The organism is Xanthomonas sp. WCS2018Noco2-27, from assembly GCF_031843525.1.
GTDB lineage: Bacteria > Pseudomonadota > Gammaproteobacteria > Xanthomonadales > Xanthomonadaceae > Xanthomonas.
This window is the reverse complement of the sequence record NZ_JAVTIK010000009.1, coordinates 1-115,343: the sequence shown is the minus strand read 5'-3', so window position 1 is coordinate 115,343 and position 115,343 is coordinate 1. Positions and strand designations below refer to the sequence as shown.

Here is a 115,343-nt window from a genome sequence, read left to right as displayed (position 1 = left end):
AAGGTGCCGTGCCGCGCCACATCGCCGCTTTGCGAGCGCGGGAACAGCTCGTACCAGCTGGCAAAGTGCGCCGCGCGACGTTCCGATTCCACCCGGTAGGTCACCGGCGTCTCGGAGCGGAACGGCTTGTCGTCGGCCAGCGCCATCGCCTGCGCGGTGTCCGGCTCCAGCACGATGGCCAGCTGTTGCAGCGGCTCGCTCTGCGCACCGATGCGGGTGAGCAGGGCCTGCAAACGCTCGGCCAACGCACCGGTGCTGCGTGCATGCGCGGCCTGCACCACGGCCACCGCCTCCTGCACGTCTACCGGCAACACCGTGTTGGCCGCGCGCTTCTTTTCCAGATCCGCATGCAAGGTGGCGAAGACATCGCGCCAGCCCTCCACACGGAATTCATAGGTACCGATGCGCTCCAGCGGAAACTCCGCGCGCCACCGGTCGTTGCCCAGCGCACGCATCGGCGCGCTGGACCAGGTCTTGGCATCGGCCGGCCGCCACAGCACCGCCACCGCGATGCGGTCGTGCCCGTCGCAGAAGGCATCGGCTTCCACGCAGATGCGGTCGCCCACCGTGCGCTTGACCGGGAAGCGGCCGTTATCGACCGAGGGCGTCACCGATTCGATGCACACCCGCGGCCAGGCAGCCGCGGTCTGCGCACGCGGCCGCATGCGCGGCACTGCCAGCACATGGCGTGCCGGCACGCTGCGGTACACGCGCACTTCGCTAGGTTCCAGTGCGTCGAGCGTTGCGCCGGACAAGGTGCGGCCATCTTCGGCCACCAACGCCTCGGCATCGCCAAGCAGCCGCAACAGATCCGATGCCGGCACCGGCACCACATGTCGCGTATCGCCATTGATCAATAACAAGGCGGGTAAAGCGCCCAACGGCTCGACCGCAACCGCTGTCAGGCCGGTGGTTTCGCGTAGCAGCGGGCGCAGCCGCATGCCGGCATTGCTGGTCGGCAACCCATCGGCCGCGCGAATCGACTGTGGCAAAGCATCCAGCTGCGCATCGTCCAGCAACCAGGCGCCACCCAGGGCCAGCGCCAGCTGCCAGTGCTGTTCGGGCGATGCCGCACGCTTGCCATCGGGCGCATCGAGCACAGCAATGACCTGCGATGCCAGCGCACGCAGCGCAGTGTCTTCATCGAAGAACCAACTGCCGCGCCCGTCCCACCACGCCAGCGACGAAAACGCCGCATCGAAGCCGGCACCAGACAACTGCTGCAAGGCTTCCAGACCCAACCCAGGCGTCCACGCCGCAAACACCACCTCCGGCGCCTGCGCATGCACGCGCGCGATCAACTCGCGCCAGCGCTGCACCGGCACCTGTTGCGGCTGCAATAGCCGGAAACCGCCAACTCCCTGCCCGGCCCACTCCAGCAGGCGCACACTCCACCACTCCACCAGCGCCGCGCCTTCCTGCGCATAAGCAAAGCGCGCCTCGGCCACCTCCGGCGTGCCCCGCGGCTGGCGCGGGTCCGGCACCGCCGTGCTGCGTGCACGAAACCACTGCGGGTTATCGCGCACCACCGCGCTGGCGCCACCGATTTCATCCAGGCGCACATCGATCAACAGCTTCACGCCCGCGCGGTGCGCCGCCTGCGCCGCCTCGCGCAGGTGGCCGTCGTGCGTATCGGCACCAGCCGCCGGCTCGATCAACCGATCTTCCGCATCGCGCGCGAACGGCGCCGCCATCACCACGTAGTCGCAGCCCGCCTCGCGGGCCGCACTGCAGCGCTGCTCCAGCCCGGCAGACGACGACGCCTCATTGAGAACACAGATCCGCATGGCGCCTCCTCAGCAGATCACGGCGCGCGAACGCACCGTGACGATGGGAGACATATCGCACGCGTCATGTCGCCACGCCGCAGCGACTCGCGGAGGAAGCGCCGGTCCAACACCCGCCTGGATCACGCCTTGCCGCCCCGACCCCTGCCAGCGCGACGCTCGACCGACCCTGCTACCTGTGACTGCACTCATGCGCAACTCCGCAACGATTCTTGACCCATGCAGTCAAACACCCCCACTGCGAATTTCATGTGTCGGTCGAATTGACGAAAATCAAACAAGCGCGGCGGTGAAAGATGCCGGCCATGCATGGAATCCGGTACATGGGTTGAACGTCGGCCACACCCTTCACGCTGCTGCAGTAAGCTGGATGCCCACCCTGCAAGGAGAGCGAGGATGCGGATCTATTTTGCGATGGCACTGCTGATTGTCGCCCTGGTTGCACACGCGACAGAGCCGAAGCTGGAGTTAAAGCACGCTCAGGAGATCGCCACACGTTGGCAGGACTTCAGTGTTAACGATGACATCGTGAAGGAAGACTACGTAGGTTTCCTTCAGGTGATCGATCCGGATCAGGACGGTGTCGATGAGATCGTCTATCTCAGCGCGTCGTATTGCTCCGGGTCCACGGCAGACTGCCCGAATGGCATTACCGTTCTCAGCAAACTCGTTCCCAGGAAGACACAGACGCTCAGCGTTCCCATGGATGAATGGGAAACCAGGGCGCGCAAGACCGGCTATACGCCGGATGCGAATGAGCAGATTCCCGGCGAAGTGATGAGCCTCAGCATCAAGGACAAACGCATTGAGGTTGTCTTTGTCGTGCAGAAGCAATCGCCCATCTGCAAACGGGAACAGCGGAATCCCGACGGATCCGAGCGCTGCCCGGCGCCAGGGCGCTACACCTGGGCCTATACCTGGAAGCGCGGTACGTTGACGCGTGTCGCCCAGGGCGAGCGTTACGAACGAAACACATCGACGGCCAACTTTCCGGTCCCTGTTCTGGGCACATGGGTCACTGCGGGCTGATACGCCCAGGGTTTCCTAGACATCTCAAGGCCATGGAAAATGGCTGATTCGGAGGTGTCCATGAGCAGTGTTGATCGGCAGTTCGACGTGACCGAGCCGGACGCGGCCTGGGCGAGCGATTTCACCTTCATCCGCACGCATGAAGGCTGGATGTACCTGGCTGTTGTGATCGATCTGTTTTCCAGGCAGGTCGTCGGCTGGGCAATGCGCGACCGGGCCGATACCGAGTTGGTCGTGCAGGCGGTGTTGTCTGCGGTCTGGCGGCGCAAACCCAACGCGGGTTGCCTGGTTCACTCGGACCAAGGGTCGGTCTATACCAGCGATGACTGGCAGCGTTTCCTGGCGTCCCATGGCTTGGTGTGGAGCATGAGTCGGCGTGGCAACTGCCACGACAACGCACCCGTGGAGAGCTTCTTCGGCCTGTTCAAACGCGAGCGGATCAGGCGGCGGACCTATCCCACCAAGGACGCCGCACGCGCCGAGGTATTTGACTGCATCGAGATGTTCTACAACCCCAACCGCCGCCATGGTTCAACTGGCGACCTGTCCGCTGTAGAGTTTGAACGGCGCTACGCGCAACGAGGTTCTTGAGTGTCTACGGAACACCGGGCGTATCAAAGTTCACAGCTTCCCTACTCCTGGAACATCACCCCATGCAGTGTCCCCGGCAGGTGATCCTCCGCCGCCTGGCGACGGAACTCCGAGTGCCCCGCACCACCAAGGAAGTCGGCAAATCTATACGGATACTTCCTGAAGTCCCGCTCCGTGTAATCGGGGCTCCTCTCCAGAAACAATCCCACCAGCGCTGACAACACCGGAAGCTCCGGGCAGTCCTCCTCCAGCCACAGACACTGGCCTGACTCGTTGACCTCCAGGAAGACGAACTGACCGTCGGGTTTGACGATGAAGTCAAACGAACCATGCACCAGCCCCAACGCGTCCATCATACGGAAGCAGCAGTCACGTAAGCCATCAGGCAGATTGTAGGGTTCGATTACTGGATGCTTGCTTGGATGCCGCCAGTCAACCAGCAGATCCGGATCGTCCGCGCTATGTAGCTTTGCCGCTATGCATGCGCGACCAAACACAGCCACGCGCAGCTCGTAGGCTTTCTCCACGAAGCGCTGATAGATGAGCGGAGACGCCTGCAGCATGCCGTCGTTTTCGAGGTCCTGCGCGCTGATCATCGACGACATGTACTCATGGGAGCTGCCGTCGCGCCCGTTCCAGAGATGCGGGAAGAACGGCTTGGAGATGATACGGCCAGCGTGCATGGCAAAGAATGCGCGAACATGCGATGGATTATTGCTGGCGAGGGTCTCAGGCACGGTAAACCCGCATGCACGCGCAACCTGAAGTTGTTTGAGCTTGTTGTTCCGGCTCGTCAGGTAGCTGTCCAGCGGATTGACCCACCATGCATCGGGCGCCATCGCCTGCAGCAGGCCCCAGAAGAATCGCTCGCTCTCTCGTTGGCATAGCGCGTGATCTCGTGGATCAAGGCCCTCCGGAACAGCGGGTGATCGCCCAACCCTGCGGATCCACACATAGTCGCAGGAGGTATCGGGAAGGGCATCGTAGATGCCGGCATCGCGGGCCGAGTCGCCTGCTACGAAAGAGTGCTGCCGGGCGGCCGGGAAATCGGTGAGGCTCATCCACTCGGTGGCGATGCCGCGATCCGCCAATGCCCATTCCACTGCACCGGCATGCACATCGCCCGGCAGTGTCACTACGCTCATCCGACCTGCCATGGCTTTCCTCTTCCGTGACCTGGATGATTCCGGTCAAATCTAAATCGAAACCAATCATCGCGTCGAGTTGTAACGGACGTCAATATATTGATTTGGCGCAGTTGCAGCAAAAATGACAGTCGAATTCGTTGCGATCATCAACGTGTGTCTTGCCTTTCGCGGGCTCACGCGCATGGGATCCATATTATGCCACCAAATCACTTGACGCCGTTCCGATGAGGGTGATAAAGCAGTCTGGCGCCAGTTTTCGTGGATGGCGCTCAACCCAAGGAGGTCCTCCCGATGTCCAAGCAAGAATCGAAGCAACATGGTACGACCGGGTCTTTCCGCCTGCTGAGCCGTAACCTGGCACGCGAACTGACCGATGCAGAGCTCAATGCCGTCTCTGGTGGCACCACATCGCGGACCCGCCTTGCGGCCGCGGAGGCAAGCTTAAGCAACAACATCATCGTCGTTGACGATGCGGATGCCTGACGCAGCACGCCCTCCCTTAGGGTTTGTGACATGAATGATGGAGCGTCGTTATTGTTCCGCATGGGTGTGGTCGCGATGCTGACCGGCAGCAGTTTGCCGGTCAGCGCTACCGCCGCTGCGCCCGTCCTGCTGGAGCAGGTCCCGTCGGATGCGGTGGTTGATCTTGCATCGCTGCAGTGGGTTGCTCCTCGGTTCTCCGCCGACGCGGCCGAGCGTGCGCGATGGGATTCGCTGCTCGCGTGGGCGCGAGGTCCGGCAAGCGAGGCGGAGACACAACGTCTGCGAGAAGCGTTTGCGGACCGTGGCGTGGATGCGTCGGCGCTGCCGCGCGGATGCTATGGCAACCATCGATGCGCGCTGGTAGTCAGCGCCGAGGCCACGGCAGCTGATGCTGCTTCATTGGACGCGTTTGTCACTGCCGCGCGGCAGGCGCAGCCCTATGTGGCTACGTATCGGCAAGTTGCAACCTCGGTCGATGCCGTTCACAAAGTCCGTGACGATGTGGATTCCGCCACCAAGGATGCCAAGGAGCTTGGGCGTCGATTCGCACAGGATCAAGTGTTGAGATACGCCTTTGATTCGCTACCGGGTCATGGTGAGGAAGCAATCGGCACTCCCACGTTTGCCTTATATGCATTTGCGCTCGAGGCGGACCTGCGCTTGCTGGACGACAGCAATATCCTGTACGCCCAGGAGCAGATTACCCGCTACGGAGGTTGGCCTGCGCCGCCGAGGATCAGCGAGGACATGCAGCAGCAACTGTGGGCGCTCGTGCAGCACGGCGACCATCGCCCTGAGCTGCAGTACGACGCGCTGCAGGCCCTGCAGCGTAGTTACGAGGGTCGTGCCCTGCCCCGTCAGTATGCTTTCCTACATGATCGGGTGATGCTTAAGTTGACCGGCAGGCAGCGTTACGGCACGCAGGTGACGTGCGTCGACGGAAAGCGTGTGGCGCAGCCGCTTGATGGCAGCGGTGATGTGGACGCGCTGCGCACGAGCGTGGGGATGGCTTCGCTCGCAGATTATCTCAAGGACTTTCCGAGTTGCACTGCGGCACCATGATGCGGGAGCTTGGGATGCACTGAGGCTGTAGCCCGGATAGAGCCAAGCGCAATCCGAGGCTATTGGTGCATGACATCGGCAAGTGCGTTGCATCGTTCGCGCGCACAGAGCCACGGAATGCGCTTCGCTCCATCCGGCCAAGGATTGTCGAGTGCTACGGTGAGTAACCCGACTCGTCAAGTTGCCCGTCTTTCATGGCCAGTATGCGGTCGGCGCTGCGGATAGTTTCCGGGCGGTGCGCCACGATGATGCAGGTCAGCGGCAGCTCGCCGATAGCGTCGCTCACTGCACGCTCCCTGCCCACATCCAGATGGCTCGTGGCTTCATCCAGGAACAGTAGCGCCGGGTCCCTGTAGAGCGCGCGCGCAAGGATGATGCGTTGCTTCTGGCCTCCGGACAACGAGCTTCCCATGTCGCCGATGAATCCGTTGTATCCCATCGGCATCGCCTGGATTTCCTCATGCATAGACGCAAGGCGCGCCGCTGCCTCCATGCGCGCCATGTCGTGGCTTGCATCGAAGAAGCTGATGTTGTCGGCAATGCTGCCGGCAAAGAGGTCATCGTCCTGCATGACGGCGCCGAAAAGTGCACGTAGCACGGCCCCCTCGCTGCCATGGATGTCCTTGCCATCGACCAGCACCTGGCCACGGGTGGGTGTCAGCAGTCCCAGCATGACTTTGACGAGGGTGGTCTTGCCGCAGCCAGACGCGCCCACGATGGCAACCGACTCCCCTGCGGCGATGGTGAAGGTCAGGTTGTCCAGCACCCAAGGCTCACCATGGGCGTATCGGAAGCAGAGGTTGCGCACTTCCACCTTCAGCGGGGCGCTGCCGGCGTCTGGCGTAGGACCTACGCTGGGTTCCGGCTCGGTCAGTGCGATGTCGGCCAGGCGTTCGCCATGCAGCCGCAGCATCCTCAACTCCATGGCCTTGTCGATGAGGGCCGAGATCCTCTGCGCAAACTGCTCTTTGTATGCAAGGTAGGCGATCAGCATGCCCACGGTGAACACACTGTCCAGTGAGAGCGACGCCCCGACGCAGATGACGATGATGCGCTCGGCGCCGAAGATCAGCATGTTTGCGTTGTCGAAGCCGAGGTTCATCCTAGCCAGGCGGACGTCCTGGTTCACGGTGTCGACCATCAGGTTCTCGTAGGTAGCTCGCCGCGCTGATTCCTGACCAGCAACTTTGATGCTCTGGATGCCGCGGATGGATTCCAGCAGGTACGTCTCCTGCCGTGCAGCCGCCATCAGTTGCCGTTCGGTGCCGTCACGCAACGGCCGGTACGCCACCAGTCGCAGCCCGAGGTAGAGCCCGACCGCCGCCAAGGTCACCAGCGCCAGTTTCCAACTATAGATCAGCATGATGGTCAGCGTCACCGCAGCCATCAGTCCATCAATGAGGGCTTCAACAAAGCTGTTGGTCAGTGTCTGCTGGATTGCGTGGACGGACGACATGCGCGAGGTGACATCGCCTACGTGCCGTTTCTGGAAGTATTCCAGCGGCAGACGGACGAGGTGGGCGAACACATTACCCATCCATTGCAGGCCGAGGCGGGTGGACAGCAGCATCACGGTCCAGCCGCGCAGCACGCTGATGCCGACCTGCAGCAGCAGCGCAAGCCCAAAGCCGATGCCCAGGATCGCGAGGAGACCTCGGTCGGCAGAGACCAGCACCTGATCGACCACCCATTGAATGAAGAACGGGGCGATCACCACGAACACCTGCAGCGAGGCGGACAGTGCCAGCAGCAGGGTCAGCGCCTTCCAGATCCCTGTGACACGCCCGGTCAGCTGTCTGAGCGTGACGGCCGGCGGCGTCAACCTGCGCTGGAATTCAGTGCCAGGCATCAGCTCCATCGCCACGCCGGTGAAACTACGGGACAGCTCATCAATGGTTACAGTGCGTCGACCGGAGGCTGGATCGATGATCGTTGCCTTGGACGTACCGACGTCTTCAAGCACGACGAAGTGGCTCAGGTTCCAGTGCAGGATGCAGGGCAACTGCAGTTGTCCCAGACCCTCCAGCTCCAGCCTGAGAGGCCGCGCACGCAGTCCCAGCGCCTGCGCGACCTGCATGAGCTGTCGCAGCGTGGCGCCCTTCAGCGAGGGTGGAAACCTGTGGCGAAGCTCCCGAAGTGATGCGCCATAGCCGTGATGGTCGGCGACCATGGTGATGCATGCGAGGCCGCACTCGGCCGCTTCTGACTGAATCGTCACCTTCATCCGGTGCGTCCCGTAGCGGTTTTCCCTGCCATGTCAGCTGCCTGCCCCGGCACTGCGCACGGACTGCAACGGCTCCAGCAGCCACTCATACAGGCGCCGCCGCTCGCCCATTATGTCCGCATCCACCTGCATGCCCGGAAGCAGGGGCTCATCGTTGCCGTACGCGCGCACGGACTGGTGCTGGAGCTGCACCGTTACCCTGTAGTAGTGCACGGGTGCATCGGCGTTGGTTGTCGCGGATCCCTCGGTGGTCGGGATTGCGCTACGACTCACGCGGGTCACGGCACCCATCTGGTGGCCGAACTTCTGATACGGGAATGCGTGGAAGCGCAGGCGCACAGTGTCGCCCGGCGTAACGAAGCCGATTGACCGGCTTGGCACGAGCAGCTCAGCTTCCAGTGGACTATCAACCGGCAGGACCACGAGCAGCGGCTGTCCCTGCGCGATGGATTGTCCAGGTTTGGATTGCTGCACGGACACGGTGCCCTCCACGGGTGCGCCGACACTCAGTGACCCATTGGACTGCACCTGCACCCTCTCCTGCGCAAGGGCGGCGACCGCGTTGCGATGCTCCGCCGCCACTACCTGCAGATGCTCGGGAAGCTCGTCCAGGCTTTGCTGCAGTTGCGCGATCAGTCGTTGATTGACCGTGGCCTGGCGTTGGAATGACTGCAGCTCACCTTTCCATCCCAACGCATTGGACTGCTCCTGCTTGATCTGCAGGATGCTCACATACTGCTCGTCCTCAAGGCGACGGAGGCGACCAAGAGTCTCCTCGGCCACCTGGATCTGCTCGCGGCGGTTCTGGATTTCACCGGCGATGTCGGCGCTCTCGCGCTGCGCACTCTGCAGTTGGCGCAGCAGGCCGTCGCGCTGCGCGGTCAACCGCCGCTGCTCAGCAGACCATGCATCGTCAAGACCCTGCTGGCGCTCTTCCAGCCGCCGCTGCAGGGCGATGGTGGTGTCGCCGTCATTCACGGTAGCGCGGGAGGAGCTGACGATGGCGACCGCCTGCCCCTGTTCGACCCGTCCCCCCTCTTCTACCATGATCTGCGATACCACCCCGCTCACGGGCGAGGTGACCACGGAGAGACCCTTGCCCGGAACTAGGGTGCCTTGCACCGTGGAACGCCAGGTGTACGTGCCGAATGCCAGGAAGGCCAGTACGCCGAGTGCGACGCACACAGCGGATGCCGCCAGTACCTGGATGCGGATGGGCTGGGCCAACTGGATATCGCCAAGCCACGCCGTGCGGCGCGCTGCGCTGACTTCGGGGCGGAATAGATCCTGCGACATCCGTTTGCTGCACCTCCTGGCAAGCCTCCATTGATACACACCGGCGTGGGTGAGACAACTGGGTGACTGGCATGGCTTGCGGGGGGAAAGGATGTAACGGCGTTGGCTTGTTCAGCCAAGAACCCCGGATTGCGCTTTACTCCATCCGGCAGGAGAGCCAAGTCCATTAAAGGCCGATTTCCTCGCGAAGGTAGCGCCCCATGGCTTAGAAATCGATCTTCTCCTCCATCAGGTCCAGGAACAGTTGCGCCGCCATCACGGCCTTCTTCTGCGGAGGAGTTGAAGCGTCCTCGTTAACTCGATCCACTTGGAAGTAGAGTTCCACCCCAAGGAGCTCTCTATGAAGAAGTCGAAGTTCACCGAAGAACAGATGGTTCGGATCCTCAAAGAAGTCGAGGCCGGTGCAAGGGTTGGCGAGACTTGCCGCAAGCACGGGATCAGCGAGCCGACCTATTACGTCTGGAAGTCCAAGTACGCCGGCATGGAGGTGTCGCAGTTGCGGCATCTGAAGGATGTGGAAGCCGAGTTGGCCCGGATGAAGCGCATGTATGCCGAGTTGGCATTGGATCACCACGCGCTCAAGGACGTGCTGTCGCGAAAAGGTTGAGCCAGGCTCGTCGACTGGAATTGAGTCTGGCCATGCAAACTACTTACGGCCTCAGTGCCCGTCGAGCTGATCGGGTGCTGCAGCTGTCCCGATCTGCACGGCATTACCGTCCGCGCCAGCGCGACGATGGCCCGCTCATCGCCGCAATCGAGGCGCACTTGAAGGACAACCCCGGCCACGGTTTTGGCATGCTGATGGATTGGGAGGACGTCGCACCTTCAACATCAACGATGACTTCAATCGCGAATCGATGAAGATCGAAATCGACACCAGCCTGCCCTCGGCACGGGTCATCCGCGCACTGGACGAATTGGTCGAGCTGCGTGGTGCTCCAAGGCGACTGCGCCTGGACACCGGCCCGGAGTTCATCAGCGCTGCGCTCAGGCAGTGGGCACAGCAGCACGGCGTCACCCTGATCCACATCCAGCCTGGCAAACCTATCCAGAACGCCTACATCGAACGCTTCAACCGCACCTTCCGCACCGAAGTGCTGGACCGCCTCGTGTTCACCACGCTCGACGAGGTTCTGCGCATGGCAGAGGACTGGCGTCATCGATACAACCACCAACGGCCACATCGATCACTCGGCGGCTTGCCGCACATCCGCTTCGCAATGGCACAATCAACAACCACCTCTACTTCTGAGTGACTCGAAGAATCGAGTACGCTTCACTCCCAATCTGGCGGCACCAAATGAGCCAAGCCGCACATTGACCCATGCAGAAACGGGGCATCCGGACCATGCCATGCATCAGCAGATCCGAAGCAAAGTGGAGCAGTTAGATGAAGCCAACGGCCGCACGTTTGACGCGACCAGTGAATGGATGACAGCGAGTCTGCTGACGCTAGCCAAAGAAAATTGACTAACCCCGGTAGACCACGTGTTGCTCAGCGAAAAGACCAAAGACTCGACCGCTGCCCAGACCTTGTTTGTAGTGCAAGGCGATCCAAAGAATCCAGCCATGTTGCGCGCTCATATGCCAACGGCCGACGCTGCGGCTCGGCCTGTTCAAGAGAGCTATACCCAACTGGAATCTGTCAACCAGCGACTAGCGCAGGAGCGCATGCAAGAGCTGGCAGTGGACCAGCAGCGCTTGCAGGAACAACAACAGCGCGGCCCTGTTCCATCGCTTTGAGGCGATGACGTACCCGCACTTATCATCATCAAACTGCTAGCAGCCATTGAGCGACAAGCAACGGGAGCTGATGCCTAAGTGAATCTGGCCCCGTTCTTCGCCATGATTATCTGAAGGACAATGCCGCAATCAAGAGAAGGCGCGGAATCCAGCCGAACGCCATCCACGCGAGAGCATCCATCCCTGCCCGCTTTTTCCCGATGGCGAAGTTGACAAGCGAGATGATGATTGCAAGAAGATCCGCAAAGATGAAGCAGACGGCTTTGCCAAGAACGCCAAGAGGAGCATTCGACACCTCAACTTCTACCGCATTTTCCTTTTGCAACTCAGCTGACTCCAGAGCCACAAGGGGATGCTCTCTGTCAGAGATCCCCCGGTTAGACAGCTCTTCCCGCGCTAGCTCAATAGCAGCAGGCACATAGCCCTCGGGACTAAGAAATGCAATGCGAATCAGGCTCTCAGAGTCTTGGATTTCATAGCGACGCCTAGCCGCCAAGGGATCAAAGTAATCGGTCACTACGGACTCCCCCCTAATTCCGAACTTCTATTGTACCGCTTAAGCGCGGAATAACGTAATCCTCGCCGACTCCCCAGCCAAGGTCAATCGCAGCAATCATTTGAATCTCGTCACTTTCAGCTGTGTAGAGGGAATTGGTTCTGAGAACTGGATCAGATTTACTTAAGTAAATCTGATCCAGTTCTCTGCAATTGTTCCAAGTAACGGATCAGGCTCTCCTGTAGTATTGAATCTTCGATCGAAAAAACATCAAAGAGCTGCGGCTCGCGCAGGCGAGCAGCGTTATAGATAAGCTGACCTAGCCGTAGCTCTGGGTCTCTGCGCCAAACCTCTTCAAGTAGCGCCAGTACTTGATCAATGCGCGCCGGATCTCTCATGACTGGCCGATATCTAAGTCAAGCCGCGCCGCGAAGCGCGTCGGGTTGGACGAATTGTTAGAGCTCAGGGTCATTGCAGGTATTTACCGGTTGCGAGATCCAAGTAGAAAGAATGTCACGGTCAATCAATGCGCCACGTTCCTCCCTTATGCTTATACCGAGGTAACTCGGACGTCCTGGAGGCCCTCCCATGCCGAGCGACGGCTTCGCCATTCAAAGCAGGACTGGCTGAAACGCGAGGGGGACAAGCCACTGGAGGAGACCTTGACCGGGAAACCGATAAGGTTGACTCCTTGATTGAACGTGACCCAGTTCTTTATGTGGCTACCAAAACTTCCACCATGGTTTATCGGGCTTCGAAGGAGCGGCCTGTTCCAGTAGGCGCACTATCGTGTCGTGTCCTTGCTGCGTAGCAAAATCAAGCGCGGTTTTGCCGGTCGCTGTCTTAATTGTGATATCTGCGCCGCAGGCAAGAAGCAGCTTAACGTTATCGACACATCCATTCTCGGCGGCTCCGTGAAGGGCTGTGTATCCATCGCCCCGGTGCTCGTTGACATCATTACCGGCAGCAATAGCTTGCTTCAAATGTGCGATTGCGTCAGGTTTTCGAATTACTGACCAATACTGAAGTGCGCTCATTGGGATGGAATCGGCAAATATGGATGCAAATGAGCTTTGTTGAGCTGATTTGACCTTTTTGACAAGACCCATAATGCGAGCATCTTGTTCCAACGAGGCCTTTTCCTCAGGTGTTAATTCTAGATTCGGATCGGTCATGATGGCTCATACTCCCAAAGGCCCAATGTCTAGTATTTTAGGCGGCCTGAGCCCGTAGCGCGTGATCGCGTGATCGGCCTCGCCCTGTGCAAGTTAGCTTCGGGAACGGAACCAGGTTGATCTTTAAGTGAGCCTGACGCCATCATTGTGGATCCATCAGGACGTCTGCCTTTCAGTATTGTGATAACAGCAAATATTGGATAGATGATGCAAGCGAGCAATACTACAGGCTTGGCGAAGCTAGCCAATAATCTAAGCCAGAAATCCAGTCTGTCAATTAACCGCGGCTCGAATGTCGTGGCGAATGCGCGACCAGTATAGTACGCGTGATACGTGATGTTAAGAAGAAGCAGGCATGATGCAGTTACGAGAAGTGCGCGGGAGAATAGCGAAGGCCTTGGCAGGCTGGTACGAAGCGGAAAATAAGCAATTACCCACGGCGCAATAGAGAGAAAAAGAATCGGAAGGTCGCGATAGCGATAACCAAAAAATTCGTTCGCGAATTGGGTTGACTGCCAAGAGTGGGTTAGCCAATAAGTCAGGAATCCATAGCAAATTGGGAGGAAAATCATTAGCTTCCTATCCATCATTGGATCGCTTTAGCGTGGTATGACGTGATCCTCATTGACTTCCTGCTCCATGTCAATCGTTACTAGCAGCAGCCCGCGCCGTCGGGTAGTCGCGGTGGATAAATTAGAAAACGCTTATCTTTAGGAGCCTATACTCGCTCCTGCCACGGGTGCCTTGCCGTGCTGACTTCGCGGACCCCGTTCGACAACTCATCTAAAAGCGCTTGAGGCACATCGCCATCCGAAGCCGGTAGAACATACACCCAATCAAAATTGTCTTCGTACGCTGCGAGACCGAACTTCTGCATTGCATAGAATACAAGTGCGCGAAATTGATAATTGATGAAAGCGCGATTGAACGCAATGCTAAAGAGCACCCCTCACTTCGTCGCCGACAACATGCGCTAGTTCTGCAATCTCATCTGGAGGAAAGGTTACATGACTTCTATAATCCCCGTTACCAAGGGTTCCATAGCCAGCTAGAAGTTCGATAGCTTCATCGAAGGGCATCGCTAGTTCACGACCCTGACGAAACTTGTAGAGAAATACGTTGGAACTCATCAATCCTCCAACTCATTAATCGGTACGACTTTCAAATTCCATCGTCAGTTCCATAGTTTCGCCCGGGGCCTTCAGCGTGCCGCTGTACTTCGACGTCGTCAATGGTCGATTTCACGGCAGAGCCATTGCTGCAACGATCAACGCTAGCATCAGCATGTCTTTTTTCCAGCCATGGCTACGCACCCAGTGCGCTTTCTTCCGGAGGAAGATTCAGTCTGTGGATACCACGCTAATGACCAACTCGCCGTTGCCTAGGCGGATGTGGAGTTTGCTGCCGATGGTGAAGCCGAGTTGTTCCAGCCAGCGGCCGCGTAGGCGTAGCGTGGGGATGCGTTGGTGGCTGTCGGGGTAGTAGCCGTAGCCGACGGTGCAGTGTTGCGGGGCACGCGGGTGCCCGGGGCGGCGCGGCTTGCTGGGATCAGGGCGCGGCTCGGGAATGGGGGGTGCGCTCGAGGTAGGGCCGCGGCGTGATCGAGGGGTCGAGCGAGTGCCAGCCAATCCCAGGCAACGGGGTCAGGTTGATTTCTTGAGTGAACCTGCCCCCTGTTCCTCGAATTGTTAGGCGCTTGCTGGTCAAGCCACATGGTGTAGAGGCAGCGCCCCTCCGATGCACGACAGAAGAACACCCACGTTTCTTGCTCCATCTGCAAGGACCAAACCGAGTAGCCAAGACGTGCTTGCGCCGGGATGTTAGCCGAGTACTCAGGGTACGGCACTGTGCCGGGAGGACCTCTGTGCACTTTTGGAAAAGATCGCCTGAGTCGTCCGGGCGGAACGAGAACTCGCCCTCCGATTGATTCAGGTCGAGGTTGTTACTGGTGCGGATATTGAAGGCTGAAGCGGGCAGCACGTCGGGCAGCCATCCGCGACCGAAGAGTTGGTCAGCGCGAGCTTCGGCGAGAGTGGCGTAGTTGCTCTCCACAACATCCGATGTGCACGCTGCCAGAAAGATCAGGCTCAAGAGTGCGAGTAATTTCTTCATGCGTCTAAGGATTAATGCACCGCCTAAGCACGGTATAAACCGATCCTCGCGAACTTCCTGACAGCAGTCAATCGCCACAGGCGTTTGAAGTTCACCGTTTTTCCAGATATGCACCTGCCGCTGCCAACAGGGTTTAGGCCGCATCCTTGCGGACCCATGCTGTTACGCCTAATCATATGCGGCCTAACGCCCGGCAAACGGAGCCAGATCGAAGTACAGAGTGAACCTGACTGCGTCCTTCCTTGGTCGTAGCCGACGGTGCAGTGTTGCGGGGCACGAGGGTAGCCGGGGCGGCGCGGCGTGCTGGATTCGGTGCGGGGCTTGGGTGTGCGCTTGCGGTAGGACCGCGGCTTGGTCGAGAAGTCGAGCGAGTGCCAGCCGATCTCGGCGTGCGTGGCACCGTGGCGCGCTTTCGCGTGGGCGTGGAGCGGGATGTGGATCGAAGCATGGCAAAGCCCTTCTTGACGAACAGGCCCCGTCGCCGGTTGGCGATGGGATGTCGGCAGGTTGGAGACCGCAAGTCGCCGACCAACGTATTTCTTGGAAGATGTTGTCACCAGCCTTCTCAAGGCAGGCATGTCTCGGTTTGACCGGCACAACTAAGCAGCAAACTTTTCAGAAATGGCGCTGTCTTCAGCATACAGACCTTACGAAGACACCTAGTTCCTTAAGATATTTTTCCTGTAGCCCGAATCGGCCATCAGACGTGGGTACTTTTCGAAATCAACCAGATCGCGTGCCCGGGATGAGAAGTGCGCCTCCTCATAGATAAATTTGCAAGATGCGTTATCGAAAAATTCTCGCAACTTCCCTCTTACCTTCGCGGCAATGCCGCTATCACATAAGATGGCCATCTGAACAATGTCTAGTTGATCAGTCAACTCTTTGTATAGATCTATAGCGAAAACGGTATGACCTTCTTCTTTTTGATAGGAGTAAACATCCCCAGTTCCGATCTTAGTGCGATCGAAATATTCTATGTAGAGGCCAGCGAGATCGACTTTGATCCCGAGTTCTTGTATTGCTTTTTTAAGTTGGCTGTTGACGGAAAAATCTCGTTCGCCGCTCCCAACCCAAGTGACAAGATCGACCATCGAAACAACAATATAGAAATCATACGTCGACAGCCTAGTTTCCATCCAAATTCCCCGATTAAGCCGTGTGTTATTGCGATCTTTGGCAATTAATTGCTAAACGCCGTCTGGACACGGCCTCAGGCAATCCTGGGATGGGCGCTCGCGATAGTCAATCATCGGGCGTCACTTGCGTCCATATCTTGCTCATCCTCATCGAACACGCTGACGACTAGCTCGCCGTTGCGCAGGCGGATGTGGAGTTTGCTGCCGATGGTGAAGCCGAGTTGTTCCAGCCAGCGGCCGCGTAGGCGCAGCGTGGGGATGCGTTGGTGGCTGGCGGGGTAATAGCCGTAGCCGACGGTGCAGTGGTGGGGGGCACGCGGGTGGCCGGGGCGGCGCGGCTTGCTGGGATCGGGGCGGGGCTCGGGGACGGGGCTGCGCTCGAGGTAGGGCCGCGGGGTGATCGAGGGATCGAGCGAGTGCCAGCCGATCTCGGTGGGCTGTGGCACCGTGGCGCGCTTGCGAGTGGGCGTGGAACGGGACGTGGATCGACGCATGGCAAAACCCTCCTTGACGAACAGGCCACGCCGCCGAGTGGCGACGGGATGTCGGGAGGTTAGAAACCGCACAGAGCCGGAGGGCGTATTTCCCCGAGGGGTGTTGTCAGCCGCCCTCCCGACGCAGGTGTTGCGTCGATTGCACCCGCAAGATGCTGCAGGCACAAAAAACCCACGGTTTGACGGAGGTGTGTACCGCTGATCGAGAAGTTTCTACGCTCCTTGCGGAAAAGATTGCAACGCGCTACGTGGTATGCCTAGCGGTCGAAGCTGGCAATCTGGAAGGCGTTGATGGAAGATCTTGCGTCAAGCTTTGAACCAGCGGAGTCAGAGTTGGATTGGACATTGAGGGGGTACCACTCAAAGCGCGTCCCCACCCGCTCATGAATTGCTTTTCGCTCCCCCTCATATCCATCACCAACGCGCCACTCAGGTTCGGACCCGGCAGTGCAGAACACCAGTGGCGCGGTTGACAATTGGTCAGCATCGTGATGTCGCGTGAGTAGCAGGAGCCCCATGACAAAAAATAGCTTCCGCAGCTTGCTTCCTTTGCTGCTATTTGAAGTAGCGCTGCCAAGTGCATGCGCTCGCACGCCTCATGAAGCAAGATGGGATGCAGGCACGCCACCTGCTGCGACAGTGAAGCCGCCCCGTCAAGAGAACAGCAAAAGTACCGATGGTGGCGCTGACGTCGTTTCTGCCAACACCACTTTGAAAGAACTAGAGCGCCGGCTGTTGCGCTTCATTGATGGACTGACAGTGCCAGCGGATCTGGACTACCCGCGGCTCGAGTCTGTCCTTGGCATCAAGCTTGGACCACCGTCTGATCCCGCATACCCGTGGCGTGACGTGAAGGACGTCGCTCTGGCTGATGGGTATGCACTCTACGCGACGCATCGCCCAACGAAAGATGGATTCTCCCGAATAGAGGTTGCAGTGACTCTGCCTGACCATAGCGATCCGACACGCGTGCCTACATCGATCTGCATCTTGCAGGCAGAAGCACTGTCCAAAAAGCTTGAAGGGATGGGATACACGCGCGGCGGCCAGCGGCCATTCCAGGGCGGATGGCTACGCCAGCATTGGCGCGCGATCAACGGCGGAAGTCAGATGTTCTCGGTCTCATTGCTTCTCTATCGAACCAATGAACAAAGCGGTCAACAAGAATGCGTCCATAGCATCAAGATCGATGGAGGCAAGCCATGAAATGGGTCCCTCGAAGAGTAGAGCCTATGAATATCAAGCAGAAAAGAACAGGAAGGAGATTTTTTGCCCTGTTGTTGCTGCTCCTTGCGGCTGGACTTCAGGGCGCGTGCGCCGATCCTAAAAGCGAATCCACTACGTCATCCGCATCAGCACCGGTCATTGCGCAGGATGCGATTGCAAGCGATCGCTCGGAGCCAAACAAGCCCGGCATTAGCTCTGAAGAGCTGGAAGCCAGGTTGCTGAGGTTTGTTGATGGATTCAAGTCACCAGCCGATATGAATTACATGCGGCTGGAGGCGGCGCTGGGCACAAAGTTCGGAGGTACCCAGGACTCTACGCATCCTTTTTACATCATGAAGAATGTTTCCCTAAGTGACGGGTACACTTTTTACGCAACCCACGTACTCGCAGAAAAAATCTTCTCGAGTGTGGAAGTCGCCGTCGGTCTACCCGAACGTATCGACCCAACGCGCACGCCTACCGCGCGTTGCGTTTGGGACGCAACGACGCTGTCACGCAAACTGGAGGAGATGGGTTACAAGCGTGGTGGGCAAAGACCTTTCCAGGGAGGATGGCTGCGCCAACATTGGCGTCCGCTCAACAACGGGACACAAGGCTTCTCCGTCGCGTTGCTGATCTACCGAACCAGTCAGGACAGCGGTTCGCGCGAATGCGCTTACGGCATGCAGATCGATGGGGGCAAGGCATGACTCGTGTCGATCCAAGAATCGAGCCACTGCTGGCACAGATGGCAAACGATCCGCGCCTTCCAAAAGAGGCCGAGTCCAGCATTCGTCAAGCGCTATCAGAATCTCCCTACCTCTCGAATTTGCTTGGTAATGCGATAGAGAAGGGGCATATCGGATCGATCGCGGTCTCGCATGGCCAGAACAATGGTGGCCATTTCCAGGATGGCAAAAATGGTAGCCCCGGCACGCTCAACATCAGCGCAGCAGCGTTCAGCGACTTCACTGGCGCGCAGCGGATTGACTACATCACCGAAGTACTCGGGCATGAAACGATGCATGGTGTGCTGGCAGAGCACCGGACTCAAGCACTGGCCGAGTTCGCAAAGACAATGGGCAACCGGCTGCAGGAGGCACACGAGAATCGCGAGGGTCAGGTCGACCTGACTGGGCCAACGCGCGTCTATCTGGATAGCACCCGGGAGGATGAGGCGCTCTCAGAGATTTCAGGCATGCGTGCGCTTCACGACCGCATCAAGCATCAAAACCCTGGAATGCCTGATGAAATGGTCGAACTTCGCCTACTCCAGCGCTCGACGACGCGGTGTGTGGAAAGAAACGTTAACCCACCGCAGTTTGCCAATGGATTGACATATGAAGAGCTGACGACGCGCCCGTTCTCACGCAATGATGCGCTGACAAAGTCAGTGGAACAATGCTTCTACGACAGTCGCGGCACGCTAGGCCCTCATGGCGACTCCGATTACCGGAACTACTATGGCGTCAATCCGATCAGCCATATCGCGCAGAGCTATGCGCATCTGGCGCATGATCGCCAGCCACCGGAAATCCGCGTCGACCTCAAATCGTTGGGTCTGGAGCCAAGACAGTTGGAGCGTAATGGCCTGGAGCTGGGATCTGCAAAGACCTTTAACATCGTTGACTTGAGCAAAGACGGCTATGGCATGGTCCAGCTCAAGAATACTGGTGCGCAAGACATCAATGCTCCCAACCTCGCAACACCGAATGAACCTGGCCGCGCAGTGACACCTGCAGATGCGTGGCACCCGGACCACGCCATGCATCAGCAGATCCGCAGCAAGGTAGAGCGATTGGATGCCGCCAATGGCCGCACGTTCGACGCTACCAGTGAGCGGATGACAGCCAGCCTGCTCGTCTTGGCAAAAGACAATGGACTGACACGCGTGGATCACGTACTGCTCAGCGAGAAGACCAAAGACTTGCCCACTGCGCAGACATTGTTCGTTGTGCAAGGAGACCTGAAAGATCCGGCCATGTTGCGCGCGCATATGCCAACGGCAGACGCCGCGCAGCGGCCTGTTCAAGAGAGCTTTACGCAACTGGAATCGGTCAACCAGCGACTAGACCAGGAGCGCATGCAGGAGCGGGCAATGGAACAACAGCGCTCGCAAGAACAACAGCAGCGCGGACCCGTTGCTTCACTTTGAAGTGACAGCATGCCCGCATCTATCTTCGGGATGTACGCACCGTGCAAAGGCACGCAGCGGGTTGGTCAGTCCCTGGGCACCACGCTGACGACCAGCTCGCCATCGCGCAGGCGGATGTGGAGTTTGCTGCCGATGGTGAAGCCGAGTTGTTCCAGCCAGCGGCCGCGTAGGCGCAGGGTGGGGATGCGTTGGTGGCTTGCGGGGTAATAGCCGTAGCCGACGGTGCAGTGTTGGGGGGCACGCGGGTGGCCGGGGCGGCGCGGCTTGCTGGGATCGGGGCGGGGCTCGGGGATGGGGGTGCGCTCGAGGTAGAGCGGTGGCTTGAGCGTGGGGTCGATCGAGTGCCAGCCGATCTCGGTGGGTGGCGGCACCGTGGCGCGCTTGCGTGCTGATGTGGGACGGGACGTGGATCGACGCATGGCAAAGCCCTCCTTGACGAACAAGCCCCGCCGCCGGTTGGCGACGGGATGTCGGGAGGTTAGAAACCGCAGAGAGCCGGCGGGCGTATTTCCCCGAAGGGTGTTGTATTAGCCGCCCTCCCGACGCAGGCATCGCGTCGGTTGCACCCGCAAGACGCTGCAGGCACAAAAAACCCACCGATTTGACGGAGGTGGGTACCGCTCTCTGAGGAGTTTCTACGCTCCTTGTGGTAGAGATTGCTGTGGGTTTGTTGGGATGTCAACTGTTTGGGGCTACAAGTGACGGTGATTTTTTGAGTGCGGCCACTACGGAGAACATGTTGATCGCTCCACCTTGTTTACTCGCCTCGCACCATGCAGCGGACTACCGTTTGGCCGAAGAATTGAGATTGTCCATATCCGAGAAGATCAACCACGGCTTGCCGGGAGCTCGATGCAGCGTGAGGGTGAACTTTCCTATGTCGCCGGGTGCATCTCCGTAGCCGTACGCACCTATGATGTAGGCGACATTACCTTCGGCGGAAAAACCGAGTGAGCGCAAACTTAGCGGGCCTCCGCTGCTACCTTCATAGGCCGCTTGAATAGCTGCCCTGCCCCGGATTGGAGGACGATCGCTCTGCAGCAAAAATCCATCTTCCGCAAATAGCGCAGCAAGCGCGCTCGCGTCGCCCTTACGCCATGCGCGCTCATAGTCGCGGAGGACTCGATCAAGTTCGGGCGGTAACGCAACGCTGGCAACTGCAGTTGGGTTGGCCTTTTCTGTGATGTTCTGACCGTGCAATGGCCCCGTGGCAAGCACGAGACTGAAGACAAAAAGGGCAATGATTGATCGGCTCATATATCTCAACCCTTCTAGAGCATCGTTGATTGACCACAGTAGTATCCCGCGCTCCGCGACTACAGGTACTAGGTTTACTTTTAAAGCTAACTTGACCCGTTATTTTCGGGTTTGTTGGGATGTCAACTGCTTCGGATATCAAATCGATGATAAGCATCAGAGAGTGCAGCCCTGCCGATGCGGCACTCGGAAGATATCTCTGAGCACTTATCGAGGCCAACTTGTCTCAATAAGTGAACCTGACACCATTCCTCTTCCATTGGCTTTGAGGGATTTTTTAGGTTCCCACTACTGGCGCGCTCCCAACAATAGATTTCTCGACAGAAGCAGCTTCAGCCAATGTTAGTAAACGCCATTGTGGGGCATCAATACCATAGGTCATTTGTGCTTCACACATTACCTTGCAGACTGGTTCGTGATGCAGATGGTCACTATCACTTTCGAGCATTTGGGAGTCTTTGTACCGAATCTCAAGGACGTACGTCCGTTGCTTGCTATCAACAAGCTGGAAAAGCACCAGCCCGCTGAGCTGGGGAAAGTTCTTCGATGTGACTGGCGCGAAGTAGTGCTCCATGGGGCCTAATACCTAAGTTAAGAATTGTTAGGCCTCACACTCCGATGCCAGGGCTTCAACAAGCGAGAAGAACAGAACATCAATATCTATGAACTCGTCGCCAGCATACGGAGCCGACGTTTTAAGCCTTTCGAAACGGTTGCCAGACGACGGGGCAGATTGACTTATGAACTCGGTCTGACACCATTCCTGGTAAATTACTAAACAGTGAGTTGCCGCATGGCTGCATCTGTAACTAAGCGCGCCAGCACTGCCGCCGCACCCGAGTGTGCCATAGCTTTCGGAAAGGCGTCAGGTTGAACCACCTTCAGAGCCCGTCCTCGAAGTAGTGGCGAGGTGCCTCATTGCTCCGCATCGGAATGCGTAGGCAACGAAATGTAAAGTGCAACGGCGATCGCGATCTGGAAGGGGAGCGACGCGATGATTTCGACCGAAAAAATTGCAATGAGACCTGCCGCCTCATCCGAGGCAGCCTTGACTGCAGGCAACAGCCACGAGAGATACAACCCAATGAGCGGCATACGCCTGACACGGACGCTCCCACTTGGCGCTCGTCGTCTTGATGCCAAAACCAGCAGATACACGATGCTTGGTACGCCCGCAATCGCCGACACGATCCACACCGATTCGCCCCCCGAAACAAATATGGCCTTCACCCCCCAGAAGATCCCCATGAACATGGGTACCGCACCGTGTCCCCAAAGATCAACGCAAGGGCATACGCGCCAAGCACGGCCGGAGTCCCACCGATCTTATGTTTCAGTGACGTCATCATTACCCTCCAGCCGAGCGCCTGACACTGTAAAGCCTATTCGATGCGTCCAGGCGCGTTACATCCCTGGCCCGACACACGCGGACCGAGTCAGGCAGGCAGTGACCATTGACCATTGGCACCAAAACAACTGCACAAGGCAGACAGCTTGCGCTCGACGCGGACACTGGCATCGGGCGAACCAGGATTACATCAACGGATGTAGTACCGCCTTGATGCTGTAGCCATGTCGATCCTGGCAACAACCCACCACAGGTTAGCTCCAATCAGCAAGGACGGGAAACCGGGGGGCAGTTTAGTTTTAAAGTGACCTGACTCGGTCATTGGAGAATAGACCAGGACCAACTGCTAAAGTGAACCTGACCCCTAATTTGTGGGCGGGCTGGGGTTCCGTAATGAGCGTCACCGAGGAGAGCTACACGGACGCCGCCAAGCCCACTCGTGTTGTAGTTTTCGCCTCTCCAAGGATCGAATAGCCTCATGCGGCACCTAACACTTGAATTATGCCGAGCCGCAAGGCAGCTTAGGCTTGAATGGGATGGGAACGGGGTCAGGTTGACTTCTTTAAGTGAACCTGACCCCGTTCTTCCAACCCCGTTCTTCCCCGTTATTTGTAAAGTAAACCTGACCCCGTTCTCCCAACCTGACCTCTTTTTCTGATTTAGAAACTCGTCACAATTGGCTTACCCCAGTCTCCTAGGTTGGGCGCAGCATCATCTGCCCTGGCCGCATCAATATGGTCAATTCCGTTATCGAACTTAATTACTCTTGAAAAAATGTAATCTTTCATTTTATTACTTAGTTGCTCGTACCAGCTGTGTGAGAATGCAACATTCTCAGCATGATCCAAAAGGGAATGAATGACTGCGGAGGTTAAGCTCTTTCCTCGGGTGATTGACTCATAGAATGCTCTCGGCGCCGAGTTCGCGGTGTCTAACCACGAAAATATTGCGGCGCCTCCAGTTTCCACGGGGATTACCGACATAAAGATATGACTCATGTCCGCGTCAAGATCCTCGAAATCTTGGATTTGGCGGCCATCCAGATCCACATACGGTTGAAAAGTTGTAGTACCTAAAACCGATGGGGTATGGGGGAATAGTATTGCGCGCGTGACTAGTCTTGACCATTGATTGGTCAGTAGAAATCCGTCCAGCACCTGTTTGAGGTTCTCGATTTCCTCAGCTCCCCGAACGACTCCGGCTTGGTAAACAAAAGCTGCTTCCGAAAGATGCAATTCTTCCTTGATGCCGTGGATCTCCGCGTACTGCTCGGGTGAGAGCAAAGACTCAACCTGCTTTCTTTTGAGATAGCTTTCCTTCGAAGCTGTCCTGAAGGCCAGCTTGAACAGCTGTTCTGGAGAAAATCGGAATGGCTCGGTCTCGAGGCAAGCGAACAAGTCCCGGTCGTGCATTGCGCAGAAACCATTAAACACGGACACGTCCCTTAAGCCCATCCGTTGGATCTTGATCGGGAAGACGTCTCTAGCTATTTTCTTGGGACTGCCAATCGCGTACACATGGCCGTCGATAGAAATCTTGCGCAGCATGCTCTCGACAGACAGCGTATGCGCGGACACGATTCTGCGATCGTGGTCAGTACCAGGCGCCATACACACTTTGGTTGTATAGCGTTTACGGAAATCTTGGATCAATTTCGCTGCGGCTTTCGGATTGGCGACGTCGGAAAGTGACATAGAGGAGCCTAACTAATATTGGGCCGCTTAAATACGGCATAACGTGATCTCACCACGGAACTGTGGGCAGTATGCCTTTATCAAGTGACCCTGACCCCATTATTTGGTCTTCCGATTGTGCTTCGGTAGATTGAAAGACCTCTCACTTGCTTGGGCATGCGCTAGTCCCTATGTGATAGTCAGGAGACTGGGTCAGATGGACTGTTTAAGTGAACCTGACCCCGTTCTTCGCACTATACGAACGCAATGAATTCACCATTAATTCATTCGATATTAATAAGTCCGCCTATGACAGCAAGCCCTTCCAATAGCAAGGCTTCACCATTTTCGAACTCGCTAATTAGTGCGTTGAGTGCAGCAACCTGTTTGCGTTTTGCAGTATTTAGCTCTTTCGTCATTTTGGGAAGAGACGCGGTTGAATCTTTAAAGCCGACCATCTGTTCACGTGCTTGGGCTAGATGCTGAAGAAGAAAGCTGGTTGCATTTTTTGTCTCGATCAGTTGTTCTGGATATAACTCCGCAGATATAGCAACGAGTTTTGTAAGAGCATTCATGCTTGAGTCGAAGGCCGCGTGCAACTGCGGAACTTCCGCATCAACGCATGCGCTGAACTTGAGCATCTCTGAAGCAACAGTGGCAATCGCCGCTCGGAACTTCTTGGCCGATGCGTTGGCTGAATTAGCTTGTAGTCGGTCAAGCTCTTCCTTGCCTTTTATCGTGCGATCAGTCAACCGCTCTTGAGCTTGTGCCAGCCGAAGTGCAATGCCTTCAATTTCTGACGTTTTCTCGCTGAAGCACTCAAGTAAGTCAAGATACCCGGCGTCGTCGTGCGCCTCACTAACGTTGAACTCAGTTGTCTGAGCGACATCTTTTTCTACAGCAATTTCAACCGTTTCCGGTTCGTTTGGTTTTTGTGCGGCCGCTGCGCGCTCTGATGATTGCTTCCAAGCTTGTACATGTCTTGTTAGGTGGAGGCTGATCAATTTTTCAAATTGATCAGCATCTGCAAAATCCCACGTAAGAAGGCCCTCCCCCTGGACTCGCTTCTTAAACTGTTGAACCTGTCCAAGCTGCCGAGGGTCAATTTTACTTGGTGAGATAGGACCGTCTTTAAAATAGAAAAGTAATCCAACTGTATCCCCACACGTGCGATAGCGTTCGAGAGCTCGGTCAAACTCTTCTTCAGTTCCAGATCCGGCTCTTCCTGTCGGAGTACCAAACCTCGACCACATTAGGCCTACAAACAAATCCCAATCTGAAGGAATTTGGTGATTTATTACGTCCTGGGCATCTTCCCCGATATCGGGGTATGCATCATCTTCCCATCTTAGAAGCTCAAGCCTAACTTCAAGACTTCTACTCCAAGCTTGGTTCCATTGGGTCACAGCGTCGGCCACGCGCGATCTCTCAGAGGACAGCTCGCCAGGTGAGGCGAGAAAAACTGATATGACTTGCTCGAATCTTGCCATGTTTCCCTGCTAAAAGTTATTGCTTAAGGTAAGGGGCGCCCATAGGCGTTGACGAAGCAATGGGTTCTCTCAAAAACTGCTAGCACATGAAAGCGCAACGCCTAAGGGGCTTAACGCTTGAATTAAGCCGACACGCCAGGCGTGTTCGGCTTGAATGAATTTCTAGGTTGATTTTTGAGGTGGTGCAGAAACACTGCTTGTTTTTAACTGAATGTCGCGCCCCTTCCGACTTATGGAGACACGCTTGTAGATTGCCATGCCGACAGCTAAAAGAAAAATTATAATTAGAACGACGCAAATCCATCCTGCAAAGGGCGCGCTCGCAGATTTAGCATCTACGGCCTGGAGGTATGCGACGAGAAATCCTACTACCCCGTTGGAACATACGGAGGCGATAAAAACCCATATCTCGTAGTCTGCTAAGGCCGATGCATCTACCATTTTTATCTTGATGGACTCTGGCACGCTGACAACGATATTGAAATGCTCTTGCGCTGGGTTTTCAGTTGGTGGCGCGTTATATGAGTCGCCATCAACGTGTTTCTGCCCGGCGGAAATCTTTTCGTCGGAGGCGCTCATTATTTAGTCCTCTGATCTATTCTTTCCCAGAGGTCGCGAGGTAGCCAGCCTGTGTAACCACCTCCTGCCATCGGGGGAGTAATTACAAGGTGAACTTTTTCTCCCGACTCTTTGATAGCAGCGATCAAGCTGTCCTTCAAGGCCCCACGCTCCTCCGCAGTGGCTACCTTTACGATATAAACATTTTTAATTGGCCTAACCCATGAGTAGCCATCTAGCGCTGCTTTCATCAGCTTCGCGGTTTCCAGCGACTTGGGGCCAGTCGACTTAACCTCCCAGCAAATCATTACGTGCATAAAATTCTCGGATAGAGACCAGAAAAGTGGGAGATCAACCTAACGCCTGAGTTGAGCCGCGCCGCGAAGCGGCGTCGGCTTGAATGAATCGTTAGGCGTCATCGCCGGCAATACCTCTGTGGAGAGGAAGCTCGGCGATGAACTGGGCCACGCGTGCGCCGCAGGAAGCCTCGGCTTCTTGCGCACATACCCTGATAAAGGCGTCTCTTTCCTCCTGTTAGGCAGATTGCAACTCTGCTGCCACCGCCTCCGAAGCGCCAACGGCAGCGTCCGGGCCAACGACATCGTCGCCGAAGAATTCCAGAAAGACGAACGCTGCGACAAGTGATTTGCAGAGCCTTTCCATAACGCCTAACTAGTATTGGACCGCCCAAGCGCGGCATAACACGATCCTCGCCGACTCCCTGACCGTGGTCAATTGCTACGAGCGTCGGAAGCTCACCGCTTTTCAGCTATGTCCCTCTGACGCCAGGTGTTATGCCGCATCAATAGTGCGGCCAAAGCCAGTGCCACGATGCTCCATGCCTTGCTCAACATTGTTTCTTCCCCCTGAAGAAATGTGTGGCTTTGCGGCTGCATTAAGTGCTGCGTGCCTTGATCCTCGCCGAGTTTTTGGGTTGCGTCAATGTGCTTGCGCGAGTGATCGCTGGCTTTATCGGCTTTGCCCTCATCCGCCCTTCGGGCACCTTCTCCCGCGTGCGGGAGAAGAGATTGGTGAGTTGGTTATGGGCTGTTTTTTGTCGTTGGTGCTGTGGTTGGGGTTGGTAGCGGCAGCGTATTGTTGAGGCTGGTAATTTCTGCGGCGTTGCCATCGGTGATGACGCGCAGTTGCGCGGCTTTTGTGTTTGCGGTGTTGGTTAGCGGCAGGCGCACCTGGGTGATGATTGGCTGCAGATTGCGTGGTGCGGCGAGTGCCGGGAACGCGGCTCTTGCCAGCTCCTTGCCACGCGCATCCTCCAGCACCACAAACCCGGCCGGTGCATCGGCATGGCCGAGGCTATGCACGGTCACTTCGATGGCGTCTGCAGTCATGCGTACGTCGCCGTGGCCGATGCCCAGGTCCGGGCGCAGTTCGACCGGGGTGGTGGCGGCGATGCGTTCGAGCTGCAGGACGGTGGTGCGGGCTGCGGGGAAGTCGATGTCGATGGAGGCGCTTTTTTCGAACGCCACCTCGCGCGTGGCACTTGCACCGTCGATCTTGCCGTCGCCATCGCGGTCCACGCCTTGGGTGATGCGCCATTGGCCCGGGGCGACGTTCCAGCCGGTCATGCTGGCGCGCTGAGGTTTACTGGAGGTGTTGTAGGCGATGACGGTGAAGCGGTCTTGCTGAGGTGCGGGGATGGCGATGGCCACTTGGGTGGCGGCTTCTGGATCGGCGAAGCGCCAGCTGACGGTGTGGCCGGGGTAGGTTTGATTGCGCTTGAGGGCCACTCCCCCTAAGCGGGCGCGTTGCAGATTGACGGTGGGAGATTCGACGCGGTCGCTCCACCAGTGGCCTTCGGTGTTCATGTAGAAGTTTTGCAGTTTCTCTCTGGCTTCGCTGCGGTAAATGGCGGCGAGATAATCGAGATTACCGGTTTGCTCCCAGGCAACAAAGTGCGGGAAGTCCGGGGCGCTGCCATCGTCTTTGTTGGCGGCATCGATGAGCTTGCCGCTCCAGTCGCTGCGCTTGCCCATGACGTCGAGGAAGTTTTCGTTGAGCAGGGAGAGGCCATTGGGGCCGCTGTTGGCGACGCGGTAGTCGATTGGCTTGAGATAACGCGCATCGCCAGTGAAGCGGTAGGCGGCCCAGAAGGTGTGCAAGGTGTCGGCGCCGCCGCTGCCTTCGAACAGTTCGCCGCCGCGGGTTTTGCCGGTTTGCCAGTTGATCTCGTTGGGCAGCGCCCAGTTGCCCTTGGCGTTGGTGTAGGCGTGGGCGAGATAGCCGTCTGCCAAGCCGGTGACGATGCGGCGGCTGTTGGGGTCGGCGTTATAGCCGCCCAGCAGGATGGCCGGGTGCACGATGGGGAAGGAATACGGTTTTTGCCATTGCCAGTTGGGCTCGCGGTAGACCTTGCGGCCGCCGAACCAGTTGCTGGCGAACAACAGGTGGCCTTGCGGGTTGACCTGGATGATGGTGTCGAAGGCTTTCACCGTTTCCATCAGGCGCTCGACGGTGCGCGGGTCGCCCCAGTTGAGGTACAGCAGGGCGCTGTTGAGGTTGATGCCCTCCTCGTAGGAATGCAGCTCATCGGTTTCGATGGTGGACAGGCCGTTGGTGAACATGCCGTTGCGGTAGTTGGCCTCCGACAGCGCCAGCATGGAGGCGTTGAGCATGTCCGGGTCCACGCCCATCAGGGCGACGCCGGGCCACTGCTGCACCAGGTCCGAGTCGTCGGAGATGCCGCCGCCGAAATCGCCGTAGGCCACCTGGCGCTGCTCGATCCACCAGCGGATGTAGCGGCGCGTGGCGCTGAGGTCTTGCAGCTGCCAGAACGCCCAGGCGGGCACGCCCTTGGGCACGCTGGGCATCTCGACAGGCAACGCGCCCTGGTTGGCGTAGCTGATGTCGTTCCAGTACTGGCGGCCGAGGGCGTGGTCCGGGTCCACGCGCAGCAGGTCGGTGATGTCGGCATCCAGGCGCTTGTAGAGCAACTGGCGCTTGGAGGTGGTGTGCTCTTCCACCAAAAAGCCCCAGTTGTCCTTGACCTGATTGAAGCGGTCGGCGACGTGCTCGGTGATGGCCTCGGCGCGCGGCTTGAACACCAGCTGCAGTTGGGTGCCGTCCAGCGTGTTGGCATCGAAGCCGGGCGCGGCGGCGGCGATGCTGAGCATCAGGCTGTCGTTGCTGAGGATTCTGTCGCGCAGATCCAGCCACAGGGTGCGGGCCTGGCCGGGGGTAACCGCGACCGAGACATCGATCATGTCGCGTGCGGGCCAGATGGGGTCCTTGATGCGGATGTTGAGCGGGATGCTGCCGTTGTGGGTGGCCGGCAGGTTCAGCGCCGGCAGGGTGATGGCGATGCCGTCCAAGCCGTCGTGCATGTTCTCCCAGCCGTAGGACCAGCTGCGCATCAGCGCCTGGTCCGGCGGCGGGTCGCCCAGGCTGGAGGGCACCAGGATGTGCACGATGGGCTGCTGCGCGCCTGCTGCGGCCTTGTCGCTGGGGCGCTTGCGTGCCGGTGCCTTGGTGGGCAGCGCGATGACGGTCTGGCGCTCGCCCGGTGGGTAGCGGCCGGCGATGACGTCACGCAGCGGGGCGAGGTTGTCGTAGTCCGGCTGGATGTCGCTGCGCACGGTGTAGCTGAGCTGCGCGCTGCCTTTGGGCACCTCGCCTGGTTGCACGTTGTAGGCCCAGATTTCCTGGATGGGGGTTTCCTGCGCGGTGTTGGCAAAGCGCAGCGTGCCGCCGCGGCGCTGGGCGAACTGGTCCACGCTGCGCACCACGCCTTGCTTGCGGTCGAACAGCGGCTGCGCTGGTGCGTTGGGCGCGGCATAGCTAGCCTGGCCGTAGGCGGCACCGCGCAGCTCGATGCGGTTGACCGGCTCGTCCGGGAGGGTGAGGTCCAGCACCTTGCCGCCTTCGACGTAGGTGTTCCAGTCCGGCAGCTGGAAGTAGTCGTTACGGCCGGGCAGACGCGAGCGGTTGTAGACGCCGGGCCAGGTGGTTTCGGCGATGCCGTCGGTGGCCTTCCACATCCATTGCTTGAGGTCGCGGGCGTCGGCGAATTCCACCTTGCGGATGCAGGTGACCGGTGCGTCCAGCAGTGGCGGTGCGTGGCCGTTGTCCCAGCCGTAGCGGTGCAGGAAGGCGGCGTGTTGCGCGTCGCTTGTGGATGCTTCAGCGGTGGCAGGCTCCTGCAGCCGTGCCAGCGCGGCGGCGCCGCTGGCGTCGAGCATGCGGTCGTAGATGCGGATCTCGTCGAAGTCGCTACCGCGCAAAAAGTTGTAGCGGCTCTGCACCTGGTGCGGCGACATCACGCGGCCGGCCAGGCCGAACTGATCCAGCGCGGCGTCGTAATCGAGCGCGCCACCGTTGGCGCAGGGCGCACCGCACTCCACGCGTGCGGCCTCTTTGCCGTCCACGTACAGGCGCACGCCGCGGGTTTCGTCCCAGGCAAAGGCGATATGGGTCCACGCGCTGGCGCTGGGGTTTTTATCCAGCTTGAAGGAGACGCGGGTGCGCGCGAGGTTGGCATCGGTGACGAAGGCGTCGAAGCCGTGGCCGTTCCAGTCGATGCGCAGCCAGGCCATGTCCCAGCTGGTGTGGTCGGCGTAGCCGACGCGGAAGATCACGAACGGCGCTTCGCCGACCGGGTAACGCGAACGCCAGAAAAAGCCGAGCGTGCCGCGCTGGGTGTAGAGGTTGCCGGGCGCATTCCACGACAGCACGCCGTCGTCGGCCCATTCGATGGCATTGCCGCGTTTGCCGGTGGGCACCAGCGCGATCTTGTCGCGGAAGTTGGGGACGCGATCGCCGCGGGCCACATCGGCCTCCAGACTGCGATCGGCCGAGACCCGGAACAGCAACTCCGGGGCCGTGGGGGTGGCCGCACTCAACGGCAGCGCGATCAGACACAACAAACCCATCCAAACCTTCAGCACACGCACCTCGTCTCTTTCAAAACCACTGCCGCACCGCATGGGCGACAGACACTGCAACGTGCCACCGCAACGCAGCACGCGGCGCACGCTTGGCGGCGAGCACGCGGGCCGGCACGTACGAGAGTACATGCCGTGCCTGGGTGCTGCGCGCGCCAGCATGCGCCGCGTGCGGTGGTGCGATCGCTGCGTCCACTACAGCCCGTTTGCGGCCTTCCACTTGGGAATCTCGTCCTTCAACAACTTGTCCGGCCAGGTGCCATGCCAGGCATAGCCCACGCGGCGTTCGTTGGGCACCTGCATGTAGTCGGTCAAGGCCTTGCCCTCGCGGTTGGCATACAAGGGGCGTTGATTTTGCAGGTCGTAGAAGCGTGCCCATAACGACGCACCGGGTTGCGCGACCAGGATCACGTCCTTGCCGGTTTCCTGGTTGGGGTCGTCGATTTTCTTGGTGGCCAAATCGCGCATGCGGTGGGTGTCGAACCAGACACCGGCCGATTGCACCGCGGTCTTGATCTTGGCCGACGGGTTGGGCTGGCGCATCAAGAACCGCACGATGCTCACCGACTCGCTGGACGACAACGAGGCCAGTTCATACGCGCGTGCCTTGGCCGGCTTGAGCGTGACTTCGTCGTACTGCGCGCCCCACACGGTGAGCGTGCTGCCGATCTTGACCTGGGTGGCGAGCACGCATTCCAGGCCCTTGGTGACGGCCTGCACTGCGCGTGCGCCGTGGCTGCTGCGCAGCTGCGCGCCGGTGTCGCCCTTGCCCTCACCGATGTCCTGCAGCAGGTTGAGCACGCGCACCATCGCATCGTCGTTGTAGGTGATCTGATGGTGATAGGACGACAGGTCCGGGTAGAACTGCGGCCAGCCACCGTTGGCGTACTGCGCCTTGAGCAGATAGTCCACGCCACGGCGTGCAGCAGCGATGTACTTGGCGTTCTTTTCGTTCTTGAAGGCGGTGGACAGGTACGTGATTTCGGACGTGGTCGCCTTGTTGTCGATGGTGGCGTCGTCCTTGCGCCCGGGCTGTTGCAGCTCAGCGATTTCGGCGGCGGTAAAGGTGCGCGTGTAGTCCACCGCCACGCCCTTGTACTGTTTGGACCAGCCACCGGAGGCGGTCTGCAGCAGCAACATGTTGTCGGCGATCTTGTCGGCCATGGCCGACAGTGGGGCCAGCAGCAACGCGGTGGTAAATGCGAGTGTCGATAAGCGGATCATCAGAACGGCCTCCAGCTGCCCAGGATGGTGTTACGGTCCAGCGCGGCGGCCTGCGCAGCGGTGAGCTGGCGCGACCACTTCACGCGGCGCGACGGGTTGGCGCCGTTGCCGCTGCTCTGGTATTCGCTGTAGCGGGCGGTCGCCTCGTTGGCGGTATTGCCCCAGTTGTTCCAGCCTTCGGGCAGGATGTGTGCGCCCAGCTGGCTGCTGATGAAGCTGACGCTGGCATACGGCCGCCACGGGCGCCCGAGGTGCACGCGCGACACACCGCTGGCGGCGGTGACGCGGGCATTGCGAAACACGAAACCGCGCGCACTTTCCTGCGGGGTGGAGGCGGCGGTGAGATAGCCATCGCCCAGCGAGTGCAGTTGCACGTTTTCGAACAGCGCGGTGCCGGCGCCGAACACGAAGTCCACCGTGCCTTCGACATAGCAATCCAAAAAGTACGACAGCTTGGCGCCGCGCAGGTACAGCGTGTCCTGGTAACCGAGGAAGCGCACTTTGCGGAACGCAGCGCGATCGCCATCTACACGCACCGCCACCGCCTGCCCCACCGGGCCTGCGTGATTGCCCAAGGCGAGTTTTTCGGCAGTGAAGTCGTTGCCGGCGATGATGACGCTGGACGAGCCGGAGGTGCCGTATTCCTTTCCGGTGGCCGGATTGATGCGCGAGGCGTAGTTGTCGTAGGTGATGATGGTCTGGGTGGGGCCGGCGCCGGTGAGCTTGAGCGCCGGTGCGTTGGACGGCACCACGATCAGTTCCTGGTAGGTGCCGGCGCCGATGTTGATCTGCGCGCGTTTACCGCCCTGTACGGCGGCGTCGATGGCGGCCTGTACGGTGCGGTAGCCGGCGCTGCCCTGCTTGGCCACGGTGTAGACCGGGTCGGCGGCCAGGGCCACCGTACTGCAGAGCGAGAACCCCGCCAGCATGGCGGTGGCAGCGAGGTTGCGTAACACGATCCTGCGATGCAATTGCATTGCTGTGCTCCTGTTAGAACTTGTAGCGCGCGCCGACGTAGTACTGGCGTCCGGTGACGGTGTATTTGTCCGGCAGTTCCAGCGTGGAATCGACGTAGCGACGGTCGGGGGTGTCGAGGAGGTTGATCGCCTCAAAGGTCAGCGACAGGTGGTCGTTGAGCTTGTAGGACATGTTGAAATCGACGTTTTCAACGCTGTATTTGCCGGTGACATCGGCGGTGACCAGACGCTTGCCGTCCAGGTCGTAGACGTCTTCCTGGGCGAGGATGTTGTTGATGTAGCCATCGCGATAACTGGTGGACACGCGCGCACTGAAGCGGCCGTCGTCGTAATAGACGGTGGCGTTGTAGGACTGCGGCGAGAGATTGAGCAGGTCGCGCTCGGTGGTGGTGGTGGTGATGCTGGTATTGCTGTTGCCGGCGGTACTGAACAGGTAATTGATCTTGGAATCGACCTGGGTGTAGTTGAGCTGCACGCCGAAGTTGCGCCAGAAGCCGGGCAGGAAATCGAAGGCCTGCTGATACGTCAGCTCGAAGCCCTTGAGCGGGCCGCCGGGTGTGTTGAAGTAGCTCTGCACATTGAAGATGGTGTCCGGGGTGAAGCCTGCGGGCAGCAGATCCAGCGAGTAGCCCATCGCTTCCCAGGTGGTGAGCACGCGGGTGCGCTGTACGTAACTCTGGATGTCCTTGTAGAACACCGCCGCCGACAGCAGCGAGCCTTCGCGGAAATACCATTCGGCGCTGAGGTCGTAGTTGGTGGAGCGGAACGGGTCGAGCTTGGGATTGCCCAGATTGATCGAGAAAAAGCGCCCATCGTCGAAGAACTGGGTGGGGCCGCCGCTGACGCTGGGCGACAGGTAGGCCAGCGTGGGGCGTGCCATGGTCTTGGCCGCACCGAAGCGCAGCACGACCTCATCGCTGACATCCCAGGACAGGTTCAACGAGGGCAACACATCGCGGTAGTTGTGATTGACGGTGGTGGGCACCAGCAGGCGCTCGCCGGGATTGGCGGTGGCGCTGGCCACGCCGAAGAACGACTCGCAGTTGGGCGAGATGGCGCCGGAAGCGGTGGCCGTGCACGGTGCATAGCCGCTGGCGGCGATCTGCGTCTGCACGTAGCGCACGCCCAGGTTGCCGCGCAGCGCGCGACCCCACAGGTCGGTATTGAAATCCAGCTGCAGATACGTGCCCAGGCTCTTTTCGTTGACCGCGAAATTATTGTTGGACGAGCCGAAATGGCCGACATCGGCCAGGCGGTAATCGCCACCGGGCACGCCGGTATCGCAGTTGCAATTGATGTTGAGCAGGTCGGCGACTTTCTGGAAATCCGGAATCACCCAGGTGGTGGGGAAGTTGCCGTTCAAGCTGCGGCCGAAGCCGTCCAGCGTGGTGTTCAGATCGCCCACGCCCACGCCGGCCGGCAACGCTTGCGCCAGGCGACCGTAGGAGACATGGCGCGACTCGGTCGTCTCCATGTCGTAGTCCTTGTAGGCCAGACCGGTGCGGAAGGTGAAGGTGGAATTGATGTTGAATTCCAGATCTAGCTTGGCGGTGTCGAAGGTATTGCTGACCGACTGCGGATTGAGCCGCACCTCGCTGATGTTGGTGCCGCGCGCGGTGCCATTGCTGTTGACCGGCACCGCGCCATAGCCCAGCCACTGCCAGTTGTTGGGGTCGGCGGCGTCGAACGGGAACGTCATGCTGGGGTAATCGCCACCGTTACGCCGGTCCAGCACGAAACCGTCGAGGTTGGTGTTGTCGAAGCTGACCAGCGAGAACACCGGGCGCTCGTAATCGGAGGTGGAATGGCCGACCAGTGCAGTCATGCGCACCTGGTCGTTGAAGCGGTGCGCCAGGTCCAGGTTGAACTGCTTGAACTCGGTGGATTCTTCGATGGTGCTGGATTCGGTGCGGTAGTCGACATTGTCGAACACGCCGTAGGTGAGGCGGTTTTGCTCGTCCACCTGCGCTTCGCGCACGGCGATCTGGGTCTTGCCGCCGAAGTTGGCGGTGCGGTGCAGGTTGGCGCCAACCGAGTCTTCGCGCTGGTCCTTGTCTAACTTGGAATACAGCAGGTCGACGTTGAGCAAGGTGTCGTCGCTGAACTTGAATTGCAGTGCGCCAGTAACACCGAGCCGCTTGATCTCGTGATCGGTGCGGATATAGCGCGGGTAGCGCGGAATCCAGGCATCGGTGGCGGTTTCGTAGGCCTGGATGTTCTCGGGCGTATTGGCCGGGCGCGCGATGCCGGTGCCGCAAGTAGTGGCACTGATGCCGTAGCTGCCCCAGCCGTTGTTGCGGTCCTGGTTGGCCTGCGAGCCCACGCCAGCGCGCGTTTCATTCGACAACGGGTTGCGCGGGGTTTGCGGGTTGTAGCCTACCGGCGAGCAGAACCCGTAGGTGCCATTGTTGGTGGCGGTGCTCTGGTTGGAGTTGCGGTAGTTGCCGTGCTCCCAGCGCACCGGGTTGTAGCCTTCTTCGCGCAGATGGCGCTCGCTGTAGGACACCGACATCAACGCGCCGACGCGACCATCGGCCCAGATATTGCTGATCAGGCCGGAGAAGCGCGGGTCTTTTTCGCGCGAGAGATCGTTGTAGCCGTACTGCGTGGACGCGGCAGCTTCAAAGCCGTCGAAGTCGAACGGGCGCGAGCCACGCAAGTCGACAGTGGCACCCAATGAGCCTTCGTCCATCTGCGCCGACTGGGTCTTGCTGATGGTGACGCGGCTGAACAACTCGGAGGCAAAGGTATTGAAGTCGAAGCCACGGCTGCGGTTGACGCCATCGCTGCCGCTACCGGCGGTGGCCAATGCTTCCAGCCCGTTGATGCGCACGCGGGTGAAATCCGACCCCAGGCCGCGCACCGAGATCTGCTTGCCCTCGCCGCCTTCGCGGTCGATGGAGACGCCGGCGATGCGCTGCATCGATTCGGCCAGATTCAGATCGGGAAACTTGCCGATGTCTTCGGCATAGATCGCATCCACCTGCTCCACGCTGTAACGCTTGGCGTCCAGCGATTGCTGCAGGCTTTCGCGGTAGGTGGCCTTGACCTGCACACGGTCCAGATCCACCGGGTCGGTGGGCGTGGTGGGCGGACCGACGGTTTGCGCGGCAGCGCCGACACCGTGCAAGGCCAGCACGATGGCCACCGACAGACGCGCGACGGACAGGCGGGCGCCTGCCGCGTGGGCAGGACGACACGAACGGGCTTGCATGATGCGGCTCTCTCCCTGGCACTGGCTGCAAAGACGCGCTCAGCCCCCCAAGGCCATCGGCGTCGCACGAAACATCTCGCCCACCGCGTTGCATGCGCGCCCGAAAAACCGGGCGCAGGACGTCATCGCGATCAGGCGTTGGAATCAGGCCCGCTGCGCGTGTGCGCAGCGGGCGGACACGCTTTTAGAACTTGTAGCGGGCGCCGAGCAGGAACTGGCGACCGGTTTCACCGTATTGCAGCGGCAACTGGCCGGTGCGCGGCGAGGACACCCACTCATCGGAGGCTTCGTTGGTGAGATTGATGCCTTCCAGGCTCAACTCCAGCTGCTTGCTGATCTTGTAGCGCAGCGAGGCGTCGATCATGGTGGTGCCGGTCATGCCGTGCACGCCATCGACGTTGAAGCCGGCTTCCGAGCCCGGTGCCTGGGTCAGGTAGTCGTCGCGGTTGGTGGCCGACACGCGCCCTGCGAAGGATTCGCCTTCGTAGAACAAGGTGGCATTCCACGACGAGCGCGACAGCCCGAGCAGATCGTTCTTCATCACCGGCGCGCCGCTGCTGGCCAGGTACTGGATCTGCGAATCGACCCAGGTGTAGTTGAGCTGCACGCCCAGGTTGGCCCACTTGCCCGGCAGGAAGGTGAAGGGCTGGGTGTAGTTGGCTTCCACGCCCTTCAATTCGCCGCCCGGAGTATTGAGCGGAATGCTGAAGGCGAAGTCGTCGTTGACGGTGGCACCGGTGCCGTCCAGCAACGAGGCCGGTAGGCCGCTGCTGGAATACGGGCGTACTTCGCGCGCGGTCTGGATGAAGCTTTCGATGTCCTTGTAGAACAGGCCAACACCGACCATGGCGCCTTCGTTGAAGTACCACTCCAGGCCGAGGTCGACGTTGGTGGCTTCGATCGGGTCCAGATCCGGGTTGCCGCCGGCCACGGTGCGCGATCCGCCGGCCACGGCCACGGTGACGCCGGGGGTGAGGCTGCCCAGGCCGGGACGGCTCATGACCTTGGCCGCACCCAGGCGCAGCAGCAGGTCGGGCATCAGCTCGGCGACCAGATTGAACGAGGGCAGCGTGTTGTTGTACTTGCGGCCCACGGTGGTCTGCGTCGGGATGTTGTTGATCAATGCGAAACCGGTGGACTCCTGCTCGGTGCGCACGTAACGCACGCCGAAGTTACCCGACAGCGGAATGGAGCCCAGGTCGGTGGAGAACTCGCCCATCAACCACACGCCGCGGTCTTTTTCTTCGACGCTGCGGCTGTTGTTGACGCGCGGAGCCACTGCAAAGGTGCCGCTGTTGCTGTAGATACCGAACTGATCGGCCACCGCATCCAGGTTGGGCACGACCCAGGCGTTGGGGCTGCCGTTGATGCCCTTGAGCCCGGCCTGTTCGGTCAGGTCTGCCGGCACGATGGTGGTGCCGTTGGCGAAGGTGGGCACGGCCAGCTCGTTGGCACGGCGCAGTTCGACGGTGCTGAAGGTGTAGTTCTTGGCCAGCACGCCGCCCTTGAGGCGGAAGCCGGGGCTGACGTTCCAGTTGAAGTCGATCTGCCCGGTGTCGAAGTCGTTATCCACCGACTGCGGACGCAAACGGATTTCGGCCAGCTCCCAGCCATTGGGATTGGTCGGGTCGATCCCGTAGTTCAGCACCGGCGCGCGGTTGTTGCCGCGGTAGTCGTAGCTGTACCCGTCGACGTCGTACTTGTCCATGATGATGGTGGTCTGGATCGGGTTCTCGTGCGCAGAGCGCGAGGTCCCCACCCGGGCATTGACGCTGAAGGCATCGTTGAAACGATGCTCCATGTCGAAGCTGATCTGCTTGAACTCGGTGTTCCACTCGTCGTGGCGGTTTTCGGTACGGATGTCGACGTTGTCGAATTCGCCGTAAACCAAGGCGTTGTTGCGGATTTCGCCGTTGCGCACGATGGTGGCCGGCTTGCCGTCACGCACTGCACGACGCGGGGTGAGCCCGTCGCGGTTGCGGCTGAAGGAGATCGCTTCGATGTAGTGCTCGTCGCGCTTGGCGTCGATCTTGGAATACAGCATGTCCAGCGACAGCGTGGTGCGGTCGGACGGCTTCCACTGCAGCGAGCCGGTGATGCCCAGGCGCTGCTGGTCGTGGATCTGCTGGGTGTAGCGCGGGAAGCGCGGGTGGTAGACATCGGCCGAGCGCGCGGCGGCGAACGGCGAGGTGGCGCTGAAGCCGCCGTTGCTGGGGCCATTGGCCCAGCGGCCGGTGTTGGAACCTTCTTCCAGCACTTCGCGCTCGGTGTAGGCCACCGACAGCAAGGCGCCGAAGGTGTTGTCGGCCCAGGTATTGGCGATCAAGCCGGCCACGCGCGGGTTGGCCTTTTCGGCCATCGCGTTGTAAGCGGCCTGGGTGCTGGCAGCGAAGGTGAAGCCGTTGTAGTCGAACGGACGCGCGGTGCGCAGGTCGACGGTGGCGCCAAGCGAGCCTTCTTCCACATCGGCCGAGGCGGTCTTGCGCGCGATCAGCTGCGAGAACAGGTCAGAGGCGAACACGTTGAAGTCGAAGCCGCGGCCGCGGTTGGTGCCACCGCTCTGGTCGCCGGCGCCCACGGTGGTGAGCGCTTCCATGCCGTTGATGCGCACGCGGGTGAACTCCGGGCCCAGACCACGCACCGAAATGGCGCGGCCTTCGCCGGCCTCACGGGTGATCACCACGCCAGGGATGCGCTGCAGCGATTCGGCCAGGTTGAGGTCGGGGAACTTGCCGATGTCCTCAGCGACAATCGCATCGACCACGCCGGCTTCGCCGCGCTTGATGTCCAGGGCCTTTTCCACCGAGGCGCGATAGCCGGTCACCGTGACGGTGTCCAGGTCCACGGCCGGTTCTGCAGGCGCTTGGGTGGTTTCTTGTGCTGCCAGGTGGCCGCTCAGCGCCAGGCCGATCGACAACGCCAGCAAGGTAACCGGTGTCTTCCGGTTGGTGGTCCGAAATTGCATGTCCTCCCCTCCCAAGGGTCCATGAACAATGTGAAATGCGGGGGTGTGAGCGGCAATGACACCGCTGGTCAAAACGACGTTACCAGCTGAATCGTCGTTCAACATCTTGCAGCGCAGCAGAAAACGTCACCATATTTGCCCTAAAGGGGTGCAAGCGGTCGCTTCAGGTCGCATCATGACGCTCGCCCGCCGGGTTTGCTGCCGGCTAGAATGACACCGATGGTCATCGTAACGCGTCACCGGTCCCCTACCCTGTGACGCACCACACAGCCGAGGTACTACCGCATGAGTCGAGCCCGCATCCTGTGTTTTGGAGAGTTGTTGCTGCGTCTGGGGGCGCCTGGTCATGAGCTGCTGTTGCAGCAGCCGCGACTGGACGTGCATTGCGGTGGTGCCGAAGCCAACGTCGGCGTGTCGCTGGCGCATTTCGGCCACGACGTGGCCATGGTCAGCACCGTGGCCGACAACCCGCTGGGCGCCTCGGTGCTGGGTGAGTTGCGTCGCCACGACGTGGACACGCGGCATGTGCGGCGGGTGGATGGCCGCATGGGCCTGTACTTTTTGACCACCGGCGCGATCCATCGCCCCAGCGAAGTGGTCTACGACCGCGCCGATTCGGCGTTTGCGCTGGCGTCCGCCGATGCCTACGACTGGCCGCGCCTGCTTGAGGGTGCGCAATGGCTGCATCTGTCCGGGGTGAGCCCGGCGCTGGGCGCCGACGTCGCGCAGGCCACGCTGGCGGCAGCGCGCGCCGCGCGGGCGGCCGGGGTCAAGGTGTCGTTCGACGGCAACTACCGGCCCAAGTTGTGGCAGCGCTGGCAGGGCGATGCGCGCGGCATCCTGCATCAGCTGTTCGACTGCGCCGATGTGGTGTTTGCCGACTACCGCGATATCGGTGTGGTGCTCGGTGGCGAGTTCCCGCAGGACACGCTGGAGGCGCGCGTGGAAGCGGCCGCGCAGCAGGCGTTTGCCGCATTCCCGCAGCTGCAGTTGATGGCCTGCACGCAACGCGTGGCGCATAACGTGGACCACCACAGCCTGGGCGCGATGCTGGTGCCGCGCGAGGGCGCGGTGGCGCGGGCGCCCAGCGAAGAACTCACCCCCATCATCGACCGCATCGGCGGTGGCGATGCGTTTGCCGCCGGCGTGCTGCACGGCCTGATCGAAGGCTGGTCACTGGACGACACGGTGCGCTTCGGCCTGGCCGCTGGTTGTTTGAAGCACTCGATTCCCGGCGATTTCAATCCGCTGTCGGTGGCCGATGTGCAGGCGTGCGTGGGCGATGCGCGATTCGATGTGAAGCGGTGAGGAGCGGGGAATCGGGAATCGGGATTGGGGAATCGTAAGAGCGCTTTCATGCCGCTGCTCTGACCGCGTTGGAACGATGAGGCATCTTGAGCTAGCCCCTGTGCGATCTAGCGAACCTCAGATCGACACGGGCTAGCGGCGCGCGCGGCGCTTGTTGATGACCCACGCCATTGCGGCACTCACCAGCACCACGCAGACCGATGCCGGGACGCTGAAAAACGCCGCAATCAACAGCGCGTTCTGCCAGGGTGGTGCTGAGCCATCCTGCATCACCGCGGCGCAGACTACCGCGGTGGTGATTGCGAGATTGGCCAGTGCCTTGAGCGCGCCATGCACCCGAACAAAGCGCAACAGCACAGCGCAGGCGGTGCTGACGAGCAAGGCCAGCACGAGATGGGCGATGAGTTTGTCCATTGGGTGCCAGGAGTGGGAGTGGTGATTGGGGATGGATGCCGCGTTATTGACGCAACGGTGCGTGCATCCAGGGTGCGATGAGGAACACACGCGCAGATCGCCTTTCCCTCGGGAAAAGCTGCCCGACGGGCGGAGGAGAGGAAGGCCGCTAGACGTTGCGCCATCCGCCTGGCTGGCAATGAAGGCGTTAGCGAGCGCGCCGGATGCGTCACCAGCAGCCGCGACGCAGCACTGCAGTAGCGCGCCGTATCAGCGCATCGATAGCGCATCGCGCCGCAGAACCACGCAACCACAGCAACACCACGGCCTGCCCCCATAAGAACGGCCGGGCATCACTGCCGGCCGTTTTCTGTAGCTCCGTGTGTGCGGAAATTGGGAGAGTAGGGAGCCACGCTCTTGCGATTCCCCATTCCCCATTCCCGATTCCTCACCCCAACTCGATGCAATCGAAGCTCACGTCCGTCGCCACATCGGCGTCGTAATCCACGTCGTCGCGCTCGAAGCCGAACAGTTTGAGAAACTCGTGCTTGTAGCCGGCGTAGTCGGTGAGCGCGAACAGGTTCTCGGTGGTGACCTGCGGCCACAACGCCTTGCAGGCATCCTGCACGTCGTCGCGCAGTTCCCAGTCGTCAAGGCGCAGGCGGTTTTCGTCATCCAGCTCGGCCGGCTGGCCGTCTTCGCGGTACAGACGCTCACGGAACAGGCGGTCGAGCTGGTCGATGGTGCCTTCGTGCAAGCCCTTTTCCTTCATGATCTTGTAGACCATGGAGATGTACAGCGGCATCACCGGAATCGCCGCGCTGGCCTGTGTCACCACCGACTTGAGTACCGCCACATTGGCGCTGCCGCCGCGGGCGGCCAGGCGCGCGTTCAAGCGTTGCGCGGTGTGGTCCAGGTCCACCTTGGCCTTGCCCAGCGCGCCGTGCCAGTAGATCGGCCAGGTGATTTCGGTGCCGATATAGCTGAAGGCCACGCTGCGTGCGCCATCGGCGAGCACGCCGGCGCCTTCCAGCGCGTCGATCCACAGTTCCCAATCCTGCCCACCCATCACGGTGATGGTGTCGTCGATCTCCTGCTCGGTCGCCGGCTCGATCGAGGCCTGGATGATGGCGTCCTTGTTGGTGTCGATGGCGGTGGCGGTATAGGTGTTGCCGATCGGCTTGAGCGCCGAGCGCTTCACTTCGCCGCTGCCCGGCAGCTTGCGCACCGGCGAGGCCAGCGAATACACCACCAGATCGACGCTGCCGCCCATCTCGGTCTTGATCAGCTCGATCACTTTTTCGCGCGCCGCATCCGAAAACGCATCGCCATTGATCGACTTGCTGTATCGGCCCGCGGCCTTGGCGTGTTTGTCGAAGGCCGCCGAGTTGTACCAGCCGGCGGTGCCGGCCTTGGTGGCGGTGCCGGGTTTTTCGAAGAACACGCCCAGCGTGTCCGCACCGAACCCGAACGCGGCAGTGATGCGCGAAGCCAGGCCGTAGCCGCTGGACGCGCCGATCACCAAGACCTTCTTCGGGCCGTCGTTGCGCACGCCGCGCGTGCGCGTTGCCGCGATCTGCTCGAGCACATTGCGCTCGCAGCCAAGCGGATGCGTGGTGGTGCAGATGAAGCCGCGCACTTTGGGATGGATGATCAACGTGGACTCCTGGTCAGCAAGATGCTGGCGGCATCTTAATCGGTGCACCGCATGCGAAACAGCCTGATGCGTAACACACGCTGCTGTATGGAGGGCGATGCGCCCGCGCGCGGCGACTGCCTGCCACGCGCGTCGCCCTGCCAGCCACCGGCCCGCCGCGCCCGACAGCACTGCCCTGCGCTCGCGCGTCACACCGTGTGAAGCGCGACGCCGGGCAATTGCCGCCGCAACAGCTGTGCTATTTTTCGGGGCTGCCGTGCCGTGCCTGTTGGCGATTGTCCAGGCCCCTTCCAGTTGTACGACCGGTATCCGAGCGATGTCTCTTCGTAGCGAGCGCGTCACGCAGCTGAGCTCCGTTCCGCGGTTCCGCCTCGGCCCGCTGCTGGTCGAGCCCGAGCGGCTGACGCTGATCGACGACGGCCAGACCATCACGCTGGAACCGCGCATGATGGAAGTGCTGATCGCACTGGCCGAGCGCGCCGGCGAAGTGATCAGCGCCGAGCAGCTGCTGATCGAGGTGTGGCACGGCAGCTTTTACGGCGATAACCCGGTGCACAAGACCATCGCGCAGCTGCGCCGCAAGCTGGGCGACGACAGCCGCCAGCCGCGCTTTATCGAAACCATCCGCAAACGCGGCTATCGGTTGCTGCCCAAGGTGGTGTTTCCGCAGGAGTATCGCGGCGCGGTGATCGGCACCGGGTCGTGGGCGCAGGGCAGCCCGTACGTGGGCCTGCAAGCGTTCGACCCGGCGCATGCAGAGGTGTTTTTCGGCCGCAGTCACGCAATTGCGCAAGTCGTTGCGGCGTTACGCGCGCAGCTGCACAGCCAGCGCGGGCTGGTGCTGGTGAGCGGGGCGAGCGGCTGCGGCAAGACCTCGTTGCTGCGGGCCGGCGTGGTGCCGTTGCTGTCGCACGCCGGCGGGCTGGATGGGCTGGAAGCGGTGGCGGTGACGTACTGCAATCTGGCGCAATGCCGTGGCGGCGATGTGCAAGACACGCTCGCGCGCGCACTCGGCGACTGGTCAATCGCCGAGCGCGCGGTGTTCTCGCCCGCGCAATTGGCACGGCTTGCCGAGTGGCTGCAACACCCTGCCCCGCTGCATGCCGCAATCGTCGAAGCGCTACGGTACAGCGCCCCGGTACGCGATAGCGCGCAGACTCAGCGTCATCTGCTGCTGGTGATCGACCATGCCGAGGCCATGGTGGCCGCACCCGGCATCACCGATGCCGACCGCAGCGCGCTGGCCGCTGTATTGCAGGCGCTGTGCAGCAGCTCGCATGTGGCGGTGTTACTGCTGACCCGCAGCGACTTTTATCCGCGGCTGATCGATGCCTTGCCGGACATCGTCGAACTCAAACGCGGCGACGGGCATGTGGATCTGCTGCCGCCGCGCGACGGCGAGATCGGCCAGATCATTCGCGTGCCCGCGGCGATGGCCGGGCTGCGCTTCGAAGAAGAGCACGACAGCGTCAGCCGCCTGGACGATGTGCTGCGCGACGCCACCGCGCGCCAGCCCGATGCGTTGCCGTTGTTGCAGCATTTGTTGCATGCGCTGCACGCGCAGCGCAGCGACGATGGCCTGCTGACGTTTGCGGCCTACCGCGCCTTGGGTGGATTGGAAGGCGCGTTGGCGCACCATGCCGAAGCGACCTTTCGTGCCTTGCCGGCCGCCGCGCAGGCAGCATTGGGCGAAGTGCTGACACAGCTGAGCGTGATCCACCCCGACAGCGCTGCGGTGACCGCACGCCGTGCACCCTGGTCGGCATTGCCGACCGACGGTGCGGCGCATGCGCTGGTCGATGCCTTCGTGCATGCGCGGCTGTTCGTCAGCGAACTGGTGGCCGGCGAGCCGGGGTTTGCGGTGGCGCACGAAGCCTTGCTGCGGCAATGGCCACGCGCGGCCGAGTGGATCCACGAAAACCGCCGATTGCTGCAGGCACGCAAGCGCCTGCAGCTGGCCGCGCAGCGCTGGGCAAGCGAGGGCCGGCGCACCGATCACCTGCTCAACAGCGGGCGCCCGTTGAGCGAAGCGCGCGAAGCCGCACGGCGCATGCCGCAGGATCTGGATGCGGTGGATGTGGCGTTCCTGCGTGCCTGCGAGCGCTCGCAGCAACGCCGCCGCGGCCTGTATGCAACAACCGCCACCTTGTTGGTGGTGCTGGCCAGCGCATCGCTCTTGCTCGGTTGGCAGGCGCGCCAGGCCCAGCAAGTGGCAGAAGAGCGCCGCGATCAGGCCCAGCAACTGGTGAGCTACATGCTGGGCGATCTGGCCGAGCAGTTGCGCACGGTGGGCAATCTCAAGCTGCTCGACAGCGTAGGCAGCCGCTCGCTGCGCTATCTGGAAGATCTGCCCAACGCCAGCATGCAACCGGGCGATCTGATCAATCACGCCCGGGCCCTGCGGACCACCGGCGAAGTGCTGATGAACCAGGGCAAGTTGGACGAGGCGCAGGCGGCGTTTACACGTGCGGCCGCCACCGCCGAGCAGGCACGCCTGCGCGCACCCGACATGCTGGATGCACATGCGGAAACCGGCCAGGCGGCGTATTGGCTGGGGAATATGGCCTATCGCAAGAAGCAGTTCGCGCTGGCGCACACCCATTGGTCGCAGTATCTGGCCGCCAGCGAGTGGCTGGTGCGCAGCGTGCCCGCCGATCCTCACTGGCAGCTGGAACTGTCGTACGCGCTCAACAATCTGGGCATGCTGGCCAACGCGCAGGGCGATGTCGCAACGGCGATCGGATTTTTTGCGCGCGACATCGCGCTCAAGCGGGTGCTCAGCGCGCGCGCTCCGGACAATGCATCGCTGCGCTACGAATTGATCGACAGCTTGTCCGGGCTGAGCCTGGCGCAGGAGAACCAAGGCCTGCTGGCGCCTGCCGAGCAGGGGTATCGCGATCAAATCGCAATGCTGCGCGTGCTGGTCACCAAGGACCCCAACGCCGATGCCTGGCGACGACGTCTGGCGGTGTCGTTGATCCGCGTCTCCAATCTGGCGTTGGTGCAGGGTCATCTGCCCCAGGCGCAGCGCGACGCGCAGGACAGCGTACGCATCCTGCAGCCGCTGGTGGCCTTGCAGCCGGACAATCAGACCTGGCGCAGCGATCTGGGGCATGCGTATACGCAGGCCGGCTGGATCGCCGCATTGGACGGGCAGTCTGCGCAGGCCACGCAGCAATTGGGTCAGGCGCGTCACACCATGGCCAGCCTGCTGCAGCAGTCGCAGCCGCTGCCCGACTGGGAATTGCTGGATGCCATCATCGCGTTGCGCTTGCACCACATCCAGGCCGCTCAAGCGGGCAACCTGGATCAGATCGTGGCGCGCGTGGATGCACTGCACCGCGCCAAACCCGACGATCTGTCCGCTATTTCGACATTGGCACTCGCGCTGGTCTGGCAGGGCGAACAACGCGCAGCTGCGGGCGATGACAATGGCGCACGTGCTGCATGGCAGCGCGCGGTGACGCTGTTTGGCAAGGACATCGGCAACAGCCGCGACAAGAACCTGCTCGACCCCTGGATTCGTGCCCAAGTACATCTGGGCCAGCGCACTGCTGTTACGCAACAGCTCGGATGGCTGTACCAAGCGGGCTACCGCCACCCGGGGTTTGTCTCCTTCTATGCCCCGCTTCTCAAGGAACAGGACAAGTCATGACGGACTTCAGTATCAAGCTCACGGTCGCTCGGGTGGGATTCGGCGGAAACACGGGCGCTGGCGAATATTTCTACAGCTTTGCTCCGGATCTGCTGATTGTCGACAAGGACGACGGCGTATCGACGTTGACTTATCACTTCGATGAAGACGTTGTTCCCAAGCATTTCAAGATCAAGAGTTTGCTGACGACCGACGCGTTCAAACAGATCAGTGAACCCTTGATTGCCCCCGGCGGCCGCAGCGTCTCGGTCGTCAACGCCAATAGCGTCCCCACACTGATCTTTCTGACTCTCATCGTTGAAGACCCAAGCCGCAAGGACAAGAAAGGAAATAAAGTCTGGTTCAGTTGCGATCCCCAGGTCGGCAACGATCCAAAGATCAACCCGCAGGAACGTCCGCCCCGAGAATAAGAACGGCTGACCAGACGTAGCGAGCGGCTGCCAGGTCGGTGTGGACGGCGCGCAGGGACCGGCAGCGTGTGGTACGTGCCGATTCGGAGCACCGGCCGCGCCCGCCTGGTGGTCGCGCAGTGATTTTTTACTCGCTCCTCATCTGCTGCTGCACGCGGTCTGGCAGTTCGCTGCCAGGCGATGCGCCGCTCAGCTAGGTTGAACGGTCGAGCGAGAAGGACCGCGCAATGGGTGCGACCGTCAGGGCACTGAGCCGTGATGCGCTCACTGCTGGCAAGCGCCGCTGCGAATCAGTCACACCGGCGGCGTTGGATGCCGAAGTGCCAGTCGGTGGAGGCAGACGGTCGGCACCGGGAGCGCACTGTCGTGCCGGTCTGCGTGCCTGGAAAAGACGGTATGGGTCCGCCGGTTCCCGGCAACCCTGACAGACCGCTGTTTGCCTGCCGGTGGTTGCTCGCTCCCTGCGTTGGTCATAACCAGGCCGGGGACGCGTCGGGGCCGAGCGGATTGCAGGCATCTTTGTCGCAGACGCGGGCTGCGGCGCGCTGCCTGTCCAGCTCGCCAGGACCGAAGACCATGCGCAGAACAGGGTCGACCGCCGACGGCTTGGTCAGCAATGCGGCCTGGGCCCAGGGTGCGGGCAGTTCGGCCTGCGTTGGGCCTGACCAGCCCACCATGACGAGCAGAACGAGAAGCACAGCGACGGATCGGGGTTGGCGCATGACGGACTCCGCAGCAGACCGGAACGCGGCGCGTTTCCGGGCGGCGCCAGTGGCCGCCGGATCACCTTGGTGCGCGGCCGCTCGCCAGACCTGACGGCAACCTTACGGTTGCTGGTGGAAGCTGACGGATTCTGGAAACCCTTTTTGAAACAGCTAGATAGAGCAGGCGTGCGGAGTGAGGACTGGTTGGCGGACCGGCGTGCTTGGCGTCGCTGCCTGCCTTCGCCACAGCTGCGTAACCTTTAGGAAAAGGGGCATTTGGGTGCAGCTCTTGGGTCAACCCAGGGGTAAAACTGGAGTGACTGGCCGCTGGCACCGAGCCATGCGGACTGGCTGCTGGGCTGTTACTTCTCCCTTTGCGCGAAGCTGCTCCGCAGGGATGGGCGAGGTTGATGCGAAGCTCCGTGTCGTCAAATTCCACGGGTGGCTTCGCCCCGTACCCTCACCCCAACCCCTCTCCCGCAGGAGAGGGGCTTTAGGCTCCCCCTGATCTCCTGGACAGAGAAGATTCTCTCCTCGACAGAAGAAGATTCCCCCATCGACATGTGGATCAGCCTTGGTCAACCGGAAGCAGACGACAGGCTTCCCGGTCGCCATGGAGCTCTCCCTTCTCCCATCGGGAGAAGGTGCCCCGCAGGGGCGGATGAGGGTACGGGCGAAGCCTCGTGCCCCCCACCACGCCTGCGGCTTCGCCTGGCACTCGCACCCAATCCCCGCCCTCAGATCACCCGCAAGGTGATCGCCTTCAGCACCGCGCGGGTGCGGTCGCGGGTGCCGAGCTTTTCCAGAATGGTGGAGACGTAGTTCTTGACCGTGCCTTCGGCCAGGAACAGGGTGCGGGCGATTTCCTTGTTGGAATAGCCGCCGGCCAGCAGGCGCAGGATCGCCACCTCGCGTTCGCTGAAGGTCTCGCTCGGCGCCTGTTGGTCGCGGAACTGGTAACGCGCGCGCACCGGGTCGGTGCTGACCGGTTGCAGCAGGGTCTCGCCGGCAGCGACGCGCGCGATGGCATCGCGCAGGTCTTCCGGGGCGGCGTCCTTGAGCAGGAAGCCCTGCGCGCCAGCTTCGGTGGCGCGCAGCAGCAGATCGCTGTCGTCGAAGGTGGTCAGCAGCAGCACAGGGGTGCGGTCGCCGCGGGCGCGCAGTTGCTCCAGCGCCTGGATGCCGTCGACGCCAGGCATGCGGATATCGCTGAGCACCACATCCACCGCGGTGACGCTGAGCGCATCCAGCAATGCCTGGCCGTCGTCGGCCTCGCAGACCACCTCCACGCCTTGCTGCTGCAGCAAGGCGCGCAAGCCGGCGCGGACCAGGATCTGGTCGTCGGCCAGGGCGATTCGAAGTGAACTCATAGCGGAACGCTCGCAGTCAGATGCATGCCGCCCGTGGGGGTGAGGCCCAGATCGAGGTGGCCGTGCAGGGCCGCCAGGCGTTCGCGCATGCCAGTGATGCCGTTGCCTTCGCGGATGCACTCGGCGCGGCGGCCGTCGTCTTGAATGTCCACGCGCAGCTGCGCGTTCTCGCAGTGCAGATGCACCGCGACTTCATCGGCATCGGCATGCCGCACGGCGTTGGTCAGCGCCTCCTGCACCAGCCGCAGCAATAATTCGGCCACGCGGGCATCGGTGATGCGCACGTCCGGGTCGATGCGCAGGCGCAGCGCCGGGCGCGGGAACGGTGCGGCCAGCGCGCGCAACGCGGTCTGCAGGTCCAGGCCGCGATCGTCGCGCATGGACTGCACCACGTTGCGGATGTCGGCCAGCAGTTCGGCAGACAGCTGCTCCAGCACCGCAATGTCGTCGCGCTGCGCCAACGCGGGGTCGGCGCTGAGCAGGCGCAGATTGATGCGCATGGCGGTGAGTTTGTGCCCGGCCACATCGTGCAGCTCGCGCGCCAGGCGCAGGCGTTCGGCATCGCGTGCGCTGTCGGCCAGCAGCGCGCGTGTGGCCAGCAGGTCGGCGTTGACGTAGGCCAGCGCATCGCGCGCGCGTTCGGCACTGCGCGCGTAGTTGGCGGTCAGCGCGGCAAAGGCCTGGAAGCTGGTGTAGATGGTCACCATCAGCAGTGGGCGCGGGAGATGCGCCTGCACGAAAATCGCATACGTGGCCGCATTGATCACCAGCATCAGCGCCAGCACCTGCGGCGGTTGCCAGCGTATCGCCGCCTGCGCGACCACCAGCACCAGCAACACCGGCGAGGTCCCGGTGCGCGGCTCCAGCCAGACCAAGGCCACCGCCAGCAGTGCCTGCAGCAACAGGGCGCCCCGCTGCGGCAGCGGCCGTGGCGGCAGCAGGTAGCGCAACAGGAACACCAGGGTGAAGCCAATCAAGGTGGCCCAGCGCCATCGCGCAGACGGTGAGAGCTCCGGACCGAACGACAGCATGACCGCCGCGATGGTGAGCATGCCGGCCAGGTTGAGCGGTTTGGCGATGTCGCGCAGGGGGGATGTCATACGGCGATGCTGACCGCCGCGTGGCCGCTCGGCAATGGTGCGCCTGCAGAAAGTGACTTCCGGCAGGTGGGATCGATGACCTGCGGCCCCTGTGCCGGGCGCAGCGCCTGCGCACACTGGCATCACCAACCCACCCCATCGCCACGGAGTTACGCCATGTCTGCGTCCAGTCTGTTTCTCGCACTCAATCTGATCTGGGGCGGCTATGAAGTGCTGCTCAGCCGCCGTCGCCGCGCCAGCGATGGCGGCGCGCACGATCAGGGCACGCTGCAGCAGTTGTGGCGAGTGCTGTATGCGGCGGTGGCCATTGCGGTGGCGCTGGCCTATAGCGGGCTGGCGCATTGGCCGCAGAGCTGGCACGCGCCGCTGCAGTGGGCCGGCTGCGCCTTGATCGGCGGCGGGTTGGCGCTGCGGGGGTGGGCCATCCAGGTGCTGGCACGCTGGTTCACGGTGGATGTGACCATCCAGCCAGACCACCAACTGGTGCGCAGCGGGCCGTATCGCCTGCTGCGTCACCCGTCCTATACCGGCGCGCTGATGGCCTTCTACGGACTGGCGCTGGGCATGGGCAATGCGTTGTCGGTGGTGGCGATCGTGGTGCCGGTGACGTTGGCGTTCCTGCATCGCATCCGGGTCGAAGAAGCCGCACTGCAACGCGCCTTCCCGGTTGCCTACCCGGCCTATGCCGCGCAGAGCCGTCGCTTGCTGCCGCTGGTGTGGTGAGTTGGCAGCAGCACCTGCAACGCTGCAGGGCTTCGCGCGCTCGCACACCGGTTCGGCCTGCGCCACATGCACGCGGGAGCAGTGCCGCACTGTCTGGTGTCGCTGCGCATCGGCCGATCTGCGACGGCCGCCACCGCTGCCGGGTTGGCGCGCTGCGTACCATCGGGCTGCGCGCGCCGCATCCCCCATCGTTGCCAGGAGAGTTGCATGCTTGCCCGCACTTACGCCGTTGTCGCCTTGGTCAGCCTGCTTGGTAGCGCTGCCGTCAACGCCGCCGATCTGGACGTGGGCATCAGCGGCCTGCGCTCGCAACAGGGCCAGTTACGGATTGCGGTGATCGCCACCGCCGCGCAACTGGATAGCGCCCAGCCACCGGTGCAGGCGCAGACGGTGCCGATCACCGGCAGCGCACCGCATATCCAGTTCAAGAATCTGGCGCCCGGGCGCTACGCGGTGATGGTCAATCACGACGAAAACGCCAACGGCAAGCTGGACACCAACCTGATCGGCATGCCGGTGGAAGGCTACGGCTTCAGCAACAACCCCACCGGCATGCGTAAACCCGGCTTCGACGAAATCGTCTTCGACCTGCCGGCCAGCGGCAAACGCCTCAGCGTGCAGATGCGCTGAGGCCCACGCGCGAAAGGAGCCATGCATGCACCGCCGCCGCTTCCTGCAATCGTTACTGGCCGCCACCGGCAGCGCTGCGCTGGGCGGCTTTGCCTTGCGCAGCCTGCCTGCACACGCCGCAGAAGCGGCCGCATTCCAGGCGCAGTTGCAACGCACGCCGTGGCTGCTGGGCTGGCGTAGCGTCACCAGCCCCACCCTGGGGCCGGCCACCGCAACGCTGCAGGGCACATTGCCCGAGGGGTTGGCAGGCAGCCTGTATCGCAATGGCCCGGCCTGGACCGAGCGAGCCGGGTTTCGTTACGAGCACTGGTTCGACGGCGACGGCATGGTGCACCGCTGGCAGCTGGGCGGTGGGCAGGTGCAGCACCGCGGACGCATGGTGGCCACCCACAAGTTCACCCAGGAGCAGCAGGCCGGGCGCTTTCTGTATCGCGCGGCCGGCACTTCCGTGCCGGACATGCAGCCGGCGCGCAACAACGACGACGTCAACACCGCCAACATCTCGGTCACGATGCTCAATGGCCGACTGTTCGCGCTATGGGAAGCCGGCTCGGCGATCGAACTGGATCCCGACGCGCTAAGCACCATCGGCCCGGTCACCTGGCGCGAGGATCTGGCTGCGATGCCGTTTTCTGCGCACCCATTGACCGACCACGATGGCAGCGTCTGGAATGTCGGTTCGATCAGCGTGGTGGGCTCCACCGGCGTGGTGCTCTGGCACCTGGGCGCCGATGCCACGTTGCGCAACGTGCAGCTGCTGCAGACCGATGCGCCGGCCTATATGCACAGCTTTGCGATGACCGATCGCCATCTGATCCTGGTCATGGCGCCGTATCGGCGGCTGGACGGCGACGGCGCGTTCTTCGAGCAAATGCGCTTCACCCCGGATGCCCCCTGCCGGATTGCGGTGGTGCCCAAGGATGCGCTGGACCAACCGCGCTGGTTCGAGGCCGACTTTGCGGTGGCCTATCACTTTGCCGATGCCTACGCGCAGCAGGACCGTATCGTGGTGCGCGCCATCGTGCACACCGATCCGGAAGAAGCCCGCTCGCCGATGCGCGCGGCCATGCACGGCGACCCGAACGCCAAGCCGGCAGCGGTGCAGCTACGCAGCCTGCATCTGGACCTGGCCAGCGGCCGCGCGCACTGGCAGGTGCATCCAGTGGACAACCTGGAACTGCCACTGTTCGACCACCGCACCCCACGCACGCACGGCGCACGTCTATATGCGCCGTGCATCGATGGCCCGAACCAGTCGCCGTTTCTCAACGCCGTGGCCGGCTACGACCTGGAACGCGACCGCCGCCAGGTGCACCGCTACGGCCCGCATGTGCTGGCCGAAGAACATGTGTTCGTCGCCAAGCCGGGCAGCACGCGCCCGGACCAGGGCTGGCTGGTGGGAACGGTGCTCGACACCCAGCGCGCACGCACCGGGTTGATGGTGCTGGACGCACAGCACATCGATGCCGGGCCGATCGCGCAGGCATGGCTGCCTTACGCGATTCCGCTGGGATTCCATGGGCATTTTGTGGCGGCTGCATAGCGCGGCGGCGGACCTGGCCGCGCTTGCGTCCTATGACCGCTGACAACCTTCTTCACCGAGCGACGCATGGCGCGTTGCGAACGACAAGGCCATCGCCACACTGACGGACAGCGTGGCCGTTGTAAGACACGCGTTGCTACCAACAGACGCGCCGCCCATCCCCGCAACACACCGATCGCCTTACACTCAACGGCTACCCCGCAGCTGTCGTCCGTCTTCGATGATCATTTCTGCCGCTTCCGATTACCGTGCCGCCGCGCAGGCGCGCTTGCCGCCCTTCTTGTTTCATTACATCGATGGCGGCGCGTATGCCGAGCACACGCTACGGCGCAATGTCTCGGATCTGGCCGATATCGCGCTGCGCCAGCGGGTGCTGCGCAACATGTCCGACCTGAGCCTGAGCACCGAGCTGTTCGGCGAAACCCTGGCGATGCCAGTGGCTTTGGCACCGGTCGGGCTCACCGGCATGTATGCGCGCCGCGGCGAAGTGCAGGCCGCACGTGCGGCGGCCGCGCGCGGGATCCCGTTCACCCTCTCCACGGTGTCGGTGTGCCCGATCGAAGAAGTGGCGCCGGCCATCAGCCGGCCGATGTGGTTCCAGCTGTATGTGCTCAAGGACCGCGGCTTCATGCGCAACGCGCTGGAGCGCGCCAAAGCGGCCGGCGTCACCACGCTGGTATTCACCGTGGACATGCCCACACCGGGCGCGCGCTACCGCGATGCGCACTCGGGCATGAGCGGGCCAAATGCATCGCTGCGGCGGATGCTGCAAGCGGTGACGCATCCGCGCTGGGCGTGGGACGTGGGCCTGCTCGGCAAACCACATGATCTGGGCAACATCTCGGCCTATCGAGGCAGCCCCACCGGCTTGCAGGACTACATCGGCTGGCTCGGCGCCAACTTCGACCCGTCGATTGCGTGGAAGGACCTGGAATGGATCCGCGAGTTCTGGACCGGGCCGATGGTGATCAAGGGCATCCTGGACCCGGACGATGCGCGCGATGCGGTGCGCTTCGGCGCCGACGGCATCGTGGTGTCCAACCACGGTGGACGCCAGCTCGATGGCGTGCTGTCCAGCGCACGCGCGTTGCCGGCCATTGCCGATGCGGTGAAAGGGCAGCTCAAGATCCTGGCCGACTCGGGCATCCGCAGTGGGCTGGATGTGGTGCGCATGCTCGCGCTCGGCGCCGATGCGGTGTTGCTGGGCCGCGCATTCGTCTACGCGCTGGCGGCCGGCGGCCAGGCTGGAGTAGAAAATTTGCTGACTTTGATCGAGAAGGAAATGCGCGTGGCGATGACGCTGACCGGCACGCATTCGATTGCCGAGATCAGCGGCGATGCGTTGAGCCGGGTGACGCGCGAGGCCACGGTGTCTGCGTAGCCGTAATGCAGCCCTGAAAGTTATGGCTGGACACACCAACTGCGTCCTGTCTGCAGTGACAAAAACGCCTGGTCGTCCAACCTGCCGCGTTAGCCGCGAGACCGCAATTCCGGCGTGAGGTGCACGACGTGCGCCTGCGCTATTGGATCTCCAGCATCTTGCCGGCCATCAGCGCTTGGGCGATGGCGAAGACGTTACGCGTGTCGGCACGGATTCCGTCTGCGCCGAGCACCACGCGCTGATCCTGCGCGCCGTCCATTGCCCGTTCCAGTACCTGGTTGTAGCGGAAACTCAGAAGCAGCGGACCCAGCAGCACGGCGCGCTGCGCTTCGGGCAACGGGCCGCCGTTTGGCGATGCCTGGTGCTGGGCCGCATCGACCACCGCGTTCCAACCGGCGATATAGGCATTAGCCTCGATCGCCATGTTGTGGTTCAGTGCCTCCTGCGCCATCGGTGTGGCGTCGAAATCGGTTCCCTTGGCCTGCGCATCGCGGAGGCCGGCAGCCATTTTTTCCGCCAGCGTCCGCTCGAACTGTGCATGCCGTTCGCTGACTCCCGCGTGCACTGCCAGGTGAGCGAGCACAAACACCAGGTTGTCAGCGGCCAGGTCGCCGCTACGTAGCGCATGTGGGCGTGGCGCGTCACGCAGTTGCTGTAGCAGCCCGCTGGTGAGGATCATCTCCTTGTCCAGAACCGCCGCAGCGAACGGACGGTCCTTGACGACTGGCTGCGCGGTGTCGGCGACGACACGGATGCGCTTGAGTTGCCCGGCATCGACCAGTTGCACTAACTGCCCACGTAACAGGGGCGCCGCGCGGACAGATGTCCGCACCTGCTCCGCTTCGACATTGCTGCCTTGAATACCGGCCAGTACCGGGTCGAGCGCATCTGCTGCAAAGGCCGGTAGCACGCACAGCCAGGTAAACATGAAGACGTAAGCGCGCATCAATGACATTGCAGAGTCCTTTCATCGCAATCCAAGTGTCCGCAGGCTAACACGGCCTGTGCTGCCCACTCCGGGCCTTGTGGATCACACCTTGGGCAAGCGCTGGCGCAGCTGTAGCACCTCCGCCCACGGGTCACTACGCTGTCGCTTGGCGCGTTGCACGGCCTTGTCGATCGGAAACGCATCCGGCCCGCTAATCTTGCTGAGCTCTTCCCAGTGCAGCGGTACTGCGACGGTGGCCTTTTCCCGCGCACGCAGCGACCACGAACACACGCTGGTGTTGCCGCGGCCGTTACGCAGCCAGTCGACAAAGATCACGCCATGGCGCTTGGCCTTGCTCATGGTGGCCACGTAACGCTCCGGTGCCTGTGTGGCCAGCGCCTGCGCGAATGCCTCACAGAAATCGCGCGCTTGCTCCCAGCTGGCATCGGGCACGATCGGCACGACGACATGCAGCCCCTTGCCACCGGATAAGCGCACTGCACTTTCCAGTCCCGCCGCGCGCAGCTTGGTGCGGATGTCGCGCGCGGCGGCCACCACGGCGGACCAGGCGACCTGTTCGCCCGGATCCAGGTCAAACACCAGGCGGTCCGGATGCTCCGGGTCGTCGATGCACGCCCCCCACGGATGCAGCTCCAGCGTGTTCATCTGCACCAGCTCGAGCAAGCCGGCTGCATCCTCGATATACAAATACTCCTCAGTGCCGCTTTTCTGCTTGAGCGCAATTGCTTCGATATGCGCGCCCAGTTGCCGACCCTGGTGCTTCTGGAAGAAACAGTCGCCACCCACGCCATCGGGGCAGCGCAGCAACGACAGCGGCCGGCGCGCAACTTCCAGCAACACCAGCGGTGCGACGGCACGGTAGTAGGCCGCCACCTCGCCCTTGCTGATGCCCAGCGCAGGAAACACCACACGCTCGGGATGGGTGATGGTGACGCCGTCGGTGGGCAGCGCCGCCGCTGTCTTCTTCGACGTGGCCGATGCAGTGCTGGTGACGCTCGATGCTACGGATGTGCTGCTCTTGGACGCTGCCTTGGCAGCGCGTTTGGGTGTGGCCGTGCTCGCAACGCTGCTCGTGGTCCTGGAGACTTTTTTGGTCGCAGTATCCCGTGTCGCCACGCTCGATTTCGCTACCGCAGCACGTGTCTTGGTCGCGCGCTTGGCGGGTGCAGCGCGGTCGCCACCCAGATCGGTCATGGGTTTGTCTTGCCGCAAGCGCTTGAATGCGGCCTGCCGCAACAGCCCTTGCTTGGCCCAGCCACGGAATGCCACTTCGGCGATTAGCGCAGGCCGCACCCAGTGCACATCGCGCGGACGGCCCGGCAGATGCGATGACAGTTCCAACGTGGCGGTGTCGCTGTGCAGCGCACGCAGTTGCGTGGTGATCTTGCCCAGCAACGCGTCATCGAAACCGGTGCCCACGCGGCCCACGTAACGCAGCGCCTTGCCGTCCAGTTGTGCAAGCAGCAAGGCACCGAAGCCACTGCGCGCGCCCTTGGGATCGGTATAGCCCACCACCACAAACTCGTCGCTGTCTTCGTGCTTGGTCTTGACCCAATCCGCACCGCGGCCGCCGTGATACGCCGCATCGGCGCGCTTGCTGACGATGCCTTCCCAGCCCTTGTCGGCGCTGGCCGCAAACACCGCTGGCCCGCGCCCGATCACATGGTCGCTGTAGGCCAATGTGCCTGGGGTGTCGCCCAGCAATGCACGCAGCAGCTGTTTGCGCTGCAGCAGCGGCGTGTCGCGCAGATCGACGCCGGCCACACCGAGCAGATCGAACACGAGATAGCGCAGCGGCTGCCGCACGCTGCCATCCAGCGCCCGTTGCAATGCGGAGAAATCGCTACGTCCCTGCGCATCCAGCACCACCAGCTCACCATCCAGCCGCGCGTCGCGCACCGGCAACGCCTGCAGCGCGCTCACTACCTCCGGGAAGCGCTCGGTCCATGCCTGATCGTTACGCGAGCGCAGTTGCACACGGCCATCGACCAGGTCGGCCAGCAGGCGATACCCATCCCATTTGATTTCGTGCAGCCATCCATCGCCGTCTGGGGCCTGCTCGCGCAACAGCGTGAGCTGCGCGCGCAATTCGGTCGGACACGGCGCATCGCGTGCGCCGTCCAACTCCAGTGCCCGCATGCGCCAGTTGACCTGCTTGGATCTGCGCTTGGTAGCGTGGTCGTTCCGGCCCATCGGCTAGCCGGCCTTGCGGCGCGGCGCGGCTTTTGCAGCGGTTTTCTTGGTCGCCTTGCTCGCCGTCTTCTTGGTGGCTTTTTTGGCGACCTTCTTGGTTGCGGCCTTCTTGGCCGGCGCTGCGTTCGCGCTAGCGCTGCCGGTCTTCTTGGCTGGTGTGCGCGTATTGGCCTGCAGGCTTTTCTGCAGCAAAGACATGAAATCCACCACGTTGGTGGTGGCGTCTTCATGCTGGGTGGGCTCCACCTCCACCTGCGTGGTGCCGCCCTTTTCCTGGATGCGCTTGCGCAGGATCTTCTCGAGCTTGCCGCGGAATTCGTCGTGATAGTCCTCCGGCTGCCAGGTGCCGGACATCGACTCGATCAGCTGCCTGGCCATCTCCTGTTCCTTGGGGGTGATGCGGTACTCGCCCACCGCACCTGCCGGCAATTTGAAATCCTGCGGGTCCACCACTTCCTGTTGATAGCGCAGCAGCAACAGGATCAACGCATCACCCTGCGGCATCACTGCGGCCAGGTATTCACGGGTGCGGATCACCACCTTGGCAATACCCACCTTGCCGGTGTCGCGCAGCGTTTCGCGCAACAGCACATAGCCTTTTTCGGCCTTCTTGCCTGGCACCAGGATGTAGGGCTTTTCGAAATAGCGCGGGTCGATGTCCGCCGCATCGACAAAGGTTTCCACCTCCACCGTTTCGTGGCTTTCCGGCGACGCCGAGCGGATGTCCTGCTCTTCGACGATGACGTAGCTGCCCTTGTCGTACTCGAATGCCTTGACGATTTCCTTCCATGGCACTTCATCGCCGGTATCAGCGTTGACGCGCTCGAAGCGGATCGGCTTCTTGTCGCGCGAGTCGAGCATGCGGAAGTGCAGGTCCACCTTGCGCTCGCCGGACATCAACGCTACCGGCACGTTGAGCAAGCCGAACGACAGGGTTCCGGTCCAGATCGGTCGTGCCATCAGTGCGCCGCTCCGTGGATAGCTGCGTCGGGAATATGATCCAGCGCCAGCCACGCGTCTTCGACGATGGTGCGCGCATGCGGCCAGTCCAGGCGCGAGTTGCCGCGCATGCTGTCCCACTGCGCCGCCAGCGCCTGCTCGCAGTGCGCATCATTGCCGCGCGGCCAGTCTGCAGCGTGGGTCAGGCGGGCGAACGCATAGGCCGGCGACAGATCGCGCCAGGTGGGCCCGCCCCGGCGGCGGCGCCGCTGGTAATCGGCCAGGCTGTAGCACTGGAAGTCCTGCGCCACACCGACTGCATCGACTTGTGGTCGCTTGCGATGGGTCCGCTTGGCCGCGGCAGGCTCCACCTGCGTACTGAACAGGCGACGGTCGGGACGGCGGTCCTGGGGGCGCATGGTCTGCTCCACGGTGCAGCATTGAGGGCCCACATCAGTAGCGCCGCTGCCGTGATCCAGACGTGAGAAATCCGCTTATATCGTGCGATTTGCGTGACCTTCACCGCGCACGCGCTGAACTGGCAGCCCATCCAGACAGCAGGAGCGGCGCCATGTCCCGCGACCCCTTACGCGACCAACCCACCCAACCGGGCGAACAGCACGGCAAGCGCGATGCCGAGCAGTATGAGGATCGCGGTGCAGGCGATGCACCAGGCCGCTTGATCCCGGCCGATGACGACACCCCTGCCAAGACCCCGGGCAGCACACCGGCAGCCGGGCACTGACAGCGGCGCGGTCGCGGGGCGGGTCTGGCGATGCTAGGCCCGCCCCGCCGCCTGCAAACGGCGGAACTCGTCATCACTGAAGAGCCGCGAGCGCACCAAAAATCGCACGCCTTCGCCATTTTCCAGCGAGAACATGCCACCACGGCCTGGCACCACATCGATGATCAGCTGGGTGTGCTTCCAGTACTCGAATTGCGGCGCGCTGATGTAGAACGACGCGCCGCCGATCTCGCCCAGCAGCACGTCGCGATCGCCAACGATGAAGTCCCCCACCGCAAAGCACATCGGCGACGAGCCATCGCAACACCCGCCGGATTGATGGAACAGCAGATCGCCGTGCCGCGCGCGCAGTGTGTCGATCAGCTGTAATGCTGGCAGCGTGGCCATGACCTGCAATGGCAGGTCCGTCTGGGTGATCGTGCCGTGCATCATCCGCCTCCAATGGCCGCGTCAGGCTGCCATATCGCGCACGATACGCCCCTCGCGGTCATGCGGGCACGCATGCATACGACAGTGGATGTGGCTGTCGGGTGTGTCGGTCGCCACGGTCGTAGCCACCCAGGTGTTCTGCAGAGGAAGTGCACCGCTTGAGGTCAAGCGGCAGGAGGCAAGTCAGATTCGGCCGTATCCGCGATCAACCATCATCCCAGCACCGGACAACCACGCAACCTGCGCGTGGAGCCCGCTCCCCACAGCCGCATGGAGCGCAGACATGGCGGTACGCGCAAGAGGCACCGGCCGCGCGGACGCAGCCGATAGTCGCCGCCCTCACATGCCACTCGTACACTCCGCCTTTGTGCGCCATCCGCATCCGCCCGACGCCTGCGCGTCACGTGGTGCTGGTCACTGTGCGCTTTAACGCTCATACGGAAGGAACCACACCATGAAGCAACGCCTGCTCACCGCCGCCCTGCTTGCCCTGCTACTGCAAGGCTGTCAGGCGCCCGAGTCCACTGCCGCTGCCGATCCCGCTGCGCCGACCTCCACGGCCACGACAACCGCCGCCCCGGAACCGGCACCTCCGGCCACCCCGGCAGCACAGCGCCCCGCGCTGCCCCAGGGAGCCTGCGAGAAAACCGAAGACGGCTTCTCTGCGTTTCTGGAAGCGATCGTCGCCGATCCGGCGTTACGTGCGGCCTACAGTGCCCCACACGTCGAAGAACGCGACCTGCGCGACCCGTCCAAGCCGGTGGACCGCCCCGGCGAGCCGTTCCGGCTGGTCCTGATCGATTCGCGCTGGTCCTACGACGAGCCCGACAAGCAGCCCGAGCAACTGGCGCGGGTGAAGCTGGAGCTCAAGCCCGACGGCGAGCGCATGCGCGCAGAGTTCATCAGGGCCGAGTTCTCCCCCGACGAAGAAGTCATCAAGACCGTCGGGGCACCGGAGGCCTATGTGTTCGACTACACGCAGCAATGCTGGCAGTTGACCCAGCATCTGCGCTGATCGGCGGCTAGCCCGCCTGCGGGCAGACGCCGTCACTCTTGGTTGTCTCGCTATCAATAAGGAAATTGCACATGCCCAGGTACACCATCGTCGAATCGGTCGGACGCGGCGTCCAGCACATCCACGACTACGAAGACATCGAGCGCCATCACCCCACGCGCGGTAACGAGCGCGGGCGCGTGTACGGCACCGTCAACGGCGAACGCGAAGAACTGCTCGGCAACTACAACGGCGCGGCAACCGTCTCGCGCGATGGCGACCATTACGTGTCGAAGGATTTCGTGCTGCAGGCCGGTGGGGCCAGTGCGGTGCCGGTGCCGGCCATTGCCAGCGGCTATATCGGCCGCGTGGATGCCAGCGACGGGATCGTGCAGATCTACGACAAGCCCGCCTCCGACCCGAGCCGCGAAATGATCGCGCAGTACCGGCATCTGGACCTGCGCAATACCCAGCTGGAAACCGGTGCGCGCATCGAATACGGGCAATCGGTGGGCATCCAGGGCGGCTTCAACAACGGCAATCCCAGTGCGTTCGGCAAGCACGTGCATGTGGACATCAACACCAGCTACCTTCCACAGGCCGAGCGCTATGTGCGCGACATCAGCAGCGGCGCGATCACCACCGATCAGCGCCCGCAACACACCCAGCCCAACCTCACCGGTACGGCCCAGGTGACGGACATTTCAGGCAGTGGCCGCACAGTCGCTGCGCCGGGCGGGGCCGCGGCGGTGAGCGCCGCTCCAATGGCCGATGGCGTGCTGCGCAAGAACGAACACGGACCGGACGTCACAGCGCTGCAGCAACGCCTCAACGCGCTGGGCTATACCGATGCCCAGGGCCAGCCATTGGGCACCGACGGCAAATTTGGCGATCGCACCCTGCAGGCTGTGCAGGCATTCCAGCGCGATCACCAACTGAGCGATGACGGCATCGCCGGCCGGGATACCTTCAAGGCGCTGGCCGGCGCCCAGCCACGCCAGCCCGAGCATGCCGCCGCCGCGGAGCAACGTGACGCGTCGTCGCGCCAACCGCTGCTGTCCGATCAGACGCATCCGCAGCATGCGATGTACCAACAGGCAGTAGGCGCGCTGGAAAAGCTCGGCCCTGCGGGCGGGTTCAAGGACCGCAAGGAGCTGGAGCAGGCCGCCGGCACCCTCACCCACGACGCCAGCATCAGCGGACTGACCCGCATCGACCACGTCACGCCCAACAAGGCGGGCAACGGTCTGTTTGCGGTAGAAGGCAGGCTGGACGACCCGGCACACCGCCGCGCCTACGTCGATCGCGACCAGGCGGTGCAACAGACGCTTGAGCAATCCACGCAGAAACTGCGGCAGGATCTGCCGACCGGCATCGAACAAGAGCCGGCGCGCGAAACCAACCGCGCGATGGCGATGTAGCCGGTCATCGGTTATCGCAACGTCCTGCAGGCGGCAGGGTCTGCTGCCTGCGAGGAGTTGCTGCATGCGCGATTGATCGATCGGGACACGCGACGAGCAATTGCAACGTGACAACGGACTGCGTGCAGGAGCTGCGTTCGGGTGATAAAAGCCGCAGCGCGCAACGACCACGCCGTCGTCTACGGGGCACGCTGACACCCTCGACACGGACGCGCCGTGCCTGCGCTGTTGATGGCGTGCCGCCCGAACAGGCGGCACGCCATCGGCTCAGAAAAACCCCAGCGCTTTCGGCGAATAGCTCACCAGCAGGTTCTTGGTCTGCTGGTAATGGTCGAGCATCATCTTGTGGTTTTCGCGGCCGATACCCGACTGCTTGTAGCCACCGAACGCGGCATGCGCGGGATAGGCGTGATAGCAGTTGGTCCACACTCGCCCGGCCTGGATCGCGCGGCCCATGCGGTACAACCGCGACGCATCACGACTCCACACGCCAGCGCCCAGGCCGTAGAGCGTGTCGTTGGCAATCGCCAGCGCCTCGGCTTCGTCCTTGAAGGTGGTCACCGACACCACCGGTCCGAAGATTTCTTCCTGGAACACGCGCATCTTGTTGTGGCCCTTGAACACGGTGGGCTTGACGTAGAAGCCCTCGGCCAGCTCGCCATCGAGCGTGTTGCGCTCGCCACCGATCAACACTTCGGCGCCTTCCTGCCTGCCGATGTCGATGTACGACAGGATCTTTTCCAGCTGCTCACTCGATGCCTGCGCGCCGACCATGGTGTTGGGATCGAGTGGGTTGCCCTGCTTGATTGCGGCTACGCGCTTGAGCGCTTTTTCCATGAACTTGTCGTAGATCGATTCCTGGATCAGCGCGCGCGAGGGGCAAGTGCACACCTCGCCCTGATTGAAGGCAAACAGCACAAAACCTTCCACCGCCTTGTCGAGAAAATCATCGTCTTCGGCCATCACATCGGCAAAGAAGATGTTGGGCGATTTACCGCCCAACTCCAGCGTCACCGGAATCAGGTTCTGGCTGGCGTATTGCATGATCAGCCGGCCGGTGGTGGTTTCGCCGGTGAAGGCGATCTTGGCGATGCGCGGGTTGCTGGCCAGCGGCTTGCCAGCCTCCAACCCAAAGCCATTGACCACGTTGAGCACGCCGGGCGGTAGCAGATCGCCGATGACCTCCATCAACACCAGGATCGACGCCGGCGTCTGTTCGGCCGGCTTCATCACCACGCAGTTACCGGCGGCCAGTGCGGGCGCCAGTTTCCAGCACGCCATCAGCAACGGGAAATTCCACGGAATGATCTGCCCCACCACGCCGAGCGGCTCGTGGAAATGGTAGGCGATGGTGTCACTGTCGATCTCGGAAATGCCACCTTCCTGCGCACGAATCGCGCCGGCAAAATAACGGAAGTGATCCACGCACAGCGGCACATCGGCATTGAGCGTTTCGCGCACCGGTTTGCCGTTGTCCCAGGTTTCGGCATAGGCCAGCAATTCCAGATTCTGCTCGATGCGGTCGGCGATCTTGAGCAGCACATTGGAGCGATCGGTGGTGGAAGTCTTGCCCCAGGCCTCTTTTGCCGCGTGCGCAGCATCCAGCGCCGCTTCGATATCCGGTGCGGTGGAGCGCGCAATCGAGGTAAACACCTTGCCGCTGATCGGCGTGGTGTTGTCGAAATACTGGCCACCATGCGGCGCAACCCACGCACCGCCGATGAAGTTGTCGTAGCGCGATTTGAAGATGGACTGCGGGTCGGTATTGAGCGGTTTGGTTGAGGCAAGCGCGTTCATCATGGTCTCCTGGCAGCGTGGTCCGATGCGAACGTGTATACCCGCCCGAGTGCTAGCGCAATGTCATGTCAGGCGCTGTTGCGCTGCGTCATTTCCTGCTATGCAGAAAGACTGGTTTTCCCGCTGAAATGCATTGCAGCGCATCATCGCCTACAGGCGTAAGGCGACGATCAAGACGCAGTAAAGAGCGCGTGTGGCGGCAATACCGATGGCAGCGTGACGTTGATATCGGCGTGCGGGCACTGTCGTGTCGCCAAGGTCAACGCGTGGTTGTGTGTGTCCCTGACGGCATCGGCTCGTCCAGCGGTGCCTTGCAGTCGGCGACGCTTTTTTGATGGTAGGAGCGCAACTGCCATGCAGCGGCCGGCGTCTGCTGCCATACATAGACCCAGCGATAACGCTGACCGGCATTGCACGCATCGATGGTGACCTCATCGCGCGGGCGGCCTTGCGACGGCAGGGGCAGTGCCGCGGTGGCTGCATCGATGCGTGAGCCCATGGGCCTGTCGAAAAGGACGGTGCTGACGCGAACAGTGCCCAAATCGGCAGCGGCTGGCGGCGGCATCTGCCTGGTTTGACCGCTCGGCCTGGTTTGCTGCAGCAGCCAGGCATGGATCTGTGCGATAGCCGGGGCACCGGCGGGGTAGTCGTGCACGATGCGCATGTCCATATGGTCTGCCCTGGCCACATTGCAGGCCAGCAGACACGCCACCGTCGCCGAAAAAACCAACGCTTGCTTCCAGGCTGTCATCGTTGCGCTCCTTGCAGTGAATGAGTGCTCCAAACTATCACGCACGTGTTGAGTGACGACAGCCTTCTTCGCATGGCGCGACGCTGCTTCAAGCCGCCGTCTTACCTCCTGCGGCGCGCCATGCCTGCACTGCCGCAAGCACGCGGTTGCCATGCAGGTCGCTGCTATCGCGCACGGCATAGGCGTGTGGTCTGGCTTGTACCTGCGCCGCCAGTTGCGCGCAGGCGGCGTGCGCGTCTACCAACACATCGGCGAGCTCTGTTGCATTCAACGACAGCAGGATCGAGAAGCCGGTGGCCGACATCGTGCAGTTGATGTCCAGCCAGTAGCGGCTGTCCTCGCGCAGGAGAAACCAGTCTGCGGGGGCGTGATCGATGACGCGCATGGTGTGGCCTGGCGTTTTGCTGAAGATGCCGCTGCGCGCCGCTGTGGCGGCCGCGTAGCGAGGCGTGTTACCGGGACGGCTTCGTCGCGCCCGGGTGCGCTCCTACGGGGCAGCGGGCGCGTTGTTGGACGCGCACCGCCTGCGGCCTGCTCAGCCACCAAAATCCCACTGCAGTCCCACCGTGTACGTGCGATCCGGACCCGGCTCGTAATAGCGCCCGTTGCCATCGTTGACGATCACCGAGCCCACGTACTGCCGGTCCAGCGCGTTGTCGATGCGTGCAAACGTACGCAGCGCACCCTGCGCAGTGGTCCAGCGGCGCGAGGCTTCCAGATTGACCAATGCATAGCCGGGCGCACGTTCGGTGGCCAGGTCGTTGGCCACGGTGGCGTCGGAGGCCACCGTTTCGGCGGCAAACTGCCACTGCGCCGGCTGCCACTGCCAACGCGCGAACAATTGCTGGCGCGGCACGCCGGGCAGGCGCGAGCCGCTGGCCACCGGTGCGGTGGGCGTGGCGCAACCGCTGCTGGCGCAGGTGAGATAGCCATCACGCACGGTGGCGTCGACAAACGTGTAAGCCAGCTGCACTTGCTGGGTGGCGCCCAGCGGTTGCTGCCAACTGAGCTCGGCGCCCTGGCGGCGGGTGGCGCCGATGTTGCGGAAGGTGCTGCGGCCGTTGGTGTTGCTGGCCACCGCCAGTTCGTCGTCGGTGTCGGCGCGAAACAGCGCCAGCTGCAGCGCCGCGCCGCTCTGCGCGCGCCACTTGCTGCCGACTTCGTAGTTGCGGCTCGTGGCCGAGCCCAGATCCAGCGCCAGACCGGCAGCGCCATCGTTGCGATAGCCCAGCTCGTTGAAGGTGGGTGTTTCGAAGCCGCGTCCGGCGGAGGCGTAAAAACGCAGATCGTCGGTGGCGCGGAACACGATGCCGCCCACCGGCGTGGTGGCCGAATAATCGCGCCGCCCGCTATCGTCGGGATTGCGGCCCACGATGTAGTGGTCGTCCGACTTGAAACGCACCTGGCTATGCCGCACGCCCAGCAATGCAGACCAGCGGTCGCTCCACTGCCACCAGGCCTGCGCAAACTGGTCCACGTTTTCGACCTGATCGCGCTGATTGCGGCGCAGCGCGCCCTGCACGCCCAACGTGGCGCCAACGAAGTTTTCGTAGCCGGTGCGGTGCTGCCGTTGGCGATCGACGTTCGCGCCCACGGTGAGCTGCAGCGGCCGGCCCAGCGCCTGCCCCTGCCACGCCCAGCGCGCGTCGGCGCCTTCGTAATTGCTGTCCAGATCGATCACGCCACCGGCGTGCAGCGGGTTGCGCTGCACCGCCACCGGCACCGCCAGAAACTGCTCCACGCTGCGCTGCCCGCCATAGGCCATCAGCCGCAGCGTCTGGCTGTCGAATTGCTGGGTGAAGATCGCCCCGGCCTGCGATTGGCGCACCGATTTGCGGGTATTGAACTGCGTGGCCACCGATGTGGCCTGGCGGGGGTCGGCGTTGAATTGCGCGCGGGTCAGACCCAGCGGGTCCTGTGCATCGGGCGCGTCGAGATAATTGAGCACCAGATCCAGCCGGCTGCCGGGCGCCAGATCGAAACCGAGCTTGGCATTGACCGAGTCGCGCTTGGCGCGGCTATGGTCGCGGAAGCCGTCGGTTTCGAAGTGATTGGCGGCCAGGTTGTAGTGCACCGCGCCCTGCTGGCCGAGCAACTGTGCGCCCACATTGACGGTGGCACTGCTGCCGTAGGTGGCACGCAGCCGCCATGGATCATCCGGCTTGCCATCGGCGCTCCACAGCTGCAGCACGCCGCCGGAAGAGTTGCCGTACAGCGCCGAAAACGGCCCGCGCAGCACTTCCACCCGCTCGGCACCCAGCACGTTGAAGTGCGACAACTGGCCTTGGCCATCGGGCATGCTCGCCGGGATGCCGTCCACCAGCAGGCGCACGCCGCGTACGCCGAAGGTGGAGCGCGCACCGAAGCCGCGGATCGACAGCTGGGTGTCCTGCGCGTAGTTCTGGCGGTCGCGCGCCACCAGCCCGGGGATGCCGTCCAGCAGCTCGGACACCTGCGCGCCGCGGCGGTTGTCGTCGTCGGCCGACACCACGGTGAACGAGGCCGGCAGGTCGAAGTCGTCCACCCCGTGCACGCGCGCGGCATCCACCTGCACGGCTGGCAGCAGTTGGGGTGTGGGCTCGGCGGCCAGGGCGGGCGCAACGGCGCTCGCAACGAACACGCCGCACGCGGCGGCCAACAAGGTGAGTCTGGGCATGCGCGTAGTGTCCCTCATCCGTCCTGTGGCCGTATCGTTGCGTGCGGAACGAAGCATGCTACGCCCGCCACGCCCTGCTACGATGAAGTGGTTTGGCCCAGCAGCGGTCAACGATCCGGAAGTACCCCACTCTTTCGTCCTTCAGTGAGTCATGCCGTGTCCTTCTTTGCAAACGTAGAACAGGTTCCAGGCGACCCCATCCTGGGCCTGACCGAGGCCTACAACGCCGATAGCCGCCCCAACAAGGTCAATCTGGGCGTGGGTATCTATTACGACGAAAACGGCCGCATCCCGCTGCTGCGCGCCGTGCACAAGATCGAGCAGCAGCTCGCGCAGGAAGCCAAACCGCGCGGCTATCTGCCCATCGACGGTCTGGCTGCCTACGACAAGGCCACCCAGGAGCTGCTGTTCGGTGCCGAATCGGCACTGGTGGCCTCCGGGCGTGTGGCGACCTCGCAGACCGTCGGCGGCAGCGGTGCGCTGCGCGTGGGCGCAGACCTGCTCAAGAAGCTGCTGCCCACCTCCACCATCGCCATCAGCAACCCGAGCTGGGAAAACCACCGCGCGGTGTTCGGCGCGGCCGGCTTCGAGGTCGTGGATTACACCTACTTCGACGCAGCGACCCACGGCCTGAATTTCGACGGCATGCTCGCCGATCTGGCAAAACTCGAACCGGGCACGGTGGTGCTGCTGCACGCCTGCTGCCACAACCCCACTGGCGCGGACCTGACCAAGGACCAGTGGAAGCAGGTTGCCGGCCTGTTGAAGGAACGCAACCTGTTCCCGTTCGTGGACATCGCCTACCAGGGCTTCGACAAGGGCATCGAGGCCGATGCCTACGCGGTGCGCCTGCTCGCTGCCGAAGGCATCGACAGCTACGTGGTGGCCAGCTCGTATTCCAAGTCGTTCTCGCTGTATGGCGAGCGCGTGGGCGCGTTGTCGGTGGTCTCGGCCACTGCGGCCGAAGCCAAGGCCGTGCAGTCGCAGGTCAAGCGCATCATCCGCACCATCTATTCCAGCCCCTCCACGCACGGCGCCGCACTGGTGGCCGGCGTGCTGACCAGCCCGGAACTGCGCGATGTGTGGGAGCAGGAATTGACCGAAATGCGCGAGCGCATCCACGCCCTGCGCGCCGGTCTGGTCGAGCGGCTGGCCACGCTGGGCTCGCCGGAATTTGAGTTTATCCAGCGCCAGGCCGGCATGTTCTCGTACTCGGGACTGACCAGGTCGCAAGTAGACCGCCTGCGCGACGAGTTCGCCATCTACGCCGTGGGCACCGGCCGCATCTGCGTGGCCGCACTGAGCCAGCGCAATCTGGACTACGTGGCCCAGGCCGTGGCGACCGTCAGCCGGATGTAAGCGGCCACCGATGCGGTTGACCGCATCGGTCGATCTACGCAACGCAAGTACCGGGAGCGCGCAAGCCTCCCGTTTTTTTTATGCCCGCGCAGCAGAGCCTTTGGCAGGCCTGCGGCCACACGACGCGCTCCACAGCCCACCGCGGACAATCCACGTGACAGGGCGGCGACACGTTCCAGGCCCGACGCCGTCGCTCGCCAGAGGCACAAGCCGCGGGCGACGACAGGCGCTGCGCCCGCCAGCCCCGCATGCACGGGAGCAGCCACGCTATCGACGGGCGACGCGCACTGCCTGCTCCCTTCCCCCGCCCGCGGGGGAAGGTGCCCGAAGGGCGGATGGGGGCAAGCGCAGCGCAACCATCGCAGCCCCCCATTCGCACATGTTCGATCAACCGCGCTCTGAAACGCGCAGCAAGTGATCGAAATCTAACGGCGCAATGGCGACAATGGCGGCCCACTTCCTACACAGGCTGCCCGCCCCCATGTCGCGTCCCTCGCTGACCCGCTTCCTGATCGAAGAACAACACGCCGGCCGTATCGATGCGGAATTGCGCCAGCTGATCACCATCGTCTCGCGCGCCTGCAAGCGTATTTCCATCGCCGTGAGCAAGGGTGCGCTGGGCGGCGTGCTTGGCGATGCCGGCACCGGCAACGTGCAGGGCGAGGCGCAGAAAAAGCTCGACGTGCTCAGCAACGACATCCTGCTCGAAGCCAATGCCTGGGGCGGCCACCTGGCCGCGTGCGCCTCCGAAGAAATGGACCACAGCCAGCCGGTGCCCGACCAATACCCCAGCGGCGATTTCCTGCTGCTGTTCGACCCGCTCGATGGCAGCTCCAACATCGACGTCAACGTCTCGGTGGGCACCATCTTCTCGGTGTTGCGCGCGCCCAAGGGCACCGAAAAGCCCGGCGACGAACACTTCCTGCAGCCGGGCACCCAGCAGGTTGCCGCCGGCTACTGTATCTACGGCCCCAGCACCATGCTGGTACTCACGCTCGGCCACGGCACCCACGCCTTCACCCTGGAGCGCGAAGAAGGCAGCTTCCTGCTGACCCAGGCCGATATGCGCGTGCCCGAAGACACCGCCGAATACGCCATCAACATGTCCAACCAGCGCCACTGGGAGCCGGCGATGCAGGCTTATGTGGGCGATTTGCTGGCCGGTAAGGACGGCACGCGCGGCAAGGACTTCAACATGCGCTGGATCGCCAGCATGGTCGCCGACGTGCACCGCATCCTTACCCGCGGCGGCATCTTCATCTACCCCTGGGACAAGAAGGACGCGTCCAAGCCCGGCAAGCTGCGCCTGATGTACGAAGCCAACCCGATGAGCATGCTGGTGGAACAAGCCGGCGGTGCGGCCACCACCGGGCGCGAACGCATCCTGGACATCCAGCCCACGCAACTGCATCAGCGCGTGCCGGTGTTCCTGGGCTCGAAGAATGAAGTGGCGCAGGCCACGCGGTATCACCTGGATGCGGATAAGGCGTAAGGCCAAGTTTCGGCTTGGCCACGGACAAGGCCTGATTTACTCAAGACACCCGCCTGGTGCGGGTGTCTTGAGGATTGTCGCCAGGAGTGGCGTATTGGTTGGTGATAGATCGCAACTATGCCAACGACCGCAGAGGCCTGGCGACCTACACAAGCGCATGTGTCGCTCGCCTCGAGCCCTATGCCGGTTCCTGGCAGGGCCTGCTATTCGAGACAGGCGAGGAACCCAAGTACGTTGTGTACACGTACGCACAAGGTGGATCTGCACTTGTGGACATTCACAGCGCGCGTGGAGGTCATCTGCTCTGCCCCAGGCAGGATGTGCATTGCAGGCTTGATGACGGCGACCGCATCCGCATTGGAGAACTGGCGTGTTGATCTTGAATGCGACCTTCGCTGCGACGCAGCCGACATGACGTGGGCCGCTTCAGAGCAAGGCGTTATTGCTAGCCATGGCAAAGGTGGCGAAAGCGGGCTTGAAGATTCCTGCCGTCTCGATATACGCCTGCCTTACCGCGTCAATTTTCAGCAGCTTCATCCTTTTCACCATGGCAGTGCTTTTCGTCGATGCTGATAGTGCAGGCAGCCTTCTTTCTGGTTTTTTTGTTATTTCATTCGTCATGGGTTTGCCTGCATTTCTGGTTCTGGGCGTGCCCGTATTGCACTTGGTTCCCAGGCTGAAACACGCGCTTCCTCGCTACGCGGCCCTGGCCGGGGCAATCAGTGCAGCGATCGTCGACTGTTGGCTGTACTTGTTTGGCCATGTCCCGGATCTAACCGATTCCCTGCGGGCTGCGACGATATTTTTTGGATCCACCATCGTCTGGGCCGCATTCGCCGGCTTGCTGTACCAGTACACCAGGAAATCACCGTAAAACGCGCAGCTGCAGCGTATAGCCGTGGTGTTCCTCGCTGCGCACCACCAAACGCAAGACATGCTGGGCTGCAGGATGTTCGCGCGGCACACGGTGCCGCCATGCTCATCAGCATGGCACGCGCTTTACCAGCCAGATGTCGATCTATGGCGCGAACGGATGGCCACATGTTGCATGCCAGGGGACGTTGACGCACGCGCATCCATCCACAAGTATTGGCGCGCTCGCACTCCCGCCGCGCCAACCGAGCTTTACCGATGCGCATGCGCACTGCCCGTTGCCTGCTGGTTGTTGTTGGCCTGGTACTTCCGTACGCGGTGCGACTGCCGTGTGGCATGGACTGGTTGCGGCAATACACCGACACCGGCTTAGGCGGGTGGCTGTTGTTGGGCGGATTCAACGCAATCGCCTGGGGGGCGCTGCTGGCGATCAGTTTTGCGTACCGGCGGGCGGTCGCGCTGCTATTGCCGTGCCTGCTTGGCTTCGGTGCGTTGGCCTGGGCGCACGCCACGCTGGATCTGCGTGCCGACGCGCAGTCGGCGCTGGCGCTGATCTTCATCCCGATCTATGCGCTGCTGCCGATCGCATTTGGCGGCCTGCTAGGCTATCTGTTGGACCGGCGATTGCGGCCTCTACCTGCACGCTGAGCCCGCCATGGCGCATTGCCTGGAACCCAAGGTTTACGCGATGGGCATGACGGCGCTGCAGATGGAGCTGCCAGATGCCGCGTCGCCATTGCCCCCTTGACCGCCAACGCCCACAGCGGCCAGTCTCGGGGGCTGGCGCGGCGGGGAGTCGTGCCGCTCGCCTTCAACGGAGAACCGCTGTGGACCGTCGTACCTTCCTCACCTTGTCCGGCGTCGGCGCAGCCGGTCTGTTATTGCCGCATACGCGTCTGATCGCTGCCGAACAATTGCTCAGCCCGGTGGATGCGGCACGCAACCGCCGCTTGTCCGATACCGCATTGACCACGGCCAAGGCGGCCGGTGCCAGCTATTGCGATGTTCGTGTGGGCCGGTATCTGCGCCAGTTCGTGATCACTCGCGAGGCGCAGGTGGAGAACGTGGTCAATGCCGAATCCAGTGGCGTAGGCGTGCGCGTGCTGGCCGAGGGTGCATGGGGCTTTGCGGCAACCAATACGCTGACCAGCGATAGCGTGGCCACCGCCACGCGGCAGGCGGTGGCGATTGCCAAGGCCAATGCGCGGCTGGGCGGCACGCCGGTGCAGCTGGCGCCGGTGACGCCGGCCGGGCAGGTCAGTTGGAAGACACCGATCAAGAAAAACGCGATGGAAGTGCCGCTGCAAGACAAAGTCGCGCTACTGATGGACGTCAACGCGGCCGCGCTCAACGCCGGCGCCACCTTCGTGGCCTCGCGCATGTTTGCGATCAACGAACAGAAGTATTTCGCCAGCAGCGATGGCTCGTATATCGACCAGGATGTGCACCGGCTGTGGCTGCCCTTCACCGTGACCGCGGTGGACAAGGCCAGCGGCAAATTCCGTACCCGCGACGGGCTGTCCTCGCCGATGGGCATGGGGTATGAGTATCTGGATGGCTATGCGCGCGAGAAGCACGCGCTGCCTGGCGGGCTGGTCGGTTATGGAAACAGCTACGATGCGCGCGAAGACGCCATTGCCGCGGCAAAGCAGGCGCGCGCCAAGCTCACTGCGCCGTCGGTGAAGGCCGGCAAGTACGATCTGGTGATCGACCCGAGCAATCTGTTTCTCACCATCCACGAATCAGTGGGCCACCCGCTCGAGCTCGATCGCGTGCTGGGCTATGAGGCCAATTACGCCGGCACCAGTTTCGCCACGCTGGATAAGCGCGATGCGAAGTTCCGCTGGGGTAGCGACGCGGTGACCTTTGTCGCCGACAAGACGCAGCCAGGCAGCCTGGGTGCAGTGGGCTACGACGATGAGGGCGTCAAGACCAAGCAATGGGACTTGGTGAAGGACGGCATTCTGGTCGATTACCAATGCACGCGCGATCAGGCGCATCTGCTCGGCAAGACCGCTTCCGACGGCTGCAGCTACGCCGATTCGTGGTCCAACGTGCAGTTCCAGCGCATGCCCAACGTGTCGCTGGCAGCGGGCAAGGCGCCGCTGGCGGTGGCGGACATGATCAAGAACGTCGAGCGCGGGCTCTACATCCATGGACGCGGTTCGTACTCGATCGATCAGCAGCGCTACAACGCGCAGTTCGGTGGACAGCTGTTCTACGAGATCGAAAACGGCCAGGTCACGCGGCTGGTGGAAGACGGCGCTTACCAAATCCGCACGCCGGAATTCTGGAACGCCTGCAGCGCGGTCTGCGACGCGCGCGACTTCCGGTTGGGCGGCTCGTTCTTCGATGGCAAGGGGCAACCGAGCCAGGTGTCGGCGGTGTCGCATGGCTCGGCCACCGCACGTTTCGATGGCATCAACGTGATCAATACCGCGCGTTCGTTGGGCTGAAGTCTTTGAGCTGAAAGCGGCTAACGGGATGGTTTGTTCGCCGGTGTAGGGCGAGGTGCTCGCAGCGCTAACGGGACGCTCAGTGCCCTCTTTGCTGGATGGCTTCGCTGGTATATCCAAACCGCAACACGTTGCTGGACAACGGCGAACGCCTACAGAACAAGGAAACGCGTGCACGCGTACCTGGCCTGCTTGACGACCTGATCGCCAGCACCGCAACACAGGCACCGCAACACGCGGTGTCCGACGCAGAAGAACGTGCAGCGCGCTTGCGCCGCAACAAACCGTTTTGGGAGGCAATCGATTCGGCGCAGCACCCGATCGATTGGGCTGCATGGTCCGAACCGCAGCGATGCAAGGTGTCGGCGCAACTGTATCGCCAAGCACTGGCATTGCCGCCTGCGCAAGCAGCGCAGTCATTGCGCGCATTACGGGTTATCCATTTCGATTGAATCCCGGGTAAGCGGTCATGATTGCATCGCCAACGATGCGCGAGACAAGCAAGGGCTGCCGACTCCATGTGCCGTCAGTTGACTCACCACCGGGCAGCGGTGAGTATCGCCCTCGGGCCGGAGTGGGACGGTCTACGAGAAGTCGATCTCTACGCGCAATGCCTTGCAAGCAGTCGCCTGACTGCCCGCAGGGATCGCATATCGATAAGGGAGTTCTCATGAAGACCGCATGCATTGCACTGGTGGCTGCCGTCGTGTTGCAAGCCACACCCGCCGTCTCCGCACCAACCGCGCCATCGCCACTGGTTGGAACCTGGCTGCTGGATATCGGCAGCCTGCCGATGCCGGCGGCGGTAAGGCCCAAGCGTGTCGTCCTGGAGTTCAAACAGATTCCGGGCAACAAGTGGTCCACCAGCGCCGAGATCGTCGAACACGACGACAAGACGCTGCAGGCGCAATCCACGCTGTTGCTGGACGGCACGCCGGGCAAGGCATCCGGCACTTACCTAGTCGATCGTGCCGCAGTCAAAATGCCCGAGCCCGGCGTGCTGGTGATGCAGTTGATGTACCAAGGCGTGCCGGCATCTACCCGCACCTATACGGTCAGCGCCGACGGCAAGGTGATGACCGAGATTGAAGCGTACTTCAAGGACGGCAACCCGATGATGCGCACGGCGTATTTCAAACGCGCGGCAAGCCAGACCAAGTGAGCACTGTCGAGCCGGCGCCGCACCGCGGCGCGGCTCGATTCCAGGGAAGACCTCGCAGCTCGGCGGTTGGCCTTACACAGGCCGCGTCGTCGGCTCGACACCCTGAATAAGGTTCAGCGAAGCTCTGAACAATCCACCGAAATCCTTTAACTCCAGCATCCTGCGTACCAATGCTGCGGCTTGGTCATCTAAGTGATATGGCTCGTCCACCGCGCGCTTCGATGGCATCAAGCGTGATCAATACCGCGTACTCGTTGGGCTGAACGTGTTGGACTGAAAGCGGCTGACGGGACGGATTTTTGTTGGCCTTGGTGTGCCGCCCTCAGCTCTTACGAGACACGGCGTGCCTCCATCGCTCGATGGTTCCTTTGGGCACCCAAACCGCCACAGTTCGTCGAGAGCGCGGTGCCCTCACCACTCGCGGGACACGCTGTAAATCCATCCTTGGACGCTCCGTAGCGGCATCCATGCCGCCACAGGGTCCCGCAAGCGGTAAGGACACCGAACCAGCACGGTGGTCGGTCGCTTGTTGAAAACCCAACACACCGACCCTCTTCACTGGTCCTTGCCCGCCTACCGTCGCGGGACCTTTGGCGGCATGGATGCCGCCAAAGAGCTTACAGGGACGTACTTGCAGCGTGTCCTGCGATGGTGAGCGGGCAAGGGCCCTGCAGCGAAACCGCAGCCGTAGCAGTGCGCGACTGAGACATCCACTGTGGTCACTAGGCTCAGAAGCACAGAGACGTCGAGACATACCGCCTCTAGGATGCAGTCAACTGCCTGGTGCGTCGAGGATGCGGTGCCCTCATCGCTCGCGGGGACACGCTGTGAATCCATCCATGGACGCTCCGTGGCAGCATCCATGCGGCCACAGGGTCCCGCAAGCGATGAGGACACCGCACCAGCACGTTGGTCGGTCGCTTGTTGAAAACCCAACACACCGATCCTCTTCACTGGTCCTTGCCCGCCTACCATCGCGGGACCTTTGGCGACATGGATGCCGCCAAAGAGCTTACATGGTCGTACTTGCAGCGTGTCCCGCGATGGTGGGCGGGCAAGGACCCTGCAGCCAAGCCGCAGCCCTATCACTGCGCGACTGGAATACCCACTGCGTGTTCAAGCTCTTTGGAGCATGTAAGACAACTACTGCGCACAACGCTGCGATCTTCACGCAAGGCGCGATCGTCAACGTGACAAACGCGTGCAGCATCGATCGACCGCGTGTCGCGGCGATGATGTAGCACGCATGTGCAGCCAGTCGTGTTCGCCACGTTTCAAGACAGATCCGCCGTGTCACTGATGTCATGTGGGACATCGTTTACCCACACCCCCCTGCCGAAAGTCATTTGACGCCGCATTCTTCGCCCGGCAAGAATCGGAGATACCGCGTGCAGAGCTGTGCGCGTCACCACACCACCTGCGCGCCGCGCGGGACTATTGGGGAGTTGCCGTGCAGCGACGTGATTTCCTGGCCCTGACCGGGCTGACCATGGGCGGGCTGATCGTACCGGCCTACTTCGGCAAGGCGATTGCCGCCGAACAGTTGTTGACGCCCTTCGATGTGGGCCGCAAGAAGCGCCTGGCCGATGCCGGGCTCACTGCCGCGCGTCAGGCCGGGGCCAGTTATTGCGATGTGCGCATCGGCCGCTATCTGCGCCAGTTCGTGATCACCCGCGAAGACAAGGTGCAGAACGTGGTCAACACCGAATCCATCGGTGCCGGCATCCGCGTGATCGTGGGCGGTGCGTGGGGCTTTGCTGCCACCAACGATCTGACCGAGCAGGGCGTGGCCAAGGCCGCCGCACAGGCCGCTGCCATCGCCAAGGCCAATGCCAAGGTGCAGGGCACGCCGGTGCAGCTGGCGCCCACGCCCGGTGTCGGCGAGGTCAGCTGGAAGACGCCGATCACCAAGAACGCGATGGAAGTGCCGATCAAGGACAAGGTGGATCTGCTGCTGGGCGTCAATGCCGCCGCCACCGTGGCCGGCGCCAGCTTCGTCAACTCGATGCTGTTCGTGGTCAACGAACAAAAGTATTTTGCCAGCACCGATGGCTCCTACATCGACCAGGATGTGCATCGCATCTGGGCGCCACTGACCGTGACCGCCATCGACAAGGCCAGCGGCAAGTTCCGCACCCGCGAGGGGCTGTCCGCGCCGATGGGCCTGGGCTACGAATATCTGGATGGCGCAGCGTCGGGCAAGTTCGTCTCGCCCAATGGCGTGGTGAACTACGGCCTGTCCTACGACATGAAGGAAGATGCCATCGCCGCCGCCAAGCAGGCACAGGAAAAACTCAAGGCGCCTTCGGTGAAGCCGGGCAAGTACGACCTGGTGCTGGACCCCTCGCACACCTGGCTCACCATCCACGAATCGGTGGGCCACCCGCTGGAGCTGGACCGCGTGCTCGGCTACGAGGCCAACTACGCCGGCACCAGTTTCGCCACGCTGGACAAGCTCAAGGCCGGTTTCCAGTACGGCAGCGACAAGGTGCATATCCTCGCCGACAAGACCCAGCCCGGCAGCCTGGGCGCGGTGGGTTACGACGATGAAGGCGTCAAGACCAAACAGTGGGACCTGATCCGCGACGGCAAGCTGGTGGACTACCAGGCGATCCGCGACCAGGCGCATATCCTCGGCAAGACCGCCTCCGATGGCTGCTGCTACGCGGACTCGTGGTCGAGCGTGCAGTTCCAGCGCATGGCCAATGTGTCGCTGGCCGCCGGCAAGACGCCGCTGAGCGTGAGCGACTTGATCAAGAACGTGGAAAACGGCATCTACATCATCGGCGACGGCTCGTTCTCCATCGACCAACAGCGCTACAACGCGCAGTTCGGTGGCCAGTTGTTTTACGAAATCAAGAATGGGGCGATCACCCGCATGCTCGAAGACGTGGCCTACCAGATCCGCACGCCAGAATTCTGGAATGCCTGCAGCGCGGTGGCCGATCAGCGCGACTACCGCCTGGGCGGTTCGTTCTTCGATGGCAAGGGCCAGCCCAGCCAATCCTCGGCGGTCTCGCATGGCTCGTCCACCGCACGCTTCGATGGCATCAACGTCATCAGCACCGCCCGCTCGCTCGGCTGACAGGAGAAACCCACATGAGCATCCTTACCGAAGCGCAGGCCAAGGCCATCCTGGACAAGGTCATCAAACTGTCCAAGGCCGATGAGTGCACCGCCACGCTCACTGGCGCCATCGACGGCAATATCCGTTTTGCGCTCAATAACGTGTCCACCAGCGGCATTGTCGACAACACCGATCTGCAGGTGCAGGTGGCGTTTGGCAAGCGCGTGGGCACCGCCACCATCAACGAGTTCGACGATGCATCGCTGGAGCGCGTGGTACGCCGCGCCGAAGATCTGGCAAAGCTGGCACCGGAAAATCCGGAGTTCATGCCGGCCGTCGACAAGCAGACCTATACCGCCAGCCCCACCTTCAGCGCATCCACTGCAGCGGTAGACCCGGCGTTCCGCGCGCAGGTCGCAGCCGATTCGATCGCCCCCTGCAAGGGCAAGGGCTTGATCGCAGCCGGCTTTCTGGAAGATGGCCAGAGCTTTACCGCGTTCGCCAACAGCAAAGGCAACTTCGGCTATCAGCGCAACGCACGCTTCGACTACACCTGTACCGTGCGCACCGAGGACGGCCGCGGCTCGGGCTGGGTGGGGCGCAATCTGAAGGACGCATCCGACTTCAAGGCCGAGCAGGACGTCCGCATCGCGATGCGCAAGGCCAGCGATTCGGCCGAAGCCAAAGCGCTGGAACCGGGCAAATACACCGTGATTCTTGAGCCGGCAGCAGCGGCCGGGCTGATCTCGTTCATGATGCGCTACTTCGATGCGCGCATGGCCGACGAGGGCCGCAGCTTCCTGTCCAAGAAGGGCGGCGGCAACAAACTGGGCGAGCAGGTGTACGACCCGCGCGTCAACATCACCGCCGACCCATGGGACGCGCGTGCAGCAGTGATGCCGTGGGACGAAGAAGGCCTGCCGCGCGAGAAGATGTCCATCGTCGAAAACGGCAAGGTCGCCAACCTGCAATATTCGCGCTACTGGGCGCAGAAGAACGGCAAGCGTGCGATCGGCGAGCCGGGCAATCTGCTGATGGCCGGCGGCGACAAGAACATCGCCGAACTGGTGCGCGGCACCGAGAAAGGCATCCTGGTCACGCGCACCTGGTACATCCGCATGGTTGATCCGCAGACCGTGTTGCTGACCGGGCTGACCCGCGATGGCACCTTTTACATCGAGAACGGGCAGATCAAATACCCGGTGAAGAATTTCCGCTTCAACGAATCGCCGATCATCATGCTCAACAACATCGACGAACTGGGCAAGCCGGTGCGCGTGGCCGGCGATGAATCCAGCTACGTGATGATGATCCCACCGATGCGGCTGCGTGATTTCACGTTTACCTCGTTGTCGGATGCGGTGTGAGTAGGAGCCGGGAATCGGGAGTCGGGAATTGGGAATGGGAGAGCAAGAGCGGCTTCTCTCAACCTGAGTGTTCACGAGTGCTTCCGGTTCCAGGTTCCCTCCCGGCGCCTGCAACGCGCCGCCATTTCCTGCAGCTGCTGCTTGGCAGCGCTGCCAGTTTGGCGCTGCCATGGCCGGCACGTGCGGCCGGCGCTTACGACTTCTGGTTTACGCGGCTGCGCTATGACTCCGGCGATTGGGATGTGGATGCGCGCATGCCATCCAACCTGATCACCTCGTTGATCGACTACACGCAGCTGCGGGTGGACCCGGAAGAGCATGTCATCGATCTGGCCGATCCGCGCATGTTGCAAGCGCCGTTCTGCTACCTGGCCGGGCACAAACTGGTGGAATTCAATCCGGCCGAGCGGCGCAATTTCGAACAGTACGTGCGTAACGGCGGCTTCGTGTTTGTGGACGATTGCAACCACGATATCGATGGCTTGTTCGCTACCTCGTTCGAGGCGCAGATGACCGCGCTGTTCGGCAAGAGCGCGCTGCAAAAATTACCGAAGAACCATCGTCTTTACAGCGCATTCTTCAAGTTCCCGGACGGCCCGCCTGCCACCAGCTTCGAGCTCAATGGCTGGGGCGATGATCTGGTGCACGACTACCTCAAGGGCATCAGCATCGACGGAAGATTGGGTGTGCTCTACAGCAACAAGGATTACGGCTGCGAATGGGATTACGACTGGCGCAACAAACGTTTTCTGGCCGAAGACAACACCAAGTTCGGCGTGAACATCGTGATGTATGCGTTGACCAACTGACATGCTGGGCAGCGCGCGCGATGCGGCCCACCGATAACGCGTCGCGCGCAGGCACGCTGCTACGTAAGGCACGTCTGGCTGGGTAACCTCATCGCATACGCATACCACTGTGGCTTCGTAGGAACGCGCTCGCACCATGCAACACCATCGATAACACCGTACTACGCGCCAATACGCCGTACGCACGCCGCCACATCACCAGAGACTCCGCATGACCTCCCCCGACGAAGACACACTCACTGCCCAGCTCTCGCAACTTGGCGCGCTGCGCGCCGCTTTGGCCCAGGCCGTGGTTGGGCAGGATGCGGTGGTGGAGCAGCTATTGATCGGCCTGCTGGCTGGTGGCCACTGCCTGCTGGAAGGCGCGCCAGGACTGGGCAAGACGCTGCTGGTGCGCTCGCTCGGCCAGGCATTGGAACTGCAATTCCGCCGCGTGCAGTTCACCCCCGATCTGATGCCCAGCGACATCCTGGGCACCGAGTTGCTGGAAGAAGACCACGGCACCGGGCACCGGCATTTCCGGTTTCAGCAAGGCCCGATCTTCACCAACCTGCTGCTCGCCGACGAACTCAATCGCACCCCGCCCAAGACCCAGGCCGCATTGCTGGAAGCGATGAGCGAGCGCACGGTCAGCTATGCCGGCACCACCTATACGTTGCCGGATCCGTTCTTCGTGCTGGCCACACAGAACCCGATCGAGCAGGCCGGCACCTATCCGCTGCCGGAAGCACAGCTGGATCGTTTTTTACTGCATGTGCGCGTGGAGTACCCCAGCGAGCAGGAAGAGCGCGACATCCTCAGTCAGACCACCGGCAGCGCAAGCGCGCAGGTGCCCAAGGTGATGGATGCGGCCAGCGTGCAGGCGCTGCAGCGGCAAGTGCGGCAGGTGCATGTGAGCGCGGATCTGCTGACCTGGATCAATCGCCTGGTGCGGGCAAGCCGGCCCGGTCCGCAGGCCAGCGACGAGGTGCGGCAATGGATCAAATGGGGCGCCGGCCCGCGTGCGGGGCAATCGCTGGTGCTGGCGTCCAAGGCGCGCGCGTTGCTGCATGGCCGGCTGGCCGCTACGCGCGAGGATGTGCTGGCGCTTGCGGCGCCGGTGATGCGACATCGGTTGCTGCTGTCCTTCGCTGCCGAAGCCGAACAACGCAGTGCCGATGATGTGGTCGCCGCGCTGCTGCGCGCGGTGCCGTTCCCGAGCTGAGCGCAGCACCATGCATCCACCGCTGCCGGCCCTGATTCCCGCCGATGTGCGCAGCCGTTTGCGCGGCTTGCAGCTGCTTGCGCGTCAGGCGCAGGGCGGGCACGGGATCGGCCAGCACGCCAGCCGCAGCCGCGGCGCCGGGCTTGAATTTGCGCAATACCGCGCCTACGAGCCGGGCGATGCGCTGCGCCGGATCGACTGGAAGCTCTACGCGCGCTCGGACCGGTTTTTCGTGCGCGAAGCCGAGCGCGAAAGTCCGCTGACGCTGTGGTTGCTGCTCGATGCCACCGCGTCGGCCGGGCAGACCGACAGCGCGCGGCCGGAGCACACCCGCCTGCAGACGATGGCGACGCTAGCCGCCTGCGCGGCCGAAGTGGCGCTGCAGCAAGGCGACCGTGTCGGCCTGTATGCCTTGCATGGCGGCGGCCTGGTTGCGGTGCCGGCGGGCGTCGGCAGCCGCCAGCGCGACCGGCTGTGGCTGGCCCTGCACGGCCTACGCGCCGGCGGCCGCTGGCCGGGGCTGGAGGCGTTGCGGCCGTTGTGGGAACGCATCGCCGCGCACGATTTGCTGCTATCCATCGGCGATGGGTTCGATGAAGAACTGGCGAGCGCATTGGAAAAGTTCGCCGCCGCGCGCCGTGAAGTACTGCAGCTGCAGGTGCTCACCTGCGACGAACGCGATTTTCAATTCAGCGGCGGGCATCGCTTCCGCGACACGGAAACCGGCGAAGAACTGCTCGGCGACGGCGCGGCGATGCGCGACGACTATCTGCAACGCTTTGCCGCGGCCCAGCGCGCACGGCAGGCGCGCTGGCAGGCAGCCGGCATCGCGCATGCGGTGCATTACCTGGATGCGCCGGCCGATGCCGCGCTGCGCCAGCTGTTCGGTCAGGGTACGGCTCGATGAGCGTGTGCTTGCACGGGGCGGCGACGGCGCATTCCAGCTCGCGATCGGTCTCGCTGTCGGCAGTGGCGGTACAGCAGCCACCACAGCGGCAAACTCGTCCTGCAAACAGCTGGCATAGCCCGCAGTGGCAACCACGCGTGCCGGGCCGCATCACGCATTGCATGTCGATACCAGTGCGGCGTGCAGCGCTGTGCGCGATGTATCTGCATTACCCAGGCAACGCCTGCGCATGAGTGCAGTGCAGACCACCGTTGCGCATGCGCACGCCATGCAACTCCGCATGCCACCGCTGTTGCGATTGCAGTCGCAGTTGCGGCCGCAGTTACCTAGGCGATGCCTTCGCATGGGTACGATGCTGACCAACGTCGAGCACGTGCACATCATGCAACTCCGTATGCCACTGCAGTTGCAGTTGCAGTTGCGGTCACAGTTGCCTAGGCAACGTCTTCGCATGAGTACAACGCCGACCACCGTCGCGCGCGTGCGCGGCTTGCAACTCCGGCTGCGGCTGCGGCTGCGGCTGCGATTGCAGTTGGAGTCGCAGTTACGGCTACAACTGCTATTGCCGCTGAGACAGCAAACCCACCCTATCCACAGCCACCCGCACACCGGCAGCACCATGCATGCACTCGCGCACGGCGTCAGCGCAGAGGCATGGCAATGAACTTGCTGTTGCTGTTCCCTGCCGGGCTCGCGGCATTGGCCGCATTGCTGCTGCCGCTGCTGATCCATCTGGCGCGGCGTAGCGAGCACCGGCCTACCGACTTCGCTGCGCTGCGCTGGTTGCGTGCAGTGCCACGCCCACGCCACCGCGTGCGCCTGGACGAGCTGCCGTTGCTGCTGGTGCGCCTGCTGCTATTGGCAGCGTTGGCGCTGCTGCTGGCAGAACCGGCGTTGCGTGCGCATCAGGATGCGCGCCCGCGTATCGCAGTGAGCCCGGGTGTGGACCTGGCCGCCGCACGCGCGCTACCGCAGCCCAAGGATGCGCAATGGGTGTGGCTGGCGCCGGGCTTTGTACCGATCGATGCCAAGACAGATGTCGCCACCAGTGATGGTGCGCAGGCCGGCAGTCCGCAACCGGTTGGCAGCCTGCTGCGCGAACTCGATGCCAGCCTGCCCGCAGACGCGCCGCTCAGCGTGATCGTGCCCGCGCAGTGGGGCGTGGTGGATGCGCAACGGGTGCAGCTGTCGCGTGCAGTGCAGTGGCAGGTGCTGCCCGGTGCGTCACCGGTGGCCGCCACACCTGCCACCGTACCGCTGCGCGTGCAGGCAATTGCCGACGACCGCACCGCACCGGCCTTGCGTTATCTGCGCGCGGTGCATGCCGCCTGGGCGCTGCCGGGCAGCTTGCCGGTGGGCACGCCCGCCGATGCCGTGCCGGCGCGCTGGGCACCCGGCACGGTGGTGGCGTGGCTGTCGCCCACCGCCCCGCCCGCGCCGGTGCTGGATTGGGTTGCGGCCGGCGGCCAGCTGCTGCTGGATGCGCGCACGCCGGTGCCGCCCGCACTCGCCGCGCCGCTGCAACCCGTGCTCGAAACACAGGGGCAGCCGGTGCTCGACGCCGCCGCATTCGGGCGCGGGCGCCTGCTGCGCTGGGCCGCGCCGTTGCAGCCGCAGCAGCTGCCGGCGTTGTTGGACGCCGGGTTCCCCACCCGCCTGCACGCTGCGCTGCAACCACCACCCATCCCGCAGCGCGCCCTGGCGCAGACCCAACAGCCGCAGCGCGGCGGCGCGATCAGGTTGACCACGCCACCATGGCCGCTGGCACCGTGGCTGGTCGGTGTGGTGTTGCTGCTGTTTGCGCTTGAGCGCTGGCTGGCCACCGCGCCACGCCGGAGCAGCGCGGCATGAGCACGCCCGCACTGCAGCGCGCCTGGCAGGCAGCACGCCGACGTCGCGCTGCCGGGGTGCTGGTGTTCGGGTGGCCGCTGGCGCTGCTGGGGGGCGCGGGTGCCTGGCGCATGGGCGCACACGCCGCGGTGGTGCCGCTGTTGCTGGTGGGCGTCGCGATGCTGGCCGCCATCGCGCTGCACGCGGCGCGGCAGCTGGACCAGACCTGGCTGATCCGCCGGCTGGATCGCGAACCGGACCTGGATGACAGCAGCGACCTGCTGTTCGCACCAGCCACGCAACTGGGCCCGCTGCAGGCGCTGCAACGTCAGCGGCTGGAGCAGCGCCTGCGCAGCACTCCGTGCGATCTGCGCCCGGCTTGGCCATGGCGACGCGCATGGCCCTGGAGCCTGCTCGGCCTGGCCGCCTGCAGCGCGCTGCTGCTGTGGCCGCCGCGGGCGCTGCCGCCGGCCGCCCCCGCCGACCGCGTGGCCGCCGCCCGTGCCAGCAGCGGCGCTGCGATGCTGCGTCAGGCGCAGCTGCGCAGCACCCCGCCGGCCTACACCGGCCTGCCCGCCGCGCGGCTGCCCGGCCTGGATGCACGCGTGCCCGCCGGCACCCGGCTGGACTGGCAACTGCAGGTCAGCCCGGCCCCGCGCAACGTCGCGTTACGGCTCACCGACGGCCGCCTCATCCCGCTGACCCGGCAGGGCAACAGCGACCAGTGGCAGGGCCAATGGATCGCCACGCGCGCCAACCTGTACCGCATTCTCATCGACGGCACGCCCGCCGACCGCCAACTGCACCGGCTGGACGTGCTGCCGGACCGCCCGCCGCAGGTGCGCGTGCTCGCCCCCGAGCAGAGCCTGGTGCTGTGGACACCGGCCAATGGCGCCTGGGCACTACGCTTCGAAGCCAGCGACGATTACGCCGTGGCCGCCAGCGCCGAGCTGCGCCTGACCCTGGCCCAGGGCAGCGGCGAGAACATCACCTTCAAGACCCAGCGCCGCACGCTCACCGGCAGCGGCCCGGCCACCCGCCGCAACTTCGCCGCCACGCTGCAGCCGCAGGCGCTGGGCATGGCCGCCGGCGATGACCTGATCGCGCAACTGATCGTGCATGACACCCGCCAGCCCGGCCCGCAGGAAGGCCGCAGCGCCAGCGTGATCCTGCGCTGGCCGCCGCCGGAACAGACCATGGCCGCCGGCCTGGAGGCGAGCGTCAAACAGACCTTGCCGGCCTACTTCCGTAGCCAGCGCCAGATCATCATCGACGCCGAGGCGCTGCTGAAGGAAAAACCGCGCCTGGACGCGGCCACCTATCTCAAACGCGCCGACGCCATCGGCGTGGACCAGCGCCTGCTGCGGCTGCGCTACGGCCAGTTCCTGGGCGAAGAAAGCGAAGGCGCGCCAAAGGGCCCACCGACCGCCGACGCACCGCCCACCAGCGACGCCCCGGCCGATGACCTGCCCACAGCCGACATGCCCACCGCCGATGCGCCGGCCGCGCAGGACGAGCACGCCCATGACGCCACGCAACCACACGCCGGTCACGACCACGATCATGCCCCCGCCCCCGCCAGCGGTGCCGCTGCCCTGGATGACCACGACCACGATCACACCGATGGGCGCCCCGAGCGCAGCGGCTTCGGCCAGGCGCAGGACGTGCTGACCGAGTTCGGCCACACCCACGACCACGCCGAGGCGGCCACCTTGCTGGACCCGCAGACCCGTGCCCTGCTGCGCGCGGCGCTGGACCAGATGTGGCAATCCGAAGGCGAGTTGCGTCAGGGCCACCCCGAGCGCGCGCTGCCGTTCGCCAACAAGGCGCTGAGCTTCATCAAGCAGGTGCAGCAGGCCGAGCGTATCTATCTGGCACGCGTCGGCACGCAACTGCCGCCGATCGACCCCAGCCGGCGCATGAGCGGCAAGCGCGACGGACTGGCGCGCGGCGCCGCTGCCCTGGACGCGCGCACCAGCCCGGATCAGCAACCGATGGCGCTCTGGCAGGCGCTGGGCAACGCTGCGCCCGCCCAGGATGCGGCCGCACTGGACGCCTTCGCGCGCTGGCTGCCGGCGCACGAGACCCAGCTCGATGCCCCGCTGGACCTGGCCGCCGCCGTCGAGACCCTGCGCGCCACACCCGACTGCGCCAGCTGCCGGCAACGCCTGCGCGCGCTCCTGTGGCCGGTACTGGTGCGTCCGCCGGCTGCCGTGCAACCGCGCACTGCCCCCGATGCGGGCGGCCAGCGCTATCTCGATGCCCTGCACGCACAGGAGCGCCCCTGATGCCGGCCTGGATCATCATCGCCACCCTGGTCGGCATCACGCTGCTGGCGTGGTGGCGCCTGCGCCGCGCCCCTATCGCCGGCTGGCGCAAGGCCGCCCTGCTCGCCTTGCAGCCGCTGTGCGCCGCGCTGCTGTATTGCGCACTGGTCCCGCCGTCGCTGCCCGGGCATGGCGGCACGCTGGTGGTCGCCACCGCCGGCAGCGACACGGCAGCGCTGACCAGCGCGCCCGGCGACGCGCGCATCGCGCTACCCGAGGCCCCGGCCGCGCTGCGCGATGCCGAGCGCATGCCGGATCTGGCCACCGCCTTGCGTCGCCATCCCGGCACCACCGGGCTGCGCATCGTCGGCGCCGGCCTGCCCACGCGCGACCGCGACACCGCGCGCGGCTGGCCGCTTCGCTACACCGCTCCAGCGCCCACGCCCGGCTTGAGCGAGCTATCCACGCCATCGTTACTGGCGCCAGGGGCCGATCTGCGGATCCACGGCCGCATCACCGGTGTGCGCGAGGCCAGGCTCGAACTGCTGGACCCGGCCGGGCGCCGCGTCGATCTGGTTGCGCCCGACGCTGACGGCCGCTTCCAGCTCGGCGGCAGCGTGCGCGCCGCTGGCGACAGCGTTTTTGTGGTGCGCGTGCTCGGGCCGGACGCACGCCCGCGCGACCAGGCCGAGGTGCCGGTCTCCGTGGTGGAGAGCCCTGCCGCCAACCTCTGGATCATCGCCGGCGCCCCGCAACCCGAGCTCAAATATCTGCGTCGCTGGGCGCACGACGCCGGCCTGGACCTGCACACCCAGATCGCCACCGGCGGCGGCATGCAGCTGGGCGATGCGCCGCGTGCGCTGGACGCCGCCACGCTGGACCGCAGCGACCTGCTGATCCTCGACGAGCGTGCGCTGGCCAGCCTGTCGCGGCTGCAACGCGATGCAGTGCTGGCGGCGGTCGAACGCGGCCTGGGCCTGTTGCTGCGCCTCAGCGGCCCGCTCGATGCCGCACAACGCACTGCCATCGCCGCGCTGGGCTTGCCGCTGCGTGACGATAACGCCGCCGCGCCGCTGCTGGTCGCGCCCGCATCCAATGCCATGCGTCAGGCGCTGCATCCGCAATCGCCACAGCACGCAGCGGACGCGCGCGATGCCACAAGCGAGGCACTGCCCACCCTGGAACGCCGCACGCTGGTTCCCGACGCCCCCGATGCCATCGCCGTGCTGCGCGCATCCAACGGCACGCCGTACGCGTGGTGGCGCGCCATCGGGCGCGGGCGTATCGGCCTGATCGCCGTCACCGACAGCTATCGCCTGGTGCTGCAAGGCCAACCCGATCTGCATGCCGCGCTGTGGAGCCAGACGCTCTCGCCGCTGACGCGCGCCCAACCCACAGCGCGCGGCCCCACCCGCGTTGGTTGGCGCGACCAACGCATCAGCGTCTGCAACCTGAGCCGCGATGCACAGCTGCTTTCGCCCGATGGCGCCACCCACCCACTGCCACCGGACCCCGGCACCGGCGCGGCGGCCTGCGCCGGCCTCTGGCCAGAGCACACGGGCTGGTATCGCTGGCAAGACGCAACACGCAGCGGCGCGCTCTACATCCGCGCACCTGCCGACGCGCTTGCCCTGTTCGCCAACACGCAACGCGATGCAACGCGTGCACTCATCAACCACAGCGCCACGCCACGCCAGGCACGCCCAACGCCCCAGCCCGGCCCACGCTGGCCATGGTGGCTGGGGTTTGTCGCCGCAGCGGCGGTGCTGTGGTGGTTGGAACGGTGGCGCAGCGCACGCGCGACACCTGCCACCTAGGCAGCGATGTGTGATGCGTGCGCGCAAGGTTTGAACGCTGCCGCGTGTACGACCAAGCGCCTAGGCTAGGAGTAAGCAGCCGCACATTGCAGCGCAGCCTGCATGAGGAAGGCACCACGTTTCAGCAAACGCTGGACAAGGTGCGCGCGGCGCTGGCCGAGCATTATCTGCGCAAGACCATGATGTCCAGCGCGGAGATCGCCTTGCTGCTCGGGTTTGAAGACACCAACTCGTTCGTCTGCGCCTTCCGGGTCTGGATCGGCAAGAAAGACGCCGCAGGCGGTTCGTCGCGATACGCCGCAGGAATGATGCGATGGCGCCGCGTGCGATCCAGCGCGCGCGCTGCAGTGCGGCCATTACGACAATGCGATAGGTACCAACAGCAGCGCTACACGGTCGGCGACGCGATGACTGCCGCCGCTGGCGCGGATGCGGTCATCGTCGGCAACTGCACGACCGGCGCATCAAAACGCCAACACGTTCTAGCCCCGACGCCACACCCGGCAGTAGTTGTTGGCCGGCATCTCGACATCTTCCACCAGCTGCAAGCCCACCTGCGCAGCCAGCGCGTCCACGTCGGCCGCATCACGAATGCCCGACGCCGCATCCCGCGCGCGCAACATCGCATCGAAGTCGCGATTGCTGTCGCTGGTGAAGTGACCATCGCGATTGAACGGCCCATACACCACCAGCACTGCCTGCGGTGCCATCACCTCGGGCAAGCCCGCAAACAAGGCCTGCACCTGCGGCCAGCCCATGATGTGCAAGGTATTGGCGCTGTAGATCGCATCGAAACCACGCTGACCATCGGGCAGTGCAGGCAAGGCCGGCAGTGGCGCCAAGCCAGGCGTCGGCGTCAGCACGGCCTGCAGTGCCAGCGGCGGCGGCGTGTTGGGTAGCGCGGCGTCATCCAGCCATTGCTGCATGCCCGGCAGATGATCGGCGTGATCGCTGGCCTGCCACTGCAACCACGGCATCGCCGCAGCAAAATGCACCGCATGCTGGCCGGTGCCTGCGCCGATTTCCAGCACATGGTGGCGATCGGCGAAGTGACGCTGCAACACTGCAAGGATCGGATCGCGGTTGCGCGCGGAGGCAGGCGAGAAAGGTTTGGTCATGGCCAAGGTCCGGACAGAAAGGAGGCATTGGAGCGCTCGCCATTGTCGCGCGTCGCGGCGCAGATTGCGTTGGCCGGGGGACGCAGATGCTCGCACTCGACATGCCGCTGTGTGCCGCGCGGCGTCGAACCGTCGGTGCCAAGCTGCATGTAGCGGCGCGCGCCACAGGTGCATCCGCTCACTGGCGCGCTGCGCTGCATGCGCCAGAAGTGCACTGCCTCGTCGGGATCGCCCATCACTGCCGATCGCCTGAGCTGAGCCGTCCCGCGCAACGGCGGCAGCCTGGTCACAGCAGCAGGCCCCAAGCCGCTAGTTCTTGTCTGAACCCTGGTTCTTATCTGAAACGCTGGTCACCGACAGCAACACATCGGTGTAGTGGTGGCCGTTATCCGAATGAAAGAGCGTCCCGGACACGCGCGCCTGACGGCCCTTCAGCTGCTTGAAAGCGCGCATGGTTGTTGCATCGAGGGACAGCTGCAACAGCGTGATGCCGGTTGCAGATGGCTCGAAGTCCTCTTTGCCATCGGTCGCCTCCACGGTGAGCGGAGCAACGAGTTTGATCGCCGGATATCTCACCTCCGCACCATCGGGTGTCTGGCCGGTGGCACTGATGAGCATGCCCTGGAGCGTGACTTCCGGCGCGCCGTACCGATATGACTGCGCACAGGCAGGCGCGGCGATGACGCCACACAGGATCAACAGCAAACGCCGTGCAGTTTTCATTTCACGCAGTCCCTTGCAATGGTGATCAGGGTAGATCGTAAGGCCCTATCGCGCAGGAGGCAGCGCCTCATACGCCCGCCGCACCGCCTCCTCGCCGAACTGCCGTTCCAGCCGGCGCACGATGAAGTGCCCGCGGGCCATGGCCTGGAAGTGGCGGATAAAGACCGTGTTGAGGGTAGCGCCGCTCACCGCGCCCACCAAGGGCACCGCCTGCACGGCGAGTTTCTCGCCCACGTTGACCGAGAACTTGGCGGCGATGCGCGAGACCAGCGACACCAAGGCCGGCGCGCCCTTGCTGGCGAAGCCATGCGCAGCGACATGGCGGGCAGCGGCGCTGAGCTGCTGCGCCATTGCCGCGCGCACTGCGAAATAGCCCGATTCGGCGCCGTCGTCCACCACGCTGCGGCCGCCGTGCGCCAGCACTTCCAGACAGGCCAGCGCAGTGTCCGGGCTTTGCAGCGATTCGCCTTCGGCGCGCGCGATGTCGGCGATGGAGCGCAGCATCACGGTGGTGGTCAGCGGCAACTCCACCATCAGCCCCGGCAGGCCGAAGAAGCCGCCGGCACCACCGGCCACGGCCACCGCCAGGGTGTGCCGGGTGGTGGAGGCCGGCTGCAGCGGCTCGGTCTTGCCGCGCAGACTCAGCAGTGCCGACTTCATGGCCACCTGCAGCGCGCGACGGGTGAGGCCGTCGATGCTGCGGGTCACCATCTTGGGCAGCCGCTTGGTGATCAAGCTCTCGATCGGCGCGCCCAGCGCGTTGGCCAGCTGGGCTGCCACGCCGGGGTTTTCCAGCAGCGCGTGCGCCGTGGCCAGGTCGCGCTGCGCGGCCACATCCATCACCGGTATCGGAAGCGTCGTCATGCCTGCTCTCGTCATAGGGTCTGCGTGGATGTTACCCAGCGCCGTGTGAGCGCCGGACGAGCGGCCGGCCGCAGATCGGCCAAAGCTGCAATTGGCTGGCAAAATGCGCGATCATCGGCGTCCACGCAGGCAATGCCCATCAGATGAACCGTGAGATCCGCCACAGCATCGTGATCGCCGCCGCGCCCGAAGTGGTGTCCGCCGCGCTGTCCGAGCCCGTGCAGCTGGCGCGCTGGTGGACGCGCGAGGTGCAGCAGGCCGACGACTGCGTGCGCCTGGATTGGAGCAGCCACGGCTGGCAAGTGGTCCTGCGCATCGACGAAGGCGCCGACCATCGGCTGGTGCGCTGGCGCTGCGAACGTTCCAACATGCTCGACACCGCGGCCTGGGAGGGCACGGTGATGCGCTTCGATCTGATTTCCACCAGCGAGGGCACGCGCGTGGAATTCGTGCAGTCCGGCTACCGCGATTCGCCGTGTCTGGAGGCGTGCACCCAGGGCTGGCAGTACTTCCTGGGCAGCAGCCTCAAGCGCTATGTGGAAACCGGGCAGGGCATGCCCTACCCGGACATGCCCGACACCCGCGACCCCGCACTGCGCTGAGCGCAGCACGCGCTCATGCAGTGCGGGGCTGGCCTACCGACGGCACGCCGGGTACCGGCAACTGCGCATCCACCGTGACCGGGCTATCGGCCTGCAGCAGCGCACGCGCCTCCGCAGCGCTGGCCACCGCCGGCGGCGAGCCACGCAGCGGCAGCCCGGCGGTTTCGCGCACGAACAGCATCGTCACCAGCCCGATCGCCGCCGCGCCCATCAGGTAATACGCCGGCACCAACGGGTCGCCGGTGCGCTCCACCAGCCAGGCAGTGACCAGCGGCGTGGTGCCGCCGAACAACGACACCGAGACGTTGAAGCCGATCGACAGGGCGCTGTAGCGCACCGGCGTGTAGAACAGCGCCGGCAAGGTGGACGGCATCGAGCTGGTAAAGCACACCAGCGCCAAACCCAGCAACATCAATCCGAGGAAGATCAGCGCATCCGAGCCGCTGCCGATCAGCAGCAGGCACGGAATCGCCAGCGCAAACAGGGCGATGCACGCGCCGATGATCATCGGCCGACGCCCCAGTTTGTCGCTGAACATGCCGCCGACAATATTGAGCGGCATCATCACCAGCATGACCAGGATGATCAGCAGCAAGCCCTTGCTTTCCGCATAGCCCATGGTGACGCTGAGGTAGCTGGGCATATAGGTCAGCAGCATGTAGTCGGTGACGTTGAACACCAGCACCAGGCCAACGCACTTGAGCAGTTGCGGCCAATGCAGGCGCAGCAGGGTCATCAGGCCCTGGCCGGCAGTCTCCCGTTCGCGCTGTTCGGATTGCTCGGTGTAGGCACGAAACGCCGGGGTTTCTTCCAGTTTCATGCGCATGTACAGGCCCAGCAGTCCCAGCGGGCCGGCGATCAAAAAGGGCACGCGCCAGCCCCAATCGAGCATCTGCGCCTGCGTCACGCTCATGTGCAACGCGGTCACCGTGGCGGCACCGGCGATATAGCCGCCCAGCGTGCCGAATTCCAGCCAGCTGCCCATCACACCGCGATTGCGATCGGTGGCGTATTCGGCAATGAAGGTGGCCGCGCCGCCGTATTCGCCGCCGGTGGAAAACCCTTGCAACAAGCGCGCCAGCAACAGCAATGCCGGTGCCCACAGACCGATGCGTTCGTAGGAGGGAATCAGGCCGATGCTGAAGGTGCCCAAGGCCATCAGGATCATCGTGGCCGCCAGCACCTTCTGCCGCCCATAGCGGTCGCCCAGCGGGCCGAACACCATGCCGCCGATGGGTCGCACCAGAAAGGCGACGGTGAAGGTGGCAAAGGTGGCGATCAACTGCGCAGTGGGATTACTCGCCGGGAAGAACACCTGCCCCAGCGTCACCGCCAGATAGCCGTACACACCGAAGTCGAACCACTCCATCGCGTTGCCCAGCGCCGCGGCGCTCACCGCGCGGCGCAGCATGCTGCGATCCACCACGGTGACGTCGTCGAGTTGCAGTTGGCGGCGGCGTTTGAACCAACCGAAGTGCGAACGAATCGCGCGCGTGTCGTGCATGTGCTTGGTCTCCAGGTGCGTTGCAGCTGCAGGCCATCGCTGCCCGCTCGTCCTGACAACACACAGAACACGGCACTTCACACACACGGCAGGAGCACATGCACTGGAGAGACCGGAGGCATTCCCGGACGGCCGCGTCAACTCAGCGGCGCTGCGGGACAGATGACCAAATGGATGGGCGTACGCCCAAGGGCTTGATCAGCCCGCTATGTTACTACAGCGAGCAGTTGGCTGCAGACGCGACCGTGCGCGACGCAGGATGTGCGCTGATTTCAGGCGTTTTTCTTGATTTTTTGCAATTGCGTCAACGGCGGCAACACCTGCTCCGCGATGACAATGACGACGTTTTGATGCAGTGGCACTGCACGCTTGGAGCAGCCAACAAAACGCGTGTGCAGCCGCCAGGCAGGCACGGCATGTGCTCGGTGCGACATGTACGACTCGTACATTGCAATTCCGAGTGCGCCGTCTGCATCCAACTGACGACTGCTCACTGCATTTTTAACCGCTCTCGGTTCGTTTGCGCGCGATGACGCGCGCGATCGGGCCAACCGCAACACATCCACCACCGCGCAGGCTGCAAGCGCAGCGCGCGTCAACCTGCGTCCAGCACCGCCAGCAAATCTTGCAGATCTTCACGGGTCTGCGGGCGCACCGCGCGGGCGACCTCTTCGCCATCGCGCAGCAGGATCACCGTCGGCCAGAGCTTGACGCGAAAGGAGCGACCCAACGGCCGCCCTTTTCCGTCTTCGAACTTGCGGTACGCCATCGCGTCATAACCACCCAGCAGTTTCTGCAACAACGGCTGCGCCGCGATGCAATGCCCGCACCAATCGGTGCCGAATTCCAGCAGCTGCAGCCCGGCCTGCGCGTCCACCGCGCTACGTTCCGGTGCCTGTGTGGCGTAATCGCGAACAAACCCCATCGACACTGTCTCCATGACCGTAAGTGACCCACACCCTACCGCACAGCCGACCGGTCACTGCGCAAGCTGCGGTCGGCAGCGCGGTGCTCGAATGCTAACTCCCGATTCCGAACGCCGGCCGCGCGGGCCGAACGGCGCTCGGTTCGATCGTTGCGCTTACGATAATGCGCGCTGGATGTCTTCCAACGGCAAGTTGGTCAGGTCCTTGGCCAGATCGCCCACCAGGCGCTGTTGGGTTTCCTTGTGCAGCAACGGACGGATGCGGCCCAACGTGGTCGGGTCGGCCACCAGCACCAGGTGCATGTACTCGTGCTTCAGTGCGCCATCGTTCAACGCGTGCGACAGCTGTTTGGCGAAGGTCATTTCGTCCCGGTCTGCGTCGGTGAGATCCTGCGGCGCCTTGCCGGCCGGGCCGTCGTCGTCGACGTTCTGCACATCGGTACGCGCATGCTGGCGCAGCACGACCTTGGCTTCGTTGCCGGTATTGGTGAACCAACGCGCTTCGCCGCCGTCGGCCACTACCACCAAGGCACCCTGAGGAATTTGCAGGCTCATCCGATTTCTCCTGTTTCGATGATCGGTGCGGCATGTGCTGCACCCAGTCGGTCCCAACCTAGGCGAGAAGATGTAAGCACTGTGCCTAGCCGGTGTCAGTGCCGCGTTAGCGTGGCGCGGCCGAGGTTGGCCCCGGCAGCCCCAGATGTCGGCTGAAGAAGCGCGCGGTCACGCGCAGCGCCTGTTGGCTTTCAGGCAGCGTGTCGGTGCGATGGAACCCGTGGCCCAACCCATCTCACACGTGCGTGCCTGGCGTCGGCAGTCGCGTACGTGCGCGATGGCGCCACACGTTGCATCCCTGCTGAAAACGATCAGCGGCAGGGATGCACATGCACATGCACATGCACATGCAGTGGCGCATCCATCAGACGCGCGCTGTGCACGCGCATCGGCGCTCGGCGTTGGTGCGCTTCCCCGCACAGCGACTGCTGCGTCACCGGCACGCAGCGGAGCACTGCGTGCCAGCTGCTGTGCGCCACGCTCAGCCCAGATACGGCCGCTCGTTGGTAAACAGCAAGTTCCGTGCGCCGTCGCGCCATGCCTGCGGACAGCGCTGACCGAGCAACACCGCCGCCATCGCATACGCCACGCCGCGTCCGGTCAGGCTGACCCCCTTCAATGCCGCCTCGGCATCTTGCTGGCTGTTGCCGGCCTGCACGGCGGTAAAGAAATGCGAGATCGCCGTGGCATCGTCGCCGAGATCGCGCAGGGTGGTGTCGCGCGCTGCCTGCACCGGCCAGCCCTGACGTGCGGCCAAGGCCCACGCAACGGGTGCGGTGAAATAATCGATCCCCGCCTCATCGCCGAGCGCGCGTGCCTGTTGCAGTAGTGCCGCGGTGGCGCCCTCCGATGCTGCCGCCAGCCGCACCAGCCGTGCCTGTACATCGGGGTCTGCCGCAGCGCCCGCCACCGCAGCGTCCAGTTGGCCAGCGGCCAATGCGTGATAGCCCTGGTATGGCGTGTCCTGCGTGCCCTCGCCGCTTGTCAGCGCAAGCATCGAGGCCAGCGCTGGCGAGCGCTGCGCCATCGCCGCAAGATCCGGGGCCAGGCCACGGTAACGCTGCAACCGCACCAGCTGCGGCACGATGTCATCAGCCATCGCCGGAACCTGTGCGACTTGTTCGTAAAGCGCCTGCGCTTCCGGCAAGCGGCCTTGCTCGGCATGCACGGCGGCGGCAGCGCGTTGCAGCCACGGATCGTTCGGCCAGCGCGTGTGCGCGTCGAGGAAGGCCCGATCGCGCGCCGCCGGGTCGCTGCCGCAACGGATCGCCGCGTACTGCAATGCCGGCGCGTCGGGGCGGGCCAGGGCCATCGCGGCGTGCTGCTTGCAGACCTGAGCACGCTGCTCCGGAGTGGCGGTGTCCTGCTGGACGCGCAAAGCCACCACATCCAGCGGGTCGCGCTGCAGGCGCTCGGCCAGGATCGCCCGCACTGCCTGCGGCGCCGCGCGTTGTAGGCGATCCAGCCATTGCTCCAGATAGGCCGATTGCGCGCCATCCCAGCGTGCGTGCGCCTGCATCAGCGCCAGATCCTGCGCAGGTGTCAGCTCGCCCAGCAGTTGGTGCGGTGGCCGATCGGACACCGCAGTCACCACATCGCGGTACTGGCTGCCCTTGCCGCTGACCGTTTGCGGCGGCTCGTTGAAGACCGCCTGCGCGGTGGTGCGTTCCCAGCGTGCGTTGTCGAGATGGCGTGTGCTGTCTTCTGCAGCCGCGCCATAGCTGGCGCGCCAGTGCAGCAGCAGCGCGGCGCCGGCCACGTTGTAGGCGAACTGGCCGCCGTGCCCGCCGCTGGGCGCATCGAAGGTTTCGATCACCCCGCCCGCCGCCGAGCGCGTGCTGATGTGGTGGCTTGCCTGCTCTGCCAGCTGGAACACATGGCGACCGTTCGGCGGCAGCGAGGCGATCTGGTCGTCGATGCGCACCGTCACCGTCTGCTGCAAGCCGTTGTAGGCCACCACCTCGGCCAGGCCGACCGTGCCGCCGGCCCACAGCACCCCGGCCACGATGGACGCGGCCACCACAACGCGCGCAACGGAGGGAAACAGGCCATCGGCGGCCAGAAAGCGCTGCCACAGGTTTTGTTTGAGATTGCGCTGACGCTCCTCGCCCGGCAGACGCACCGGATAGTCCGCAGGTGCCGCCGCCGGTGTGTCGCTGGTGGGGGCAGACGCGCCGTGGCGCATCTGCTCGGCCACTGCATCTTCGGCGTGCAGCAACTGCTCCAGGCTGGCATCGCGCAGCTCGCTAAGCGCGCTCATGGTGACCTGCACCCAGCCCTTGGCCGCATCCATCCACGGGTTGATGTTGTTTTCGTCGGCCTCGGACAGCCGGAACTCCGGCAGGCACTGCTGCCACTGTTCTTTGCCCAGGGCGGCGGCCAGCGGGGCATTCAAGCGCATGTGCGCGACCTGCTCGTACACCCGGCGCAGCACCCGTTGCAATTCATTGCACGCCGCCACCAGTTGGCGCAGCTCCTTGGCCGACACCCGGCCATCGGCGATCACGCTGTGGAAGGTCTGCAGGTACAGCAGATGCGCATCGTCCAGATCGGCGAGGGTGTGGTCGGTGTAATGCAGCACGGCCAGGTAGCCACGCAACAACTCGGCCCATCCGCCGCCGAGGGCGTTGGCCGCAGCCAGATGCACGCTGCGGCAGCGTCGGTCGTGGCCGCTGACTCGCGCACGCAACACCTGCAGTTCGTCATCGAGTGTTGCGATCACCGCAGGCAGCTGCGCGCGCGTCAGGCTGGTGCCTTTCCAGGTCACCACGCCGCCATTTGCACGCAGCCCGCCGTCCATCAAAGCCTGCAAGCTGGCGCGTTGCCGTTCGCGTTCGCGCAATTGCTCGATGGCCTGGCCATCCTCAGGCAGGTACAACCCATCCAGCGCCTGCAGCAGATCGCCCTGCGGCAACGGATCGGCATACAACTCGGCCACGGTCCGCGCAGCGCGGGTGCAGGAGCGACCCAGATACAGGCCTTGATAACGCCGCGATAACGACAGGGCCGCAAACTCGCGTTCCAGCGCGGCCAGCGACACCTCGATGTCCACACAGGTGGGCGCCTGCCCGTTGAACAAACCGAGCGAGACCTGCTCGCGCAGCGCTTGTGCGTTGCGCAGCACGTCCATCGCCGGGCGGGCGTCGATCGGGCAGGCGATGTAGTGACGCTTGAGGTTCTCTTCGCGGGCTGCGCTGGGCGGATGGGTGGCCCACATCTGCGAGGGTTGTGCGATGTCGTTCTGAAACAGCCGGTACGCGTGCGCCGCATCCTCGGGCACCGCCGGTACCACGCCGTGGCCGGGGTCGTTCAAGACCACGCGCATGTGTTCGATGGTGCGCGACTGGATGGCGAACAGATCCTTGACCGGGCGGTCCTGCGCAAACTCGCGTCCGGCAAAGCGCAACGCGCGCTGCCAGCCGTCGTCGGCCGCTTCCAGCTTGTGCAGCGCGTGGACGAGGGCGTCGCTGCCGGTGAGCGAGGCGGCTACCAGATCGGCCTGGTATTCCATCTCGCGCGATAGCGCACGCTGCGCCAGCACCACGCCACGGAAGGCGATTTCGACCAACGAACGGATCGACCACACGATCAACGACAGCCCCCAGCCGATCCACGCCACACGCAGGTCGATCCGCGACAGCGTCGCCAGCAGCTTGTCCAGGGCATCGCGCTTGCCCACGATATGCGCGGCGATCTGCTGGGCGATGTAGACCCAGCGGCCCACCGCCATCGTGCGTTGCGCAAAATGGCCGAATTCGTGCGCGAGCACGGCCTTCAATTCGCCCAGGTTGAGCACATTGACCAGGCCCAGGCCGATATCCAGATTCTTGCGCGAGGGCAGCAGCAGGTTGAGCAGCGACAGGTCGTAAAACACACCGGCATTGACCTGCGCCGACAGGTAGACCTTGTGCGGACGCGGCGCGCCGGCTTCGTCGGCTAACCGATGCAGGAACGCGAACAGCTCCGGTTGCTCGGCCGGGCGCAGTTCCAGCGCGCGCATATCGCGTTCGGCACGCTTGTTGAACACCAATGCCTTGGCCATGAACACCGCCAGAAACGCAGCGCCCAAGGCCACCAACCACATCCACACGGCCTGCTCGCCGCCGGAGCCCTGCAGCAGCCCGAACGCCAACCGATACGCCGTCCAACCGAACCACCCCAGCAATCCCAGATACACGGCGATGAAGCCGCCCAGCCCGAGCATGGCCAGCCAGGCATTGCGTCGGTATTTGCTGCTGGGTGCGGTGAGCCGTTCCGGCACTACCGCCGGGCCTTGCGGATAGAGCGATTCCATTCTTCTTCCCTGTAATGAGTAACCGGGCGCAACGCAGTCAATCGGCATCCCGGCCGGGTGATTCGATGTCCAGGTGCGATCTCCCCTCGCCCCGGACGCGCCAAAAATAACGGACTGCTGCTGCAAAATCCATGCGTGCCGGCGCGGGCCGCGCGTGCTGCCACACGCGGCCCGCGGGCAGCAACACGTGTCAGGCGGGTTGTGCGTCCCGTTCCGCCTGGAGCTGCTGCACCGCCTGCCTTGCCGAGCGGGTCAGCGGCGTGGGTAGCGCATCCAGGGCAAACCAGCCGATATCCAGCAGCACCTGCGGTTCGCGCAGTTCGGCGGTCTCACTGCCTTCGATCGCGGCCAGATACACCGGCGCCACCCAATGCTGCGGCGGGTCCATGTCCGGCTCGAAGTGGCTGACCACGCACAGCACGCGCTGCGGATGCACCTGCAGGCCGGTTTCTTCCAGCACTTCGCGCACTACCGTGGCTTCCACCGTTTCCATCCAGTCCACCTTGCCGCCGGGCAGTCCCCAATGCCCCTGCTCGGGCGCTCGCCCGCGCAACACCAGCAGCAAGTGGCCATCGGCGCGTTGGATGAAGGCACCGCAACCAACGCGGGCACGCAGATCGGAATGGGGCATGAGCTGTCTCGTGAGCGGGCTGGCAATTGTCCCAGATGTGGCCGTACGGGTAACGCGTCACGCGCAGGTTGGCATTGTTCCGGCGTGGGTGACGTCCCCGTCCACCGCTCACGTCTTCCAGGTACAGCTCACCTGCATCGCGCCTGGGCGTCAGCGCGTGCCTTGCCGCGCAGCGCCACCGCCGCCTGACACTGGGCGCAACGTCCCTCGCACGCGCTAGTGGCCAGGAACCGCTGCGCGCGCGCCGGCCGCAAATCCGTGGGTGCGTGCTGACCATGCAATCGCCCATCCGATTGCCAGCAACACTGCCATGGCGGTCGGAAAGCTCTGCGCTCCCCAATGCTCCAGCAGCACGCCGCCCAACACGCCACCGCCGGCGATGACGCTGTTCCAGGCCACGACATTAAGCGACAGCGCGACATCGGCGCCGTCGCCTGCGCTATCGGCAAGCGCGGTTTGCAACAGGGTCGCCGCACCGCCGAAGGTCAGCCCCCAGACCGCGATGCACGCATACACGACCGGCTGCACTCCCTGCAACAAGGCCAGCACCACCGACACCCCAAAGAACGTCGCCAACGACACCAGCACGGTGCGGCGCAGATGCTGTTCCACCAACTTGCCGGCGATACCGATGCCCACCAGGGCCGCCATGCCGAAGGTCAGCAGCAGCACGTCCACGCGATGGCCCAGGCCTGCACGTGCCGCGAACGGTGCCACGTAGGTGTAGAGAATGTTGTGCGCCAGCATCCAGGCCATCACCGTGGCAAGCACCGGGCGGACGCCGGGCGTGCCGAGCACCTTGCGCAACGGCACCCGCTGCGTTGCAGTCTGGCCGGGGTAGTCCGGCACCTTGAGCAACACCCAGACGATCAGCGCGACCGTCAGTGCCGACATGGCCGCGAACGCGGTGCGCCAGCCGATCAGCCCGCCCATCCAGGTTCCCAGCGGCACGCCGAGCGACAGCGCAATCGGCGTGCCCACCATCGCAATCGCCATGGCCTTGCCTTGCTGTTCCGGTTGAACCATGCGCCGGGCGTACCCGGCAAGCAGGCTCCACGCCAGGCCCGCCGCTGCGCCAGCGAAGAACCGTGCCACCAGGGTCAGACCATAGTGGGTGGATAGTGCGGTGACGGAGTTGAACACCAGGAAGCCGACGATGGTGAGCAACAGGACGCGACGACGACGCCAGTGCTGGGTGGCGATGGTCAACGGGATCGCCGCCAGCAGCGAGCCCACCGCATAGGCGGTCACGGTCTGCCCGGCGAGCGCGGGGGTCACTGCCAAGCCGTCGGAGATCTGCGGCAGCAAGCCAGCCGGCAGCGTTTCGGTCACGATGCAGATGAAGCCGGTCATGGCCAAGGCCAGCAGCGCGGCGATGGGTAGCGGAGCAGCACCGGCAGGTGCCGGCGAGGCAGTGGAAGAAGTCACAAGATGTCCTTGGTCATGAGCAATGAAATTCTTTATTTATGTATCGATCGATACATATCTGAGAAAAAAAAGAGACCCGCTGCGCAGGCCTGTCGACATTTGTCGTCTCGCGACGTCGCAAGATATGTATCGATAGATATAAATCTAGGTCGGTAGTCCTCGGTTGTCAATGACATATGTATCGAATAGTATTTATCTAAGCGGCGGAGCGCGTTATGGCACAGATGGGCAGACCACGGACCTTCGATCGGGATGTCGCGGTGGAGGAAGCACTGCATTTGTTCTGGGAACAGGGTTACGAGTCGACGTCGCTAAGCCAGCTCAAGGCTGCGATCGGCGGCGGGATCACCGCGCCCAGCTTTTATGCAGCCTTCGGTTCCAAGGAAGCGCTCTACAAAAAATGCATGGAGCGCTATCTGACGACTTACGCGCAGGTCACGCATTGTTTGTGGGATGCGTCGCTTGCGCCAAGACAGGCGCTGGAACTTGCGCTGCGGCGCTCGGCCAAGATGCAGTGCGAACGCGGGCATCCAAAGGGCTGCATGGTTGCCTTAGGGGTCATGAGCGCACCCTCCCCGGAACTGGCTGCGATCTCGACCCCGCTGACGCGGTCGCGCGCGCGGACACGTGCGGGCATCCGCGCCTGCGTGGAGCGGGCAATTGCCAGCGGAGAATTGGCAGCCGACCTCGATGCAGCCGTATTGACCTGCGTCTTCGACAGCTTCCTGCTTGGGCTTTCCACGCTTGCCAGGGATGGCGTGGGCTTCAAGCTGATGGATGCAGCCATCGCGCAGGTGCTGCAGCTGTGGGATCACAACAGCGCTGGATAGCCGATGTCTGGCATTCGTTCGGTGCGGCAGCGCGCATGCATCGCCCGCCGCGCCGCGTCCACGGCAGCGACAACACGTATCGCTTGATGGCGGCTCCCATCAGAGAACGGTGACACCGCATGGCGAGCGCTCATCAGCTTGGGATGGACGGTGTCGTGCCCCGGCAGTGCTGCGCTCTGCTCACTGCCTCTGGTCGCTGACAGCGTTCTTCGTACCTGCAAACCTTGCCCGCTCGATCCATCGGAAGACTCGCATACCTCTGCGCTGACATCGTCTTAGCGTCGCATTGGCGAGGATGATCGCCCTCGGCGCTGTGTCGGCGCGCATCGGTTGGAGTTGTGCATGTCTCGTATCCTCGTCATCGGTGGCCACGGCAAGGTGGCACGTTTACTCACCCCACTGCTGTTGACCAGCGGGCACCACGTCACCGCGCTGTTCCGCAATCCCGAGCACGAAGGCGATGTGATTGCCGATGGCGCCACGCCGGTGGTGTTCGACATCGAACACGCCGACACCGACGCCATCGCCGCGCAGCTGGCCGGCCACGATGCGGTGGTGTGGTCGGCCGGTGCCGGTGGCGGCGATGCCGCGCGCACCTATGCGGTGGACCGCGATGCAGCCATCCGTTCGATGCATGCGGCCGAACAGGCCCGCGTGCGCCGCTACGTCATGGTGTCGTATCTCGGCGCCGGGCTGGAACACGGCATCGGCCCGGATGACGGGTTCTTTGCCTACGCGCAGGCCAAGGCCGCGGCCGACGCGCATCTGCGCAGCACCCATCTGGACTGGACCGTGCTTGGCCCCGGCCGGCTGACGCTTGATCCGCCATCGGGCCGCATCACTCGCGACCCGGGCAGCGATGCCGACGGCGGCGTCTCGCGTGCCAACGTGGCTCAGGTGATCGCCGCGGCACTGGCAACGCCGGCCACCATCGGCAAGACCGTGGGCTTTATCGACGGGCAGACCCCGATCCAGGACGCCTTGGCGCAGCTGGACTGAACGCCAGGCCTGTCGCAACCCGCTGTACGGGCGCAACACGACCAGGCCTAACGTTTTCCTAAACCCGGCCTCGGCATAGTCGCGGGCGCACCCCACTGTGGAGTCCGCTGATGTCTGCGCCCCTAGCCCCGCGCCGTGCCGGCATCCTGCCGCCGTATCTGCTGGACCATATGGCACAGGCGGCGCCCGAACATGCACGCCATTGCGCGCAACTGTCCCGCCAGATCACCGCCCACCTGCGCCAGCAGCGCGCGCGTGGGCTGCTGGCACGCGGACAGGCCCTCGCAGCGGATGCCGCACCGGCCATGCAAGCGGTGCGGCGGCGCATCTACGATGCGCAACAGGGCACCGCATTGCCGGGCATCCTGGTCCGCGACGAGGGCGCTGCGGCCACCGATGATGTGGCAGTGACCGAGGCCTACGATTCTCTCGGTGCCACGCACGAGTTCTTCCAGACCGTCTACGGGCGCAATTCCATCGATGGCGCAGGCATGCCGTTGATCGGCAGCGTGCATTACGAGCGTAGCTACGACAACGCGTTCTGGGATGGCGAGCAGATGGTGTTCGGCGATGGCGATGGCGAGGTCTTCAACCGCTTCACCATCGCCATCGATGTGGTGGGCCATGAGCTCGCTCACGGCGTCACCGAACGCACCGCCAACCTGATCTACCAGGGGCAATCGGGCGCATTGAACGAATCGGTGTCGGATGTGTTCGGGGTGCTGATCAAGCAGTACACGTTGCACCAAACCGCAAGCGAGGCCGACTGGATCATCGGCGCAGGCCTGCTGATGCCTGGCATCAACGGAGTGGGCCTGCGCTCGATGCGGGCGCCCGGCAGCGCGTACGATGACCCTGCACTGGGAAAAGACCCGCAACCGGCCACGATGGCCGACTACGTCAACACACAGGAGGACAATGGCGGCGTGCACTACAACTCCGGCATCCCCAATCACGCGTTCTATCGCGCTGCGGTCGCGATCGGTGGCGCTGCGTGGGAGACAACCGGCCGCATCTGGTACCGCACGCTCACCGGTGGCGAACTCGCCGCAACTGCGGATTTCGCCACCTTTGCCGCACGCACCGTCACTGTCGCCAGCACCGATTACGGCGCTGACAGCGCAGAGACACGCGCAGTGCAACAGGCCTGGCGCGACGTAGGCGTCCTCGCATGAGTCCACAGCGGCCGCCGGTGGAGTTGGGCGTGACGCTACGTCTTGCACGCGAGGGCGGCGTGGCGGCATTCCCGGCCATGCGCCGCGAGCGGCAACTGCCAATGGATGCGTTGGACGATGCGCAGCGGCTGCGCCTGCGCGCGTTGCTGGACCAATGCCTGGTGCATGCGTTGCCGCGCCCGCAGGCTGGTGGCGGCGACCGGCGCTATTTCAGCATCGCCTGGGACGGTGCCAGCGAACCGTTGCGCATTCCCGAAGAACACGCGCCGGCCGAAATCGTGCGGCTGTGGAAGCAGGGCACGCTGTAGCGCGCGGTGTGCTGCACTGAGCGTGCGCTTGGTGCACCGCGCGCGTGCACATACCGCGCAAACGAAGACACCGTGCAGTGCACGGTGTCTGTCGAAGGTGGTCCAACTGCGGATGCCTGCACCCTTTAAGCTGCCTAGATGCTCTAGAACTGCACAGCTGGTGACGCATGGTGGGGATCGGTGCGTTAGCGCAACGTGCAGCGTAGGGGTCAGCTTGAAGACACGCCCATCATTGCTGCATTGCAGCCATCGCTGCCGACCCCACTCCACACCCTTGCAGCAGCTGACACTGCGCACTGTGTGCACGCCCGCCTGCTGTTGCGCACCCCAACAACACGATGCACGCGTGATCACTGCCGGCGCGCAACGCCGGGTGCGCCGACGCTGCCACGCGCACTCGGATACGGCGCGCTCAGTGCTCCGTCTGCGCTTCTACCAGATGCGCCAGCAGCGTCAGCGAGTCCTGCCATCCCAGGTAGCAGGCATACAACGGAATCTGCTCGGGGATGCCGTCCTGCACGATGTGCACATCGGTGCCACAGGGCAGCGCGTGCAGCTGCACGGTGGTCAACATGGTGCCCGGCAACGCCGGGTCGTCGAACACGTCGTTGTAGCGCAGCAAGGCGCTGGGCTGCAGCTCCAGGTACGTCCCGCCAAACGCATGGCGCTGACCATTGGCGAAGTTGGTAAACGCCATCCGGAAGGTACCGCCCACCTGGGCATCCAGATGCTCGACGGTGCCGGTGAAGCCGGCAGGCGGCAGCCACTTGACCAGCGCATCGGCATCGAGGAAGGCGCGGTAGATGCGCTCGGGGCTGGCACGTAAGACGCGGTGGAGCGTAACGGTGGACATAGGACACCCGCTTGGCTGGCAAAGGACGTCCATCATGCTACCGGTCGATGACGCTGGAGTGCAGCTGCAGCGCTGGTGGGCGCGGCGGCATCGCAGCATGCGCAGCGTGACGCGCCATGGCCGCGGATACATCGGTATGGCGGGTCGTTGCAGCCTGCCACGCCGCGCTTCTTCCCGGGCGCCTGCGGTCACGCGCTGCGCCCATCACTGCACGCGACATTGCCGCCGCGCCCGCCATCGCCGATAGTCGCGGCATTCATCAGACAACGACCTATGATGCTCGCGATTGTGTTGCTGCTTATTGCCGGACTTGTCGCTGTGGCGATGATTGTCGGTGCCATCGTGTGGTGGATGCGCATGCGCCAGCACGCGCCCGAGCCCACTGCTCCGGCAGCCGGTAGTTCCGCTGCGCCCGATGCGCCGGCCGCGCGAACCTCGGTCGCACCGGCACCGATCGCGATGGACGAGCAAGCGCCGCCGCAGCCAACGCCCGCCGCAGCGCAGCCCTTGCAGGCCGAGCCGCCGCCGATGCGTCCGCTCTTGCGCCGCATGTATGCCGCCGTGATGGCCAACCCGTCGCTTGCCGACGGCAGCCTGCCCAGCGACCCCGCACAGGTCGCCGTGCTGGAAGTGGCGACCGCCGCGCTCGACCATGTCGACCTGCGCCCGCAGCTGTTGCCACGTCGCCCGCATTTGCTGCCGCAGCTGATGCGCGCGGTCAACGACCCGGACGCGTCCGGGCGCGGTATCGCCGCCATCATCGCGCAAGACCCTGCGCTGTCGGCCAACCTGCTGCGCATCGCCAACAGTGCACTGTACCGCCCGCAAGGCGCTCCGCTCGAAAGCCTGGAGCGCGCGGTGGTGCACATCGGCACCGAGGGCGTGCGCCAGATCGTTGCCGCGGCGGTGATGCAACCGGTGCTGAGCCTGGATGGCGGCCTGCACTCGCGGCTGCCCGCGGCGGTGTGGGACTACGCGCTGCGCACTGCCACCGCAGCGGCCGCCTATATGCGCGAGCGCGGCGGCGACACCTTGTCGGCGCAGTTGGCCGGCCTGCTGCAGGGGCTGGGCGCGGTGGTGATCCTGCGCGTGCTGCGCGACGCCTATGCCGAACGCCCCGGCCTGCCCTACAGCCTGGAAGTGGCTGCCGCCCTGGTCGAACGCCATACCGCCGCAGTGGCCAAGACCATCGCCACCACCTGGGAGTTGCCGGCGGTGCTGGGGACCGCACTGGACGAACAGCGTCCCGAGCACGACACCACCTTGCTGGCCACCAGCCTGGGGCGCGCCCTGCGCTACGGCCGCCTGGCCGCCGCGCTGGCCATGCTGGCCCGCTGTGGTGCCGAGCAGGAGGACCACGCCCTCAGCGTGCTTGCCACGCTGGAACCGGATGAAGACGCCAACGCGGCGTTGTGGCAGCGGCTGGTGGCTGCCAGCGTGGAGTAGATCGGCAGCTGCCTGCCGTTGGCTAGCGCATCGCGTGCATTGGCCGTCATCCGCGCAAGCGTTGCGCTGCTGGCCTGCACCGCTGCGCCGACCGGCTGATCACGCCTCCAGGCCGGACGCATCTGCCGGACCCGCTCCCCGCTCCCCGCTCAACGCGCATGGCATTGGCGCGCAGCCACACGAACAACCTGATCAACTGATCGACCGGGCGGTCTGCCGCCGCACGCGACGCGCGGGAGCGATGTCGAGTCGATCACAACGCGTTGCACCGGCGCTGGCCAGCGCAGTTTCCGCTTCGCTCGCCACGCTATGGCTTCGCATCGCAGTCTCCGAGGCGGCCGGCAGTCTCCACAAGCTAAGCACCGGTCTGATCCGCTCGCTGCATCACGACCTTGGGATGACATGCCGGCTGCAACGCACGTGCGCAATGACCGTGCGCGGCGGGGTGCGTGTGATCGCCACACCCTTGCAGCGCCTCCCTCTGCCACAGGTGCACCATGTCCCAGCGCAATGCCGGTACCGTGCGACACCCGCTTGTCCTGCTGTTTGGTCTCTTGCTGGCTGTGCCGCTATGCGTTGGCGCGCAGCAGCAGGTGCAGGCGGCCAGTGCCAACACCCCGTATATCGATCGCATCGCCTATTCGGTCAAGGCCGATGCCGGGCTGGATGCCAGCGTCGCCAACGAGCGCTCTGCGTTGATGCATTACCTGTGGCGCGGCAAGCAGGACACCGTGGCCTACAGCGTACGCACCGGCCACCTGATTGCGCGCGACGCTGCCGGGCAACCGCAAGCGACCTTGTCGTATGTGGCCTACACCGCGCCGGCACGCAACGGCAAACCGCGGCCGCTGACGTTTTTCTACAACGGCGGTCCCGGCGCATCGGCATCGCTGTTGCATCTGGCCTCGTTCGCACCCAAGCGCATGGCCACCGCAGCGCCCAGCTTCGGCAGCTGGCCCAATTACCCGATGGTGGACAATGCAGAGAGCCTGATCGCCAGCACCGACATGGTGTTTATCGATCCGCCGGGTACCGGCCTGTCGCAGGCGATCTTGCCCAACACCAATGCCAGCTTCTGGGGCAGCGATGCCGATGTGCGGGTGATGCGCGACTTCATCCAGCGCTATGTACAGGTCAATCGCCGTGCCAATGCACCGCTGTATCTGTTCGGCGAATCCTATGGCACCACCCGCTCCGCCATGCTGGCGCTGGCGCTGGAATCGGCTGGGGTACGTTTGCGCGGCATCGTGCTGCAGTCGTCGATCCTGAACTACTACGCCGACACGATTGCGAGCGGTGGGCTGTATTACCCGGATTACGCAAAAGGCATGAAATACAGCGGCGACACCATCGGCGGCTATTTCCCCAGTTATGCCGCAGTTGCCGCGTATCACAAGCAGACCGAGGTCAGCGCAAGCGATGAGTTCTATGCGCTGCAGATGCGCGCGTTCGTCAGCGTGGTGCACGCGGAGTTTCAGCGCTATGGCCCCACCTGGGTGCTCAGTCAGTATGGGTTTCCAACCATCCTGGGCAAGCCGGTACAACCCGGTGCAGCGGTGCTGACGCGGTGGCGGCCACTGTCCGGGTTGACCACGCAGGCCTTGCAAGGCTACTTCTCGCTGGCCTCGTTCAATCAAGGCCTGCTGCCCGGCACTAGCATCGGCCGCTACGACGGGCGCGTCAGCCTACCCAACAGCGACGGGCGACTGAAGAACGATAACGACCCGTCCAACATCCTGATCGAGCGCCCCCTGGCCAACGCACTGGCCCAGCAGTTCCGCACCTATCTGGGGTATAGCGCGCCCAACGCGACCTACACCTCGCTCAACATGGACATCATCAACGTCTGGGACTTCCGCCATGCAGGCCGGCTGCTGCCAGATACCCTGCCAGACCTGCTCGGCGCGCTGCGCCTGAATCCGGCGCTCAAGGTCTTTGCGGTCAGCGGTTATCACGATCTTGCAACGCCGTTCTACAGCAACGAAAAACAACTGGCGCGGCTCCGCACTATTCGCAATCTCGATGCCGATGTGCAGGTGGCCACCTACGCGGGCGGCCACATGATCTATCTCGACGACAACTCGCGCCCCAAATTGCAGGCCGACCTCACCGCCTACTACGCCAACGCGCCGATCGCCGATGCCGTGCCGTTGGCCTTGCTGGATTCGCCATGGCCGGACAACCGCAACGTCAATGCCGCGACTGCTGCAACCGCAACGCCATGATCGCGCTCCGCTCATCCATCGCGAGGAACTCCTGATGCGCCTGCTCCGCTGCCTCCGTTACGCCACCGCCATGCTTGCCGTGGTGGCGACCACCGTCAGTGCGCAAGCGTTGCCGCCGCAACGCGTCGCGTCCATCACACCCAACGCCCGCCACGGAGGGATCGATGGCCCATTCATGCCCATCGCGCAGCTTGGCCTCGAAGCGGAGCGCACGGACAGCACCGGCGACACGCTGGAAGACCAGGCGCAACAGCGCATCACCAGCACGCTCGACGAGAGTGGTGCACTGGCGCATCGCGATGCGCTCACCAAGCAGCAGGCGCAAGCGCGCGGGCTGGGGTTTGTCGCCACGCACTTCGAGCAGATCGATCGCAGCGGCAGCGGTCGCGTCACACTGCAAGACGTCGAGGCGTACTTGCGCGATCAACGTCGCGACAAGTGATTCAGACCACTGCAGCCACCAGTGAACACCGCCTCTGTCATGGACGCATGGCTGCAGCAGGGTCGCGGCGCAGGCACTCGCCGCGCGAGCGAGCTCCTGCCCGCACACTCATCCCTGGCTGGAAATCAGTTCCTTCACCCGCGCGGTCAGCACGCTCACGCTGAAAGGTTTGGTCAGTACCGCCATGCCCGCTTCCAGGTGGCGGTCGTCCAGCAATGCGTTTTCGGCAAACCCGGTAATAAAGAGCACCTTGAGACCTGCACGGTGGGCGCGGCCGGCATCGGCCATCTGGCGGCCGTTCATGCCGCCCGGCAGGCCTACGTCGCTGATCAACAGATCGATGCGCGCGTCCGATTGCAGCAGGCCCAGGCCTGCCACGCTGTCGCCGGCTTCGATGACGGTGTAGCCCAACTCCTGCAGCACCTCGCCCAGCAGCAGACGGATGGACGGTTCGTCGTCGACGATCAGCACCGTCTCGCCGGCATCGGTGGGGGTAAGTTGCAGCGGGTGGGCATTGGCATCGGGCTGCGCTGCATCGCCCAGGTGACGCGGCAGATAGAGACACACACTGGAGCCCTTGCCCACTTCCGACTGGATCCGCACCTGCCCGCCGGATTGCTTGGCAAAGCCGTAGATCATCGACAGCCCCAGCCCGGTGCCTTCGCCTAGCGGCTTGGTGGTGAAGAACGGATCGAACGCGCGCGCCACCACGTCCGGCGGCATGCCGGTACCGGTGTCGCCGACGCAGAGCCACAGGTACGGGCCCTGCCGCATGCCCAGTTGCCGCGCCAGATCGTGGTCGATCCAGTGGTTGCCGGTCTCGATCCGCAGACAGCCGCCATTGGGCATGGCATCGCGTGCGTTGATGCACAAATTGAGCAAGGCATTTTCCAGCTGCGATGCGTCCACCAGCGCAGGCCACAGTGCGGCGTTGGGCGTGTACTCCACATGGATGCCCGGGCCCACCGTGCGCTGCACCAGCTCCAGGATATCGACGATCAACTGGCTGACATTGGTCGGCTTGGGCAATAAGGTCTGCCGCCGTGCAAACGCCAGCAAGCGGTGCGTCAAGGCCGATGCGCGGGTGGTGGCGCTCTGCGCGATGCCCAGATAGCGCGGCAGCTCGGGAAAACGCTGCTGCTCCATGCGCAGCGTCATCAACTCCAGTGCGCCGGAGATGCCGGCCAGCAGATTGTTGAAGTCGTGCGCCAGCCCGCCGGTGAGCTGACCCACCGCTTCCATCTTCTGCGATTGGCGCAGCGCTTCTTCGGCGACCATCAGCTCGCGCGTGCGCGCGGTGACGCGCTGTTCCAGCGTCTCGCTCAGCTCGCGCAATGCGGCCAACGCGCGGTCGCGCTCTTCGGACAAGGCGTGCCGCGCATCGATGTCCAGCAACACGCCCGGAAACCGCAGCGGCGTGCCGTCGGGCGCATGTTCGACGCGGCCATTGGCCTCCAGCCAGTAGTAATTGCCGTCGCGACGCTTGACCCGGTACTGGTGCGCATAGGCGCCGCCACGTGCAGTCGCTTCGCTGATCGCCGCGCGCAGGCCGTCGCGATCGTCCGGATGCACGGTGGCGATGACCTGCTCCAACGGCAGGCCGGTGCGACTGATGGACGGATCGAAACCGAACGTGTCGGCAAAGGCCTCGTCCACCGAAAACGCGTCGGTGGGCAGGTCCCAGATCCAGGTGCCGATGATGGCGCCGGCCGCCAGCGCCAGCTGCACGCGCTCGGCATTGCGGCGCGCGACGATCTCCGCTTCCAGCGCGCGATCGCGCTCGCTGGTGCGGCTCACCACTTCATGCACCAGATGCGTGTTCGCATTGCTCAGCATCGCGTTCTGAATCTCGCGATGGCGCTCGGCCGCCACTTGCGCGGTGGTTTCGATGGCGATGTTCAACAGCCCCACGATGCTGCCGTCTTCGCCGCGGATGGGCGAGGCGGTGGAATTCCAGTACGTGGTTTCGCGCACGCCGTTACGCACCATCGGCAACGAAACAACGCCCTGGCCGTAGCCGTCGCCGGTCCGCATCACCTGCGCAAAGTCCTCGGCGATGGGCGCATAGGTTTCGCCCCAGACCTCGGCCACCGGTTGCCCCAGTGCGTGCGGATGGCGGTCGCCCAACGATTGCAGGTAGACATCGTTGTAGAACAGGCGCAGTTGCGGCCCCCACAGCACCGCACCCAACAACTTGGCGTTGAGCATCATCGACAACGCCGAGCGCAGCGATTGCGGCCAGGTGTGCGGGTCGCCCAGCGGCGTGGCCGCCCAGTCGTGCGCACGGATCACCGCGCCCATGACGCCACCGCCGGAGAGGAATTCCAGACCGCTCGGCTCGATGGCGGGGTGCGCTGTGCTCACGTGGTGGCGGCCGTGCCTGGTTGGAAGTGGCCGCATTGTGGCATGCGCTTCTGCACGGAATGTGCAGTGCCTGCGCGGCGTCGGCCGGGTGAGGCGGCCGGTGTCTGCGGTGGCGCGGGCGCCGTGGTTGCCTGCGGTTCCCGCTGCGACATGGCGGCAGCTGACCAGGCCTGTCGGCCCCCACACCGCCCCGACGCGACAACCAAAAAACACCGAGCCATCCCTAGATGGCCCGGTGTCGAGCGAGTCGCGGCATCCATTGCCGGGAAGGGTTGCCCCTGCACCTTGCTCACGTCCTGCTCCTTGTCGACAGCGCCGGCTTGCGCACGGCGCCCTGCTGCAGGCCACGGTCCCCACCGTGGGCCTTCAACACAAGCGCTTATACCTCGATGATCGGGTCGGTGCGGCGGCCGATACGGCCAGCGCCAAACGCGATGCCGGCGCCCAGGATCAATAGCACCAAGGTGGTCCAGGCCGCGCGCGACACGCCACGGGCAGCCACGTCACCGGCCTCGCGGGCCTTCTGCTCGGCGGTGCGCTTGAGCGATGCGTACTGCGCCATGGCCTGCTGATAGGTCTGCGCGTAGTTGTCGGCAATCTGCTCAGCCTGCGCGCGCGGCTTGCCGGTGCGGGCCATGATCAGGTTGACCAGGGCATCGCGGTCGGCGGCATCAATGGCCGGCTTGGCCTGGGCACGCACCCGGTCGAACCAGGCGGCAAAAGCGTCCGGTGCGGCCTGCGGGGTCTGCGCCGCGTTGCTGGCAGTGGCCTTGCCGTCGGTGGTGGCACCTTCGGCCTGGTCCTTCAAGCGCTCGGGGTTGAGCTCGGCCTTGCCGGTCTGGCGCAGCACCGTTTCCAGCTGGCCGCGCAGGTCGCCCCATTCCAGGTCGATGCCCTGTTTCTTGAGTTCATCCTGCACGCCGTTACCCAGCGTCGGTGCGGCGGCGGCAATGCCCTGACCGGTCAGCGACAGGCCCTTGCCGACCACGCCGGACACCGCGCCCACCGCACTGCTGGCCAGCGCGGCCACCAGCCAGAGGGTCACCAGCGAGGTCACCGCCCAGCTCAGCAGGCCGTGCGTGCCGCCACGAGAGGTAGCAAGCCGGCCGGCGACAAATGCGCCCACCGCCATCGAAATCAGGGTGCTCACGCCCAGCCAGATGCCGGCGCCGGTGCCCAGCCCGCTGACCGGGTTGACCTCGCGCAGCGGGTCGATGGTGGACGCGCCGATCGCGGTGCCCAGCACGCTTAGGGTCAGATAGGTCACCAGCGCGACGGTGCAGCCGGCGAGCACGGCGCCCCACGACATCTTTGGAGCGTAGGAAGGACGGATAACCTGTGCCATGGAGTGGCCTCGTTACAGTGGAAAAGTGCGGCTAGTGTGGAAGTGACACCGGCTGGACGCCTGAGCCGAATGCACCAGTGCAGCTAGTGCATTCGCGTCAGGCAGCCGCTACCGTGAGCGCCCACTGTTGGTTTCTACCGCCATTGTTTGCCCGAGGGTCACCCATGTCGTCAGGCAGTGAAGCCGCATCCCCCAGCAGCCCGCCCAGTTCCACCAATCGCCGCCAGTTGCAGCAGATCATCACCGGCCTGAGCGAAGGGGTGATCCTGATCGAGCCGGATCAGACCATCACCTGGGCCAACGAGGCCGCGCTGGCCATGCATGGCGCCAGCGAACTCGCCGAACTCGGCGCCACCGTCAGCGATTACCGCACGCGCTTTCAGTTGCGCTATCGCAACAACCATCGCTTGAATGCCGGCAACTACCCCATCGACCGCGTGATTGCCGGCGAAGTGTTCAACGACGTGGTGGTGGAAGTGGTGCGCGAAGGCACCGATGCGCAATGGGTGCACCGCGTACGCAGCCTGGTGCTCACCGACGCGCAGGGCGAACCGGATTGCCTGGTGCTGATCGTGGCCGACGCCAGCGATTGGGCCAGCGCCGAACAACGCTTCGAGCGCACCTTCAACGCCAATCCTGCGCCGGCCTGTATCTGCCGGCTCGACGACAAGCGCTACATCAAGGCCAATCAGGGCTTTCTGGAAATGACCGGCTACACGCGCGAAGCGGTGGTGGGCAAGAGCGTGTTCGAAGTGGACGTGATGGAAATGGCCGACCGCCGCGAGCTGGGGCTGGAGCGGCTCAACGAAGGCGCCACCATCCCGCAGATGCAGGCCGAACTCAGCCTGCCCGATGGCACCACCAAGCTGGTGGTGGTGGCCGGCCAGCCGATCGAAATCGGCGAAGAAGCCTGCATGCTGTTTACCTTCATGGACCTGGAACCGCGCCGCCGCGCCGAAGTGGCGTTGCGTCAAAGCGAGGAGCGCTTTGCCAAGGCGTTTCGCATCACCCCGGTGCCCACCCTGATGTGCAATGCAGAAACCTTGCAGATCGTGGAAATCAACGACGCCGTCTCGCAGATCACCCAGTACGCCACCGAAGACATCGTCGGCAAACCCATCGAAGACATCGGCCTGTTTCCCAGCCGCCAGGCCTACCAACAGTTTCATCGTGCGCTAGCCGAGACCGGCAGCATGCTCAATGTCGAATACGCCATCGCGCGCAAGGACGGCGAGCAACTGGACTGCCTGGTCTCTGCAGAGACCGTGAGCATCCACGGTGTGCAGTGCTATCTGCTGTCGCTGATGGACATCACCGACCGCAAACGCACCGAGATGGAACTGGTCACCGCCATCGAAGCGGTGATGCAGGACGCTTCGTGGTTCAGTCAGAGCCTGCTGGAGAAACTGGCCAACGTGCGCCGCGCCAATCGGCCCAGCCAGACCAGCGGCTGCGGCATCGCCGAGCTCACCGACCGCGAGCGCGACGTGCTCGGGCACATCGCCGAAGGCCTGGCCGACAAGCAGATCGCGCAGGAACTGGGCGTCTCGCCCAATACCGTGCGCAATCACGTGGCGGCGTTGTATTCAAAGATCGACGTGCATAGCCGCGGTGAAGCGATTGTCTGGGCACGCGAGCGCGGCTTTGTCGGTCGCAGCGCCAAACCGGCAGCGCGCAAGAAGTAACTGCACACGTGGCGCGAATGCACTAAAGCATTTAGTGCATTCGCAACTGGGCCGGCCAAGCGCGAGCGCACATCATGCTCACACCGGCCCGGAGACACTGGCCGGGTTCCCCAAACTACGAGAAACGTCCCATGGATAAGAACCGTATCGAAGGTACCGCCAAGCAGATCAAGGGCTCGGTCAAGGAAGCCATCGGCCGTGTCACCGGCGACAAGAGCACCGAGCTGGAAGGCGCCGCCGAAAAGAATATCGGCAAGGTCCAGGCCAAGGCCGGTGAAGTGGCCGACAAGGTGCGTGACGCTTCGAAGTAAGCGTGGCGTGAGGGTTTGCGAGGTTGGAACAGTGCGAGAGTTGGCGCGATAAGTTGATGGTGCGACGAGTTGCAGGCGGTAGCCGAACAGCAAGTTGTCGACGCCTTGGGCCAAGTAGCAGTGTGGTTGTGCCAAGCAAGAGCTGAGGCTGTTCCAAGCAAGAGCTTAGTTGGCCGAATCGAGTAGCAACTTGATTGGCTGCATGAGATGTCTGGATGGATCATGTGTCTGGATCATCTGCTTGCTACGCCGGATTATCTGTTCGTGTCGACTCGCGCTACCCATTAACTCGCGTTTTGCAGCGTTAAAACGCTGGACACCCTCACCACCAAGCGCCAAACAAACAACGACGCCCCGACTAAATCGGGGCGTCGTTGTTTTTTTCGTGTCCAGTCAAAAACCAAATGACCTGACCAAGCGAAAACCAGCTAACGCACGCCCGGCAAGTCAACCAAAGCACGTACAGCCATTCCCTTCTCCCGTCGGGAGAAGGTGGCCCAAAGGGCCGGATGAGGGTACGGGCGAAGCCTGGTGCAACTGAACCACCAAGCATGGCCGTACCCTCACCCCAACCCCTCTCCCGCAGGGAGAGGGGCTAGTCAGCGCGTACATCC

Annotated in this window: 95 protein-coding genes, 2 other RNA genes and 3 pseudogenes (1 of these 100 running past the window's edge); 49 read left to right on the top strand and 51 right to left on the bottom strand. The window is 63.5% G+C overall.

The features are described 5' to 3' along the window. A protein-coding gene (locus tag RQH86_RS15270; RefSeq protein ID WP_311239886.1) for a maltotransferase domain-containing protein crosses the window boundary here: on the bottom strand, nucleotides 1–1,787 show its 5' portion. Its footprint begins 1,327 nt before the window's first position; the window shows 1,787 of its 3,114 coding nt (coding positions 1–1,787); it begins with the start codon at nucleotides 1,785–1,787; its stop codon lies beyond the left edge, outside the window. A gap of 396 nt (nucleotides 1,788–2,183) precedes the next feature. On the opposite strand from RQH86_RS15270, the gene RQH86_RS15265 reads away from it, so the two are divergent. After that, the gene (locus tag RQH86_RS15265) at nucleotides 2,184–2,816 is read left to right on the top strand and encodes a hypothetical protein (protein WP_311239885.1); all 633 of its coding nucleotides are present in this window, start codon (nucleotides 2,184–2,186) and stop codon (nucleotides 2,814–2,816) included. Nucleotides 2,817–2,885: 69 nt separating this feature from the next. Continuing rightward, nucleotides 2,886–3,407, top strand: a pseudogene (locus RQH86_RS15260) (IS3 family transposase); the annotation flags it as partial. Between the two features lie 41 nt (nucleotides 3,408–3,448). Here RQH86_RS15260 and RQH86_RS15255 read toward each other — a convergent pair. Beyond that, nucleotides 3,449–4,552 (bottom strand): hypothetical protein, encoded by a 1,104-nt coding sequence (locus tag RQH86_RS15255; RefSeq protein ID WP_311239884.1) that lies wholly within the window; start codon nucleotides 4,550–4,552, stop codon nucleotides 3,449–3,451. A 294-nt stretch (nucleotides 4,553–4,846) separates the two neighbouring features. Here RQH86_RS15255 and RQH86_RS15250 point away from each other — a divergent pair, with 294 nt between their 5' ends. Then, entirely contained in the window at nucleotides 4,847–5,038 is a 192-nt protein-coding gene (locus RQH86_RS15250; protein ID WP_311239883.1) for a hypothetical protein, read from the top strand. Between the two features lie 30 nt (nucleotides 5,039–5,068). Further along, complete coding sequence (locus RQH86_RS15245; RefSeq protein ID WP_311239882.1) at nucleotides 5,069–6,100, top strand: DUF6624 domain-containing protein; 1,032 nt, start codon at nucleotides 5,069–5,071, stop codon at nucleotides 6,098–6,100. A 154-nt stretch (nucleotides 6,101–6,254) separates the two neighbouring features. On the opposite strand, the gene RQH86_RS15240 is transcribed toward RQH86_RS15245, so the two are convergent. Together RQH86_RS15240 and RQH86_RS15235 are read right to left on the bottom strand one after the other, a co-directional pair. Continuing rightward, the gene (locus tag RQH86_RS15240; protein ID WP_311239881.1) at nucleotides 6,255–8,324 is read right to left on the bottom strand and encodes a peptidase domain-containing ABC transporter; all 2,070 of its coding nucleotides are present in this window, start codon (nucleotides 8,322–8,324) and stop codon (nucleotides 6,255–6,257) included. Between the two features lie 33 nt (nucleotides 8,325–8,357). Further along, nucleotides 8,358–9,620 (bottom strand): HlyD family efflux transporter periplasmic adaptor subunit, encoded by a 1,263-nt coding sequence (locus RQH86_RS15235; RefSeq protein WP_311239880.1) that lies wholly within the window; start codon nucleotides 9,618–9,620, stop codon nucleotides 8,358–8,360. A gap of 340 nt (nucleotides 9,621–9,960) precedes the next feature. Between RQH86_RS15235 and RQH86_RS15230 the strand changes: the two genes are divergently transcribed. The 4 genes and pseudogenes from RQH86_RS15230 to RQH86_RS15215 all read left to right on the top strand — a co-directional run. Further along, nucleotides 9,961–10,227 (top strand): transposase, encoded by a 267-nt coding sequence (locus tag RQH86_RS15230; protein ID WP_311260566.1) that lies wholly within the window; start codon nucleotides 9,961–9,963, stop codon nucleotides 10,225–10,227. Nucleotides 10,228–10,259: 32 nt separating this feature from the next. Next, nucleotides 10,260–10,481 (top strand): hypothetical protein, encoded by a 222-nt coding sequence (locus RQH86_RS15225; protein WP_311260567.1) that lies wholly within the window; start codon nucleotides 10,260–10,262, stop codon nucleotides 10,479–10,481. Then, nucleotides 10,478–10,876, top strand: a complete 399-nt coding sequence (locus RQH86_RS15220) for an integrase core domain-containing protein (RefSeq protein WP_311238046.1) — start codon at nucleotides 10,478–10,480, stop codon at nucleotides 10,874–10,876. The genes RQH86_RS15225 and RQH86_RS15220 overlap by 4 nt, the downstream gene beginning before the upstream one ends. A gap of 22 nt (nucleotides 10,877–10,898) precedes the next feature. Beyond that, a pseudogene (locus RQH86_RS15215) lies at nucleotides 10,899–11,363 on the top strand (XVIPCD domain-containing protein); the annotation flags it as partial. 106 nt (nucleotides 11,364–11,469) lie between these two features. Here RQH86_RS15215 and RQH86_RS15210 read toward each other — a convergent pair. From RQH86_RS15210 to RQH86_RS15190, 5 genes are all read right to left on the bottom strand, one after another. Then, nucleotides 11,470–11,880, bottom strand: coding sequence for a hypothetical protein (locus tag RQH86_RS15210; protein ID WP_311238047.1), 411 nt, complete (start codon nucleotides 11,878–11,880; stop codon nucleotides 11,470–11,472). A gap of 701 nt (nucleotides 11,881–12,581) precedes the next feature. Beyond that, a complete protein-coding gene (locus tag RQH86_RS15205; RefSeq protein ID WP_311238048.1) occupies nucleotides 12,582–13,034 on the bottom strand; it encodes an ankyrin repeat domain-containing protein in 453 nt (150 codons plus the stop codon). A gap of 1,340 nt (nucleotides 13,035–14,374) precedes the next feature. Beyond that, complete coding sequence (locus RQH86_RS15200; protein WP_311238049.1) at nucleotides 14,375–14,662, bottom strand: SymE family type I addiction module toxin; 288 nt, start codon at nucleotides 14,660–14,662, stop codon at nucleotides 14,375–14,377. Nucleotides 14,663–15,805: 1,143 nt separating this feature from the next. Further along, a complete protein-coding gene (locus RQH86_RS15195) occupies nucleotides 15,806–16,285 on the bottom strand; it encodes a hypothetical protein (RefSeq protein ID WP_311238050.1) in 480 nt (159 codons plus the stop codon). Nucleotides 16,286–16,395: 110 nt separating this feature from the next. Then, nucleotides 16,396–16,779 carry a SymE family type I addiction module toxin gene (locus tag RQH86_RS15190; RefSeq protein ID WP_311238051.1) on the bottom strand — a complete coding sequence of 128 codons (384 nt, stop codon included), beginning with the start codon at nucleotides 16,777–16,779 and terminating at the stop codon, nucleotides 16,396–16,398. A gap of 516 nt (nucleotides 16,780–17,295) precedes the next feature. Here RQH86_RS15190 and RQH86_RS15185 point away from each other — a divergent pair. The 3 genes from RQH86_RS15185 to RQH86_RS15175 are packed head-to-tail and all read left to right on the top strand — an operon-like array spanning nucleotide 17,296 to nucleotide 20,140. Then, a complete protein-coding gene (locus RQH86_RS15185) occupies nucleotides 17,296–17,985 on the top strand; it encodes a hypothetical protein (RefSeq protein ID WP_311238052.1) in 690 nt (229 codons plus the stop codon). A 26-nt stretch (nucleotides 17,986–18,011) separates the two neighbouring features. Further along, nucleotides 18,012–18,695, top strand: a complete 684-nt coding sequence (locus RQH86_RS15180) for a hypothetical protein (protein WP_311238053.1) — start codon at nucleotides 18,012–18,014, stop codon at nucleotides 18,693–18,695. Next, complete coding sequence (locus tag RQH86_RS15175; RefSeq protein WP_311238054.1) at nucleotides 18,692–20,140, top strand: XVIPCD domain-containing protein; 1,449 nt, start codon at nucleotides 18,692–18,694, stop codon at nucleotides 20,138–20,140. Before RQH86_RS15180 ends, RQH86_RS15175 begins: the two co-directional genes overlap by 4 nt. Nucleotides 20,141–20,205: 65 nt before the next feature. On the opposite strand, the gene RQH86_RS15170 is transcribed toward RQH86_RS15175, so the two are convergent. The 7 genes from RQH86_RS15170 to RQH86_RS15140 all read right to left on the bottom strand — a co-directional run bounded on the left by RQH86_RS15170 (nucleotide 20,206) and on the right by RQH86_RS15140 (nucleotide 26,487). After that, nucleotides 20,206–20,559, bottom strand: a complete 354-nt coding sequence (locus tag RQH86_RS15170; protein ID WP_311238055.1) for a SymE family type I addiction module toxin — start codon at nucleotides 20,557–20,559, stop codon at nucleotides 20,206–20,208. 364 nt (nucleotides 20,560–20,923) lie between these two features. Next, on the bottom strand, nucleotides 20,924–21,397 hold the full coding sequence (locus RQH86_RS15165; RefSeq protein ID WP_311238056.1) for a nuclear transport factor 2 family protein: 474 nt from the start codon (nucleotides 21,395–21,397) through the stop codon (nucleotides 20,924–20,926). A gap of 277 nt (nucleotides 21,398–21,674) precedes the next feature. Continuing rightward, a complete protein-coding gene (locus RQH86_RS15160) occupies nucleotides 21,675–21,971 on the bottom strand; it encodes a hypothetical protein (RefSeq protein ID WP_311238057.1) in 297 nt (98 codons plus the stop codon). Nucleotides 21,972–22,312: 341 nt separating this feature from the next. Next, the gene (locus RQH86_RS15155; RefSeq protein ID WP_311238058.1) at nucleotides 22,313–22,651 is read right to left on the bottom strand and encodes a hypothetical protein; all 339 of its coding nucleotides are present in this window, start codon (nucleotides 22,649–22,651) and stop codon (nucleotides 22,313–22,315) included. Nucleotides 22,652–23,404: 753 nt separating this feature from the next. Next, the gene (locus RQH86_RS15150; protein WP_311238059.1) at nucleotides 23,405–24,439 is read right to left on the bottom strand and encodes a hypothetical protein; all 1,035 of its coding nucleotides are present in this window, start codon (nucleotides 24,437–24,439) and stop codon (nucleotides 23,405–23,407) included. 263 nt (nucleotides 24,440–24,702) lie between these two features. Continuing rightward, nucleotides 24,703–25,908: a hypothetical protein gene (locus RQH86_RS15145; protein WP_311238060.1), complete on the bottom strand. Its 1,206-nt coding sequence runs from the start codon at nucleotides 25,906–25,908 to the stop codon at nucleotides 24,703–24,705. A gap of 162 nt (nucleotides 25,909–26,070) precedes the next feature. Continuing rightward, on the bottom strand, nucleotides 26,071–26,487 hold the full coding sequence (locus RQH86_RS15140) for a hypothetical protein (RefSeq protein ID WP_311238061.1): 417 nt from the start codon (nucleotides 26,485–26,487) through the stop codon (nucleotides 26,071–26,073). Nucleotides 26,488–26,862: 375 nt separating this feature from the next. Here RQH86_RS15140 and RQH86_RS15135 point away from each other — a divergent pair, with 375 nt between their 5' ends. After that, entirely contained in the window at nucleotides 26,863–27,111 is a 249-nt protein-coding gene (locus tag RQH86_RS15135; protein WP_311238062.1) for a hypothetical protein, read from the top strand. Nucleotides 27,112–27,506: 395 nt separating this feature from the next. On the opposite strand, the gene RQH86_RS15130 is transcribed toward RQH86_RS15135, so the two are convergent. The 5 genes from RQH86_RS15130 to RQH86_RS15110 form a co-directional block, all read right to left on the bottom strand. Further along, a complete protein-coding gene (locus RQH86_RS15130; RefSeq protein ID WP_311238063.1) occupies nucleotides 27,507–31,352 on the bottom strand; it encodes a LamG-like jellyroll fold domain-containing protein in 3,846 nt (1,281 codons plus the stop codon). A gap of 207 nt (nucleotides 31,353–31,559) precedes the next feature. Further along, entirely contained in the window at nucleotides 31,560–32,588 is a 1,029-nt protein-coding gene (pelA, locus tag RQH86_RS15125) for a pectate lyase (RefSeq protein ID WP_055852922.1), read from the bottom strand. Beyond that, nucleotides 32,588–33,565: a pectinesterase family protein gene (locus RQH86_RS15120; RefSeq protein WP_311238064.1), complete on the bottom strand. Its 978-nt coding sequence runs from the start codon at nucleotides 33,563–33,565 to the stop codon at nucleotides 32,588–32,590. Before RQH86_RS15120 ends, pelA begins: the two co-directional genes overlap by 1 nt. A 13-nt stretch (nucleotides 33,566–33,578) precedes the next feature. Beyond that, nucleotides 33,579–36,779 carry a TonB-dependent receptor gene (locus tag RQH86_RS15115; protein WP_311238065.1) on the bottom strand — a complete coding sequence of 1,067 codons (3,201 nt, stop codon included), beginning with the start codon at nucleotides 36,777–36,779 and terminating at the stop codon, nucleotides 33,579–33,581. A 184-nt stretch (nucleotides 36,780–36,963) separates the two neighbouring features. Beyond that, nucleotides 36,964–39,744, bottom strand: a complete 2,781-nt coding sequence (locus tag RQH86_RS15110) for a TonB-dependent receptor (protein WP_055852913.1) — start codon at nucleotides 39,742–39,744, stop codon at nucleotides 36,964–36,966. A 285-nt stretch (nucleotides 39,745–40,029) separates the two neighbouring features. Between RQH86_RS15110 and RQH86_RS15105 the strand changes: the two genes are divergently transcribed. Then, nucleotides 40,030–41,052 carry a sugar kinase gene (locus RQH86_RS15105; RefSeq protein ID WP_311238066.1) on the top strand — a complete coding sequence of 341 codons (1,023 nt, stop codon included), beginning with the start codon at nucleotides 40,030–40,032 and terminating at the stop codon, nucleotides 41,050–41,052. Nucleotides 41,053–41,184: 132 nt separating this feature from the next. Here RQH86_RS15105 and RQH86_RS15100 read toward each other — a convergent pair whose 3' ends face one another. Both RQH86_RS15100 and fabV read right to left on the bottom strand, forming a co-directional pair. Beyond that, nucleotides 41,185–41,466: a hypothetical protein gene (locus tag RQH86_RS15100; RefSeq protein ID WP_311238067.1), complete on the bottom strand. Its 282-nt coding sequence runs from the start codon at nucleotides 41,464–41,466 to the stop codon at nucleotides 41,185–41,187. Between the two features lie 427 nt (nucleotides 41,467–41,893). Beyond that, complete coding sequence (gene fabV, locus RQH86_RS15095) at nucleotides 41,894–43,102, bottom strand: enoyl-ACP reductase FabV (protein WP_311238068.1); 1,209 nt, start codon at nucleotides 43,100–43,102, stop codon at nucleotides 41,894–41,896. A 316-nt stretch (nucleotides 43,103–43,418) separates the two neighbouring features. Between fabV and RQH86_RS15090 the strand changes: the two genes are divergently transcribed. Both RQH86_RS15090 and RQH86_RS15085 read left to right on the top strand, forming a co-directional pair. After that, a complete protein-coding gene (locus tag RQH86_RS15090) occupies nucleotides 43,419–46,757 on the top strand; it encodes a winged helix-turn-helix domain-containing protein (RefSeq protein WP_311238069.1) in 3,339 nt (1,112 codons plus the stop codon). Beyond that, nucleotides 46,754–47,167, top strand: a complete 414-nt coding sequence (locus RQH86_RS15085; RefSeq protein WP_311238070.1) for a hypothetical protein — start codon at nucleotides 46,754–46,756, stop codon at nucleotides 47,165–47,167. Before RQH86_RS15090 ends, RQH86_RS15085 begins: the two co-directional genes overlap by 4 nt. A gap of 4 nt (nucleotides 47,168–47,171) precedes the next feature. Here RQH86_RS15085 and RQH86_RS15080 read toward each other — a convergent pair. The 4 genes from RQH86_RS15080 to RQH86_RS15065 all read right to left on the bottom strand — a co-directional run bounded on the left by RQH86_RS15080 (nucleotide 47,172) and on the right by RQH86_RS15065 (nucleotide 50,464). After that, a non-coding RNA gene (locus RQH86_RS15080) (sX9 sRNA) lies at nucleotides 47,172–47,244 on the bottom strand. A 393-nt stretch (nucleotides 47,245–47,637) separates the two neighbouring features. Continuing rightward, nucleotides 47,638–47,889, bottom strand: a complete 252-nt coding sequence (locus RQH86_RS15075; RefSeq protein WP_115552481.1) for a hypothetical protein — start codon at nucleotides 47,887–47,889, stop codon at nucleotides 47,638–47,640. Nucleotides 47,890–48,608: 719 nt separating this feature from the next. Then, entirely contained in the window at nucleotides 48,609–49,241 is a 633-nt protein-coding gene (locus RQH86_RS15070) for a response regulator transcription factor (RefSeq protein WP_104616036.1), read from the bottom strand. Continuing rightward, nucleotides 49,238–50,464, bottom strand: a complete 1,227-nt coding sequence (locus tag RQH86_RS15065) for a sensor histidine kinase (RefSeq protein WP_311238071.1) — start codon at nucleotides 50,462–50,464, stop codon at nucleotides 49,238–49,240. Before RQH86_RS15065 ends, RQH86_RS15070 begins: the two co-directional genes overlap by 4 nt. Before the next feature lie 33 nt (nucleotides 50,465–50,497). On the opposite strand from RQH86_RS15065, the gene RQH86_RS15060 reads away from it, so the two are divergent. The 4 genes from RQH86_RS15060 to lldD all read left to right on the top strand — a co-directional run bounded on the left by RQH86_RS15060 (nucleotide 50,498) and on the right by lldD (nucleotide 54,618). After that, on the top strand, nucleotides 50,498–51,064 hold the full coding sequence (locus tag RQH86_RS15060) for a phosphatidylethanolamine N-methyltransferase family protein (RefSeq protein ID WP_311238072.1): 567 nt from the start codon (nucleotides 50,498–50,500) through the stop codon (nucleotides 51,062–51,064). Between the two features lie 237 nt (nucleotides 51,065–51,301). Then, nucleotides 51,302–51,694 carry a DUF2141 domain-containing protein gene (locus RQH86_RS15055; RefSeq protein WP_115515098.1) on the top strand — a complete coding sequence of 131 codons (393 nt, stop codon included), beginning with the start codon at nucleotides 51,302–51,304 and terminating at the stop codon, nucleotides 51,692–51,694. Nucleotides 51,695–51,719: 25 nt separating this feature from the next. After that, nucleotides 51,720–53,237: a carotenoid oxygenase family protein gene (locus RQH86_RS15050; protein ID WP_311238073.1), complete on the top strand. Its 1,518-nt coding sequence runs from the start codon at nucleotides 51,720–51,722 to the stop codon at nucleotides 53,235–53,237. Between the two features lie 220 nt (nucleotides 53,238–53,457). Further along, on the top strand, nucleotides 53,458–54,618 hold the full coding sequence (gene lldD / locus RQH86_RS15045; RefSeq protein ID WP_311238074.1) for an FMN-dependent L-lactate dehydrogenase LldD: 1,161 nt from the start codon (nucleotides 53,458–53,460) through the stop codon (nucleotides 54,616–54,618). A gap of 139 nt (nucleotides 54,619–54,757) precedes the next feature. Here lldD and RQH86_RS15040 read toward each other — a convergent pair whose 3' ends face one another. The 4 genes from RQH86_RS15040 to RQH86_RS15025 form a co-directional block, all read right to left on the bottom strand. Next, complete coding sequence (locus tag RQH86_RS15040; protein WP_311238075.1) at nucleotides 54,758–55,573, bottom strand: hypothetical protein; 816 nt, start codon at nucleotides 55,571–55,573, stop codon at nucleotides 54,758–54,760. A 75-nt stretch (nucleotides 55,574–55,648) separates the two neighbouring features. Then, nucleotides 55,649–57,760: a DNA ligase D gene (gene ligD, locus RQH86_RS15035; RefSeq protein ID WP_311238076.1), complete on the bottom strand. Its 2,112-nt coding sequence runs from the start codon at nucleotides 57,758–57,760 to the stop codon at nucleotides 55,649–55,651. Between the two features lie 3 nt (nucleotides 57,761–57,763). Beyond that, nucleotides 57,764–58,720: a Ku protein gene (locus RQH86_RS15030; RefSeq protein WP_311238077.1), complete on the bottom strand. Its 957-nt coding sequence runs from the start codon at nucleotides 58,718–58,720 to the stop codon at nucleotides 57,764–57,766. Further along, nucleotides 58,720–59,118: a hypothetical protein gene (locus RQH86_RS15025; protein WP_311238078.1), complete on the bottom strand. Its 399-nt coding sequence runs from the start codon at nucleotides 59,116–59,118 to the stop codon at nucleotides 58,720–58,722. Before RQH86_RS15025 ends, RQH86_RS15030 begins: the two co-directional genes overlap by 1 nt. A 152-nt stretch (nucleotides 59,119–59,270) precedes the next feature. Here RQH86_RS15025 and RQH86_RS15020 point away from each other — a divergent pair, with 152 nt between their 5' ends. Then, nucleotides 59,271–59,444, top strand: a complete 174-nt coding sequence (locus RQH86_RS15020) for a hypothetical protein (protein WP_193553166.1) — start codon at nucleotides 59,271–59,273, stop codon at nucleotides 59,442–59,444. Between the two features lie 33 nt (nucleotides 59,445–59,477). Here RQH86_RS15020 and RQH86_RS15015 read toward each other — a convergent pair whose 3' ends face one another. Next, nucleotides 59,478–59,873, bottom strand: coding sequence for a DUF779 domain-containing protein (locus RQH86_RS15015; protein ID WP_115515095.1), 396 nt, complete (start codon nucleotides 59,871–59,873; stop codon nucleotides 59,478–59,480). Nucleotides 59,874–60,327: 454 nt separating this feature from the next. Between RQH86_RS15015 and RQH86_RS15010 the strand changes: the two genes are divergently transcribed. Continuing rightward, nucleotides 60,328–60,888: a hypothetical protein gene (locus RQH86_RS15010; RefSeq protein WP_311238079.1), complete on the top strand. Its 561-nt coding sequence runs from the start codon at nucleotides 60,328–60,330 to the stop codon at nucleotides 60,886–60,888. Nucleotides 60,889–60,959: 71 nt separating this feature from the next. Then, a complete protein-coding gene (locus RQH86_RS15005; RefSeq protein ID WP_311238080.1) occupies nucleotides 60,960–62,288 on the top strand; it encodes a peptidoglycan-binding domain-containing protein in 1,329 nt (442 codons plus the stop codon). A gap of 267 nt (nucleotides 62,289–62,555) precedes the next feature. Here RQH86_RS15005 and adh read toward each other — a convergent pair whose 3' ends face one another. The 4 genes from adh to RQH86_RS14985 form a co-directional block, all read right to left on the bottom strand. Continuing rightward, complete coding sequence (gene adh, locus RQH86_RS15000; protein ID WP_055852878.1) at nucleotides 62,556–64,085, bottom strand: aldehyde dehydrogenase; 1,530 nt, start codon at nucleotides 64,083–64,085, stop codon at nucleotides 62,556–62,558. A 259-nt stretch (nucleotides 64,086–64,344) separates the two neighbouring features. Next, the gene (locus RQH86_RS14995) at nucleotides 64,345–64,749 is read right to left on the bottom strand and encodes a hypothetical protein (protein WP_311238081.1); all 405 of its coding nucleotides are present in this window, start codon (nucleotides 64,747–64,749) and stop codon (nucleotides 64,345–64,347) included. 175 nt (nucleotides 64,750–64,924) lie between these two features. Further along, complete coding sequence (locus RQH86_RS14990) at nucleotides 64,925–65,221, bottom strand: hypothetical protein (RefSeq protein ID WP_311238082.1); 297 nt, start codon at nucleotides 65,219–65,221, stop codon at nucleotides 64,925–64,927. Nucleotides 65,222–65,371: 150 nt separating this feature from the next. Next, on the bottom strand, nucleotides 65,372–67,492 hold the full coding sequence (locus RQH86_RS14985; RefSeq protein WP_311238083.1) for a TonB-dependent receptor: 2,121 nt from the start codon (nucleotides 67,490–67,492) through the stop codon (nucleotides 65,372–65,374). Nucleotides 67,493–67,648: 156 nt separating this feature from the next. Between RQH86_RS14985 and RQH86_RS14980 the strand changes: the two genes are divergently transcribed. From RQH86_RS14980 to RQH86_RS14905, 16 genes are all read left to right on the top strand, one after another. Next, complete coding sequence (locus RQH86_RS14980; RefSeq protein WP_055852989.1) at nucleotides 67,649–68,851, top strand: amino acid aminotransferase; 1,203 nt, start codon at nucleotides 67,649–67,651, stop codon at nucleotides 68,849–68,851. Between the two features lie 481 nt (nucleotides 68,852–69,332). Beyond that, a complete protein-coding gene (locus RQH86_RS14975; protein ID WP_311238084.1) occupies nucleotides 69,333–70,343 on the top strand; it encodes a class 1 fructose-bisphosphatase in 1,011 nt (336 codons plus the stop codon). Nucleotides 70,344–70,794: 451 nt separating this feature from the next. Then, nucleotides 70,795–71,217, top strand: coding sequence for a hypothetical protein (locus tag RQH86_RS14970; protein WP_311238085.1), 423 nt, complete (start codon nucleotides 70,795–70,797; stop codon nucleotides 71,215–71,217). Between the two features lie 257 nt (nucleotides 71,218–71,474). Further along, a complete protein-coding gene (locus RQH86_RS14965) occupies nucleotides 71,475–71,864 on the top strand; it encodes a hypothetical protein (protein ID WP_311238086.1) in 390 nt (129 codons plus the stop codon). A 179-nt stretch (nucleotides 71,865–72,043) separates the two neighbouring features. Further along, nucleotides 72,044–73,672 carry a TldD/PmbA family protein gene (locus RQH86_RS14960; protein ID WP_311238087.1) on the top strand — a complete coding sequence of 543 codons (1,629 nt, stop codon included), beginning with the start codon at nucleotides 72,044–72,046 and terminating at the stop codon, nucleotides 73,670–73,672. Nucleotides 73,673–73,770: 98 nt separating this feature from the next. Next, the gene (locus tag RQH86_RS14955) at nucleotides 73,771–74,124 is read left to right on the top strand and encodes a hypothetical protein (protein ID WP_311238088.1); all 354 of its coding nucleotides are present in this window, start codon (nucleotides 73,771–73,773) and stop codon (nucleotides 74,122–74,124) included. A 242-nt stretch (nucleotides 74,125–74,366) separates the two neighbouring features. After that, nucleotides 74,367–74,834, top strand: coding sequence for a LuxR family transcriptional regulator (locus RQH86_RS14950; RefSeq protein WP_311238177.1), 468 nt, complete (start codon nucleotides 74,367–74,369; stop codon nucleotides 74,832–74,834). Nucleotides 74,835–76,284: 1,450 nt separating this feature from the next. Beyond that, nucleotides 76,285–77,919, top strand: coding sequence for a TldD/PmbA family protein (locus RQH86_RS14945; RefSeq protein ID WP_311238089.1), 1,635 nt, complete (start codon nucleotides 76,285–76,287; stop codon nucleotides 77,917–77,919). Nucleotides 77,920–77,933: 14 nt separating this feature from the next. Continuing rightward, complete coding sequence (locus RQH86_RS14940; RefSeq protein WP_055852849.1) at nucleotides 77,934–79,268, top strand: TldD/PmbA family protein; 1,335 nt, start codon at nucleotides 77,934–77,936, stop codon at nucleotides 79,266–79,268. Continuing rightward, nucleotides 79,265–80,077, top strand: a complete 813-nt coding sequence (locus tag RQH86_RS14935) for a DUF4159 domain-containing protein (protein WP_311238090.1) — start codon at nucleotides 79,265–79,267, stop codon at nucleotides 80,075–80,077. Before RQH86_RS14940 ends, RQH86_RS14935 begins: the two co-directional genes overlap by 4 nt. Nucleotides 80,078–80,288: 211 nt before the next feature. Continuing rightward, nucleotides 80,289–81,281, top strand: coding sequence for a MoxR family ATPase (locus RQH86_RS14930; RefSeq protein ID WP_311238091.1), 993 nt, complete (start codon nucleotides 80,289–80,291; stop codon nucleotides 81,279–81,281). A gap of 10 nt (nucleotides 81,282–81,291) precedes the next feature. Beyond that, nucleotides 81,292–82,188: a DUF58 domain-containing protein gene (locus RQH86_RS14925; RefSeq protein WP_311238092.1), complete on the top strand. Its 897-nt coding sequence runs from the start codon at nucleotides 81,292–81,294 to the stop codon at nucleotides 82,186–82,188. A gap of 352 nt (nucleotides 82,189–82,540) precedes the next feature. Further along, a complete protein-coding gene (locus tag RQH86_RS14920) occupies nucleotides 82,541–82,852 on the top strand; it encodes a hypothetical protein (RefSeq protein ID WP_311238093.1) in 312 nt (103 codons plus the stop codon). Further along, complete coding sequence (locus tag RQH86_RS14915) at nucleotides 82,849–84,039, top strand: BatA domain-containing protein (protein ID WP_311238094.1); 1,191 nt, start codon at nucleotides 82,849–82,851, stop codon at nucleotides 84,037–84,039. Before RQH86_RS14920 ends, RQH86_RS14915 begins: the two co-directional genes overlap by 4 nt. After that, nucleotides 84,036–86,306, top strand: coding sequence for a hypothetical protein (locus RQH86_RS14910; protein WP_311238095.1), 2,271 nt, complete (start codon nucleotides 84,036–84,038; stop codon nucleotides 86,304–86,306). Before RQH86_RS14915 ends, RQH86_RS14910 begins: the two co-directional genes overlap by 4 nt. Then, nucleotides 86,306–88,102, top strand: coding sequence for a carboxypeptidase regulatory-like domain-containing protein (locus RQH86_RS14905; protein ID WP_311238096.1), 1,797 nt, complete (start codon nucleotides 86,306–86,308; stop codon nucleotides 88,100–88,102). The genes RQH86_RS14910 and RQH86_RS14905 overlap by 1 nt, the downstream gene beginning before the upstream one ends. A gap of 482 nt (nucleotides 88,103–88,584) precedes the next feature. On the opposite strand, the gene RQH86_RS14900 is transcribed toward RQH86_RS14905, so the two are convergent. From RQH86_RS14900 to RQH86_RS14885, 4 genes are all read right to left on the bottom strand, one after another. Beyond that, on the bottom strand, nucleotides 88,585–89,220 hold the full coding sequence (locus RQH86_RS14900) for a DUF938 domain-containing protein (protein ID WP_311238097.1): 636 nt from the start codon (nucleotides 89,218–89,220) through the stop codon (nucleotides 88,585–88,587). Then, a complete protein-coding gene (locus tag RQH86_RS14895; RefSeq protein WP_311238098.1) occupies nucleotides 89,217–89,456 on the bottom strand; it encodes a hypothetical protein in 240 nt (79 codons plus the stop codon). The genes RQH86_RS14900 and RQH86_RS14895 overlap by 4 nt, the downstream gene beginning before the upstream one ends. Nucleotides 89,457–89,529: 73 nt before the next feature. Then, on the bottom strand, nucleotides 89,530–89,925 hold the full coding sequence (locus tag RQH86_RS14890) for a DUF4431 domain-containing protein (RefSeq protein ID WP_311238099.1): 396 nt from the start codon (nucleotides 89,923–89,925) through the stop codon (nucleotides 89,530–89,532). A gap of 63 nt (nucleotides 89,926–89,988) precedes the next feature. Then, entirely contained in the window at nucleotides 89,989–90,783 is a 795-nt protein-coding gene (locus RQH86_RS14885; protein WP_115514851.1) for an EcsC family protein, read from the bottom strand. Between the two features lie 167 nt (nucleotides 90,784–90,950). Here RQH86_RS14885 and RQH86_RS14880 point away from each other — a divergent pair, with 167 nt between their 5' ends. After that, a complete protein-coding gene (locus RQH86_RS14880; protein WP_055852824.1) occupies nucleotides 90,951–91,409 on the top strand; it encodes an SRPBCC domain-containing protein in 459 nt (152 codons plus the stop codon). Between the two features lie 13 nt (nucleotides 91,410–91,422). Here RQH86_RS14880 and proP read toward each other — a convergent pair whose 3' ends face one another. Both proP and RQH86_RS14870 read right to left on the bottom strand, forming a co-directional pair. Next, nucleotides 91,423–92,913, bottom strand: coding sequence for a glycine betaine/L-proline transporter ProP (gene proP, locus RQH86_RS14875; protein ID WP_311238100.1), 1,491 nt, complete (start codon nucleotides 92,911–92,913; stop codon nucleotides 91,423–91,425). 272 nt (nucleotides 92,914–93,185) lie between these two features. Further along, the gene (locus tag RQH86_RS14870) at nucleotides 93,186–93,326 is read right to left on the bottom strand and encodes a hypothetical protein (RefSeq protein ID WP_311238101.1); all 141 of its coding nucleotides are present in this window, start codon (nucleotides 93,324–93,326) and stop codon (nucleotides 93,186–93,188) included. A 19-nt stretch (nucleotides 93,327–93,345) separates the two neighbouring features. Between RQH86_RS14870 and RQH86_RS14865 the strand changes: the two genes are divergently transcribed. Next, a non-coding RNA gene (locus tag RQH86_RS14865) (sX9 sRNA) lies at nucleotides 93,346–93,420 on the top strand. A gap of 88 nt (nucleotides 93,421–93,508) precedes the next feature. Here RQH86_RS14865 and RQH86_RS14860 read toward each other — a convergent pair. The 6 genes and pseudogenes from RQH86_RS14860 to RQH86_RS14835 form a co-directional block, all read right to left on the bottom strand. Next, nucleotides 93,509–93,838, bottom strand: coding sequence for a thioredoxin family protein (locus RQH86_RS14860; RefSeq protein ID WP_311238102.1), 330 nt, complete (start codon nucleotides 93,836–93,838; stop codon nucleotides 93,509–93,511). Nucleotides 93,839–93,994: 156 nt separating this feature from the next. Next, entirely contained in the window at nucleotides 93,995–94,393 is a 399-nt protein-coding gene (locus tag RQH86_RS14855) for a host attachment family protein (RefSeq protein ID WP_055852817.1), read from the bottom strand. A 106-nt stretch (nucleotides 94,394–94,499) separates the two neighbouring features. Beyond that, nucleotides 94,500–94,637, bottom strand: a pseudogene (locus tag RQH86_RS14850) (alpha/beta hydrolase); the annotation flags it as partial. A gap of 237 nt (nucleotides 94,638–94,874) precedes the next feature. Continuing rightward, nucleotides 94,875–98,597 carry a M48 family metallopeptidase gene (locus tag RQH86_RS14845; RefSeq protein WP_311238178.1) on the bottom strand — a complete coding sequence of 1,241 codons (3,723 nt, stop codon included), beginning with the start codon at nucleotides 98,595–98,597 and terminating at the stop codon, nucleotides 94,875–94,877. A gap of 280 nt (nucleotides 98,598–98,877) precedes the next feature. Next, the gene (locus RQH86_RS14840; protein ID WP_055852814.1) at nucleotides 98,878–99,318 is read right to left on the bottom strand and encodes an NUDIX domain-containing protein; all 441 of its coding nucleotides are present in this window, start codon (nucleotides 99,316–99,318) and stop codon (nucleotides 98,878–98,880) included. 216 nt (nucleotides 99,319–99,534) lie between these two features. Further along, on the bottom strand, nucleotides 99,535–100,746 hold the full coding sequence (locus tag RQH86_RS14835) for an MFS transporter (protein ID WP_311238103.1): 1,212 nt from the start codon (nucleotides 100,744–100,746) through the stop codon (nucleotides 99,535–99,537). A gap of 215 nt (nucleotides 100,747–100,961) precedes the next feature. Here RQH86_RS14835 and RQH86_RS14830 point away from each other — a divergent pair, with 215 nt between their 5' ends. The 4 genes from RQH86_RS14830 to RQH86_RS14815 all read left to right on the top strand — a co-directional run bounded on the left by RQH86_RS14830 (nucleotide 100,962) and on the right by RQH86_RS14815 (nucleotide 104,058). Beyond that, complete coding sequence (locus tag RQH86_RS14830) at nucleotides 100,962–101,576, top strand: TetR/AcrR family transcriptional regulator (protein ID WP_311238104.1); 615 nt, start codon at nucleotides 100,962–100,964, stop codon at nucleotides 101,574–101,576. Nucleotides 101,577–101,918: 342 nt separating this feature from the next. Beyond that, nucleotides 101,919–102,575 (top strand): SDR family oxidoreductase, encoded by a 657-nt coding sequence (locus RQH86_RS14825; protein WP_311238105.1) that lies wholly within the window; start codon nucleotides 101,919–101,921, stop codon nucleotides 102,573–102,575. A 110-nt stretch (nucleotides 102,576–102,685) separates the two neighbouring features. Continuing rightward, a complete protein-coding gene (locus RQH86_RS14820; RefSeq protein ID WP_311238106.1) occupies nucleotides 102,686–103,750 on the top strand; it encodes a M4 family metallopeptidase in 1,065 nt (354 codons plus the stop codon). Further along, nucleotides 103,747–104,058 (top strand): protealysin inhibitor emfourin, encoded by a 312-nt coding sequence (locus RQH86_RS14815; protein ID WP_311238107.1) that lies wholly within the window; start codon nucleotides 103,747–103,749, stop codon nucleotides 104,056–104,058. The genes RQH86_RS14820 and RQH86_RS14815 overlap by 4 nt, the downstream gene beginning before the upstream one ends. A 412-nt stretch (nucleotides 104,059–104,470) precedes the next feature. Here RQH86_RS14815 and RQH86_RS14810 read toward each other — a convergent pair whose 3' ends face one another. After that, on the bottom strand, nucleotides 104,471–104,947 hold the full coding sequence (locus RQH86_RS14810; RefSeq protein WP_238691690.1) for an SRPBCC family protein: 477 nt from the start codon (nucleotides 104,945–104,947) through the stop codon (nucleotides 104,471–104,473). 237 nt (nucleotides 104,948–105,184) lie between these two features. On the opposite strand from RQH86_RS14810, the gene RQH86_RS14805 reads away from it, so the two are divergent. From RQH86_RS14805 to RQH86_RS14795, 3 genes are all read left to right on the top strand, one after another. Then, nucleotides 105,185–106,357, top strand: a complete 1,173-nt coding sequence (locus tag RQH86_RS14805) for an HDOD domain-containing protein (protein ID WP_311238108.1) — start codon at nucleotides 105,185–105,187, stop codon at nucleotides 106,355–106,357. Between the two features lie 497 nt (nucleotides 106,358–106,854). Next, a complete protein-coding gene (locus RQH86_RS14800; protein WP_311238109.1) occupies nucleotides 106,855–108,582 on the top strand; it encodes a peptidase S10 in 1,728 nt (575 codons plus the stop codon). Nucleotides 108,583–108,616: 34 nt separating this feature from the next. Beyond that, nucleotides 108,617–109,024 (top strand): 2-oxoglutarate dehydrogenase, encoded by a 408-nt coding sequence (locus RQH86_RS14795; protein ID WP_153066819.1) that lies wholly within the window; start codon nucleotides 108,617–108,619, stop codon nucleotides 109,022–109,024. 108 nt (nucleotides 109,025–109,132) lie between these two features. Here RQH86_RS14795 and RQH86_RS14790 read toward each other — a convergent pair whose 3' ends face one another. Together RQH86_RS14790 and RQH86_RS14785 are read right to left on the bottom strand one after the other, a co-directional pair. Then, entirely contained in the window at nucleotides 109,133–111,424 is a 2,292-nt protein-coding gene (locus RQH86_RS14790; protein WP_311238110.1) for an ATP-binding protein, read from the bottom strand. 343 nt (nucleotides 111,425–111,767) lie between these two features. After that, nucleotides 111,768–112,733, bottom strand: coding sequence for a hypothetical protein (locus RQH86_RS14785; RefSeq protein WP_311238111.1), 966 nt, complete (start codon nucleotides 112,731–112,733; stop codon nucleotides 111,768–111,770). A gap of 164 nt (nucleotides 112,734–112,897) precedes the next feature. On the opposite strand from RQH86_RS14785, the gene RQH86_RS14780 reads away from it, so the two are divergent. Next, complete coding sequence (locus RQH86_RS14780; protein ID WP_311238112.1) at nucleotides 112,898–114,418, top strand: helix-turn-helix transcriptional regulator; 1,521 nt, start codon at nucleotides 112,898–112,900, stop codon at nucleotides 114,416–114,418. Nucleotides 114,419–114,549: 131 nt separating this feature from the next. Further along, on the top strand, nucleotides 114,550–114,729 hold the full coding sequence (locus RQH86_RS14775; RefSeq protein WP_115514837.1) for a CsbD family protein: 180 nt from the start codon (nucleotides 114,550–114,552) through the stop codon (nucleotides 114,727–114,729). Nucleotides 114,730–115,343: the final 614 nt, after the last annotated feature.

Bases quoted from the DNA above. Each gene is read 5' to 3' on its own strand.
- RQH86_RS15265 (WP_311239885.1), top strand. From the start codon at position 2,184: ATGCGGATCTATTTTGCGATGGCACTGCTGATTGTCGCCCTGGTTGCA.
- RQH86_RS15255 (WP_311239884.1), bottom strand. From the start codon at position 4,552: ATGAGCGTAGTGACACTGCCGGGCGATGTGCATGCCGGTGCAGTGGAA.
- RQH86_RS15250 (WP_311239883.1), top strand. From the start codon at position 4,847: ATGTCCAAGCAAGAATCGAAGCAACATGGTACGACCGGGTCTTTCCGC.
- RQH86_RS15245 (WP_311239882.1), top strand. From the start codon at position 5,069: ATGAATGATGGAGCGTCGTTATTGTTCCGCATGGGTGTGGTCGCGATG.
- RQH86_RS15240 (WP_311239881.1), bottom strand. From the start codon at position 8,324: ATGAAGGTGACGATTCAGTCAGAAGCGGCCGAGTGCGGCCTCGCATGC.
- RQH86_RS15235 (WP_311239880.1), bottom strand. From the start codon at position 9,620: ATGTCGCAGGATCTATTCCGCCCCGAAGTCAGCGCAGCGCGCCGCACG.
- RQH86_RS15230 (WP_311260566.1), top strand. From the start codon at position 9,961: ATGAAGAAGTCGAAGTTCACCGAAGAACAGATGGTTCGGATCCTCAAA.
- RQH86_RS15225 (WP_311260567.1), top strand. From the start codon at position 10,260: ATGCAAACTACTTACGGCCTCAGTGCCCGTCGAGCTGATCGGGTGCTG.
- RQH86_RS15220 (WP_311238046.1), top strand. From the start codon at position 10,478: ATGAAGATCGAAATCGACACCAGCCTGCCCTCGGCACGGGTCATCCGC.
- RQH86_RS15205 (WP_311238048.1), bottom strand. From the start codon at position 13,034: ATGACCGATCCGAATCTAGAATTAACACCTGAGGAAAAGGCCTCGTTG.
- RQH86_RS15195 (WP_311238050.1), bottom strand. From the start codon at position 16,285: ATGGAAACTAGGCTGTCGACGTATGATTTCTATATTGTTGTTTCGATG.
- RQH86_RS15190 (WP_311238051.1), bottom strand. From the start codon at position 16,779: ATGCGTCGATCCACGTCCCGTTCCACGCCCACTCGCAAGCGCGCCACG.
- RQH86_RS15185 (WP_311238052.1), top strand. From the start codon at position 17,296: ATGACAAAAAATAGCTTCCGCAGCTTGCTTCCTTTGCTGCTATTTGAA.
- RQH86_RS15180 (WP_311238053.1), top strand. From the start codon at position 18,012: ATGAATATCAAGCAGAAAAGAACAGGAAGGAGATTTTTTGCCCTGTTG.
- RQH86_RS15175 (WP_311238054.1), top strand. From the start codon at position 18,692: ATGACTCGTGTCGATCCAAGAATCGAGCCACTGCTGGCACAGATGGCA.
- RQH86_RS15170 (WP_311238055.1), bottom strand. From the start codon at position 20,559: ATGCGTCGATCCACGTCCCGTCCCACATCAGCACGCAAGCGCGCCACG.
- RQH86_RS15165 (WP_311238056.1), bottom strand. From the start codon at position 21,397: ATGAGCCGATCAATCATTGCCCTTTTTGTCTTCAGTCTCGTGCTTGCC.
- RQH86_RS15160 (WP_311238057.1), bottom strand. From the start codon at position 21,971: ATGGAGCACTACTTCGCGCCAGTCACATCGAAGAACTTTCCCCAGCTC.
- RQH86_RS15155 (WP_311238058.1), bottom strand. From the start codon at position 22,651: ATGTTCATGGGGATCTTCTGGGGGGTGAAGGCCATATTTGTTTCGGGG.
- RQH86_RS15150 (WP_311238059.1), bottom strand. From the start codon at position 24,439: ATGTCACTTTCCGACGTCGCCAATCCGAAAGCCGCAGCGAAATTGATC.
- RQH86_RS15145 (WP_311238060.1), bottom strand. From the start codon at position 25,908: ATGGCAAGATTCGAGCAAGTCATATCAGTTTTTCTCGCCTCACCTGGC.
- RQH86_RS15140 (WP_311238061.1), bottom strand. From the start codon at position 26,487: ATGAGCGCCTCCGACGAAAAGATTTCCGCCGGGCAGAAACACGTTGAT.
- RQH86_RS15130 (WP_311238063.1), bottom strand. From the start codon at position 31,352: ATGGGTTTGTTGTGTCTGATCGCGCTGCCGTTGAGTGCGGCCACCCCC.
- pelA (WP_055852922.1), bottom strand. From the start codon at position 32,588: ATGATCCGCTTATCGACACTCGCATTTACCACCGCGTTGCTGCTGGCC.
- RQH86_RS15120 (WP_311238064.1), bottom strand. From the start codon at position 33,565: ATGCAATTGCATCGCAGGATCGTGTTACGCAACCTCGCTGCCACCGCC.
- RQH86_RS15115 (WP_311238065.1), bottom strand. From the start codon at position 36,779: ATGCAAGCCCGTTCGTGTCGTCCTGCCCACGCGGCAGGCGCCCGCCTG.
- RQH86_RS15110 (WP_055852913.1), bottom strand. From the start codon at position 39,744: ATGCAATTTCGGACCACCAACCGGAAGACACCGGTTACCTTGCTGGCG.
- RQH86_RS15105 (WP_311238066.1), top strand. From the start codon at position 40,030: ATGAGTCGAGCCCGCATCCTGTGTTTTGGAGAGTTGTTGCTGCGTCTG.
- RQH86_RS15100 (WP_311238067.1), bottom strand. From the start codon at position 41,466: ATGGACAAACTCATCGCCCATCTCGTGCTGGCCTTGCTCGTCAGCACC.
- RQH86_RS15090 (WP_311238069.1), top strand. From the start codon at position 43,419: ATGTCTCTTCGTAGCGAGCGCGTCACGCAGCTGAGCTCCGTTCCGCGG.
- RQH86_RS15085 (WP_311238070.1), top strand. From the start codon at position 46,754: ATGACGGACTTCAGTATCAAGCTCACGGTCGCTCGGGTGGGATTCGGC.
- RQH86_RS15075 (WP_115552481.1), bottom strand. From the start codon at position 47,889: ATGCGCCAACCCCGATCCGTCGCTGTGCTTCTCGTTCTGCTCGTCATG.
- RQH86_RS15070 (WP_104616036.1), bottom strand. From the start codon at position 49,241: ATGAGTTCACTTCGAATCGCCCTGGCCGACGACCAGATCCTGGTCCGC.
- RQH86_RS15065 (WP_311238071.1), bottom strand. From the start codon at position 50,464: ATGCCAGTGTGCGCAGGCGCTGCGCCCGGCACAGGGGCCGCAGGTCAT.
- RQH86_RS15060 (WP_311238072.1), top strand. From the start codon at position 50,498: ATGTCTGCGTCCAGTCTGTTTCTCGCACTCAATCTGATCTGGGGCGGC.
- RQH86_RS15050 (WP_311238073.1), top strand. From the start codon at position 51,720: ATGCACCGCCGCCGCTTCCTGCAATCGTTACTGGCCGCCACCGGCAGC.
- lldD (WP_311238074.1), top strand. From the start codon at position 53,458: ATGATCATTTCTGCCGCTTCCGATTACCGTGCCGCCGCGCAGGCGCGC.
- RQH86_RS15040 (WP_311238075.1), bottom strand. From the start codon at position 55,573: ATGTCATTGATGCGCGCTTACGTCTTCATGTTTACCTGGCTGTGCGTG.
- ligD (WP_311238076.1), bottom strand. From the start codon at position 57,760: ATGGGCCGGAACGACCACGCTACCAAGCGCAGATCCAAGCAGGTCAAC.
- RQH86_RS15030 (WP_311238077.1), bottom strand. From the start codon at position 58,720: ATGGCACGACCGATCTGGACCGGAACCCTGTCGTTCGGCTTGCTCAAC.
- RQH86_RS15025 (WP_311238078.1), bottom strand. From the start codon at position 59,118: ATGCGCCCCCAGGACCGCCGTCCCGACCGTCGCCTGTTCAGTACGCAG.
- RQH86_RS15020 (WP_193553166.1), top strand. From the start codon at position 59,271: ATGTCCCGCGACCCCTTACGCGACCAACCCACCCAACCGGGCGAACAG.
- RQH86_RS15015 (WP_115515095.1), bottom strand. From the start codon at position 59,873: ATGCACGGCACGATCACCCAGACGGACCTGCCATTGCAGGTCATGGCC.
- RQH86_RS15010 (WP_311238079.1), top strand. From the start codon at position 60,328: ATGAAGCAACGCCTGCTCACCGCCGCCCTGCTTGCCCTGCTACTGCAA.
- RQH86_RS15005 (WP_311238080.1), top strand. From the start codon at position 60,960: ATGCCCAGGTACACCATCGTCGAATCGGTCGGACGCGGCGTCCAGCAC.
- adh (WP_055852878.1), bottom strand. From the start codon at position 64,085: ATGAACGCGCTTGCCTCAACCAAACCGCTCAATACCGACCCGCAGTCC.
- RQH86_RS14995 (WP_311238081.1), bottom strand. From the start codon at position 64,749: ATGCGCATCGTGCACGACTACCCCGCCGGTGCCCCGGCTATCGCACAG.
- RQH86_RS14990 (WP_311238082.1), bottom strand. From the start codon at position 65,221: ATGCGCGTCATCGATCACGCCCCCGCAGACTGGTTTCTCCTGCGCGAG.
- RQH86_RS14985 (WP_311238083.1), bottom strand. From the start codon at position 67,492: ATGCCCAGACTCACCTTGTTGGCCGCCGCGTGCGGCGTGTTCGTTGCG.
- RQH86_RS14975 (WP_311238084.1), top strand. From the start codon at position 69,333: ATGTCGCGTCCCTCGCTGACCCGCTTCCTGATCGAAGAACAACACGCC.
- RQH86_RS14970 (WP_311238085.1), top strand. From the start codon at position 70,795: ATGGCAAAGGTGGCGAAAGCGGGCTTGAAGATTCCTGCCGTCTCGATA.
- RQH86_RS14965 (WP_311238086.1), top strand. From the start codon at position 71,475: ATGCGCATGCGCACTGCCCGTTGCCTGCTGGTTGTTGTTGGCCTGGTA.
- RQH86_RS14955 (WP_311238088.1), top strand. From the start codon at position 73,771: ATGGCTTCGCTGGTATATCCAAACCGCAACACGTTGCTGGACAACGGC.
- RQH86_RS14940 (WP_055852849.1), top strand. From the start codon at position 77,934: ATGAGCATCCTTACCGAAGCGCAGGCCAAGGCCATCCTGGACAAGGTC.
- RQH86_RS14930 (WP_311238091.1), top strand. From the start codon at position 80,289: ATGACCTCCCCCGACGAAGACACACTCACTGCCCAGCTCTCGCAACTT.
- RQH86_RS14925 (WP_311238092.1), top strand. From the start codon at position 81,292: ATGCATCCACCGCTGCCGGCCCTGATTCCCGCCGATGTGCGCAGCCGT.
- RQH86_RS14920 (WP_311238093.1), top strand. From the start codon at position 82,541: ATGCTGACCAACGTCGAGCACGTGCACATCATGCAACTCCGTATGCCA.
- RQH86_RS14915 (WP_311238094.1), top strand. From the start codon at position 82,849: ATGAACTTGCTGTTGCTGTTCCCTGCCGGGCTCGCGGCATTGGCCGCA.
- RQH86_RS14910 (WP_311238095.1), top strand. From the start codon at position 84,036: ATGAGCACGCCCGCACTGCAGCGCGCCTGGCAGGCAGCACGCCGACGT.
- RQH86_RS14905 (WP_311238096.1), top strand. From the start codon at position 86,306: ATGCCGGCCTGGATCATCATCGCCACCCTGGTCGGCATCACGCTGCTG.
- RQH86_RS14900 (WP_311238097.1), bottom strand. From the start codon at position 89,220: ATGACCAAACCTTTCTCGCCTGCCTCCGCGCGCAACCGCGATCCGATC.
- RQH86_RS14895 (WP_311238098.1), bottom strand. From the start codon at position 89,456: ATGGGCGATCCCGACGAGGCAGTGCACTTCTGGCGCATGCAGCGCAGC.
- RQH86_RS14885 (WP_115514851.1), bottom strand. From the start codon at position 90,783: ATGGATGTGGCCGCGCAGCGCGACCTGGCCACGGCGCACGCGCTGCTG.
- RQH86_RS14880 (WP_055852824.1), top strand. From the start codon at position 90,951: ATGAACCGTGAGATCCGCCACAGCATCGTGATCGCCGCCGCGCCCGAA.
- proP (WP_311238100.1), bottom strand. From the start codon at position 92,913: ATGCACGACACGCGCGCGATTCGTTCGCACTTCGGTTGGTTCAAACGC.
- RQH86_RS14860 (WP_311238102.1), bottom strand. From the start codon at position 93,838: ATGGGGTTTGTTCGCGATTACGCCACACAGGCACCGGAACGTAGCGCG.
- RQH86_RS14855 (WP_055852817.1), bottom strand. From the start codon at position 94,393: ATGAGCCTGCAAATTCCTCAGGGTGCCTTGGTGGTAGTGGCCGACGGC.
- RQH86_RS14845 (WP_311238178.1), bottom strand. From the start codon at position 98,597: ATGCTCGGGCTGGGCGGCTTCATCGCCGTGTATCTGGGATTGCTGGGG.
- RQH86_RS14840 (WP_055852814.1), bottom strand. From the start codon at position 99,318: ATGCCCCATTCCGATCTGCGTGCCCGCGTTGGTTGCGGTGCCTTCATC.
- RQH86_RS14830 (WP_311238104.1), top strand. From the start codon at position 100,962: ATGGCACAGATGGGCAGACCACGGACCTTCGATCGGGATGTCGCGGTG.
- RQH86_RS14825 (WP_311238105.1), top strand. From the start codon at position 101,919: ATGTCTCGTATCCTCGTCATCGGTGGCCACGGCAAGGTGGCACGTTTA.
- RQH86_RS14820 (WP_311238106.1), top strand. From the start codon at position 102,686: ATGTCTGCGCCCCTAGCCCCGCGCCGTGCCGGCATCCTGCCGCCGTAT.
- RQH86_RS14815 (WP_311238107.1), top strand. From the start codon at position 103,747: ATGAGTCCACAGCGGCCGCCGGTGGAGTTGGGCGTGACGCTACGTCTT.
- RQH86_RS14810 (WP_238691690.1), bottom strand. From the start codon at position 104,947: ATGATGGACGTCCTTTGCCAGCCAAGCGGGTGTCCTATGTCCACCGTT.
- RQH86_RS14805 (WP_311238108.1), top strand. From the start codon at position 105,185: ATGATGCTCGCGATTGTGTTGCTGCTTATTGCCGGACTTGTCGCTGTG.
- RQH86_RS14800 (WP_311238109.1), top strand. From the start codon at position 106,855: ATGTCCCAGCGCAATGCCGGTACCGTGCGACACCCGCTTGTCCTGCTG.
- RQH86_RS14795 (WP_153066819.1), top strand. From the start codon at position 108,617: ATGCGCCTGCTCCGCTGCCTCCGTTACGCCACCGCCATGCTTGCCGTG.
- RQH86_RS14790 (WP_311238110.1), bottom strand. From the start codon at position 111,424: ATGCGGCCACTTCCAACCAGGCACGGCCGCCACCACGTGAGCACAGCG.
- RQH86_RS14785 (WP_311238111.1), bottom strand. From the start codon at position 112,733: ATGGCACAGGTTATCCGTCCTTCCTACGCTCCAAAGATGTCGTGGGGC.
- RQH86_RS14780 (WP_311238112.1), top strand. From the start codon at position 112,898: ATGTCGTCAGGCAGTGAAGCCGCATCCCCCAGCAGCCCGCCCAGTTCC.
- RQH86_RS14775 (WP_115514837.1), top strand. From the start codon at position 114,550: ATGGATAAGAACCGTATCGAAGGTACCGCCAAGCAGATCAAGGGCTCG.